This is a genomic window from Sorangium sp. So ce385, from assembly GCF_051474135.1.
GTDB classification, from domain to species: Bacteria; Myxococcota_A; Polyangia; order Polyangiales; family Polyangiaceae; genus Sorangium; species Sorangium cellulosum_D.
Window position 1 is genome coordinate 12264044 of record NZ_CP150337.1, and the last position, 115343, is coordinate 12379386.

The window sequence follows — 115343 nt, forward strand, 5'->3', positions numbered from 1 at the left end:
ATCGAGGGCTTCCACTTCCCGCTGCGCGCCGGCACCGAGGTCATGTGCGCCTTCGAGGGGGGCGACCCGGACCGGCCGGCCATCGTCGGGGTCGCGCCCAACGCGCTGACGCCGAGCCCGGTCACCTCGGGGAACAACACGCGGAACGTGATCCAGACGGGCGGGCGGAACCGGCTCGAGATCGAGGACCAGGCCGGGCAAGAGCGGATCACCCTGTCGACGCCCCACGCGAACACCTACATCCGGATGGGGGCGCCCAACGCCGGCTCGACCTATGAGGTCAAGACGAACGGCCACGCCTTCACGTGGATCGGCGGCTCCTCCGAGAACATCGTGGGCGGCAACCGGACGGCGATCACCGTGGGGATCTCCGAGAGCATCGTGGGGGGCTTCGCCCTGAGCATGGTCGGGGGGTACTCCGGGAGCTTCGTCGCCGGATACTCGCAGAACGTGATCCTGGGCTACCGCGACACGCGCATCCTCGGCAACGAGTCCACGAACGTCTACGGCAATCGAAAGACCCGCATCAAGGGGACCCGGAAGACGACCATCGGCGGCGACAACACGACCCTGCTCATGTCCAACCGCGAGCTCACCGTCAGGGGCAACAGCGACTTGACCATCTTCGGGAAGCGCGACACTCATATCCGAGGCCGCGACAAGGGCGTCTTCGACAACGGCCGAGAGACGACGGTCTTCGTCAAGAACAAAACGACGATCAACGGCAAGAGCGAGACCCGCGTCACGGGGACGCGGGACACCGAGATCGTCGGCCGCGCCACCAGCGACTTCCGCGGAGGGCGAAAGACCACCGTCCTCGGGGCAAACGAGACGACGATCAGGGGTAGTAGCACCACCGAGATCTTCGGCCCCAGAAAGACCACGGTCACCGGGAAGAGCGAGAGCACCATCAACGGCATCGCCGAAGGCACCGTGACCGGTCTCTACAAGACCAAAATCGGGTCGCGCGTCGAGGTCATCAACGGAACGAAATACGAGAACATCAAGGGGCTGGCATTCAAGAAGGCCCCTAACGAGATCAAGGAGCTGAGCATATCGAAGATCAGGGCGAAGGGCTACAACGCCACATACGAGATCATGATGATCAAGACCCACCTCGGCCTCTCGAACGCGGATTTGCACATTCTGAAGTGATCCGCTCGCCACGCACCGAACCGGCTGGCGCGCATCGCTGAGCCGCGCGACCCATCGAGCCCGCTACCCTGGAGTCCGTCGGATGAAGATCGTCAAACCCATGCGCCTCGGGGTGGTGCCGAGGGTCTTCATGAACCAGCGCACCCCGCACCTCCTGATCACCGCCTTCGTCGGCTTCTCCTACGAAAGGCCGGCCCGGCTGCTCTACGAGCCGACGGTCTGGACGATGGCCACGGAGGAGCTCGGCAAGGATGGCCTCCTCGACGAGCTCAATCCGAAGACGCGGGGCGAGCTCCTGGTCACCGGACGCTGCTATCCGCCGGGGCGCGTCGCTCGCCCCGCGAGCTCGGTCCGCGTCCAGCTCGGACCCATCGACAAGAGCCTCTACGTCGTCGGCGACCGGACGTGGGGGATGCTCGGCATGTCGGACCCGGCGCCGTTCACCGAGATGCCCGTCACCTGGCGGAACGCGTTCGGCGGAAACGGCTTCGCCAAGAACCCGCTGGGCAAGGGGCATGGCGACAGGAGCGCGGCGCTCCCCAACATCGAGTCGCCCAAGCACCTGATCCACGCGCGCGGCGACCGCCCGGCGCCCGCCGGCCTCGACGGGTACGACGTGACCTGGCCCCAGAGGTTCTCCAAGATCGGCACCCACGACGCGGCGTGGCGCAACGAGTGCTTCCCGGGCTTCGCGCGGGATCTGGACCCGACGATGTTCAACATGGCCCCGGACGACCAGCAGATCGACGGGTTCTTCCGGGGCGACGAGACCTTCGTGGTCGAGAACATGCACCCCGACAAGCCCCGGATCGAAGACGCGCTCCCCGGGGTCGCGACCCGATGCTTCGTCTGCCTCAAGACGCGCGACGGGGTGGAGGTCCGCGAGCCCGCCATGAAGCTCGACACGGTGCGTCTGTTCCCGCACCGCGAGCGGGGCGTCGTCCTCTTCCGCGGCGGCCTCGAGATCGCCGAGGACGACGCGAAGGACGTGGTGGCCCTGCTGGTCGCCTGCGAGGCCATGGGCGCTCCGAGGCCCGCGGCGTATTACCATGAGTACCTGACGCCCCGGCTCGGCCCCCGGAACCCCGATCTCCCGGACGACGAGGATGACGTGCTCATGCCCGAGCCCGAGGATCCGGACGCGCCGCCGCTGCCCGATGACAGGCTCTCCGGGTTCGCGTCGAGGCTCCGGCGGCAGGGGTTCCTGGGAGGTACGCCGGATCGAGCCGTCAGGCGCGCGGCCGCTGCCGCGGCCGGGGCCGGCGTCGTCGCCGCCGGTGCCCGCGAAGCCGGAGCAGAGAGCGACCCCGACATCGAAGAGATGGAGGCCGACCTCCGAGCGATGGGGATCGACCCCGAGCAGCTCGATGCCGCGGCCGACGAGGACGCGGCGGAGCCGGTTTGGGACTTCGCCGAGGGCGAGGACGAAGAGGAGCGCCTCGCGTGGTCGGAGTCCGAAGCAGGCACGGGGGTGGACCACGAGGCGGACCCGGCGTCGATCGAGCCTGCGGCCGCGACTGCGACCACCGACCCGGATGACGATGCCGAGGACGCCGAAGCGCTTCGCCAGGAGGAGGCGCTCGCGGCGTGGGCCAAGAAGCGGCTGCGGGACCATGGCCTGGAATCAGAGGCAGATTTCTCCCAGCAAGGCCCCGCCGATGACCCCGAGCCCCTCGATGAGTCCGAAGAGGCCCTGGTCAGCCTGGTCGAAGGCAAGGCCCGCGCTGCCGTGCACATGCACGGGGTCGACGTGGGCGCGATGCTCGCGAAAGCGCGTCAGCAAGCCTCCGAGCGTCCGAGCGAGGTCACGGTGTCTCAGGTCCGCGAGCGCGCGCGGCAGACGCTGGAGAGCGAGGGCGTCGCGCCAGAGAAGACCGAGGAGCTGCTGTCGGGGCTGGATTGGCGAGCGCTCGAGGAAGGGACCCGGGCCGACGATGACGCCGATCTCGACGGCGACGACGACCTCCCCGACGACGCCCGCGCCGTGGCCGAGGAGCCCGCCGAGGCCCCCCTGCCGGAGGACGATGGCTGGGGCGGTGAGGCTGCGGACGACGAGGACGTCGCGTTTGCCGAGGGGCTGGACGAGAAGGCGCCCGCTTTCGCCGGGTGGGGCGAAGACGGGGCGCGGCTCGCGCACCTCCTGCCGGCCTCCGCGGCGCTCGACAGCGCGGAATCTCTGCGACTTCGCCGCGACGTGGAGGCCGGGCACAAGGAGGGGCGGAGCTTCGCGGGGTGCGACCTCACGGGCGCCGACCTCTCCCACCTCGACCTCGAGGGGATCGACCTCTCGGGCGCCGTCCTCGAGTCGGCCTTCCTCACCGGGAGCGTCCTGCGAAGGGCGAACCTCACGGGAGCCGTCCTTGCGCACGCGAACCTGGTGGGCGCGGATCTCTCGGGGGCCAAGCTCGACGGGGCCAACCTCGGTTCGGCGTGCCTGCGGGACGTGAAGGCCGGCGGAGGCGTCGATCTCCGCGGGTCCGTGCTCGTCAAGGCAGACCTCTGGGGAGCGGACCTGTCCGGCGCCAATCTCTCGGGCGCCGACCTCTCCGAGGCGAACCTCTGCGACGCGAACCTGGAGAAGATCGTCGCGGAGAAGGCGACGTTCCAGAACGTGGACCTCACGGAGGCGCGCCTCGCGGGCGCGCGGCTCTCGGGGAGCACGTTCAACGAGGTGAACGTCACCGAGGTCGATTTCACCGGCGTCGACCTGAGCTCTGCCACCTTCATCGCCGCCGAGGGCGACGGCGCGGTCTTCCGGAGCGCCATGGCGAAGGACCTCGCGATCGTGAAGGGCTCGTCCTTCGCGGGCGCGGACTTCGGCGGAGCGACGCTCGCCGGCGCGAACCTCATGGGGACGCGCCTCCACGGCAGCAACTTCGCCGACGCCGACCTGCGCGGCGCGCTGCTCAACGAGGCCGACCTGACCGAGGCGAACCTGGATCGCGCGAACCTCGTGGAGGCCATGTTGATGCGCGCCGACCTCACCAGGGCGTCGCTCCACGCCGCGGACCTGAGGGAGAGCGTCCTGAGCTCCGCGTGCGTCCGCGGGGCCAGCTTCGAGAAGGCGAACCTGTTCGGCGTGTGCGCCGACCGGATGGTCGGAGACGACGACACGCGCTTCGCCGGCGCCAACCTCAAGCGACTCCGGATGATACCGGCCGAGAGGCAGCATGGATAGGGAAGCGCTGCGCGCGCTGATCGAGCAAGGCGAGGTCGTCTCGGAGCTGGACCTGTCGGGCCGCGATCTCTCGGGGATCGACCTCTCGGGCGGGATCTTCGAAGACGTCCGCTTCGCGAGCGCCAACCTCACCGGCGCCAAGGTGCGCGAGGCGATCTTTCACCGCTGCGACTTTTCGGGAGCCAACCTGAAGGGGCTCGATTTTCACCTCGGCAGCGCCGTGAGCTGCACGCTCGCGGGGGCTGTGCTCGGGGACGCCTCGCTGGTCGGAGCGAGCTTCTCGGACTCGAACCTCGAGTCGGCCGATCTGACCGGAGCCGATCTCTCGTTGACCGAGATCGCGCGATCCAGCCTCAAGGGCGCCCGGCTCGTCCGCGCCAACCTGACCGACGCCGCCCTGTTCCAGGCCGAGACGGGCGGCGCGGACTTCTCCCAGGCGAACCTGACCAAGGCGGTCCTGTTCCGCCAGGACCTGTCCCAGGCCACCCTCACGGGCGTCACCCTCGTGGAAGCGATCCTGGTCGAGGTGCGGATCGGGCCCAAGGACCTCCGGGGGATGGACCTCAGCGGGGCGCAGCTCACGAACGCCGATCTGCACGGCTGCGATCTCTCCGGGGCCAACCTGACGCAATGCAGCTTCAAGGGCGCCAACCTGACCGGGGCTCGCCTGGATGGCGCCAGCGCCCCTACGGCCGTCTTCGTCGAGGCGGCCGTGATGAACGCGAGCCTCACCAAGGCCGACCTGACCCAGACGCTCTTCGTCGATGCGCGCGTGGACGCCGCGAACTTCTCGGGCGCGCGGCTCGAGATGAGCGTCTGGCACCGGGCGAGCTGCCCGGGCGCCCGCTTCTCCGGGGCAGACCTGAGCCACGCGGACCTCTCCCACGCCGACGTGTCGTTCGCCGATTTCTCCGACGCGACGCTGTCGCGCGCGCGGCTGCACCGCGTGACGGACAAGGGCACGGTCTGGCCGCTGAGCAAGGCGATGGCGCACGGCGACGACCAGGAGCTCAAAGAAGCAGAAGACTGGCAGGCCAACGTTCTCGGGAGGCCTGCCGGCGGTCAACGCACCCCTCACTCATGAGGAAACCATGCAGAGCGTAGCAAGGATGAGACAGGTCGAGCGGGGAGCGACCGGCGGACACGGCGCGGTGCTCCGGTTCGACGGCTCCGCGTACATCGTCGAGACCGACGACGGCGAGGTCCGCGCGAAGCGCGCGACGAGCTGTCTCCTGGAGCCCGCCACCGGAGACCTGGCGCTCCTGGCCGTCGTGAACGGCACGCATTACATCCTCGCCGTCCTCGAGCGAGAGGAGGGCGCGCCCTCGCGCCTCGTCTCCGAGGGGGATCTCCAGATCCGCCTGCAGAGCGGCTCGCTGGGCCTCTCGGCGCCGGACGGCGTGCACGTGCAATCCGGCAAGGACCTCTCGATGGTCGCGTCGACGTTCCGTGTCCAGGCGAAGGAGGGGCACGTCGCGCTGGGGTTGTTCTCGTTCGTCAGCAAGGTGGTCCGCGGCGAGGTCGACCGGGCCAAGCTGGTCGGCCGGAGCCTCGACGCGCACCTCGAGCGGCTGATGCAGCGGGTGAAGCGCTCCTACCGCATCGTGGAGGAGGCCGACCACGTGCGCGCCGATCGCATCGACTACGCGGCCAAGGGCAACCTCGCGATCCACAGCGAGAACGCCAAGATCACGGCGTCGCACCTCGTGAAGATCGACGGCGACCAGATCCAGGTAGGGTGACCAGAGATGTGTTTTGCTAGCACCTCGGGCGGTGGACTCGACTTTGGCGTCCCGGACGTCTGCTTGCCGGGCCCCATCCCGTACCCGAACATGGCATCTCGAACCATGGCGACGTCCGTCGCGTACAAGGTGATTCTGGGGCGCGGCCCCGCCCATACGCTGGCGACCGTCATTCCCATCTCCATGGGCGACAACCCCGGGATCCTCGGCGGCGTGATCTCCCGTCGCAACATGGGCCCCTCGCGGCGCCTCGTCCCCTATCCCAAGCTGCTCTTGCAGAACAAGCCGGCGGTGCGGCTCGGTGCCACGGGCATTCAGAACCAGATCAACGTGAACGGGACCACCATCGCCCCGAGCCAGGTGAAGGTCCTGCTGCTCTGACGCCCGCTCGGTCGTCCGCGAGAGCGACCCCAAACCCCGCGCAGTTCTGCCCGGTGAGGGACACAAGCATGGCCATCAACGAGCACGCCCGCATCCGCCTGGCGATCATCCAACAAAAATTCGGCAAGCGCCTGACCCGAGGCGAGAGCGGCGCTGACGTGGCCGACCGGCGCGGGCGCTTCAAGGGCGATCTCCGGCGGATCCTGGCCGACATCATCGCGCCCACGTTCAAGGCCATCGGCGATGAGCTCGCCGCGTCGGGCCACGCCTACCGGATCGAGCATGACGTGGGCGAGCAGACACCGAGCATCGAGCTCCACGTGCTGCTCCGGGGCGTGCCGGCGGACGCCAACAACCTGATCCGCCTCTTCTACAACGCCGAGGCCGAGGGCGATGGAGAGGTGATCGCCGAGGTCAACGTGCACCAGACGTTGACCGAGCTCACGCGGTTTCGGGTGCTGTCCAGGATCACCCAGGAGGTGGCGGAACAGATGTGCGTGGACGCGATAGAGCACATCTTCGCCTGCAACGCCCGCTGAGCGGCCGGCGGAGCGGGGCCCCGGAGGCGGGGGCCCCTGCTCGGCAGCTCAGAGCCCGGCGTCGTGGAGCAGGCCCTTGATCGCCCAGCTGCTCTCGACCTGGCGCGGGTACAGGTCGCCGACGAAGTGAGCGCCGTGCATCAGCCAGATGGCGACCTGGCCGTTCGTGTGCCGAAAGACGATGTCGTCGCGGCGATCGTGATCGAAGTCGCCGACGCCCTGCACCTGCCAGGCGAGATCGCCCGGCCCGTGCGCGTTGTTGTACGAGGGCGCGTCGAAGCCCTGCTCGCCGCCGAACCAGATGGCGAGCTGGCCGGTCGCGTCGCGCCACAGGATGTCCGAGCGCAGATTGCCGTCGAAGTCGCCGATGGCCTGCACCTTCCAGTAGAGGCTCGGGTCCTGGCCGCCGGGGGTCGCCTCCCCCACCCGGATCGCGCCCGACATGAACCAGATGGCGACCTGGCCGTTCGTGTTGCGCCACAGGATGTCCGAGCGCCCATCGCCGTCGAAGTCGCCGACGCCCTGCACCTGCCACGAGGTGTGGACCGGCGCGGGTTGGTTGCTATAGCCGGGATAGGCGGCCTGGGCGGCGTCGCCGGTGAACCAGATGGCGAGCTGGCCGGTCGCGTCGCGCCACAGGATGTCGGAGCGCCCGTCGCCGTCGAAGTCGCCGACGCCCTGCACCTTCCAGTAGAGGCTCGGGTCCTGGCCGCCGGGATAGCCCTCCCCGACGACGGCCCCGTCGCGCATGAACCAGAGGGCGACCTGGCCGCTCGTGTGCCGCCAGAGCAGGTCGCTCTGGCCGTCGCCGTCGAAGTCCCCGGAGCCCTGGATCTGCCAGGAGAGGCTCGGGTCCTGGCCGCCGGGGTAGGCCTCGCCGACGATGTCGCCGCCGTCCATGAACCAGATGGCGACCTGGCCATTGGTGTGCCGCCAGAGCAGGCTGGTGCTGGCCGAGCAGGAGCACGTGTCGCCGTCGCCGCCGCACTGGTTCCAGCGCGACGACGGGCACATGGATGATTTGATCCAGTCGAACTCGGAGCCCGTCGTGACCCCCTTGCTGACCCAGCCGTGGCTCACCGTCCACGTGTGCATCGAGTGGACGGCGTAAAGCCGGCTCGCCTCGACGTTCAAGACGGCCCCGCCCGAGTCGCCGCTGCAAAAGACCTGGTCATTGAAGCGCAAGATGTCGTGGCCGTCCTCGTACCCGCCGACCACGGCGGCGTCGAAGTTCAGCGTGCCGAAGGGCCCGCTGCAGTCGGCGCCCGAGTGCCCGAAGCCGGCGATCGTGACCCTGGAGCCCTCGGCGGGGTAATCGCTGGCCACGATGAAGGGCTTCACGTGCGCCGGCGCGACGCCGTTCAGCTTGATGATCGCGACGTCGTGCTCGATGTGCCTCTCGGTCCAGGAGGGGTTGTAGTCCGGGTGGATCTCGGCCAACCCGCTCAGCACGCGCGGGCGCGCGCCCGGCGCCGCCGGGTCGGGGCGAAAGGTCACCGTCGCGGCCGAGGAGCAGCCGTTGCCGCCGACGTAGCCCTCCTCGCAGAAGCAATGCGCGGCGGTGAGGACCGTGTCCGCGGCGATGACCATGCCCGAGCAGCTCCCCTGCGAGGTCGACACCTTCACCATCGCGAGCAGATCGCTGGGCCCCGCCGGCGTGGGGTCGACGATCGGCAACGCGACCTGGGCCGTCGCCTCGATCGGGGTCGTCTCCTCGACGTCGCCCGCCGCGCCGGGGTCGGCCGCGCAGGCGGCCATCGGCAGCGCCAGCAACGGACACAGCCAGCGCCGTCGGCGAACGTGCGTTTGCGTCATCGGCTCAATCCTCATTCCGCTACCCTCCTTCACCTCGCCCGATGTCGTGACGCCCGAAAAGGACGCGCGTCTTTGGCCCTGGCGCGCGCGCTCGGCTCCTCGGTCGTTGGCGGGCGTTCAGCCGGTCTCTTCGGCTTCGGCGACGCGTTCAGCAACGCACGTGCCGGGTCGGAGGAACGCGCGTGAGCGGGAGAAGCGTGATTTCCGGCCTCTTGCGCGCCCGTCGCCTGGAGCGAGCTGTCTCCCCCGAGGACCAGGTGTCTCCTCCACGGAGACAGGGCAGGTGAGGCATCGCGTCCGGGCCGGAGCGCCAGCGCGACGAATCCCTGCGGTTCATCCACGCTGGAGCGCTCGTCGGGCGCTCGCCGCGGCGGGACCGTCGGCTGCCACGCCGGCCGGCGCGCGGCCGTGGTAGAAGCGCCCCGTGATGTCGGGGGAAAGCGCGGTCGTTTGCCGGCGCTGCGGCGCGGAGAACTCCCCGTTCAACCCGCGCTGCGCCCGCTGCGGGGCGCCGCTCTCGGAGGAGCCGGACAGGCGCGCCGAGAGCACCGTGGATCTCTCGTCGAGCGGCGGGGGCGCGGCCCCGGGCTCACCGCCCGATCCGTTCGCGAGCACGGTCCTGCCGCTGGGCCGGACGGCCCCCGCCGAGGCGGCGCTCCCCGGCGCCGAGGCGGCGCCCGATCTGCGCCCGGGCGCGAGGCTCGGCCGGTTCGAGGTGATCGACCTCCTCGGCCGGGGCGCGATGGGCGTGGTGGTGCGGGCGCGCGATCCGGTGCTCGGCCGCGACGTCGCGATCAAGGTGCTGGGGCCCGAGGCGCTCGGGCGCTCGGGGAACGCGCAGGCGCGCGCCCGGCTCGTGCGCGAGGCGCAGGCCATGGCGAGGATCAAGCACCCGAACGTGGTCACGGTGCACGAGGTCCTCATCGAGGGCGCGCAGGTGCTCGTGGTGATGGAGCACGTGCAGGGCCGGACGCTGCGCGCGTTCTGCGCGGAGGCGCGGCGCCCGACCGCTGAGCTCGTGGCCGCCTTCCTCCAGGCGGGCGAGGGGCTCGCGGAGGCGCACCGCGCGGGGCTCGTCCACCGCGATTTCAAGCCCGACAACGTGCTCGTCGGCGAAGACGGCCGTGTGCGCGTGACCGATTTCGGGCTCGTGGGGCTCGCCGGGCGCGAGGACGCGGCCGCGACCACCGCGCCGAGCCCCGCCGCCACGCCGAGCCCCGCGGAGACCACCGCCGACGCGAGCCCCGCCGCCGCGCCCACCGCGCCGAGCCCCGCGGACGCCCTCACGCGCGCGGGATCGATCCTGGGGACGCCGGCGTACATGGCGCCGGAGCAGCACCTCGGGCAGCCCGCGGACGCGCGGGCCGATCAGTTCGCGTTCTGCGTCTCGCTGTGGGAGGCGCTCGCGGGCGAGCGGCCGTTCGGCGGCGAGACCTACGGCGAGCTCCGCGCGAACGTCGCGGCCGGTCGCCCGCGCGAGCCGCCGCGCGGGGCGATCCCGGCGTGGATCCGGCGGTGCCTCGGGCGCGGGCTCTCGGTCGACCGCGACGCGCGCTACCCCGACATGGACGCGCTGCTCGCCGCGCTCAGGCGCGATCCGGCGGCGGCGCGGCGGCGGGGGCTCGCCGCGGCGCTCGGGGTCGCGCTCGCGGGCCTCGCGGCGGTCGGGCTCTGGCAGCAGCGCCCCGGCGGCATCTGCGAGGGCGGGGAGGCGAGGCTCGCGGGGGTCTGGGACGAGGCGACGAAGGCCAAGGTGCGCGCGGCGTTCGCCGGCACCGGGCGGCCGCACGCGGAGGACACGTACCGCCGCGTGGAGGGCGCGCTCGACGCGCGCGCGCGCGCCTGGGTCGCGATGTACGCGGACTCCTGCGCGGCGACGCGCGTGCGGGGCGAGCAGTCGGAGCGGCTCCTCGATCTGCGGACCGCGTGCCTCGAGCGGCGCCGCCAGGAGATGACGGCGCTCACGGCGCTCTTCGCGCGCGGGCCGGACGCCGAGGTGCTCGATCGATCGGTGCAGGCGTCGCTCGCGCTCCCGGGCCTCGCGGGCTGCGCGGACGCCGGCGCGCTCACCGCGGCGATCCCGCCGCCCGAGGACGCCGCGGCGCGCGCGCGCGTCGGCGCGCTGCGCGGCCGCGTCGCCGAGGTGCGGGCCCTCGTCGAGGCGGGCAAGATCGGCGAGGCGCTCGCGCTCGCGCGGCCGATCGCCGACGAGGCGCGGACCGTGGGCTACGCCCCGATCGAGGCCGAGGCGCTCCTCGCGCTCGGGCGAGCGCAGCGGGACGCGCACGACACGAAGGCCGCGGAGGCGACGCTCGGCGAGGCCGCGCGCGCCGCCTCCCGGGCCCGGGACGACGCCGTCGCGGCCGAGGCCTTTACCCAGCTGCTCTACGTGATCGGCTACCAGGAGGCCCGGCACGAAGGCGCGCTCGCGCTGCGGCTCGCCGCCGAGGGGGCGGCCGAGCGCAACAGCGATCCCGCGGCGCGCGCGCGGCTCTCGGGCACGCTGGCCCTCGTCCTCAACGAGCAGGGCAAGCACGGCGAGGCCGCGGCGCTCGCCGAGCGCGCCCTCGCCGGCTTGAAGGAGGCCCTCGGCCCGGACCACCCCGACGTCGCGATCGCCGAGAGCCGCCTGGGCAACGTCCTCGTCCGCCTCGAGCGGTTCGACGACGCCGAGAGAGCCTTCCAGCGCGCGCGATCCCTCCAGGAGCGGATCCTGGGCCCCGATCACCCGACCGTCGCGCTCACCTTCAACAGCCTGGGCCGCGTCTTCACCGCCCAGAGCCGCAACCGGGAGGCGCTGCCGTTCATCGAGCGCGCCATCGCCATCCAGGAGAAGGCGCTCGGCCCCGATCACCCGTTCCTCGCGGCCTCCATCAGCAACCTCGGCAACGCGCTCGTCCGGCTCGGGGAGACCGAGCGAGCCCAGCGCGCCCACGAGCGGGCGCTCGCCATCCGTGAGCGGGCGCTCGGCCCCGATCACCCCGACGCGGCGACCTCCCACAACAACCTGGGGGCCGTCCTCCACATGCAGGGGAAGGTCGCCGAGGCGGCGCCCCACTACGCGCGGGCGCTCGCGATCAGCGAGCGGGCGCTCGGCCCCGATCACTCGAGCCTGCCCTCCACGCTCGCCAATCTGGCGAGCGTGCTCGTCGCACAGAAGAGCTTCGCCGAGGCGCTGCCGCACCTCGATCGCGCCCTGGCCATCCAGGAAAAGACCGTGGGCCCGGGCTCGATCGGGGTCGCGTCCACGCTCACCGGGATCGCCTCCGCCTACAACGAGATGGGCAAGCCGGCCGAGGCGCTCCCGCGCGCCGAGCGGGCGCTCGCCATCTACGCGGCGAAGGACAAGGGCGTCCCGCCCCTGGAGCTCGCGGACACGCGCCTCCACGCGGCCCGGGCGCTCTGGGGCGCCGGGCGCGATCGGAGGCGCGCGATCGCCCTCGCGATCCAGGCGCGCGACGCCTACGCGGCCGAGGAGGGGGAGTACGCGAAGCTCGCGCTCGCCGAGGCGAAGGCGTGGCTCGCGGCGCACGGCAGCGCGCGCTGAGGAGCGGGCCCGAGGGGCGGCGCTCGCCGCGGCTACCCGCCGCCGTCCGCCCGGTGCCGCGCGAGGAGCTTCTGCAGGTAGGTGCGGTTGAGCCCCGACGCGCGCGCCGCCTGCGACACGTTCCCGCCGTGCCGATCCAGCAGCGCCGCGAGGAACGCTCGCTCGGCCTCGGCGGCGCCCGCCTCGCGCGCCGCCTCGAGTTCGTCGGCCGAGAGCTTCGAGAAGCGCGGCGCCGGCGCGGATCCGGCGGCCGCGGGGGCCGCGGCCCCGGCCCCCGCGGCCGCGGCCCCGGCGGTCGCGGCCCCGGCGGCCGCGGCCGCCGTCAGATCGGGCGGGAGCAGATCCACGTCGAGCACCGGCCCCGTCGCCAGGATGCACGCGCGCTCCACCGCGTGCGCGAGCTCGCGCACGTTGCCCGGGTACGCGTGCTCGCGGAGCGCCCGCTCGGCCCGCGACGTCCACCGGGGCAGCTCGCCGGGGCGCTTCCAGGAGGCGCGGAGGAAGTGATCGACGAGCAGCGGGATGTCGCCCGCCCGCGCGCGCAGGGGCGGGATCTCGACCTCGATCACCTTGAGGCGGAAGTACAGGTCGCGCCGGAACTTCCCGGCCTCGACGAGCGCCGGCAGATCCTGGTGGGTCGCCGCGATCACGCGGACGTCGACCCGCTCGGTCCGGTCGGATCCGACGCGCTGGATCTCCCCGAACTGGAGGAAGCGGAGGAGCTTCGCCTGCACGTCGGGCGCGATCTCCGCGACCTCGTCGAGGAAGAGCGTCCCCCCCTGGGCCGACGCGATCCTCCCCACGCGATCGCGGTCGGCCCCGGTGAACGCGCCCCTGACGTGGCCGAAGAGCTCCGACTCGAGGACGGTCCCAGGCAGGGCCGAGGTGTGCAGCGTGACGCAGGGCTTGCCGCGGCGGCGGCTGTTCACGTGGAGCGCGCGGGCGACGAGCTCCTTGCCGGTGCCGGTCTCCCCGCGGATCAGCACGGTCGCGTCCGCGTCGGCGACCTGCGCGACCGTCTTGAGGAGCGCGATCATCCTCGGGTCCTGCGCGACGATGCCCTGGAAGTCGTGGCGGGCGAAGAGATCGCGCTCGAGGCTCTGGGTGCGGCGGCGGAGCGCCTCGCGCTCGATCGCCCGCTTCAGGAAGAGCCCCGCGAGGTCGGCGAACTCGGCGACGAAGCGGAGCGCCTCGTCCCCGGCGCCGCGGGTCCCGTACTCCACGTAGACGGTGCCGTAGACCTCGCCGCCGTGGGCGAGGGGCACCACGAGCACGGAGGACGCGCCCGACGCCTCGAGGCTCTCGATGAGCGCGAAGCGCGGCGCGTCGGCCTCGCGGGACAGGCGGACGATCTGCCGCGTCTCGATGGCCTGCCGCACGAGGCCGCGGCTGAACCTGCGCTCCTCGTCGGTGATCGTCGCCCGATCGAAGCGGACCGCGAATCTCTGCTCGTAGGACCCCCCCTCGCGGACGACGATGAAGCCGCGGTCGGCGCCCGTCGCCTCGATCACGAGGCCGAGCAGGAGCTCGGGGGTCCGGACGTCGTCGTCCTCCGAGAGGAGGATCCGCACGATCTTGAGGAGCGCGGGGTAGAGATCCATGGCGGCAGCGCCAGGGTAGAGCGTGCGGACCATCACCGCGAGCGCGCCGCGACGAGCCCCGGCGCGGCGCGCGGATCGAGCCGCCGGGGACACGGGGACGAGACGGACACCGGGGCGGGAGCCCTACCCGCCTCGACGCGCCGACAGGGCCAGCAACGGCTCGTCGCCGAGCAGCGCCATGTGAAGCATGAACGTGGCCACCATCCGGCTCGGATCACAGGTGAGCGCGTCCGTCTCATCATCGACATCGCCGTAGATCAGCGCGCAGCGCTCGAGGTCGCGATCGAGGACGAAGCCCTCGAGCAGCCGCGCGAGCGGCGTATCCAGGGCGCTCCGAAGCGAGCGAGGCAAGTCGCTCGCGGGGAGGTCTTCGAGGCGCACGACGCCAATGAAATCTGCGCGAAGCTGCTGCCAGAGGGGCTCCGGGAGCAGCTGGAACACGGAGTCCCCGATTCCATCGTCGATCGGAGACGCGTTGATTTGCACGCAGAGGGCGCTGTCGTCCGTCAGGGGGAACCGCCCCCAGACACGCTCGAAGTCCCGCATGCCCTCAGGCGACTTCCAGCCGGGGAACGTGAGGAACTCGCAGTAGAACCTCGCCTGGGCGGCCGCCTCGGCCATGGCCCACGCCTTCGCGCGGAGGAAGCAGCGCTGATCGTGGTAGGAGCGCAGCCGAATCCTGTATTTGAACACGAAGCCGAGCCTGCCGATCTCTTGGTTCATGGCGCTCCATTCGCATTGTCCGGAAACGCGCCATCTCGGCTCGACGCGTCGAGCTCGCACGGACGCGCTTCGCCCCTGACGCGCGCCTCGTCGCGCGTTCCGTCGCGCGTTCCGTCGCGCGTCCCGCCGCGCCCCGCCGCGCCCCGCCGCGCCCCGCCGCGCCCCGCCGCGCGTTCCGTCGCGCGCGTTCCCCGCGCCGAGGCGAGCCTTGCGCGGCGGCGTCCCCTGCGCTTTGATGGCCGCCGGTCCCATCCGAGGTGAATTGTACATGACGACCCTGGGCGAGCTCCGCGTGCGCATCGACAGCATCGACGATCGGATCCTCGAGCTCCTCGCCGAGCGGGCCGAGGTGGCCGTCGAGGTCGCGCACGCGAAGCGCGCCGCGAACGCCACGCAGTTCCACGATCCGGAGCGCGAGCGGCGCGTGCTCGACCGCCTCCAGACGAAGGGCGCCGGCCGCTTCCCGCGCGAAGCCATCCGGGTCGTCTTCCGGGAGGTGATGAGCGCCTGTCTGTCGCTCGAGGAGCCCATGAAGGTGGCCTTTCCAGGCACCGAGGGCGCCTTCGCCGAGGTCGCCGCGCGCCACCTCTTCGGGCTGGCCGCGCGCTACCGGGAGACGGGCACCATCGAGGGCGTCTTCGACGCCGTGCGCGCGGGCGAGGCGGCCTGCGGCGTCGTCCCCATCGAGAGCTCGTCGGACGGCTCGGTGACCCTGACCGCGGACGCCCTCATCGAGAGCGACCTCCAGATCCGGCAGGAGCTCGTGCTCGACGTGGCGTATTGCCTGTTCAGCAAGGCCGAGGGGCTGAGCGGCATCACCCGCGTCCACGGGCACTCGCACGCGCTCTCGCAGTGCCGGCTCTGGCTCGCCAAGCACCTCCCCGGCGCGCAGATCGTCCAGACCGCCTCGGTCGCCGCGGCGGCGCACGAGGTCCTCGGCGATCCCGCCGCGGCGGTGGTCGGCAACCGCGGCGCGGGCGAGCTCTACGGGCTGCCGCTCCTGCGCGAGCGCATCCACGACCGCCCCGAGAACGCGACCCGCTTCATCGTCATCGCCCGGGCCGACGCGCCGCCCACGGCCGCCGACAAGACATCGATCGTCTTCTCCGTGCAGGAGGAGCCCGGCGCGCTCCGCCGGGTGCTCGCCATCTTCGACGACGCCGCCATCAACCTGACCCGGATCGAGTCGCGCCCGAGCCGGCAAAAGCACTGGGACTACGTCTTCCTCGTCGACCTGGAGGGCCACCGGAGCGATCCGCGCGTCGCCGAGGCGATCGAGCGGCTGCGCGCCCGCTGCGAGATGGTGAAGGTGCTCGGGAGCTACCCGCGGTCGGCCGGCGCGCGCTGAGGCCGCCGGCGCCGCTGTTCCGGCGCCGCCGCCCCGCGGTGATCGCACGAACTCCGCGGTTCGGGGCGGCCCGCCGGGGATGGTGCCCCGGAGGGAAGGATGGTAATTTCCGCAGCCCGTGCCGGCTGCGTCGCTCGCGCTCGCCCTCCGCGCTGCCCGAACGGCGGCCAGCGCGGTGGCCTGCACGCTCCTCGCCCTCCCGGCCGCCGCCGAAGCGCCCAGCGCTGCCCGCGAGGCGCCCCGCGCCGCCCGCGCGCCGGTGCTCGTCCTCGCGGCCTTCCCGGGCGCCGGCCCCATCGAAGAGCGCGCCATCGACCTCGTCGCGGCCCATGTCCGCCCCCTCGGCGTCCGCCTCCAGGTCGTCCGTCGCGGCGCGCCGACCCGCGCGCTGCACACCCTCCTCCCCGACGCCCGCGCCCTCGCCGACGCGTGGGACGCGCGGGGCGTGCTCTGGATCGACGCCGGCTCGAACGACGAGCTGGCCTTGTACGCGGTCGAGCGCGGCGGCGATCAGGTCTACGGCCGCCGCATCCCGGTCCCGCCCGGACAGACCACCGCCGCCCTCGAGTCGCTCGCCAACATCGCCGGCGCGGTCGCCGAGGAGCTCCGCGAGGGGCGCATCGCCGGCCTGGCCGAGGTGGATGTCGCCGCGGCCGCGGCCCCGCCGGCGGCTCCCCCCGAGCCCGCCGCCGCCCCTGCGCCCGCGGCGCCCTCCGCGGCGGCCGCAGGCGCGGCGCCGCGCCCGCCGCCGCCCGCGGTCGAGCGAGGCGCCCGCCCCGAGGCGCCCCCGCTGCCCACGCTGGCCGTGCAGGTCGGCTACGCCGGCGCGAACTTCAGCGGCGAGGTGCCCTGGCAGAGCGCCGCCGCGCTCCGCGCCTCGTGGGCGCCGGTCGATCAGGCCGTCCTCGGCCTGGGGTACGATCTGGTCCCTCCGGTCACGCTCGGCGACGACTGGTCCTCGTTCGAGCTCGTGCGTCACCCCGTGAGCGCGACCGGACAGCTCCGGCTCCGGCTCCCGCGCGGCTTCGACCTGCAGCTCGGCGCGCGCGCCAGCGTCGACATCGTCGAGCGCATCCCTCAGCCTCCCGCGCAGCCCACCCCGTCGTGGCCGCCGCCGCCCGCGTGGCCGCTGCCGGCCTGGCCGCCGCAGCGGGGCGAGCCGCTGCCGCCGCCGGGCTTCCCTCCCCGCTGGCGGTGGCCGCGGATGATGCCGCGGCAGCTGCCCCCGCCCGAGGCCCGGACCGATGTGATCGTCAGCGCCGCGCCGGTCGCGGAGCTCGGGTACGCGCTCACCGGGTGGCTTCGCCTCAAGGCGATGCTGGGCGTGGACGTCCTCCTGACGCAGCCGGACGCCTCGGTGCACCCGGCCCTCGCGCTCCAGCCCGACCCGGTGCGGTTCCTCGCCGGCCTCGGGCTGGAGGTTGGCTTCTCCTTGCCGGCTTCCCCGGCCGCGGAGGGCGCGGTCCGGCGATGACCGCCCGCGCCGCGTGACCCGGCTCGGAAAGAAAATTGACCCGGGTCGGGCCGGGCGCCGCACCAGGTCGGGGCGATGGACGCTGCGCACACACGAGCTCTTCGCAGGAGCGTCGGACCGTTTCCCGAGCCGCGCCCGGCCAGCGCCATGACCCGCCCCCCTCCCCCACCGTCGCCCAGCGCGCCCCTGCCGCTCGATCTCGAGCGGATGCGCCGCGCCGGCGCGGGCGATCCAGAGGCGCAGGCCTGGCTCATGACGCACGTCATCCCCCGGGTCCGCCGGATCGCGCGGGCGTTCCTCCGCAGCTCGGCCGACGCCGACGACGCCGCGCAGCTCGCCCTGCTCGCGATCCTCGAGAGCGCCTCGACCTACCGCGGCGAGGCCGCCGTCGAGGCCTGGGCCAGGCGCATCGCCGCCCGCACGATCCTCCGCTACGTCAAGCAGCAGCGCCGGGACGGCGCGCCGGTCGCGCCGGAGAGCGCGATCGACGAGGAGGTCGCCCAGGCGCCGCATCAACCCCCGTTCGAGGCGCTCCCGCGCGAGGCGCGGGCGTACCTCGACGCGCTGCCGGAGGCGCAGCGCAACGTGATCCTCCTGCACCATGCGCTCGATTACTCGATCGAGGAGATCGCCGGAATGACCGAGGTCAGCCCCGACACCGTGAAGAGCAGGCTGCGCCTCGGGATCGGCGCGCTCCGCAAGCAGGTGCGCCAGGACATCGCCATCGGCCGCAAGAGGGCATCATGACAGGGACCCAGAAGCCCGAGATCGATCTGGACCGCCTGCCCGCCATCTTCGCCGCCGAGGCGCGTGGCGAGCCGATCCGCCCGGAGGACGCGGCGCTCCTCCGCCGCGCCGAGCAGGAGGACCCCGAGCTCCGCGGCGAGGCGCGGCTCTGGGCTGCGATCGGGAGGCTCGGCGACGAGCGCGGCGCCGGCCTCGAGCTCAGCGACGCCGCCCTGCTGGGGCGGGTGCTCGCGCGCGCCCACGTCGAGCCCGCGCCGAGGAGCGCGGCGCGGCCGCGCGCGGCGCCGCGGCCGGCGCTGCGGCGGGGGGTCGCGTGGACGCTCGCGGGCGTGGCCGCCGCGGCGACCCTCCTGGGCGCGCTCGCGGCGGAGCTGATCGACGGGCCCGCGCAGGCGCCCCCGCCCGCGCCGGGCACGAGCGAGGCGCTCGCTCCGAGCGGCGCGCCGCCCGCCCCCGCGACCGCGGCGCCGGGAGCACCATCGCCGGGCCCAGGCGCGCCATCGCCCGGCGCAGGCGCGCCCTCGCCGAGCGCAGGCGCGCCATCGCCGGGCGCAGGCGCGCCCTCGCCAGGCGCGGGCGCGGCGCCGAACGAGCCGCCGGGAGCGCCCTCGCCGGGCCCAGGCGAGGCCGCTCCCCCGAGCGAGCCATCGCCCCGCGCGGGCTCGGCGGCGAGCGAGCCCGCGGCCACCGGCGCGGGCGGCGCCCGGGATCGCGCCCCGCAGCCGCCCAGGCCGCGCGCGGAGGAGCTCCCGATCGGCCCGGAGGCGCTGCTCCTGCGCGCGCAGGCCCGGCTCGGGGAGGGGAAGACCGCCGAGGCGAGCGCCGCGTACCGCGCCCTGCTCGCGCAGCACCCGTCCAGCCCCGAGGCGCGGGCGGCGCTCGTGTCGCTCGGCCAGATCGCGCTCCGCCAGGGCAAGCCGGCCGAGGCGCTCGGCCACTTCGAGCGCTACCTCGCCGGCCCCGGCGGCCCCCTCGCGGCCGAGGCCCGGGTCGGGCGGGTGCAGTGCCTGCGCCGGCTCGGGCGGGCGGCCGACGAGCGCGCGGCCATCGCCGACTTCCTCTCCCGCCACGGCCAGAGCGTCCACGCCCCGCGGCTGCGCGCGCGCCTGTCCGAGCTCGGCGGCACGTGAGCGCCGGCGCCCGCGCGGCCTCCGCAAAAAAGATTGACCCCCCAACCTGCGACATCTCCACCAGGTCATCGAGATGTCGCGAAAAATTCGCAGAATTGTAAAATTCCCTCACGGGGTCGGAGGGCGCGCCGGCGTCCTCGTCGGGCTCCTGAGCCTTCTTTCTCTTCACTGCTCGACGTCGGGCACGGGCGACACGACGGGCGCCGGCGGCGCCGGCGGCTCCGGTGGCTCCGGCAGCTCCACCGGGCCCGGCGGGCCGCCCGGCGACCCCACGCGCCTCGTCGGCGCCTTCCAGGTGCGCTCGCTCCCCGACACGCCGGCAGGCGACGCGCCGTCCGGCAGCACGTCGGTCGTCGGGAAGATCTACGACGGGCCCACGCCGTCGCAGATCATCTGGGAGATGGCGGCCGAGGAGGGCAGCTGCCGGCTCCTCACGCCGCGCGTCCCGTTCTGTAACGAGCCCTGCGGGGGCAGCGCCGTCTGCGTGGAGGACGACACGTGCGAGCCCTACCCGGCCGCGCACAGCGCCGGCGCCGTGACGGTGACGGGCCTGAACCTCGAGTCGGGCGAGGCGTCCCTCGTCATGACCCCCGTGGCGAACAACTACCAGCCTCCCGCCGGCGTGAAGCTCCGCTATCCGCCCGCCGACGAGGGCCAGGCGGTCCGCTTCGAGGCCAGCGGCGAGTACTTCGACGCCTTCGTGGTGGAGGCGAAGGGCGTGAGCCCGCTCGAGCTCCTGAACGACACGATCCGCCTCGATCCCGATCAAGACGTGCAGCTCGCGTGGACGCCGCCGGGACAGGCCGGCGCCTCGGAGATCTACGTGAAGCTCGACATCAGCCATCACGGCGGCACCAAGGGGATGATCGAGTGCTCCACCGAGGACACCGGCTCGCTCGACGTGCCGGGGTCGCTCGTCACGCAGCTCCTCGACCTCGGCGTGGCTGGCTTCCCGACCGTCATCGTCACGCGCAGGTCCGTGGGCTCCACGACGATCACGTCCGGCCGGGTCGATCTCGTCGTCTCGTCGCAGATCGAAAAGTCGGTCGAGATCGCGGGGCTCACCTCGTGCAACGACAGCTCGCAGTGCCCCGAGGGCCAGACCTGCCAGCCCGATCTCACCTGTAAATGAGCCTCGCCGGCTGCCGGCGCGGCGCACAGCCCAGCTTAACCAAGACAAAGGAACAGATGCCATGACCATCCCTTATCGCCCCTTGCTGCTGCCCCTCGCCGTCGCGCTGCTCTCCACCGCCGTAGGCTGCTCCGGCTCGGACGCGGATGCGCCGAACGACGGGACGACCAGCACGTCGTCGAGCTCCGGCGGCGGCACCACCGGCGGCGGCACCACCGGCGGGGGCACCACCGGCGGGGGCACCACCGGCGGCGCCACGACCGGCGGCGCCACGACCGGCGGCGCGACCACCGGCGGCGCCACGACCGGCACCGGCGGCGGGACGACCGAGAAATTCAGCTTCTTCGTGACCAGCCTCGTCGCCATGCAGGAGCTGTCGGGCTCGGAGGACGGCTTCGGGGGCGATCTCCGCTTCGGGGAGACGGGCCCGGGCGCCGGCCTCCGCGGCGCGGACAAGATCTGCGCGACGATCGCCGAGAAGAGCCTCCCGGGCGCGGGGAGCAAGCAGTGGCGCGCGTTCCTGAGCGCCGTCGCGGGAGAGGACGGCAAGCAGGTCGACGCGATCGACCGGATCGGCGAGGGGCCCTGGTACGACCGGCTCGGCCGGCTGGTCGCCAACAACAAGGAGGAGCTGCTCAACGATCGCCCCATCGCGGCCGACGAGGCGATCATCGATGATCTGCCGAACGAGGACGGCGTCCCCAACCACCAGCCCGATCCGAGCCAGCCCGAGGTCGACAACCACGACATCCTGACGGGGACCAACGACCAGGGCAGGCTCTACAGCGCGACGGCCACGTGCAAGGACTGGACGGCCAAGGCGGGCGACAAGGAGGCGGAGGGGAGGCCGCGCGTCGGGCACTCGTGGCCGAGGAACTTCGGCGGAGGCTTCCCCGGCGGCGGCTCCAGCGGCGCGGGCTTCCCCAGCGGCTCCAGCGGCGCGGGCGGCCCCGGCGGGAACATCAACATGGCCAACTGGATGTCGTCCCTCGACGAGTCGGGGTGTGCGCCTGGCATCAACCTCCTGGAGACCGGGGGGCCGCTGCCCAACGAGGCGACCGTCGGCTCGGGCGGCGGCTACGGCGGGATCTACTGCTTCGCGCTGACGCCCTGACGCAGGCGTGCCGGCGCGCGCCGCCCCTCGATCAGCTTACTTGTCTCAGGAGGATTTCATGTACCAAGGCAATCGCATCACGTCGATCGTCGCGCTCGCCCTGCTCTCCGCGGTGCTGCCGGGCGCGTGTGGCGACGGCGGCGCGCCGGACGACGTCGGCGCGGCCCCGGAGGTCTGCGAGCGCAAGGGCGACGACGGATCGACGGAGTTCCTCAAGCGCGTCGGGTGCGCCGAGGACTTCGAGGCGCTCGCGTCGGCGCCCGTCGACGCGAGCTTGCCCGGCGCGCGGTCGGTCAAGGTCGTCCTGGATCAGGCCGATCAGAACGCGCTGTATTTCCAGAACAGCGTTCTCTACCAGATCCATTACGACTTCGTATCTTCGCACCTCTCGGGCGAGGGGCTGCCCTATGTCCCTCCCCTCGCCGAGTTCAACGCGACCGAGTACTTCACGCCGGATCGCCGCTTCGTCCTCGGCGCGGTGACGCATTACGAGGGTCCCGGCACGTGGGCGCTCGAGCTGTCGCCCTACGACACCGCGTCCGCGGACATGATCACCGCCCTGTTCCGGGCGGTGCAGGGGGCCTCCTTCTTCGGCGCGAAGCTCGCCTTCCACCCCACGTCGGAGGCCGTCGCGGCCGAGGCGGAGAAGCTGCCCGCCGACATCCCCGTGGTCAGCACCGGCGATCTCTACGCCGGGATCGACTACCAGCCGCTCTCGCTCGGCACGGCCATGGGGCGCCTCCACTTCGCGAAGGCGGCGGATCTCGACGACGAGTACCTGTCCCATCAGGACATCGTGGTGCTCGACGAGGCGCCCAACGACATCTCGGTCGTCCAGGGGATCATCACCGAGGAGTTCCAGACGCCGCTGTCGCACGTCAATGTGCTCTCCCAGAACCGGCGCACGCCCAACATGGGGCTGCGCAACGCGATGAGCCACCCGGATCTGCTCGCGCTCAAGGACAAGCTGGTCGAGCTCACCGCGGGGCCGTCGTCCTGGAGCGTCCGCGAGGTCACCGAGGCCGAGGCCGAGGCGTTCTGGGAGGCGCACAAGCCCGAGCCCGTCACGCTCCCCGAGCTCGACCTGACGGTCACCGATCTGCGCGACATCGGGGAGGTGACCCCCGATCCGCCGGAAGGCGAGCCGCTCCGGGACGCGATCAAGAAGGCCGTCCTCGCCTTCGGCGGCAAGGCGGCCCACTACTCCATCCTGTCGAGGATCCCCGACCTCCCGATCCAGAAGGCGTTCGCGATCCCGGTCTACTACTACGACCAGTTCATGAAGCAGAACGGCTTCTACGAGCAGATCGAGGCGATGCTCGACGACCCGAAGTTCAACACCGACCCGGCGGTCCGCGACGAGCAGCTGAAGGCGCTCCGCGACGCCATGAAGGCGGCGCCGGTCGACGCCGACTTCCAGGCGCTCCTCAAGGCGAAGATCGAGGCGGAGTACCCCGGGCACAAGATGCGGTTCCGCACCAGCACGAACAGCGAAGATCTCGACGGGTTCCCGTGCGCCGGCTGCTACGACTCGAACACCGGCGATCCGACCGACTGGGAGGACGTCCTCGACGCCATCCGCAAGACGTACGCGAGCGCCTGGAAGCTCCGCACCTTCGATGAGCGCACCTATTACGGCATCGATCACCGGTCGATCGGGATGGCCCTGCTCGTGCACCACAATTTCCCCGACGAGGAGGCAAACGGCGTGGCCATCACCAACAACCCGTTCGACACGGCCGGCGTCCAGCCCGCGTTCTACGTCAACGTCCAGGCGGGCGGCGACGTGGAGGTCGTGGCCCCGCCGGCGGGCGTGACGAACGACGAGTTCCTCTACTTCTTCAGCCAGCCGAACCAGCCGGTCACCTACCTGACGCACTCGAGCCTCGTGCCCGAGGGCGAGACGGTCCTCTCGGCGGCGCAGGTCCACGCGCTCGGCGCGGCGCTCGACGCCATCCACACCCGGTTCTCCCCCGCGTACGGCCCCGCGGCGGGCAACACCGGCTGGTACGCGATGGACGTGGAGTTCAAGTTCGACGACGACGCGAGCCCGAACGAGCCGCCGACGCTCTACATCAAGCAAGCGCGCCCCTACCCCGGCCGCGGGGCTGCCGCCGGGGCGCCGTGAGGCGGCCGACCGCGGGCCCGGGCGGGCCGCGCCCCGCGGTCGCCGCAGGCGAGAACGGACCGTCATGATCGACTGGCTCGGATGGGTCACCCAGGGGAGCGCCGTGGACCTCCGCAGGGCCCTCGTGGCGCTCCTGCTCGCGTTCGGGCTGGGGCAGGTGGTCGCGCTCGTCTACATGGCCACCTTCCGCGGCCTCTCCTACTCCCGCTCCGCCGTGCACAGCATGGCCATGGGCAGCGTCATCACCTGCATGCTGATGCTCGCCGTGGGCAGCAGCGTCGCCGCCGGCATCGGCGTCGCCGTGGGCCTCAGCGCGGTCCGCTTCCGCACGACGCTCCGCGATCCGCGCGACGTCATGTTCGTCTTCGCGGCGCTCGGCGTCGGCATCGCCTGCGGGCTCCAGGCGTTCGGCGCGGCGCTCGCCGGGGCGGCGATCTTCGGGGGCGGGACCTGGCTCCTCCACGTCACCGGCTACGGCGCGCGGCGGCAGCCGGACGGCCTGCTCCGCTTCACCGCGCCCTCGATGCCCGACGCGGAGGAGGCGCTCGCGAAGATCCTCCGCGCGCACTGCGCGACCTTCTCCCTCGTGACCCTCCGGGAGGCCGCGCAGGGGACCCTCATGGAGCACGCCTACCAGATCAGCGTCCGCGCGCCCGAGCTCCGCGCGCCGCTCGTCTCGAGGCTGCAGGCCATCCCGGGCGTGCAGGACGTCTCGCTCATGCTCCAGGAACCGACGCTGGATCTCTAGCGGCCGAGGCCCCTCGTCGAGAGGCCCGCCTCGCCCGCCCCACGGGCGCGCTCGGCCCGTCGACGCGACCGCCTGGTCATCACCGCGCAAGGATCACCGATGTACAGCTATCAGCGACTCCGCTCGGCGCTCAGGGACGCCGGCCCCGCGATCACCCTCGTGCTCACGCTCGGCGCCGCGCTGTGGCTCCACCTCGACGGCGGCGGCCCGCGCGGGCAGGTCTTCGGCTTCGCCGAGGCGCTGCCCGAGGCGATCTCGCCGATCGAGACCGCCCGCGTCGCCTCCATCGAGGTCACCGTCGGCCAGGAGGTCGCGGCCGGGCAGGTCATCGCGACGCTGGACACCTCGGTGATCGACGCCGAGATCAACGTCGCGAAGGCGGAGAAGGCGCAGGTCGAGGCCGATCTCCGGATGGAGCTCGCCCTCGTCGAGCAGGAGCTCGACGCGGATCGCGCGTCGGTCGAGCGCCACCTCGCGGAGCAGCGCGAGGAGCAGCGCCGGGCGGTGGCCGAGGCGAAGGTGCTGGACGGCGAGATCGCGAGGATGAGGGCGCTCGTCGAGGGCCACCTGACGGCCGTCGACCAGCTGGCGAAGCTCGATCTGCAGCGCGCGACGGTGACGGCGATCGCCAGCGAGAAGCCGCGGACCCTGAGCCTGCTCGCGGCGCAGCTCGAGGCGGCCGATCGGCGCCGGAGCGAGCTCCGGGATCGGACGTCGGGGCTCGCGGCGAAGCTCGACGCGGACGCGCGCGTCGCGTCCGAGAACATCGCGATGCTCGAGCAGCGGCGCGCCGGGTACACGCTGCGCGCGGCGAGCGCGGGGCGCGTCGCCTCGATCGACCGGCAGCCCGGCGACGTGGTCCCGGCCGGCGAGCCCGTGGCGCAGCTCGTGAGCGCGCGCTCGGGCGCGCGCGCGATCGCCTGCGTCCCCGAGCGGCTCGCGCTCGGCGTGCACGAGGGCGACGGCGCCGAGCTCTGGATCCGCGGCCAGCTCGGCGGTCCGCTGCCGGGCACGGTCTCCGCGGTGGGTCCGGTCGTCTCGGAGCTCCCCCCGCGCTGCTGGCCGGCGCCGGAGGTGCCCGCGTGGGGCCGCGTGGTCACCATCGCGCTCGACGCGCCGGCGGCGCTCGTCCCCGGCCAGGCCTTCGACATCACCTTCGGCGGCGCGCGCGCGGCCCCGCCGCCCAGGCCCGCCCCGGCGCCGCCCAAGCCCGCCCCCGCCGCCCCCGCCGCCGCCGCCGCGCCGCAGGCCGCCGCCGCCGCCGCGTCGCAGCTCCCCATGAAGGTGCCGCCGGCGCTGGCCGGCCGCTCGCGCCTCGAGCCGTCCGGCGTCCTCGCGCGCCCCGGCGAGTCGCGGTACCTCATCGTCAGCGACGACACCGGCCACGAGCGCAACGAGGGCGCGCCGTGGCTCTTCGCGATGTCCGCGGGCGGCGCCGTCGCGCCGGATCCGGTGCCCGTGAGCGGCGTCGACGAGCTGAGCGACGTCGAGGGGATCGCCGCCGGCGACGCGGGCGAGGTCTACCTCCTCTCGTCGCAGAGCTACAGCAAGAAGGGGAAGCGCAAGCCCGCGCGGACCGCGCTCCTCCGCCTCCGCCCGGAGGGCGGCGGCTTCCGCGTCGACGGCGAGATCCACCTGGCGGAGCTGCTCGACGCGGCCCCCGCGCGCGCCGCGGCGCTCGGCCTCCCGGACGGGACGCGGGCGCTCGACATCGAGGGCCTCGCCTTCTGGCAGGGCTCCCTGTACCTCGGGCTGAAGGCGCCGCTCGATCCGCAGGGCAACGCGATGATCTGGCGGGTCGCCGCCCCGCTCGCGCTCTTCGGCGGCGAGGGCGCCTCCCCGGTCCAGGCCGCGCGGGCGAAGGGCGGCCGGGCCGCGGACGAGGCGAGGCGCTTCGAGGCGGCCCGCGTCTCGCCGTGGGCGCGCGTGCGCGTCGACGTGGAGGTCGACGGGCGGCCCACGCCGGGCGGCATCTCGGAGCTCGCCTTCATGCCGGACGGCTCGCTCGCGATCGCGTCCACGCCCTCGACCGCGGACGGCGATGCCGGCGCGCTGTGGCGGGTCGAGCGCCCCGAGGCCGGCGTCCTCGCGCCGCGCCTCGTCCAGCGGTTCCCGGGGCTCAAGCCCGAGGGGCTCACCCCCTCGCTCGCGCCGGGCGCGCTGATGATCGTGTTCGACGCCGGCAGCGCCGCGCCCTCGTTCCACGAGCTCCCCTGGCGCCCGTGAGCGCGGGCCCCGCGGCCCGGCGCTCCGATCGCGCCGCGCCGCGGCACGGGCGGGCGGCGCCGCCCGCGCGGGCGGATGCGGAGGAGAGGCGGTATCCAGAGAGATGCTCCACAGCAAACCGGGAACGATGAGAATCCGCCACGCTTCCACCGCCCTCGCGCTCCTCCTCGTCGCGGCGAGCCAGAGCGGCTGTCCGGTCCACGAGGCGACCGGCGAAGCGGTCTTCGATCGGACGAAGCTGCACACGATCGCGATCACCGTCGACGAGGCCCACCTGGAACAGCTCGCCACGGATCTCGAGAACCGCGTGCCGTGCACGCTGACCTACGACGGCGAGGTCGTCCGCGGCGTCGGGATCCGGCAGAAGGGCAACGACATCAAGGAGCTCGAGAAGAAGCCGAGCTTCAGCGTCAAGATCGACGAGTTCGACGAGCAGGCGGAGCTCGACGGGGTCAAGAAGCTCTTGTTGAACAGCGCCAAGCAGGACTCGAGCTTCTTGCGCGAGCAGATCGGGGGGGACATGCACGAGCGCGCCGGGGTGCCCGCCGCGCGCACCGCGCACGCGGTGCTGAGCCTGAACGGCGTCGACAAGGGCATCTACGTCGTCACCGAGGCCATCGACAAGCGGTTCCTGAGGCGCCATTTCGGCGAGAAGAACGACGAAGGGGCGCTCTACGAGGGGCCGTGCTGCGGCGATTTCGTCGACGACCTCGGCGCCGCGGAGCTCGACGGCGGGGAAGACCCCGGCGCGGCCGCGCTCCGCGCGCTCGCCGACGCCATCCGGGACACGCCGGACGAGGCGCTCGCGGCGAAGGTGAGCGAGCACCTCGACCTCGATCGCTTCATCACGAGCTTCGCCCTCGAGGCGCTCCTCGGCCACTGGGACGGCTACGCGTACCGCGCGAACAACTATTATCTGTACGAGAGCCCGGTCGACGGGCGCTTCGTGTTCCTCCCCCACGGGATGGACCGCATCCTGGACGACCCGCGCTTCGACACCGAGACCGCGCCCGTCGCCGTGCTCCCGCGCCGCATCCGCGAGATCCCGGCGCTCGACGCGCGGTTCCGCGCCGAGCTCGACCGCATCGCGCGCGCGGCGTGGGACGAGGGCGCCGCGCTCGCGGCCATCGATCGGGCGGCGCAGGTGATCAACACGGCCAGCGCCGGCGAGGAGACCCGGGAGGATCTCGTCGAGTTCAACGCGAACGCGAGCGCGCTCCGGGACGCCCTGAAGCTGCGCCGCGCCCTGATCGACCCCGCGATCGTGTGCGGCGACGGCGACGTCGGGGGGCTCGAGACGTGCGATGACGGCAACACGGCGGCCGGCGACGGGTGCAGCGCGGCGTGCCGCGTCGAGCCCTGACCGCCGGCGGCCCTTCCTTCTGCTGCACGGCGTCGAGCGCCGTGACCGAGCTCAACCGTCGTGTTGCGCAAGCCGCTGCCGGAGCCCGCGAACGGTTGCGGGATGGCGCAAGGACCCGCGGACGTCCCGACCCGACAGAGGGCCTCCGGCGCCGCTGAACCGCAAATTCCCGACGCCTCCGGTCGGCCCCGCCGCGGCATGCGCGATGCTGCAGGCGGAGCCCGGCGCGCAAGGGGCCATGGGCCGCCCTGGAGATTCTGCTGCTGCTGTCAGCAGAGCTCGCCGCGCCCGCGATGATGTTGCCGAACGTCACCAGGGAGAAGGTGCACCATGCGAAGCTTATTCCACTCTCGCGCGAGTAGAACGATGCTCATCGCGCTCGTCGCCGCGACGCCCGCGTGCGACGGGGGCGCGGAGGGCGCCGCGGCGAAGGAGGCCGCGGAGACAGGGGCCATCCGTGCGGCGCTCACGGTCGGAGGCCAGCGTCACGACGTCGTCGCGGTCCACTACAAGGTCGTTGCCGTGGACGCCACCTGCGGTGATGCGGCCATCGCGGAGACCACGAGCGCGCTGGAGGAGGAGGCGCTCCCCGAGCTCTCGCTGCCTCCCGGGTCCAGGGTCCACGCGGGGGCGGACGGCCTGTTCGTGTTGCCGCCCGGCGTCTACCGCGTCTGCGCGACCCCGTTGAGCAGCGCCGGACCCTCGGTGGAGTGCGCCCCCGCCGAGGCGACGTCCTCGGTCTACCCCGAGGGGACGTCCGAGATCACCCTCGTCTCCCAGTGCGCCGGGGCGCCGAACGGCGGGCTCGACGTCGTCGCCGCCCTGAACGACCCGCCGACGCTCGACGACATCGACATCGCCCCGAGCAAGTTCATCACGCAGTGCGAGACCGCCACGATCGCGGTTACGGCGTCGGATCCCGACGGCGACGCGTTCTGGGTCGCCTGGGAGCTCACCGGCGGCGCGGGCGAGCTCGCGGGCGACGGCGGCGCCGCGACGTTCACCCCGGCGGGCCCGGGCGTCGCCACGGTCCAGGTGACGGTCACCGATGTGCTTGGCGGGAGCAGCCGGCTCTCGTTCCCCGTGCACGTGTCGGCCGCGGACTGCGGCGGGGCGACCTGCAGCGACGGCCTCCAGAACCAGGGCGAGACCGGCGTCGACTGCGGGGGCCCGTGCGCGCCGTGCGGCGGCGTCTCGGTCTACAGCTTCGTCGACACGCCGGCGGACGACGTGGGCATCAAATCGCTCTACGACTTCTTCTCCAGCCTCGGCAGCGTGAGCTCGAGCCAGCACATCCTGTTCGAGATCGTCACGAACGAGGGCGCGACCGCCTGGTGCTCCGAGAACGCCGCCTTCTACGTCGACACCTACGTCGCGCAGACGAACGAGGGCGGCGGCGGCTTCCAGTCGGGCCCCTGGAACAAGTACTGGCGCGTGGCCGACGGCCCCTGGTCAGGGCCGGACACGGGGCAATACTGGAACTTCTACGCCGCGAGCTGCGATGAGAGCCCGTACTCGTGGTGCGCCGAGTGGGACCTGGGAGGCTACCGCTGGGCCGTGATGCCCCATCACACCGTGACCAACGGCGAGAGCTACTTCGACTGGAGCTATTCGAACGGCGAGAACTGGGTGGTCACCATCGCGGTCGGCGATGACCGCCTGTCGACCTGCGGCTTCTAGCCCCGCCTGCCAGGAGACCGGCGCTCTCGGCCGCCGCTCCGCCTCTATCCATCCATGGGTCGCGTGCGTCCGCGCTCGCGGCGGCCTTCGCTGGGATCCGTCGATGCCGCCGCCGGCGACGCCGCCGCTCGCGGCCGCCGTCGCAGCGCCCGCCGCGCAGCGCGCTGTCGCCATCGGATGACGGTTTGTCGCGATCGGATTGGCGTGAGCGGGACCGCGGCCGCAGATCGGGTGCAGGTGGACGGGGCACGCCCTTTGTGTCACGGCGTTCCGTCCCGTCCTCGACTTCCACCAACCGTCCAAGGAGAAGGCCCATGCCTCAATCGGTCCAGGAGACCACCTCCCCCGCGCAGCAGGAGGCCATGACACAGACGCAGATCGAGAAGGTCCTGCAGACCATCGCGGATGGCTTCCGTGTGTCGTTGCGCTCGCCCATCTTGCATTCGCCGGCAGAGCACGCCTTGACCTACGAAGACGTCACCTTCCCGTCGCAGGACGGCGTGCCGCTCGAAGGCTGGTTCATCCCGGCGTCCGGCTCCGACAAGCTCATCATCGCGAACCACCCGCGCTGGTTCAGCCGCTCCGGGCTTCCGTCACATCTGGAGCCTTGGAGGTCGCTCGGCGCGGCAGCCGGCAACGATTTCGAGGTGAACTTCCTGCCGGACTACAAGATCCTCCACGACGCCGGCTACAACGTGCTCGCCTACGACCTGCGCAACTTCGGCCACAGCGGCGCGGCCAACGGCGGCATCTTCACCGTGGGACGCTTCGAAGCCCGCGACGTCATCGGCTCGTTGAGCTACGTGCGCAGCCGCCGGGACCTGCGCGACATGACCATCGGTCTGTTCAGCCGCTGCGTGGGCTGCAATGCCACCATGTTCGCCATGACGAAGCACCCCGAAGCGTTCGCGGGTGTCCGCTGCATGGTCGCGCCGCAGCCGCTCTCCTGCCGCGTCGCGCTCGAGCGGGCGCTTGCGCGGCTCGGAGTTCCGGCCCACTACATCGACGACCTGGAGGAACGCATCAGGCTCCACACGAGCTTCAAGCTGGACGACCTCTCGCCAGTCCCGTGGGCGAGGAGCGTTATGATCCCGACGCTGCTGTACCAGGTCCGCGACGATCTGTATACTAGGCCGGACGACGTCCAGGCGATGTACGACAACATCCCGATCGACGAGAAGAAGCTGTTCTGGATCGAAGGGACCACGCGACGGTGGGACGGATACACCTACTTCGCGAAGGACCCGAGACTGATGCTCGAATGGTTCGGCACGTACATGAAGTGACGACGCCGGCTCGAACCACACGAGCAGCAAGGGTCCGGTCGCGACGCCCCGGGCCGCGGAGGCTTCCCATGGTAAACGTCCGGCTCGCCTGACATGGCGGCCGACCTCGTCCCGCTGTCGCGCGTCCTCGTCGATCGCGTCGCTGCGCTCGGCGTCGACGCGGCCGCGCTGCTGCGGCGGGCCGGCGTGGCGCCGTCGCAGCTCGAGGTCGCGCGCCCCGTGGTCACGACGCGCGAGTACTTCGCCTTCTGGCGCGCGCTCGGCGACCTTTCGCCAGCGCGCGACATCGGCTTGCGGCTGGGCGGCGAGGCCAGCCCGTACCAGCTCGACGTCGCCACGCTGGCAGCGCTGCACGCGCGCACGCTCGGCGAGGCGCTGGCGCGGCTCTCGCGCTACAAGCGGCTCGTGTGCGCCGAGGAGGTGAGCGTCGACGTCGCGCGAGGCGAGGCGCGGGTCGGCTTCCACTGGATCCATGCCGCAGAGCCGCTGCCGCATCTGTTGGTCGAATGCGTGTTCGCCGCGCTGCTCGACCTCGCCTGGCGCGGCAGCGGCGAGCGCCTGGTGCCGCTCCGCGTCGAGCTGTCGCGCCGGCGCGCCGACGCATCGCTGCTGCGGCGCCACTTCGGTTGCGCGCTCGTCTTCGACGCCGCCGTCGATCGGCTGGTGCTCGACGAGTCGGCCCTGGCGCGACCGTTTCGCACGCAGAACGCCGAGCTGTGCGCGCTGCTGCTACCGGCGCTCGACGCGGCGATCGACGAGCGGCTGCGCTCGCGCTCGCTGGTCGACGACGTGCGCGCGGCGCTGCGCCGGCGGCTGACCGGCGAGCCGGTGAAGATCGATCACATCGCGGGCGACGTGCGGCTGACCCCGCGCACGCTGCAGCGGCGCCTGGTGAAGGCCGGTACCAGCTATCAAGCGCTGCTCGACGAGGTCCGCCGCGACGCTGCGCGCCGGCTGCTCGCGGCCACCGAGCTGGGGATCAGCGAGATCGCCTTCCTCCTCGGGTTCGCTGAGCTGAACTCCTTCACGCGCGCCTTTCGCGGTTGGGAGGGGACGACGCCGCTGCGCTGGCGTCGAGCGGCGTTCGAGGCGAGCGCCGCGCGAGGTCCAGCGGCTGCTCGCGCCGCGCTCACGGCTCAGCCCGGCCGCGCGCGGCTCGGGTGAGGCTCCGTCGCCCCCGTGCTATGGGGCCGCCATGCCGAACGCCGCCGGCGACATCGACGTGGAGGCGCTCAACGACCGCCTCGCCCGGGAGCACCCGATCGACGACTACTACGACCGCGCCCCGCTGCCGATCCGGCTCATCGAGCGCGAGCGGCTCGCCATCATCCGCGACATGCTCGGCGACTGCGCGGGCCTCGACCTCGCCGAGATCGGCTCCGGCGGCGGCCACGTGCTGCGCATGTTCCCGCGGGCGCGCATCACGGCGATCGACGTCTCCGACGTCTTCCTCGACACCGCCCGCAAGAACCTCGCGGGCTACGACGCCCGCTTCCTCAAGGGCGAGGTCGACAAGCTCGACCTCCCCGCCGCGAGCTTCGATCGCATCATCTGCACCGAGGTCCTGGAGCACACGGTCGACCCCGCCGCCGTCCTCGCGGCCATCGCGCGCCTCCTGCGCCCCGCCGGCGTCGCCGCGATCACGGTCCCGAACGACCCGCTCATCGCGCGGCTGAAGGGCATCGTCCGCCGCACGCCGGTCGGCTACCTCCTGCGCGACCGCATCCAGTGGGGCGGCGACGTCTACCACCTGCACCAGTGGACGCCAGACGAGTTCGGCCGCCTCCTCGATCGCCACTTCCGCGTGACCGAGCGCCGCGCGGCGCCCCACGGCGCCCTGCCGATCCGCGCCTGCTTCCGCTGCGTCCCCCGGTGACCGCCGCCGTGCACCCGGACCGCCCCGAGCGCCCGTCGCCCCGTCGCGGGCCCCCCTTCCAGGCAAGATAGGCGAACCACCATGTCCGAACCCCAGTCCGAGCCTGCTCCGGAGACCCCGATCGAGCTCTCCGTCATCGTGCCCTGTCTGAACGAAGAGCTGAACATCCCCGAGCTCACCGAGCGCGTCCTCGGCGTCTTCCGCGAGGGCGCCCTCGCGGGGGAGCTCATCCTCGTCGACGACGGCTCGACCGACGGCACCGCCACGACGATCCGCGCGCTCATGGCCGCGCACCCCGGGCTCGTCGTGGGGTGCTTCCACCCGCAGAACCGCGGCATCAGCGCGGCCTGGCGCTCCGGCGCGGCCGCCGCGCGCGGCAAGCTCGTCGCCATCATCGACGCCGATCTCCAGTACCAGCCTGAAGACCTGCTGCGCCTCCGGCGCGAGCTCTACGAGCACAGCGTCGATGTCGTCCAGGGCTGGAGGAGCGCCGTCGGCCGGCGCAAGGACCGGCGTTACCACCTGAGCCGCGGGTTCAACGCACTGCTGAACACCACCTTCGGGATGTCGCTCCAGGACAACAAGAGCGGCTTCGTGATGTGCGCGCGCGAGGTGTTCCAGGATCTCCTCACGTACAAGGGCAGCTACTTTTACTGGCAGTCGTTCATCCTGGTCGCCGCCCACGCCAAGGGCTATTCGTACAAGGAGGTCGAGACGCTCTTCGAGCAGCGCCGGCAGGGCGTCTCCTTCCTCGACAAGGGGGCGGCCGGCGCCGTGGTGAAGTCGTTCTACGACGTCGGCAAGGCGATGTGGGAGTACCGCGTGGGCCGGCCCCCGGCGGACGTGGCCACGCAGTACCTCCGCCGCCACCCGGTGATCGACCGCTCGCCGGAGCGCGATCCGCTCACCACCGCGAAGTGGCGCGCGTACCTCGCCGCGTTCGACCACACCCACTGGATGATCACGCGCGACGTCGAGCACTACTACGAGACGCTGCGCAAGACGCAGTGGCTCACGCCGGAGCAGACCCGCGAGCTCCAGGACGAGAAGCTGCGGAGGCTGCTCCGCCACTGCTACCGCAACGTGCCTTATTACCGCGCCCGCATGCAGGAGCTCAAGCTGCGGCCCGAGGACATCCGCGGCCAGGAGGACCTCCACAAGCTGCCGTTCCTCACCAAGGCGGATATCCGGCGCCACCTCTACTTCGACATCATGTCGGAGAACCACGACAAGTCGCAGGTCCTCAAGATCACGACGAGCGGCTCCACGGGCGAGCCGTTCGTCTGCTACGCCGACCGGGCGCAGCTCGAGTTCCGCTGGGCGGCGACGCTCCGGGCGCAGGAGTGGACGGGCTACCGCTTCGGCGACCCGACGGTGCGGCTGTGGCACCAGACCCTCGGGATGACCCGGTGGCAGGCGGCCCGCGAGCGCGCGGACGCCATCCTGTCGAACCGGACGTTCATCCCCATCTTCGAGCTGTCCGACGACAACCTGGGCAAGATGATCGCGCGGATCGCCGAGGTGCAGCCGGTGCTCATGGACGGCTACGCCGAGGCGCTCGATTTCCTGGCGCACTACGCGAAGGGCACCGGCAAGGTCGCGGCCCGCCCGCGCGCGATCATGTCGAGCGCGCAGACGCTGCCGCTGCCGAGCCGCCGGCTCATCGAGGAGGCGTTCGGCTGCAAGGTCTTCGACAAGTACGGCAGCCGCGAGTTCTCGGGCATCGCCTACGAGTGCGACGCGCACGAGGGCCACCACGTCGTGGCCGAGGGGTACATCGTCGAGATCCTCCGCGACGGGCGCCCGGCGGAGCCCGGGGAGATCGGAGAGGTGGTGATCACCGACCTCAACAACTTCTGCATGCCCTTCGTCCGCTACCGCATCGGCGACCTCGCCGAGGCGATGGATCCGGCCGTGCCGTGCCCTTGCGGCCGCGGGGCGCCGCGCGTGGGCCGCATCGAGGGGCGGGTCCAGTCGATCATCCGGGGGACGGACGGGCGTTATCTGCCCGGCACGTTCTTCGCGCACTACCTCAAGGAGTTCGATTACGCGATCAAGCGCTTTCAGGTGGTGCAGGAGGAGCGCGACGCCATCACGTTCCGCGTGGTCAAGGGCGGGCGGTTCTCGCAGCAGGTGCTGGACGAGGTGCTGGCCACGTTCCGCCGCTTCCTCGGCGAGCGGATGCGCATCCAGGTCGAGTTCGCGGACGACATCGCGCTCGTCCGCACGGGCAAGCACCTCGCCAGCGTCTCGCGCCTGAACGTCGATTTCCAGCGCGCCGCGCCGGCGGAGATCCTGTCGCCCGGCCCGAACGGCGCGGGCGGCTGAGCGGGGAGATCCGGATGGCAAGAGCGATGAGCCGCGTGGTGACCGTATCGAGGCCAGGCCTCGGCTACGCCGACCGCGCTCCTTTTGGACCGCCGGGCCCGGTCTACGAGGCCGTCGAGGCGCTCTTCCGGCGGCTCGGCCTCGACGCGGCGCGCGCCGGCACGCCCGCGTGGAACCCGCTCGGCGACCTGATCGCGCCGGGCGACCGGGTCATCATCAAGCCGAACCTCGTCTCGTCGAAGAACCTGCACCAGAAGATCACGGGCGAGCGGCTCGCCGCCTCGAGCACGCACGGCTCGCTCCTCCGGCCGGTCCTCGACTATGCGCTCCGCGCCGCCGGCCCGCGCGGGCGGGTGCGCGTCGTCGACTCGCCGGTCGAGGGCTGCGAGGTCGAGAAGGTCGCCGGCCCTCTCGGCATCTTCGACGTCATCGAGCACCTGAAGGCCCAGGGCCACGACATCGATTTCATCGACCTGCGTTATTTCCGGGTCGCGCCCGTGTTCGCGCTCGACGACGTGCGCCGCTTCGGCCGCTCGTGGAACCTCGGGCTGCTCCTCCGCCGCCCGCTGCCCGGCGATCCCCGGGGCTACCGCGTGGTCGATCTCGGCCGGGACAGCTTCTTCGCCGGCGCGGGCGCCCCGCGCCCCGGCGCGCTCCGCTTCCACCGCAGCCATTACGCGACGCCGGTGCCGCACCACACCGGGGAGCGGCACGAGTACAGCATTCCGCAGACGCTCCTCGACGCGGATGTCGTCATCAACCTGCCCAAGCTGAAGACGCACAAGAAGACCGGGGTCACGCTCTCGCTGAAGAGCGTGATCGGGTTGACCAACGAGAAGTACTGGCTCCCGCACTTCAGCGAGGGGGATCCGTCGGTGGGCGGCGACGAGTTCGACCGTCCCCAGGGCCTCGGCGAGGCGGTGGAGAACAAGCTGAGCCGGTTCCCGCTCCCGGGCGATCACTCGCTCGTCGCGCGCGCGCCGCGGCTCGGGGCGCCGCCGAAGGTCATCGACGGGAGCTGGGAGGGGAACAACACGCTCTGGCGGACCATCCTGGATCTCAACCGGATCCTGTTCTTCGCGGATCGCGGCGGCGCGCTGCGCGGCGAGCCGCAGCGGCGGTATCTGACGATCGTGGACGGCATCGTCGCGGGCGAAGGCGAGGGGCCGCTCGGCGCCACGCCGGTGCGCGCGGGGCTCTTGATCGGCGGGTTCGACCCGAGCGTCGTCGACGCGATCGCGTCGCAGGTGATGGGCTATGATCCGGCGCGGATACCGCTCGTGCGCGCGTCGCTGGGCGGGGTGTTGCTCCCCAGCGGCCGCCTCGACGAGGTCGAGCACATCGTCGATGGGCCCGCGCCGGCCCACCGGTTCAAGCCGCCCCGCAGCTGGCCGTCGCTGCTCGCGCGCGTGGCCGGCGCGGCGGCGTGACCCGGAGTCCCGCGCGTTCGGCCAAACACCGCACTCCCCGGCTCGGCATCCCCAGCACGAAATCGACGCTTGGTCGAAGGCCGTCCTCTCCGGAGCGGGAGTCGCCAACCCTGGCACGCCGGTTGCCGTTCGCGAGTCCCGGCTCTCCCCCATCGGATGGCACATTTTGACCGGGAGAGCGGGAGGCATGACATGAATGGCATGATGCGAACGACGATGACCTGGCTCGGGCGCGGGACCAGAGTGACCCTGCCGCTCCTGGCGCTGCTCTGCGCCAGCTCGTGTGGACCCGTCGGCCCCGATCCCAGCGCGATCGCCGACGTGCCAAGCGAGATCGACCCTGGCACGGAGATCACGGTCTCCACGCCGGCCGGTGTCGACCCGCTGCTCCAGGAGCTCGACGAGGCGCGGCTGGCGACCGCGGACGAGCTGCGAGCGCGCCACGCCGTCGAGTTCGAGCCGAACCTCGGTTACGACCCGCTCGCCGCGGCGAACCTCGACCCGATCCTGAAAGCCTTCTTCTCGGCTCCCGACGCTCAGAAAGAGCGCCTGTCGCAGATGGGCTTCGCCATCGACGCGGGCTACCGATTCTCGTCGTTCGCCCTCGGCTATTCCAGCATTTACATGGAGGATCTGCCGGTGTTCATCAGCACCGACATGGTGCTGGAAGCCATCTACCGATCGCACGACAAGATCCTCCAGCAGCTGGAGAAGAAGGCGCTGCGGCCTCGGCTCAAGCGCTTGCTGACCGCGATTCGCAGCTCGCTGATCCACGGGGCCGACAGGCTGGAGCCCGAGGCGGCGTCCGATCTGAACTTCTACCTGGGCGTGGCCGTGTCGCTCTTGAACGGCGGCAAGGTCGACCCCCGCGAGCCTTCAGGGGTCCAGAGCTTCGTCGACGCCGCCATGCAGGCCGCGGGGATTCAGGAGCGCGTGCTGTTCGGCGTGAAGCGGAACATCGACTTCTCCCAGTTCGAGCCGCGCGGGCACTACGACGGCGATCGGGACCTCGAGAGCTACTTCCGCAGCATGATGTGGCTCGGCCGCATCGACTTTCGTCTGATCGAGACGCAGGAGGACGGCAAGCAGATCTTGCGGCGCAGGCAGGTCGAGAGCGTCATCGCGCTGCGCCGGCTCCTCGACGAAACCTCGTTCGCGGAATACACGTCGATTGACGGGGCCATCAGCGCGTTCGTGGGCGAGCACGACTACATGACGCTGCCCGAGGTGGACGAGCTGCTCACCGCGCTCGACGCTCCCGGCGGGATCGCCGCCGTCGACGACGCGACCCTCGCCGGCGCGCTCGTCGACGGTCAGTTCGGCGAGCAGCGGATCGCCAGCCACGTGATGAGGCGACAGGCCGGCGGCGCGAGCACCTTCCCCTTGAACCTGAGCTTCGCGCTGTTCGGTCAGCGCTACACGGTCGACAGCCACGTCTTCTCGAACCTTGTTTACGACCGCCTGCCCACGCGCGTCGTGCCCGACCCGCTCGACGTGGCCTTCGCCGCGCTGGGCAACGACCAGGCGCTCGGCCTGCTCGGCGACGAGCTCGACGTCGAGGCCGGCTATCCCGGTGAGCTCTCCGCGCTGCGGCTCTTGGTCGACGAGCACCCCGAACAGTACTGGGAGGGCAGCCTGTACACGAGCTGGCTCGGCGCGCTCCGCACGCTCTCGCCCGCCGCAGGCGCCCCGTCTTCGGACCTGCCCGCGGTGGCCCGCAGCGAAGCCTGGGGCCGCCGGCTGCTCAACACCCAGCTCAGCTCGTGGGCGCAGCTCCGCCACAACAACGTGCTTTACGTGAAGCAGTCGTACACGTCGAACGCGTCGTGCGAGTATCCCGACGCCTACGTCGACCCCTACCCCGAGTTCTTCGAGGCCGTGATCCGCTTCGCCGAGCGCGCGCAGGAGCTCACCGCCACGCTCGAGCTCGATCCGAGCTTCGGCGGCCAGATCGAGGATTACTTCGCGCGCGTCGCGCGCATCAATCTCACGCTCGCCGAGATGGCGCGCGCCCAGCGCAGCGGCCAGCCGCACAGCGCGGAGCACCTCGCGTTCATCAACCGGGCCGTCACGACCAGCGTGAACTGCGACGGGACCGTCCTCGGCCACTCCGGCTGGTACAGCGAGCTCCACTTCGACCCGCTGCAGGCCGTGGAGATGGATCCCGCCATCACCGACGTGCACACCGACATCGGCGGCGACTTGCCGGTCCCTCGCCAGCCCAGCGTGCTTCACGTGGGCACCGGCATCCCGCGCCTGATGGTGGTGACCGTCGACTCCTGCCAGGGTCCCCGCGCGTACGCGGGCGTCGTCTCCGCCTACCACGAAGTCCTCGAGGACGGCCTGGTGCGCCTCACCGACGAGGAGTGGAAGATAAAGGTCCAACGCGACAACGCTCCGCCAGTCGCGCCCTGGCTCGCTCCGCTGCTGAGCGAGTAAGCGCGGGGACCCCGCTCGACGACGTCACCGCTGGCTCGAGCGCTCCGGCCTCCCGGAAGTTCAGCTCGCATCTTTCCAGTAGCACCGTCCCGCGCCGCAACGCGCTCGGAGCTGCGGTGTCGTCTGCCGCAGCGGCACCGCGGGCTCAGACCCGCCTGCCAGGGCGGCGGACGCCGTCTTCCTCGTAGGGTAGCCCACGCGAGCATCGCTTCCGGCCGCCGCTGCAGAGCCGTCGGGAGCGAGGATGGCCGCGCCCCCGTTTCTGATTGACGCCGGCCATGTTAACGCTCACAATCAGGACTCCGGGGATCCTTCAGCTTTGCCCTGGATGGGCCGTCCTGTGCACCGGGCCCTTCTTCCTCATCCGCTTCAACCTCGACGATCGGGCTCTGAGGAGCTCGCTGGCCCTGTCGGGCATCCCTCTGGAGACTAGCATGACCACTCACCTCGATCTGCCCCGCCAACTCCCTACGCTCCACCGCTTCACCCTTGGTCTCTCTGCCCTCGGCTGCGTGCTCGCGGCGCTCGCCGGCTGCGGCAGCGATCCGGACGATGGGCAGGAGCCCGCTGACGGGACGAGCGGCTCGGCGAGCACGACGACGAGCGCCGGCGTCACGACGGGATCGGGCGGAGGGGGCACCGGCGGGTCGCCTGCCACCGGGAGCGGGGGAGGCGTCACGAGCACGAGCAGCAGCAGCACGTCGGCCTCGGGGACCGGCGGCTCCGTCGGGGAAGGGGGTGGCGGCGGCGAAGGCGGCAGCCCGCCGGTGACCTGCGACCTGCCCACCACGTTCAAGTGGAAGTCGAGCCAGCCGGTGATCAGCCCCAAGGCGCCTGGTGGCCGCACCTGGGCCTCGGTCAAGGACCCGACCATCGTGTTCTTCGACAACAAGTACCACGTCTTTGCCACCGTGTTCGAGACCGCTCCGAGCAACAACTGGCAGTCGATCTACACGAGCTTCACGGACTTCCCTCAGGCGAACGCCGCTGAGCAGCACTTCATGGGGGGCTGGCCCACCGGCAGCACGGTCGCGCCCCAGGTCTTCTATTTCAGGCCGCACAACAAGTGGTACCTCATCTACCAGTGGAACGGCCGGTACTCGACCAACGACGACATCAACAACATGAACGGCTGGAGCCGCCCCCAGTCGCTGCTCAAGGGCGAGCCGGGCGCCATGGGGAACGTCCTCGGCGCGCTGGACTTCTGGACCATCTGCGACGACGCCAACTGCCATCTCTTCTTCTCGCGGGACGACGGGAAGCTCTACCGCTCCAAGGTCAGCATCGACAACTTCCCGAAGTTCGAGGGCTATGAGGTCGTCATGACGGCCCCCACCTCGGGGCTCTTGTTCGAGGCCAGCAACGTCTACAAGGTCGACGGGTCGAACAAGTACCTGCTCCTGGTGGAGGCGTTCGACAACAGCCCTCGCTTCTTCAGGTCGTGGACCTCCGAGAGCCTCGATGGGCCCTGGGCCCCCCTGGCCGACACCAAGGCGAAGCCCTTCGCGGGCCCCGCGAACGTGACGTACGACGGCGCGGACTGGAGCGACGACATCAGCCACGGCGAGCTGGTCCGCTCCGGGCATGACGAGCGCATGACCATCAACCCGTGCGACCTGCGGTTCCTCTACCAGGGGAGGGATCCGCGGGTGAACGACGAGTACGGGCGCTTGCCCTACAAGCTCGGGCTGCTCACGCTCGAGAAGTAGCTCCGATCCCGACGAGCCGAGCGCGCAGCCAGCGATGGCCGGGGTCGTCGTGCGCGCGCTCGTGCCAGACGGCTGAAGCGCGGTCCAGCCCGAGCTCGACGGGGGGCCGGGTCGCGCGCAGGCCGAAGGGCGCCGCGAGCGCCGCCACCGTTGCGGGACACGTCACCACGAGATCGGAGGCCGCGAGCAGGAAAGGCACCGTCACGAAGTGCTGGACCTGCGCGACGACCCGGCGGCGCCGCCCGACCGCCTCGAGCGCGCGATCGACCAGGCTGCCTGGCATGCCGTGCGGAGCGATCAGCACGTGCCCGAGCTCCAGGTAGCGCTCCAGCGTGAGCCGCCGCGACGCGGCGGGGTGCCCCTCGCGCATCAAGGTGACGAAGCGCTCGTCCGGCAAGCGGAGCTGCCGTAACGACGGCGGCACGAGGAACTCGGGGACGAACGCCAGATCGGCGGTGCCCCACTCGAGCCGCTTCACGAAATCCGCGTCGGCCCGATCCACCTGCACCGCGGCGCGCGGCGCTTCGCGCGCCAGGATCGGCAAGAGCCGCGGCAGGGCGGCCGCCTCGAGCAGGTCGTTGCCGAGCAGCACGAACCGGCGCTCGGACGTCGAGGCGTCGAACGGAGCTCCGGCCTGGACCGCCGTCCGCAAGCTCGCCAGCGCCTGCGCCAGCGGGTCGGCCAGCGCCTGCGCGCGAGGGGTCAGGGCGAGCAGCGGCCGCCCCGGAGCGAGCAGCGCATCGCCGAAGAACTCGCGGAGGCGCGCGAGCCGCTGGCTCGCGGCCGACTGCGTGATGCCCAGCCGCTTTGCCGCGCGCGTCACGTGCCGTTCGCGCAGCAGCACGTCGAGCGCGAGCAGGAGGCTCAGGTCGTCGGGCAGGTCGCTCGCCATTCGTGCGTCTAATACCATCTATTAGAAGCATTCTCTTTGCTAATCGGCAGCATCACCTCACCTTGTGCGTGCGGCCGTCGCTCCTGGAGCTCGGCCGGACGTCTTTCGAGGGATGGAGCGGATCATGAAGCGAAGAATGGACACGGAGCCCAGGATCTCCCGGCGGCGCCTCCTGGGAGGCGTCGCGACGCTCGCCGTCGCCGGCGGCATGGGCTGGTACGCGGCCGGCCGGGGCGTGCTCGATGACCGGCGGGGAGCGCCGTTCGCGCCGTGGACCGCGTTCCGCGGGGAGGGCGGCGGAGGCGTGATCGAGCTCGCGCGCGCAGCGGTGCTCGCGGCGAGCCCGCACAACACCCAGCCGTGGCTGTTCGAGCTCCACGACGACCGGATCGACGTGTTCTCGGATCCGTCTCGATGGCTCGGCGACATGGACCCGTTCGGGCGCGAGATGCACATCGGGCTCGGCTGCGCGATCGAGAACCTCTCGCTCGCGGCGGGCTCGATGGGCTGGACGGCTCGTGTGGAGCTCGGCGCCGGACGATTGCCGCTCTTCGACGCCGAGCCAGCCCGTGGCGCAAGGCGCGCGGCGCCGCCGCCGACCCGGGTGGCCACCGTCCGGCTCGAGCCGGGTGGGGCGGCGTCGCCGCTCGCGCGGGCCATCGCGGAGCGGCACACGAACCGCGGCCCCTACCGCGCGCAGCGCGTGCCCGCCGCGGCGCTCGAGGAGCTGTCGCGCCTGAACGAGGATCGAGCGTCGCAGGAGATCGTCTGGCTCGAGCGCCGGGATCAGCGCGAGCTCTTCGCAGCCCACACGCTGCGAGCCACCGAGATCATCGCGCGCGACGCGTCGATGATCGAGGACAGCGACGCGTGGTTCCGGCTCACGCCCGAGGCCGTGCGGACCCACCGGGACGGGCTGACCTTCGACGTGATGGGGCTCGGCCCGCTGCTCACGGCCGCCGGCAAGCTGCTGCCCAGGCCGTCTCCGGAGCGGATGCACGAGGACTGGCTCCGCGTCACGCGCGATGTCCACCTCGCGGGCGACTCCATCATCGGCGTCATCGCGACCCGCGATCGCTACGATCTCGGCGCAACGCTCCGCGCGGGACGCCTGTGGCAACGAATGCAGCTCTGGGCGACCGCGCGCGGGATCGCGATGCAGCCGCTGAGCCAGGTGCCGGAGGTCATCGACCGCGAGCGCCAGCTCGGACGAGCGCCGGCCATGGAGCGCTCGTTCACGGAGGCGCTGCGCCTCCGCGGCTGGCAACCCACGATGGCGTTCCGGCTGGGCTATGCGGTGCGAGCGGGCGTGTGCGGCCCCCGTCGCGCTGCGGAGGACGTGCTCCGCGCGAGCTGACCGCCCGGGGAGAAGGCGTTACGGCATGCCCGTGAAGAAGTCGTACATCGCCTGGATGGCGAAGCACGGCACGCCGTGGCTCGTGTTGCTGTACGCGGGGTCGTCGTGCGAGCACCAGATCGTCGGCGCCGAACAGCCGCTGTAGGAAATGCAGCCGGGGTTCACCGCCTTGCCGCTGCTCTGGCAGCCCATGACCTCGGAATAGGGCGTCGAGCTCATCTGGCACATGTTGGCGGCGCGGAACCTGGCGACCGTGCTCGCCCCGTCCCCCCCGCGGACGGTGTCGTTCTGGCCCTGGATGTACATCACGGGCATGGGCACCTGCAGCGCGCCGTAATCGGAGGCCGCGACGGGCGCGACCGCCTTGAAATTCAGGTGCTCGGCGTCGGACCTGTGCGCCAAGATCTGCACGATCATCTGGGCACCGGAGCTGTGGCCGGTGGCGAACACACGGTCCATGTCGATGCAGTAGTTGTCCATGAGGTCGTCGTAAATGCGAAGGACCTTGGCGATGTCGTTGTTGTAATTCCAGCATCCCCCCCCGTCCGACGACCTCCCCACGGCGCGCACGTACTCGGTCTCGAAGGCGGACCCCCGCGTGAGATTGATGAACTGGTCGATCGGGTTGCCGCAGGCGTGGAAGCCCACCAAGAGCGGGAGAGGGGTGCTGCCGTCGTAGCTGTCCGGGAACGTGTAGATGTGATCGTTGTCGACCTTCACGGTTCCGTTCGCGGGCCTCCCCGACTTGCCGCAGCCTGGGCTCGGCTTGGCCGTGGTCGGCTCGGCGCCCCCGGCGCCCATCCCGCCGCCCCCCGCCGACGATTCGCCCCCGGTCGACCCGCTGCTGGCGCTGCTGGCGGAGCCGCCGCCAGCGCTCGTGACCCCTGTCGAGGTGGTTTCCGCGCTGGTCGTAGAAGCGCCGGCCCCGCCGGTGCCGCCCGCGGCCTGCCCGGCGCCGCCACCTCCCGCACCGGGAGAGCCTGTCTCGGACGAGCATGCGAGCAATACAAAGGCGACGGCAGGGAGAGTGGAACGAGCACCCAGTTTCAGCATGGTCTGGACCCCATCGTGATCGCGCGAATCGTCCTTCGGCACTCGCCTCGTGGCGATCCCGCGATGAGCTTCGGCGATTGGCAGCACCCACCTGCATCACGCTCGACGATGCGACCCAGCGCCCGCGGTCGTCCAAGCGCATGCAGATGTAATCTTCCAGGAAGAAAGGCGGAGCGTGCGATACGGACCGACGCCCGTGGAAAGGCTCGGTGCGCATGACCGCCTATCCAGGGCAAAGCGGAAGAATACCCGGACGTCAATGTGAGCGTTCACATTGGCGGCGTCAATCCAAAAGATGGACTGGCGCGCGACCGTCCTCGATCCACCGCTCGTGCGGGAGCTGCTTGGGGGGTGTTTCTCTGGCGCCTGGTGGAAGGCGGTTCAGTTGGGAACGAACGCGCAGCAGCCGAGGATGCAGACGTAGCCGTCGGCGCAGCCGTCGCTGCAGGGATCCGAGCACACCGGGCCTTCCGACGCGGACCCGCCCTCGCCGCCGCCGGGGTCGCCGCTGCTGCCGCCTTCGCCGCCGTCGCTGCCGCCTTCGCCGCCGGCGCTGCCGCCCTCGCCGCCGTGGGAGCAGCCGCCGCCCTCGCCGCCGTCGCTGCTGCCCGTGCCGGTGCTGCCCGAGCCGTCGCCGGGGTCGCCGCCGCAGCCGCAGTCGTCGCCGCCGCCCGTGCTGCCGGAGCCGCTGCCAGGGCCGTCGTCGCAGTGACCGGGGCCGATGCCCCCCTCGTTGAAGTCCGCGAGCGTGCCGGAGAGCGAGACGGCCGCGTCGGCCGCGCCGCCGCCCTTCACGCCGTACGGGAGCCGGCCATCGTCGGTGTCCTTGTTGGCGGCCATCCACGCGTCGGCGTCCGCGAGCGCCCCGTCGAGGGCGGCGTCGCTCGCGCCGCTCTCCACGTTGAGCAGCGCGGCGATGAGCTGGTGGCCCAGGATCAGGCTCGCGTCGCCCTTCGGGGGCGTCCGGAAGAGCTCGAGCAGCTCCTCCTGGGAGTACGTCTCGCCGCCGATGGTGAGCGACGACACTGGCCAGCTCTCCTCGTGGTTCTTCCAGTAGCCCTGGGTGAGCGTACAGCCGTCGCCCTCGGACGTCGGCGGGCTCACGACCACGTTGCCGTTCCCCTCGCCGAGCCGATCCGCGTCGCTGTTCGCGCACGCGGCGAGGGCGGAACCGACCAGCGACAGGCACCCCACAAGCACCATCCTGCTAAGCATCATGAGAGTCCTCCTGAAGTTGCTCATCTGCAGCGCTCGCCCCCCGTGAGGCGCGAGCCACCGACATCGCGCGTGCAGAGCGGCCGGCATCGCACGGATCGGCGATAGGTCATGGCGAGCCGCGCTCTCGGTCCTTCAGTGCCGGCCTGCGCTCGGCGCGGCTCATGTTTCTTCGGTCGCCTGCAGATCCGAGGTTGTTTTTATTCGAGCAAACTTTTCCTTCATCACTGCATGAGCGATCGAGCTCACTTCAGCCCGTGGCGATCCATCTTGTTGAGCAGCCCCTGGCGCGACAGCCCGAGCCGCGCCGCCGCCTGGCTCTTGTTCCCCTGGGTCGCCCGCAGCGCGGCGGCGATCTCCCGTCGCTCCAGCGCGGCGATCTTCTCTTCCAGCGTCGCCCCCTCGGCCGGCTCATCGCCCGCGGACGCCGCGGGCGCGCCGCCTCGCCGCGCCGGCGAGAGGTCCTCCTCGAGGATCTCTCCCCTGCCCCCGGCCATCACGAGCGCGCGCTGCATCTCGTGCCGGAGCTCGCGCAGGTTGCCGGGCCAGTCGCAGGCCTCGAGCCGCCGCATCGCGCCGGGCGAGATCGCGGTCGCGGGCGAGCGCGGCACGAGCGCCCGCGACAGGTTCAGGAAATGCTGCGCGAGCAACGGCAGATCGCCCACGCGGTCGGCCAGGCGCGGCAAGCCGATCTCGATCCCGCGCACGCGCCAGTAGAGGTCGTCGCGGAACGTCTTGTTCGCGACCATCGACTCCAGCGACCGGTGGGTGGCCGACACGATGCGCACGTCCACCGTCAGCGGGCGCGCCGCGCCGACGGGCAGGATCTCGCCCGTCTCGAGCACCCGCAAGAGCTTCACCTGCAGCGCCGGATCCATGTCGCCGATCTCGTCGAGGAAGAGCGTCCCCCCGTCGACCTCGACGAACAGGCCAGGAGCGTCCTTGATCGCGCTCGTGAAGGCGCCTTTCTTGTGGCCGAACAGCGTCGACTCCAGGAGCGTCGGCGCGAGCGCACCGCAGTTGACCGCGATGAACGGCTTGTCCTTCCGCCGGCTCCTCGCGTGCAGGTAACGGGCGAACACCTCCTTGCCCGTCCCCGACTCGCCCGTGATGAGCACCGGCACGTCGGTCGGCGCCGCGCGCTCGCAGAGCGTCTTCGCCTCGAGGAAGGCCGGCGACTGCCCGAGCAGCGCCGAGGCGTCGCCCTCGCGGGCCGTGAGCGAGCGCTCGAGCTCCGTCACCCGGTCCTCCAGCGCGAGGCGCGCCGCCGCGCGCGCGACCACGGCGAGCAGCACGTCCGGATCGACGGGCTTGGCCAGGAAATCGTACGCGCCGCGCTCGACGAGGCGCAAGGCGAGCGGCGTCTCGCCGGCGCCGGAGACCACGATGACCTTGGCCGCGGGCCGCTCGGCGAGGATCTTGTCGGCGAGCGCGGCGCCCTCCTCGGGGCGGCCCGACGGCGGCAGCATCAGGTCGAGCACGACGAGGCGCGCGCTCGTGCGGCGGAGCTCCGCGAGCGCCTTCGGGGCGGCCCCGGCCTCCGCGACCGTGTACCCCTCCAGCGCGAGCAGCTCGCGGTAGGCGTCGCGGAACCCCGGGTCGTCGTCGATGAGCAGGACAGTCTCGGTCACGGGTGACCGTACCGCGTCGCCCGGGTGCCGATCCAGGCCTGTCGGGGGCGCCGCGCGCGGCGCTCTCCCCTGCTTCACCGAGCAGCGCTGCCCGCGGCGGCGCGCGGCCGGAGGGCGCCGCGAAGGCGCGTGAGGCTGGACGACTCCGGCCGATCCCTGGAGACTGCGGCATGACCGAGAACACCGGGACGCGGTTCGAGGACGGCTCCTACCCGGCCGACCTCGGGGTGAAGATCGAGGCCGCCGACGACGCGCAATCGCGCCTTGTCCTGCCCTTCGACGAGCGAAATACCATGTTCGGGCTGGTCCACGGCGGCGCGCTCGCGTCGCTCGTGCCGATCGCCGCGCACGCCATCGCGCGCGAGCCCGCCCGCGCGGTCACGCCGCCGCTCCGCACCGTCTCGATGCACGTGGGCTACGTGCGCGCGGCGCGCAAGGCGGTGACGGTCGAGACGCGCGCCGTGCGCCGCGTGCGCGAGCTGGGCTTCTTCGAGGCGCTGATCAGGGACGCGGACGGACATGCGGTCGCGCACGCCTCGTCGACCGTGAGCGAGGCCGAGCCGGGCAGCGCACCGGCGGGCTCCCCTCCCCTCTCCGATCCCCCCGAGGGAGGGCGAGGCTTCGTCGCGCCCGCGGACGAGGCGGCGAGCGGCGTCGCGGGGGCGATCCGCGCGGCGATGGCCGGCAGCCCCTTCCTGTCGCGACGGCAGCTGCGCCTCCTGGGCATGCGCCGCGGGGCGATCGAGATGGCGATGGCCCCCGCCGCGGCGAACCTCGACGGCGGCGGCGCCATGCACGAAGGGGCCGTCCTGACGCTCATCGACGCCGCAGGCGCCACCTGCCCATGGACGGCCGTCCCGCCGTCGCCGGGGGCTTCGGGCGCGACCATCGCCCTGAGCGCACAGCTCCTCGGGGCGTTGCCCGGAGACGAGCTCGTCGCGCGCGCCGTCGTGCGCGCGCGCGACGCGCGGATCTGCTGGACCGACGTCACCGTCGCCGGCGGCGCCTCCGGGATCGTGCACGCCTTCGGGACGGTCGTGTACCGCTTCAGCGAGAAGAACGGGTCATGAGCGGCCGGCGCGCCGCGCGCTACCCGGCAGGGCGCGCGCAGCGGACGGGCATCGATTTCACGCCGCTCACCCAGTTCGAGCGGAGCCGCACGACCGGCCCGGCGAGCTCCAGATCGGGGAGCCTGCGCAGGAGCTCCTCGAAGGCGACCCGCGCCTCCAGGCGCGCGAGCGCGAGGCCCAGGCACACGTGGGGGCCGACGCCGAAGGAGAGGTGCTCGTTGGGCGTCCGGCCGACATCGAACGTGTGCGGATCCCGGAAGACCGCCTCGTCGCGGTTGGCCGAGACGTACCACAGGACCACCTTGTCCCCGGCCGCGATCCGCTGCCCGCGAACCTCGGTGTCCCGCACCGCCGAGCGCCGGAAATAATAGACCGGCGGCGAGAAGCGCAGCATCTCCTCGATGGCGGTCGGGAGGAGCGACGGGTCCTCGAGCAGGCGCCGGCGCTGGTCGGGGTGCTCGATGAGGGCGAGCATCCCGTTCGTGATGAGGTTCTTCGTGGTGTCGTGGCCGGCGGTCAGCAGCAGGTTGAAGAAGCCGCCGAACTCCCTGTAGGAGAGCTTCTCGCCGTCCACCTCGGCGGCCATGAGCAGGCTCAGCATGTCGTCCTTGGGCGACCTCCGCCGCTCCTCCGCGAGCGCATGGGCGTAGGCGTTCATGTTGTGGAGCACCGTGTTCAGCTCCTCCTGCGTGATGCGATAATCCGGGTCGCTGACCCCGAAGAACCGCATCGTCCAGTCGAGCATCTGCTCCTGGTCCTCGCGGGGGACGCCGAGCATCTCGAGGATCACGGTCAGCGGCAGCCTGCCCGCGACGTCGCTGGCGAAGTCGCACCCGCCGCGCGCGCGGGCCTCGTCGATGAGCCGCGTCACGAGCTCTCGCACGTGCGCCTCGAGGCGCTGGATGACACGGGGCGTGAACCCCTTCATGACCAGCGCCCGGAAGCGGGCGTGCCTGGGCGGGTCCATCCCGATCATGACATCGGGGTTGTCGCGCATGTCCCCCGGCGCGAAGTCCTCGATGAAGAGGCCGCGCCCCGAGCAGAACGCGGCCGGGTCGCGCGAGATGCGGGCGACGTCGTCGTGCCGCGTGATCGCCCAGAACCCCCGGCCCGCCGGCTCGGGGTGCCAGTAGACGGGCGCCTCCCGGCGGAGGATCGTGAAGCGGTCGTGCGGCGCGCCCGCGAGGTAGAGGTCCGGATCGAGGATGTCGACGGTTTCAGGGATCATATGAGCAGAGCCTCCTTCAGGAGCGTCGCACGATATCGGGCGGCCGCGGCGGTCTCCGTGAGCTGCCGGCGCTGGTCGTCGCCCCGAGCCGGGGCGCTTCGCGGCTGTACGCGGCGGTGTTCGGCGCGCGCCGGGAGCGCTCGGGCATCCACGTGAGGAAGGACCGCGCGCGGGATCTCCCGTTCCGGGAGCATGGCCAACCCTGAGCGTAGGCTCGCGCAGCCCGCCCGCGAGCCCAGCGCACCGAACGCGGCCGTTGGCTCGCCATCTTCGGCCTGAGCTGCTCCGAACCCGTCGCGGAGTCGCGCCGTCGAATTGCGCTGTAAACGAAATCTCACGCTGGACCAATCTCCCTCTCGGGCGTGTTGATTTTTCCAGGCGCACGCGCCTATGCTCCTCATAATATTCAGATTTCTGGGGAGGTCTACGCAGTATGCGCCAGGGAGAGGTGCTCGCCGGCCGGTTCACGCTCGATCGTCTGGTCGGTTCGGGGGGCATGGGGGAGGTTTATTGCGGATTCGATAGGGCGACAGGGGAGAGCGTTGCAGTCAAGGTACTTCGTGCCAGTCCCACATCCGGTATCAAGCGCTTTATGCGAGAAGCCGAGGTGCTCGCGGAGCTCTCACATCCCAGCATCGTCCGCTACGTGGACCACGGGACGGCAGCGTCGGGCGAGCCCTACCTGGCGATGGAGTGGCTCTCCGGCGAGGATCTCGCCGAGCGGCTGCAGCGCGCGCCGCTCTCGGTGGATGAGGCGGTGACGCTCGTCGCGCGCGCCGCCGAGGCGCTCTCGGTCGTGCATGCGCGCGGGATCGTTCATCGTGATCTCAAGCCCAGCAACCTGTATCTGGTAAAGCAGGACGTCGGGCAGGTGAAGCTGCTTGATTTCGGGATCGCCTGGCTCATGGAAGGGGCGCGGATGACCCAGACGGGGAAGCTCGTCGGCACGCCCGGCTATATGGCGCCGGAGCAAGCCCGTTGCGATGGGCCGCTCGACGCGCGCGCCGATGTGTTCGCCCTCGGCTGCGTCCTCTACGAGTGCCTGAGCGGCAAGCCGGCCTTCGCTGGAGCAAATTTCGTAGCTATCCTCGGCAAGATCCTGTTCGACAAGGTGCCTCAACTCTCCGAGAGCCGCCCCGAGGCGCCAGCAGCTCTCCAGGCGCTCTGCGCCGCCATGCTCGCCAAGCTGCCGGAGGAACGGCCACGGGACGGGGCACAGGTCGCAGCGGCGCTCGCGCAACTCACGACGCCAGCAGCCCTCCAGGCGCCGCCCGGCGCGGCGAACTCGCATCCAACCCGCGCCTATCCAGCAGTCCTCACGCAGAGGGAGCGGCGCGTGTTGTCGGTGCTGGTGATGGCCCCGTCGCCCGCGGAGGTCGCCACGGCGGATTCCAGCACACGGACCGCGACGATCCCGCGGCACATGCTGGAGACCGTGGAGGAGCGCGGGGGGCAGATAGAGTTCCTGGCGGATGGCTCGATCATGGTCACCATCCTCGGTACCGGCGTCGCCACGGATCAGGCGGCGCGCGCAGCGCGCAGCGCGCTCGCCCTACGCGCGGAGTTCCCCGACCGGCAGATGGCCATCGCGACCGGCCGCTCAGAGGTGATCGAGAGGACGCCCACGAGCGCGCTGATCGACAGGGCAGCGCAGATGCTGGAGGATTTGAAGCACGTCCCCCGTTCCGCAGCGGCGGAGGGGCGCGCGATGCCCATCGCGATCGACAGAGTGACCGCGGGGCTGCTCGACGCTCGCTTCGAAGTGGCCAAGACCGACGACGGCCTGTGGCTCTGCGGCGAGCAGCCGGTCGGCGCGGAGGCGCGGAGGGTGCTCGGCAAAACGCCTCCATTCGTCGGCCGAGATACCGAACTCGGAACGCTGATGGCGCTCCTCCTCGAGTGCGTAGAGGAGCCCAAGGCAGGCGCGGTGCTGGTGACCGCGCCGGCGGGGATGGGCAAGACGCGCCTGGCCCACGAGTTCTTGTGCCGAGTGCAGCAGCGCGACGATCCGACCACCATATGGATCGGTCGGGGTGATCCGTTGCGCTTCGGGGCGGCGCTCGGGCTGCTCGGCCAGGCGCTCGTCGGCGCGCTCGGCCTCAAAAATGATGAGCCGATCGAGGCGCGGCGAGACAGGCTCCTTGCAAGCGTAACCCAGCATGTTGACCCCGCGGAGGCTCGGCGCGTCGCCGAGTTCATCGGTGAGATCGTGGGCACGCCGTTTCCTGAAGAGGAGAGCGTCGCTCTCAGCGCCGCGCGCAAAGATGCGCAGCTCATGGGCGATCAGATGCGCCGGGCCTGGGTGGATTTTCTTGGCAGTCACTGCGCGGCCGCGCCGGTGCTCCTCGTGCTGGAGGACTTGCACTGGGGCGACGTGGCGACGGTACGGTTTGTCGACGAGGCGCTGCGGCGGCTCAAGGATAAGCCCTGGATGGTGCTCGCCCTGGCACGCCCGGAGGTGCACGAGCGTTTGCCCGGGCGCTGGGCCGAACGGAACCTGCAAACGATTCATCTCCGTGAGCTGAGCCCCAAAGCGAGCAAGCGGATGGTGCGGCTGGTGCTCGGCGAGGGCGCTACCGACGAGGACGTGGAGCGCCTAGTCACCCACGCCGACGGCAACGCCTTCCACTTAGAGGAGCTCATCCGAGCGTTCGCGGGGGGGCAGCGCGAGACGCTGCCCGAGACGGTGCTGTCAATGCTTCAGAGCCGGCTCGAAACGCTGAGCCTCGAGATGCGACGCGTGCTCCGGGCCGCGAGCGTATTCGGCCAGACATTCTGGCGCGGCGCCGTGGAGGCGCTGCTCGGCGGCAGTGACGGTGTTCCGACGCTGGATGGGCACATTGAGCAGCTCGAGCAGCTGGAGTGGATCCACGCGAGCTCGGGGTCGACGTTCCAGGGCGAGAGAGCGTTGCACTTCCGGCATGGGCTGGTGCGAGAAGCCGCGTATGGGATGCTCACGGATGAGGATCGTACGCTCGGGCATCTGCTCGCGGGCGCGTGGCTCGAACGCGTCTCCGAGCCCTCCGCAGCGGTGATCGCCGAGCACTTCGAGCGCGGCGGCGATCTCGCGCGCGCCGCCCGAAACTACGAGCGGGCAGCGGCCCAAGCGCTCGCGGCCAATGATTTTGCGGCGGTACTCTCCTGGACCGAGCGCGCCATGTCGCTGGGCAAGCACGGCGCGGCGCGTGGGGAGCTCGCCCTGCTCCGGGCTGAGGCGCTCCGCTGGCGTGGGGAGCTCGCCGAGGCTGCCCGGTGGGGGTGGGAGGCGTTGCAGGGTTTACCGACGGGCAGCTCGTCCTGGTACGCCGCCGTCGGCGGGGCGGCGCTGGCGGTCGGCCGCCTCGGACAGCACGAGCGCCTCGATGCGCTCGCCGCTCTGCTCGTGTCTGCATGGCCGGAGGCGGAGGCGACAGGCCCGGCGGTCGTGGCGACCGTATGCACCGCGTATCGCCTGTTCCTGGCCGGCCTTTACGACCGCGCCGAGGAGCTCTATGGCTGGATCGACGTGGTCGCAGCACGCTTCTCAACGGATCCGGCGGTCAGCGCGCAGGTCCTGCGCGTGCGCTCCGTGCGTGAGCGGATCGTCGGCAACATCGATCAGAGCCGCATCCTGGTCATGGCGGCGCTCCGCCGCTTCGAGCAAGCGCACGATCTCCGATATGTCTGCCTCGCCAGGATCAGCCTCGGTTACACGGAGTGCCTGCTCGGGGCATATGCCGAGGCGACCGCGCTCCTCCGCACCTCGCTGGCAGAGGCGGAGCGGATGGCGCTCGACCACGTCGTGGCGCAGGTGCGGCAATGCCTCGGCATGTCGCTCGAGGGTATGGGCGCCCGCGAGGAGGCGCTGAAGGCGCTGGAGCAGGCCCTCTCCGCGTTCGTCGTGCAGGGAGACACGAGGCTCGAGGGAAACACGCGCGTCTACCTGGCCCGGGTCCTCAGGCACGCGGGTGAGCCCGCGGAGGCCGAGGCGCAGGCTCGGCGCGCGGTGGCGGTGCTCGCGGGGGCCATGCCGCCGCGCGCCATGGCCAAAGCGGCGCTAGCCGAAGTGCTGCTCACGCGGGGACAGGCCGCCGAGGCGCTCGCCGAAGCACGTGAAGCGAGGGAGCTGCTCGCGTCGCTCGGAAAGCTCGAGGAGGGCGAGGCGATGATCCACCTCGCCTATGCGGAGGCGCTCGAGGCGACCGGCGATCATGCAGCCGCGCGCGTCACGATCACCGAAGCACGCGAGCGGCTCGTCGCAACTGCGGAGCGGATCGAGGACCTCAGCCGGCGCGAGACGTTCATCAAGAACGTGGCGGACAACGTCCGTACGCTCGCGCTCGCGCGGATGTGGCTCGGGGATCAAGCCGCGGCGTATCCGGGAGCCAGACGGATGGATGAGGTCCGATCGTGAGCAGCCTTGTGCTGTCACCACGTAGATGACGGGATGAGGAGCCCGGGCCATCCTGCGAGCTCGACGAGGAACCTCCCGCCAGCTCCTCCTTGAGGTCTTGGGTCTGGAGGCGCCCGTCATGGGAATGAACCAACGAGAATCAATCTGTATGCTAGCCAGTGAGCCGAGAGAATGAGCATGAGCGATGCCATCGACATGGAGCTCGTAGACACCGTGCTTGAGCGCTTCGGGCTGAAGGCGCGACCACCGCTGTCGCTTCAAGGCTTGAATGTTCTCTACAAGGCGTGGTGCAAGCACGTACCCTTCGACAACGCGCAAAAACGCCTGTATTTCCAGACGACGCATCAAGGGCCGCTGCCGGGCGGCAAGCCCAGGAGCTTCTTCGAGAGCTACCTCGAGCACGGCACAGGCGGGACGTGCTGGTCGACGAGCAGCGCATTCTACGCGCTGACGAAGGCCCTAGGCTTCTCGGTGCGCCTCGCCTCGGGCTCGGTGCTGGGGACGCCCGATCAGAACTTTCCGAATCACGGGACCGTCATCGCGACGATCGAAGGCGGTTCGTATCTCCTCGATACGTCGATGCTCTCCGAGCAGGCGTTGCCGCTCATCAAACGCGAATCGTCAGCGACGAGAGACCCAGTCTACGGGATCCGCGCCGAACCGCTCGGCGACGCCTGGAGGCTCTTCTTCAAGCCGGGGCACAGTCGAGATGAGCTGGAGTGCCAGCTTGAGCTCGAGGAGATCGACCATGATTTCCTGCTCGCGCGTTACGCATCGACGCGACAGGTGAGCCTATTCAACAAGGTCCTGTATGCGCGAAAGAACCTACCCGACGGCGGGATCATCACGATCGGGCGGGGGAAGCTGATCGTCACCGATCCACACAATCAGGTATCGGTCACGCCAGTTCTTGAAGAGAGAGACGCGTTGCTCATCGAGCGATTCGGCTTCTCCGAGGAGCTCGTGTCGCGCCTTCCGCAGGACGACGAGGGCGATTCACTCGGCTGACCACGCACCGCGCGCCGTAAGAGCGAGCCGCTGGTCGGCTGCGAGCGCCTCCCATTCGACGATCCGTTGCTCTGCTCCCGAGGGCCAAGCCCGGCCAGGCGAGCAGGCTGGGCATTCCCACCAGGCGCGGCGCCGTCCGTCCGGACGACACGGGCTTGACGGCAAGAGGGGGTTGCCCGCGCGGAGCCGGCAAGAAGTTGCCGGCAAGAAGTTGCCGGCGTCGAGCCAGCAAGCGCTTGCCGGCAAGAACTTTTCGGGGAGGCCCCACCGAGTGGCTCTTCCACGGCGACCGTGCCCTCGGACGCGCTTGGCCGGGTGGATCTGCGAGCGGCGGGATCTGCGCTTCGGGCGCAAGGCATGCGACGCCGCGGCCATGATGGGCGGGCGAGGCACCTGAGTTGCCGCTCCCGAAGCTCGGCATGGGGCATGCATCATCGCAATCCAACCGTGGTCATCGCCAGACGGTTGCGAGGCGGCTGCTTCGAATCGCACCGGACGAGGTTTAATATCTTGATGGCCCCTCGCCCTCTCACGCTCTCAGAAAGGACAAAAGAATGACCCGTCCAGCCGATACCGTCGATCCGGTCCCGCACTCCGCATGGCCCGAGCTCAAGCCTGTCACCAGCACCAAGCCGCCGGTCATGCCCGCAGCGTGGACGGCAACGGTCCTGCTTCACCCATTCAGCCCGCCGCAATCGAACGATCCGAACCCAAGCACACCATTCTTCGAGCTTTGCGTCGCCAGGCTCCTGTATCTCGAGGACACCTACTTCTCCGCGCAGATTACCGGCTGCAGCTCCGGCAAGACCTGGTGGTACATCATCACGCCGAACGAAACTTTGCTCCTCACCGGCGGCACGTGGGCCCCCGTGGACATGGGTTGGTCTCTGCCGAGCAACTGGTTCGGTAGCGAGATCGCGAACGCGGTGTGCTCCGGCTCGTCACCGCTGAACTGGATGAACGCCCAGACCGCCGACTGGTGGAGGGCCCCGGTGCCGAACGCTGATACTCCGGCTGCCACGTGGGTGTGGTTCGACTCCGCTACCGGCGCGCCCGTGCGGATGATGTTCGGTGTTGGTCCGAGACAGGGGCCGAACGTGGGCGACCCGATGCAGCTGGCCGTTCTCCAGATGTATTCGTTCAGTTACTTCGCCACCTTCAGCGCGGCTCCTGACGCGGACCATCCGCGAACCGTCGCGGAGTTGAAAGCGCACGGGTGGACATCGCCTTCGATCGACGGCTTCGCTATCGGCAATCCGAACGGCTACGATAACTTCGCCTGGAACGGAAACTTCGGCATGACGGCGTTCATGACGCCAGTCAACAAGACATACAATCCCTTGCCAACGAGGGTACTGTATGTCTGGAAGCCGGATGGCGAGTATTCGGTCTACTCGGACCGCGCGCAGAGCACTATGATGTGCTACGACTACAACCAGGGCAACGTGTCCGCGGTGCAGGCGCTCCTGACGGGACGCGTCCCCTACGGTGTCAAGCCTCCTCGCAACAGCCGCACCAGTCTTCTCATCGAATACCATCGTGATGGTCAGGCCCCGAGCTATACGGGCCCGCGCGGTGGATTCGACTTCCCGCAGCAACCGCCGGACTGGGTCTCGACGCGCAACGTACAGGGGACGATTCATGCCACAATCACCAACAACCAGGTGCTCTGTCCGAAGACGGTCGTGACCGTCTTCGCCGTGCTGTTCCCGCCCTCTCCACCGCATTACCCAGATTCGACGTACCTGTGGACGTGGTACGCACCGCAGAACGAGAGCGGGACGCAGAGCCGCCCCATCACGTTCATGCAATCGCAATCGGGCGTCAATGAGGGCACCAGCCTCGCGTTGGCCGACTACTTCTACTACCAGAGTTTCTCCGAACCGATCGATCCGGCCAATTTCAATTTTCCGGATCAATCCGAGCGCCTCGTGGTGAACACGCGCGCTGGCGAGGCGAAGCGGGTGTTGTGCTTCGTAGGACACACCTTCCCCGAGCCACCCATGACGATGTCGCTGACCTCCAGCGCTGCGGGGGCCAGCGACGCCCCCAGCGCGAGCATGTAGACCTCGTGGTTTGCGGGGCCCACGGCGACCCATCCCAGCAGGTCGCGCGCGCGAGCCCCCTGCCGCGGACTCCATGCCAGCCGCTCCCGCATCGTGCAGTTGACGTTGCGACGTCGCGATCCGGGCGGGCGCCCCGCCTCCCGCTACCACCGAGGTGGTCGCCCACGAGCCGATGACGTTCCGCCGCGTCGCCGTGGCCTCGCCCGCCTGCCTCGCGCGCAAGGGCGAGCCGCGCACGCCGGAGGCGCTCGCGAAGCACGACGCCCTGGCGCATGCGGTCGACGGCGCCGGCGACACGTGAGCCCTCGTGGCCGAGGAGCGCGCGGCGCGCGTCCGCGTCGACGTGAGCTTCCACAGCGACGCGCTGCACGCCATGCTCGCGCTGGCCGCTGGCGGCGCCGGCGTGGCGCTCTGGCCGGGCTGGCTCGTCGCGGAGCCCGTCCGCCGGCGGGCGCTCCGCGTCGTGCTCCCCGAATGGCGCACGGACGCCGTCGCCGCTCACGCCATTCGCCGGACGGCCCACCGCAGCGCGCCCCGGGTGCGCGCGCTGGTGGGGCCCCTCCGCGAGAGCTACGCGCGCGCCACGCCGCCGGCGTGACGCCGCCGGCGGGCGGATCTGGATTGACATCCGACATGTTAGCGCTCACAATCACCTCATCCTTCAGCTTTGCCCTGCGTGGGGGTTGTCATGCGCACCGCTATCTTCGTCACCGGGATCGATCTCGGCGCCGGCTCCGTTCGCTCGGTCGCCGCGGGCGCGTGCGATGGCGCGCTCGCGGGGGCGGCGGTCGCGCCCTACCCGCGCCGGGCGAAAGGTCGCTCCGCGACCCGCGCGCGCACCAGCTCCCCCGGCACCCGCTCGACCGATTGCGGAGCCTCGGCCTGCGCGCCGCGCGGCCCGAGCCCGCCTGGAAGCGATCGAGGGTCGTCGTGCCATGCCGGCCGGTCTGTCGGCCCTCACCACCTCGCGAAGGTGATTACGATGAAGCACAAGATTTTCACTCTGGTACGACCCTCCGTACCATAGCTCCCCTCGGCCGCTGGCAGGCGTTGGTGACCCTGGGGAGCCAGGGCAGCGTGCATCGGCCGAGACGGTGATACCACTGAGAGAGCGCAGGCTCCCACGACAGGGCCGCTGTGCAGCGCTCGTCTGTCCGCGCTGCTTCGATCAGCTCGAGTCGCCTCACGCCAGGAGGAGCCTTGTGCGGCCCCGCCAGGTGCGCGTCTCCTCGTCCATCTCACTCCAGCTCTTCGAGCGCGCTCTCGTGCCGAGCGCGGCCGGTGGACCGCTGATCGCGGGCGATTTCCGGCGCTATCCTCGCGCCTGGCGCGCCTGGCGATCGCGCCCGTCAATGACTCGACCCATGTCGGGATCAAACCACCATCGTGACTCCGCATCTGTGCATATCGCACCTTCGTGAGGCTCATCCCCGCTCGCGACGCACAATCGTCTTGACGAGCATGCCAGTCCGGAGCAAGAAATAGCCTCGACGCGCTGCCTGACGCGCATCGAACGAACTTATCCGCTCCGCGCGCATCTCGTGCGAGGTTCATCCGCAGCGGCAATGGCCAGCGCAGCGGCAACGGCCAGCGCGGCGGCCCCTCGGGGGCCTTCAGCGCGCGCCGAGCGACCCCGACCCACGCGAGGGCAGCGTCGAACGGTGGGAAGATTCTAGTTTCACTTACTTAACAGGAAGAGGAGAACAAGATGAGATTTGGAACGATGCAGGCCTTGCTTGCGGCGGCGACGGGTATCCTCGCCGTGTCGTGCGTCGTCGACCCCGAGGAGGCGTACGACGCCGAGACCGAGGAGGGGGGGTCGCTCGACGGCGCCATCACGATCGACACCGGCGCGGTCTACACGATCGCCGGCGTGCAGAGCGGAAAGTGCGTCGAGGTGGCAGGAGGCAGCACCGCTGACGGAGCGGCCTTGCAGATCGCCACCTGCAACGGCTCGACGCGGCAACAGTTCCGCGTGGAGTCGGCAGACGGCGGCTACTACCGCATCCGCAACGTGGCCAGCAACCGCTGCCTCGACGTCGCGGGCGCCTCCACCAGCGACGGCGCCCGCGTCCAGCAATACTCCTGCTGGAACGGACAAAACCAGCAGTGGTCGTTCACGGACGTCAACGGCGGCGTGCGTCTCACGGCGCGCCACAGCGGCAAGTCCCTGGACGTTGCCGGCAGCGCGGACGGCGCAGCCCTCCAGCAGTGGGGCTGGGCGAACGGCAACAACCAGAAGTTCTCGCTCCGGACCGGCGGCGGCGGGGGTGCCTCGAGCAGCAGCTCCAGCAGCTCCAGCAGCTCGGGCGCGGGCGGCTCCGGCGGCTCCGGCGGCTCCGGCGGCGGTGGCGGCGCGGGCGGCGGTGGCGGCGGCGCCACCGGGGCGAAGTTCGTGGGCAACATCACGACCAGCGGTGCCGTGCGCGACGGCTTCTCGAGGTACTGGAACCAGATCACGCCCGAGAACGAGGGCAAGTGGGACGCCGTCGAGCGGACGCGCGGGAACAAGAACTGGGCAGCGCTCGACCGGATCTACAACTACGCGAAGGCGAACAACGTCATCTTCAAGCAGCACGTGTTCGTGTGGGGGGCCCAGCAGCCGAGCTGGATGGCGAGCCTCTCCGGGTCGGAGCAGCAGGCGGCCGTGAAGGACTGGATGCGGTCGTTCTGCGCGCGCTACCCGGACACGAAGTACATCGACGTCGTCAACGAGCCGCCGCCCCACACGACGCCTTCCTACATCAACGGCATCGGCGGCGCAGGCGCCAGCGGCTGGGACTGGATCGTCAACTCCTTCAAGTGGGCGCGCGAGTACTGCCCGAACGCGGTCCTGATCCTCAATGATTACAACAACATCGAGTACGAGAACGATCACCAGAACTTCATGCGGATCGCGCGGGCGGTGATCAACGCGGGCGCCCCGGTCGACGCCCTCGGCGCGCAGGCCCACGACGCTTACAAGATCAACACGAACACCGTGAAGGGGTACATCGACAAGCTCGCCTCGCTCGGCAAGCCCGTGTACATCACCGAGTACGACATCGGCATCGCGGACGACAACCGGCAGAAGCAGGTGATGGAGGAGCAGTTCAAGATGTTCTGGAACCACCCCGCCGTCCCCGGCATCACCCTCTGGGGTTACATCGTCGGCGCCACCTGGAGGGACAACACCGGCCTCCAGCATTCGAACGGCACCATGCGGCCGGCCATGAGCTGGCTCATGAACTTCCTCGGCCGCTGACGGTTCGTAGGGAGCGACCGCTGCACCCGCAGCGCGTCGATACATCGAGCTGACGACGCGACAGAGGGCGCAGAGCGCATCGACGACCGATGCCTCTGCGCTCTCTTCGCTCGCCGTCGCAGCGTCGAGCCATCGACAGACTCACGCAGCGCAACCTTGGAAGGACGAGGAGAACGACATGAGGTTCGTATCCAGACACGCCTTGCTCGCCGCCGCGACCGGCGCCATCGCCGTGTCGTGTGTCGTCGGCCCGGAGGAAATTGAGAGCGATAGCGAGGAGGCCGGCTCGCTCGAGGGCGCCGCCGCCATCGCCAACCCGACCTGGTATGTGGACGCGCCGATCTTGTACAAAGCCAAGGCGGAGCCCTACGACCACTACGCCGTCAAAGATCCGACGATCGTGTATTCGGGCGGCAAATATCACATGTTCTACACCGGCGCCAACGCCAGCGGCGGATGGCAGATGCTGTATTCGTCCGCGACGACGATGGAGGGCTTCCGGACCGCTCCGCACATCTATTTGAGCAAGATCGGCGAGAGCTATTTCTGCGCACCGCAGGTGTTCTACTTCGAGCCGCACAACCTGTGGTACCTGGTCTACCAGGATGGGAAACACGGCGCGGCCTATGCCACGACCTCGAACATCGCCGACCCCAATTCGTGGTCCGGCCCGAAATCCCTGGGCGCCTCCGGCAACATGGGCTGGGATTACTACGTGATCTGCGACGATGCCAGCTGCTACCTGTACAACACCCCTGACGACGGCTCGCGCAGGCTCTACGTGCGCAAGACGGCGCGGGGGAGCTTCCCGGGCGGCTGGGGATCACCTTCGGTGGCCATCACCGATACGTTCGAAGGCGCGCACGTCTACAAGTCGCTCGCCGACGGCCAGTACTACCTCATCGTCGAAGACCTCAAGGACAACCGGTATTACGAGCTGTGGACGTCGACGAGCGCCGGCGGGCCGTGGCGGCAGATCTCCGAGAAATGGGCCTGGCGCGGCAATCTCGTGTATAGCGCAGATCGGTGGACCACGAGCGTCTCCCACGGCGAGCTCATCCGCGCCGGCGTCAACCAGAAGCTCGAGATCAACGACATCAACCGCGTCGACTTCCTCATCCAGGGGAACCTCAACCTGTCGGGTCCCCCTTACCAGCAGCTCCCCTGGGATCTCGGCGTCATCCGCAACTACGCGGCCGGCTCGACCACGACGCCGGTCGGCACCATCCGCCAGCTCCAATCCTACAACTTCCAGAGCCGGTACCTGCGCCACCAGGGCTTCCGCGCCCGGATCGATGAGGCGGTGTCGCCGATCCAGGACGCGCAGTTCCGCGTGGTGCCTGGGCTCGCCAGCTCGAGCGCCGTCTCGTTCGAGTCGGTGAACTTCCCCGGCCGCTTCCTCCGGCATCGCGGCGGCGAGGTCTGGCTGGACACGAACGACGGGTCGTCCGGCTTCCGGGGCGACGCCACCTGGCATCGCCGCCCCGGCCTGGCGAACAGCGGCTGGTCGTCCTTCGAGTCCTACAGCGCTCCCGGGCAGTACATGCGGCACTCCGGCTTTCTGATGATCGTCGGCACGGTGTCCGGCAGCGCCCAGCAGGCCGACGCCACGTTCCGCGAGCAATGAGGCGCCGGCGGCCCGCAGGCCGCGGAGGGAGCATGGCCCTTCGCGCCCTCGAGGGTGGGAGCCACGACCGCCCAGCTCGAGGTGACCGCGGCGACGACGGGTTCACGCTGGACACGTTGACCCTCGACGTCGTGGTCTGACGCCACGCGCCCGACCGCGAGGCGCAGCGGGCCGTCGACCCCGCCGGCCCGCCCGACCGGCTGCGCCTCCTCAATCTCGCCAAGGACGCCGAAGCGCGCGCCGCCTCCCGGGGCGCGCTCGCAGCGAAGCGCGCCCCCGTTGCCGCTCCAGCCAGCGCGCCGCGACGGCCAGGCCGAGCCCCGCGCCCGCGTGGGATCGGGGTCCGTCAGGGCCTGAATCGCGCGCGCCCACACCCACACATCAAGGCGTTCGCCGCACAACAACCATACACTTTCACACGCCAACACACCCCTACGCGCCGGGATCGTCACAGAGACTCCATGATCACGTGATGCGAACCACTTTACATACAGATATTCCTTATTTAGAACAGGCGCCCACGCCCGGCGTTCCAGCCAGGGCGTTCGTGCCGCGTGCTCCAGCGGGCATGGAGCCGCGCCACGCGAGAAAGGTGCCTCCTTATCCATGCAAAGAACATCGTACCTGTGCGCACTGGCCAGCCTCGCGATCGGGGCTTGCACCCACGACACCGGGACCTCGGGGTCCGGGGATGACGGCCCGCTCGGCGAGGCGGCGCAGTCGCTCGTCACCGATTGCGATTACTTGAATCCGACGCTCTGGCCGCCGCTCCCGCTGCCCGTCGACTTCGACCGCGAGCTGCTCATCCGCGATGTCGCCGTCGTCGACGACGTCTGCCGCACCACGTGGTCGGGCTCCTGTCCCTCCGGCGGCACCCCGGCCGCGTGGACCTTCGGCATGCTCATGCGCCAGATGGCCGGCGCGACGCCCGTCCACGAGTTCGTGGCCGAGTGGCTGCACGCGTGGGAGGTGCCGAACGTCGTCAACGGCTTCCCCGTGCCGGCGCGGCCGGGCATCCGGCCCACGCTCATCGACCCGTGGCTCATCGCCAGCGGCTGCGCCCCGGGGGCGCCCATCGTCGGCCCGGGCGCCTGTCCGCTCGACATCACGCAGGCGCCCTTCCGCCTCCTCGCGATCCTCAACCGCGCCGATCTGCAGGACCCCTCCCCGCTCTACGGCGGCCCGCCGAGCGCCGGCGAGGTGCGCTTCGTCTTCGGCATCGTCGATCTGCCGAGCGGCGGCCCGCTCCCGGCCACGGTCATCCTCGAGTACGGCCTCCCGTCGCAGCGCGGCGGGGCTCCTGCCACGACCTTCGACTGGGCCAACGCCTTTCACAAGCTGAGCGACCCGTCCCTCGGGCCGATCGGCTCGCCCGCGTACCTCGCTTACCTCGAGTCGCTGCTCACCGACATCACCTCGCCGGGGGCAGAGCCCAGCGCCCCCAATTTCGGCAGCGCCATCGCCCAGGTGCGCACCAACGAGATCATCTTCGGGCCCGACTGGAAGCTCCGCGAGAGCACGCTCCAGCAGGTCGGCCTCGGGCCGAACGCCATGCTGCTCCTGCCGGACACGACCAAGCAGACGCCGGACGACAGCCTGAACGCGTCGGCCGCGCTCGACGGCTACCTCGACGCCAACGCGCTCTGGACCGGCTCGCCGAACCTGATCGACTTCACCCAGACGCCGGTCCCGGTCCCGCTGCTCGGCGGCGAATCGACCTCGCCCCCGCCCCCGCCCGCGCCGGGGCCGTTCTGGGATCACACCGCGACGACGCCGCTCCAGCCCATCGAGCGCCACCATTTCGCGCTCGCCACGTGCAACGGCTGCCATAGCCCGACCGAGCTGGCGACGCCGTTCACGCACATCGACCCGCGCCCGCCGGGCGCGCAGTCCGGCCTCTCGCCGTTCCTCTCCTCACCGCCCATCCCCGCCGGCGGGCCCGTCGGCCTGCCCGCCCCGGGCACCGAGCTCACCGTGCCGGATCCCGCGGGCACGGGCGCCGTGTTCTCGTACCACGAGCCGTGGCGCCGGGTCTGCGAGACGACGCGGATCCTCAACGGTGTGACCGTGCCGTTCACGCGGGCCAACGGCGCGCACTGACGGAACAGCACCCCCTCGATCTCGGCCGGCACCCCCCGGCCGCTGTCCTCCGCGCCCATCGAACCGGGAAGCCGGCGCAGTCGGTGCATTCTCCGAGCGCAAAGGTTGCGCCTCCAGCGCCACCTCGGGCCTCGCCGCGCCGGCTCTCTTCAGACTTCAGGTTTCGTCGCCCTGGCACGGCGCGTGAAAGCGCGCCTCCCGCGGCTGCTGCTTCCGTCGTCCCGCGTAGCAGGAGGCCGTACGGCCCTCGACGATTGGAGACATCGAATGATCACCCGCGTGCTGCAACGAGGCTTGCGCGGCGACGACGTCGCCGAATGGCAGTTGTTCCTCATCGGGCAACGGCTCGATCCCGGCCTCGCGGACGGCATCTTCGGCGCTGGCACGCTGACCGCCACGCAGGCCTTCCAGACCGCCCATCACCTCGATGCGGACGGCAAGGTCGGCCGCCATACCCTCGCCCGCGCGCTCCAGCTCGGCTTCGGCTCGCTCCACGATCCCGAGGACCAGGAAGAGAGAGGCCCGAACTGGCCTCCCCGCCCCGACGATCTGCCCACGATCGGCCTCGCGGCGCGGCAGGCGCTGTTCGGCAAATTCGACTACGCGCCCGATCCCCACCCGCAGGAGCGCGAGCGCATCCGCGTGCTCGGCTCGTGGGCGCAGGACAACATCGTCACGATCGAGGTGCCGCAGCTCGTCGGCAAGAAGCGCGCGGCCCCGAAGGGGCGGGTGACCTGCCACCGCCTCGCCGCGGACCAGATCTGCGCCCTGTTCGCGGCCTGGGAGCGCGCGGGCCTGCTCGACCGCGTGCTCACGTGGGATGGCTGCTATAACCCGCGCTTCGTCCGCGGCAGCGACAGGACCCTGAGCCAGCACGCGTTCGGGTCGGCGTTCGACATCAACGCAGATCAGAACGGTTATGGCGTGGAGCCGGCGCGCGTGGGCAAGCCCGGCTGCGTGCGCGAGCTCGTCCAGATCGCCAACGAGCTCGGGTTCTTCTGGGGAGGGCACTTCTCGGGCAGGCTCGACGGGATGCATTTCGAGATCGCGCGCCTCATGGAGGTGGCCCCCCCGATCTCGCTCCCGGTCCCGGGCGCGCGCCCGCTCGCGGCGCCCGCGGACGCCGACACCGCCGGTCCCCGGATCCTCGCGGGATCGGCGTTCTACGACCGGATCCGCTCGCTCGCGGGGCAGCCCCGGGAGGACGCGATCCACGAAGCGATCACCTCCGGATCGACGCCGGATTTTCTACAATCGTGGCAACCCGTCCATCTCTCCGCGGTCGACGCGCAGGGCGTGTCGCACACGGGCGTCGTGTACGTGCAGCCGGACTACCTGTGCGTGGGGACGAACGAGGACTTCTTCCGCGTCCCCATGGCGCCGCTGGCCGCGCAGCGGCTCGCGGACGCCCTCGGCTGCGTCCTGCCGACGACGAAGCTCGTCGATCGAATCCACGCGCAAGCCGCGCTGCGCCTCGTGCCGCGGTCGCTCCCGCCCCACCCGGAGATGACGTCGACGCCCTACTTCAAGCGGCACGATGATCTCGTCGAGGCCCAGCGCGCAGGCCGCGCGATCGGATCGCTCGTGGCCGGGCACAAGAAGGACGTGGTGATCACGAACCGCCTGCTCTGGCGACCCAGGCGGGTGGCCATCTACGGCTGGCATTCGCCGAACGGCGCGCCGATCCAGCCCCTGTCCACGGCCCACGACGAGACCTACGCCGATTACAGCCACGGGATCCGGCTCGTGAAGGCCACGATGGTCGTCGACGGCAAGGACATGGCCGTGGCGGACGTGCTCCGCGATCCCAGGCTGCACGCGCTGCTGAGCGACGAGGGGCCGCTGCGGATCACGGCCTACGGGCCGAGGTAGCGATCACGGCGGATCCACGAGACGAACGCACGCCTTCCCCGGCGGGCGCGAGGGATCAGACCGCCGCCTCCGCCGCCCTCGCGGGCCACCGCGCCTCGAAGCGCGCGCCGCCTCCGGGGGCGCGCTCGTAGCGCAGCGCGCCCCCGTGCCGCTCCAGCCAGCGCGCCGCCACGGCCAGGCCGAGCCCCGTGCCCGGGTGCTTCGCGTCGCGCCCCCGCCCCGTCACGAACGGCTGGAACAGCCTCCCCTCGATCTCGGCCGGCACCCCGGGGCCGTTGTCCTCCACGCGCACGAACACCGAGCCGCCCTCGCGCGCGACCACCGCCCGGATCCGCCCCTCGGCGACGCCGTCGAGCGCGATGGCCGCGTTCTGCAGCAGCGCCGTCGCGACGTCGAGGAAGGCGCCGCGGTCGGCCTCCACGAAGATCGGTCCGCCCGCCTCGGGCGCGATCTCGATGGGCGGCGCGCCCTCGCCGACGATCTGCCGGACGTGGCTCGCCGCGAGGCGCAGCGTGGAGAGCGCGTCGACCTCGCTCACCTCGAGCGGCCGCGGGCGGCTGTAGCGGAGCAGGTCGTCGAGGAACCGCCTCGCCCGGTCGACCTGGCCGCGCAGCGAGGCCACGGTCTCGGGCCTCGCGCCCTGGCGCTCGAGCAGCTTCGTCTGCGCGGCGATGACCCCGAGCGGATTGCGGATCTCGTGCGCCACCGCGCTGGCGAGGCGCCCGAGCTCGGCGAGCCGCTCGGCCTGGTCGGCGCGCACCTCGACGCGCTCGATCTCGTCGGCGAGGTCGCGGACGCCGATGGGCCGCTCGAACAGCCGGCGCCCGAGGTGCTCCACGACGAGCATGCGCAGCGGATCGGACGGGAGCGCGACGAGGAAGATCACGAAGACGAGCCAGGGGAGCGACGCGCCGCCGCCGGGCGCGAGCGCGGGCAGGACCTTGAAGAAGACCATGAGCCCGAGCGACGAGACGAGCGCCGTGAGGCCGGCGTAGGCGAGCCCCTGCGCGAAGACGCGGCGCGAGCGCCCGAGCTCGCCGATGAGCGCGGCGTAGGCCACGAGCAGGATGGCGAGGAGCAGGACCGGCGCGCCGAGGAGCACGTCCCCGAGCCCGTGCACGCGAAGCACCACGAGGAAGCCGCCGCCGAGCGTCGCGAGCACGCTGCCGAAGAAGAGCGCGGCGATGCGCCGCCGCAGGAGGCCCTGGGCCGCGAGCGCCGCGCGCCCGATCTGGACCTCGAGCGCGATCGCGGCGGCGCCCATGACGGCGGCGAGCGGGAGGAACAGCGGGCCCGGCGAGCGGGCGGCGGGGCCGTAGAGCAGGCGCGGGGAGACGGCCCCGAGCAGCGCCACCGCGGCGCTGACGGCGTAGGCCACGGCGACGGGGCGGCGCGAGGCGCCGGCGACGTCGGCGTAGGCGTGGGCGAGGCCCGCGGCGACGATGATGCCGCTCGGGAGGACGCGCTCGGCGAGGGCGACCGTGCCGTCGGTCTCGAGCAGGATGAGGCCCGTGACCCAGAAGGCGAGGAAGAAGCAGAGGGCGACGAGGCCGCGGCCCACGTTGCGCCCGAGGCGCAGCGCGGTGACGCCGACGGTCACGGCCACGGCCCAGAGCGGGTAATAGGCGAGGGCGACCAGGGGTCTCATGGGGCCTCGGCGATCCGGAGGCCCGCACGATAACGCTGGAGACAGCGGGGAAGCGAGGTGCTCGCCTCAGTGCACCCGCATCCCCGGCTTCGCCCCCGAGTCGGGCGCCAGGAGGTGCACCGTCTCGTCCCCCGCCGCGAGCACCATCCCCTCGCTGAGGCCGAACTTCATCTTCCGCGGCGCCAGGTTGGCGCACACGATAACGAGCCTCCCGATGAGATCCTCGGGCTTGTAATACGCCTTGATCCCGGCGAACACCGTCCGCCGCGCCTCCCCGCCGAGCGAGACGGTCAGCTTGAGCAGCTTCTTCGCCTCGGGCACGTGCTCCGCCGCGACGATGCGCGCCACGCGCAGGTCGACCTTGGTGAAGTCGTCGATCGTGCACTCCGGCGCGAGCGGCTCCTTGGCGAGCGCCGCGCCGTCGTCCTCGGCGGCCGCGCCCCCGCCCGCCGCCTGGCCCGCGGCGGCTGCCGCCCCCGCCTCCGGCGCCCCCGCCGCCGCTGCCACCGACGCTCCCGCCGCCGCCGCTCCCGCCGCTCCCGCCTGCGCCGCCGCCTCCTCGGCCGGACGGCCCTCCGCGATCATCTTCTCCACCGCACCCGGATCGACCCGCTTCATGAGGTGCTCATACGCGGCCACCGGCGTCCCCACAAGCGGCGTCTTCGCGAGCTCCCACCGGTCCATGGGGCCCCCGAGCAGCCGCGCCACGTCGTCGGCGAGCTTCGGCAGCACCGGCGCCAGGTAGATCACGATCTGCCGGAACAGGTTGAGCGCCACGGTGCACACGGCCTGCACCTCGGCCTTCTTCTCCGGCTGCTTCGCGAGCGCCCACGGCTGCATCCGATCGACATACTCGTTCGCCCGATCCGCCAGCGACACGATGATCCTCGTCGCCCGCGCGTAATCGAACGCCGCATACGCCGCCCCGATCGCGTCCGCCTCCGCCGCGGCCGCCGCGAACAGCCCACCGTCGTCCGGATAGACCGCCGACAGGCCCGTCTGGGCCACGAAGCGCGACGACCGGCTCGCCAGGTTCACCACCTTGTTCACGAGCTCGGCGTTCACCTTGTTCACAAGCTCTTCCAGGTTCAAATCGATGTCGTCGACCTTCGAGCTCAGCTTGCTCGCGTAGTAATAACGGAGGTACGCCGGGTCGAGGTGCTTCAGGTACGTCGAGGCCAGCACGAACGTGCCTTTGCTCTTCGACATCTTCTCCCCGTTCACCGTGAGGAACCCGTGCACCTGCACGCGGGAAGGCAGCGAGAAGCGCGCGGCCCGCAGCATCGCCGGCCAGAAGAGCGTGTGGAAATAGACGATATCCTTCCCGATGACGTGGACGATCTCCGTCTCCTCGGATCGCCACCAGTCGTCGAACGCCTCGCCCTCCCGGTCGCACCACTCCTTGCTCGCGGCCATGTACCCGATCGGCGCGTCGAACCAGACATACCAGTAGTTCCCGGGCGCGTCGGGGATCTCGAACCCGAAGTACGGCGCCGGGCGCGACACGTCCCAATCGCGGAGCGGCTCCGACAGGAAGTGGCCCGCCAGGTAGTTCGCGATCTCCTTCGGCATCCGCCCCTCGCCCTGCGTCCACGTCGAGAGGAACGGCCGCTCCGGCTCGATGGCCACCATGAGGTGCTGCGCGCTCCGCACCTCGGGCCGCGCGCCCGTGAGCGCGCTCCGCGGCTCGACCAGATCCGTGGCGGCGTAGGTCGAGCCGCACCGGTCGCAGCTGTCGCCGTACTGGTCCTCGGCCCCGCACTTCGGGCAAGTGCCCTTGACGAACCGATCCGCCAGGAACATGCCCTCCTTCGGATCGAAGAGCTGCGTGACGTCCTTCGTCGTCACCATGCCGCGCTCGCGCAAGGACGCCCAGATCTGCTCGCACAGCGCCCGGTTCGCGGGAGAGTTCGTGCTGCCGTAATGGTCGAACCGGATCTGGAACGCCGCGAAATCGCGCTGGTGCGCCGCGCTCATGTCGGCGATGACGTCGGCCTCGCTCCGCCCCTCCTGCCGCGCGCGGATCATGATCGCCGTGCCGTGGGTGTCGTCGGCGCACAGGTAAATGCACCGACGCCCGGCCATGCGCCAGTAGCGCGCGAAGATGTCCGTCTGCGTGTACTCGACGAGGTGGCCGATATGGATGTGCCCGTTGGCGTAGGGGAGCGCGCTGGTGAGCAGGAGCCTCTTCATGCTGCGCCGGACTTTGCACGAGATCCCGGCCGGAGGCGAGCGCCGATGCGGCCCGGCGCGCGGGCTGCTGCGCGGCCAGCAGCCCGCCGCCCCGCGCGGATACGACTCCGGGCCTCGGCCGAGATCCAGCCTTTCGGGACGATCGTGGAGTATCCGCGCTCGCTCGACGAGGCGGCAAGCGCCGAGACGCTCACTCCGATCCTGACCGGCGCCCCCGTCCTCCGCGATCTCCACGAGAAGCACCGCTGGCAGGTGTCCGGGCCGACCTTGCACCCGCCGCGCCTGCGCCCCGATAAGCACCTCGAGGAGCCGACGGCGCCCATCGACCTGCTCGGCGACGCGCGGTTCGTCTCCGCGCCCCTCGTCGACACGCCCCTCGTCCGCGCCACCTGAGCCCCGGCCCGCCTCCCCTCCGGGCCCGCCCCGAAAATCGACCGGCCGCGCGTAACCTTTCCGCACCCCCGATCGTGATACCGCCAGGAAAGGGGAACTGTAATGGAACGCACAAAAGATGTGGTGGTGGTCGGCGGCGGGCTCGCGGGCCTCGCCGCGGCGGCGTACCTGGGGCGGGCGGGCCGGTCGGTCGCCGTAATCGAGAAGGCGCACGCGCCGGGCGGCCGCGCCGTCACGCAGGAGAGCCACGGCTTCTCGCTGAACCTCGGCGCCCACGCGCTCTACCGCGGCGGGCCGGCGCACGAGGTGCTCCGCGAGCTCGGGGTCCGGTACACGGGCGCGCCGCCGCCCGGGTCGGGCGCGCTCGCGCTCGACCGCGGCGCCCTCCACACCCTGCCGTCCGGCGCCCTGTCGCTCCTCACGACGGGCCTCTTCGGCCTCGCCGCCAAGCTCGAGGTGGGCCGCGTCCTCGGCGGCCTCGCCGCGATGCGCCCCGCCCCGCTCGACGCGGTCCCGGTCTCGACCTGGCTCCGCGACGCCTTCCGGACGCCCGAGGTGCGCCGCTTCGTCGGCATGCTCGTCCGGCTGACGACCTACTGCGCCGACGCCGATCGCCAGAGCGCCGGCGCCGCGCTCGGCCAGGTGCAGCTCGCCCTGAGCCAGGGCGTGCTCTACCTCGACGGCGGCTGGCAGACGCTCGTCGACGGCCTGCGCGCCGCCGCGGCGGCGGCCGGCGTGGAGATCCTCACGGGCGTGCGGGCGACGCGCGTCGCCGCCGAGGGCGGCGCCGTCTCCTTCGTGGAGCTCGCGAACGGCGACCGCCTCCGCACCGGCGCCGCGCTCGTCGCCGCGAGCCCGCGCGCCGCCGCCGCGCTCGCGCCCGACGTCCCGGCGCTCGCCGCGTACGCCGAGCGCGCCGTCCCGGTCCGCGCCGCGTGCCTCGACGTCGCGCTGTCCCGGCTGCCCCGCCCGCGCTCCCGCGTCGTGCTCGGCATCGACCGCCCCCTCTACCTGTCGCTCCACTCCGAGGTCGCGCGCCTCGCCCCCCAGGGCGGCGCCCTGTTCCACGCCGTCCAGTACGGCCCCGAGCTCGCCGGCCGCGACCCCGAGCGCGAGCTCGAGGACCTCCTCGAGCGCGCGCAGCCGGGCTACCGCGACGCGCTCGTCGAGCGCCGCTTCCTGCCCTCGCTCGTCGTCTCCAACGCCGTGGTCGCCGCGGAGGGGGGCGGCACCGCGGGGCGCCCCGGCGTCCGCGTCCCCGGGGTCGACGGGCTCTACCTCGCGGGCGACTGGGTCGGGCCGGCGGGCATGCTCGCCGACGCGAGCCTCGGCAGCGCGCGGGACGCCGCCGCGGCCCTCATCGCGCGCGCGCGATGGACGCTCGACCGCGCGGCGTGACGGGGTTACCCGGGCGATCCATGAGCAGCTCCACGGCCTCCTCCGCTGCGCGCGCGGCGCTCGCCCCGCCGCCGAGCTTCGTCGCCGCGAGCTACCGCGAGCACGAGCGCTTCCTCTGGGCCCTCTGCTACCGGCTCACCGGCAGCGCCGCCGACGCGGACGACATCGTGCAGGAGACGTTCGTCCGCGCGCTGGAGCGCCCGCCCGCGCGCACGGACGAGCCCGTCCGGCCGTGGCTCGCGCGCGTCGCGCTCAACCTCGGTCGGGACGCCCTGCGGCGCCGCAAGCGCCGCCCCTACGACGGCCCGTGGCTCCCCTCGCCCATCGAGACGGAGCCCGAGCCGCCGTCGTTCGAGATCCCGGGCAAGGACGGCACCGAGGGCCGCTACGATCTGCTCGAGAGCGCGTCCTTCGCGTTCCTGATCGCGCTCGAGGCGCTCACCCCGCAGCAGCGCGCCGTGCTCCTGCTCCGCGACGTCTTCGACTACTCGGTGCAGGAGACCGCCGACGCGCTCGGCCTGTCGGAGGCGAGCGTGAAGACGACGCACCACCGCGCCCGCCGCGCCCTCGAGCCGTACGAGCGCGAGCGCTGCCGCCCCTCGCCCGAGCTGGTCGAGCGGTCGGGCGCGGCGCTCGCGCGCTTCCTCGAGACCCTGGCGACGCAGGACGTCGCCGCGATCGAGGCCCTGCTCAGCGAGGGGGTCCGCGTCGTCAGCGACGCGAACGGCGAGTACAGGGCCGCGCGCCGGATCGTCGTCGGCCCGAGCCGGGTCGCGCGGCTCTTCGTCGGCCTGCTGCGGCACGAGGGCGGCGGGGACCTCCGCTACGAGAGCCGCCTGCTCAACGGCCTCCTCGGCCTCGTCGTCGAGCGCGGAGCCCCCGTCGACAAGGCGGCGCCTCGGTACGTCATCCGCTGCGACGTCGACGCGCGCGGCCGCATCACGACCATCCACCTCGTGCTCGCCTCGCAGAAGCTGACGGCCGTCAGGGCCATCGCGCGGTGAGCGCCGCGGCGAGATCGAGGGCGCGCGGCGAGGAGACAGCCCCTGCCGGCCGAGCACTGGAGTGAGTCATGTTGCGAGGCGTGCTTCGGCCGGCGAAGTGAATTCTGTCGCACCAACATAGCGCCGGCGGACGCTCATGTCCACGGCGGATCAGGCCGCTCGCTCAGGCGGTCTTGCCCCCGCCCTGCGCCCGTTCCTTGTGCGCCTGTTCGATGAAGTGGCGAACCTCTTTATCGATGGCGGCGATCGCAACTCCCTTGAACGGGCGCAGGAGGAACGGCACGTCGAGATCGACGTCCACGGCGCCGGGGCGCAGCTCCATGCTGCCCTTCAGCTTGACCCCCTTCACCGAGAAGCCGAGCTCGGCGCGCTTCTCGTCGCGCCACACGAGGAACGGCTCGTACTCCGCGTACCGCTCTCGGTACTGCGCGATCGCTCGTTCGGTGGCCACCTTCGCCTCGCTGTCGTTCAGGTCGTGCTCAATCGTGTGCTTCATGATGGGACCTCGCAGTTCGTTGGGGGGCACATCGCGAGAACCGGCCCGGGGACCGTCCGCCGGGGGCGTCCGCTCGCGGGCGCGGCGCCCGGCCGATTTCTATCGGTGAGATATCACGGATGCGCGGGGCTCGCGGGCCTCCGGCGCGCGATTGACTCACTTCTGTGCTCTGTGGCATTTCGCCACGAGGCGGAATTGCAGGTTTTTGTGAGCTCTCGCGCGTGTGCGTTGGGCTCGTGCGCATGCGGCGCGACGGACCGGCGGCGGGCATCGGCGATGCAAAGCGCCCTCTCATGCGTGCGCGAGGCGCTCGATCCGGCGGTGTCCTGGGGCTCCTCACCGCGCTCTGTCTGGTGCTCGGCGCCGGCGGGTGCGCCCTGCCCACGCGGATCACCTCGGTGGACGCGGAGGTGGCCCGGGTCCAGACGCCGGCGGCGATCGACGAGGGGCTCCGCAAGCTGGAGGAGGCGGAGACCCAGCGGCGCGTCGCGCGGATGATGGCGAGCCCGGAGATCAGGGCGGCGCAGCGGCAGCTCGTCGCCGGGCTGATCGACGGCACGCTCGGCGCGCTGAGCGAGGAGGACCGGGCCGCGCGCATCGACGCGCTCACCGCGCAGTACGCGCGGGGGGTCGTGCGGAGCGCGATGCGCGGGGCGCTCGACGGGGCGCTCGACGAGGACGGCCGGCGCGAGCTCCAGCGCGCGGCGGGATCGCTGGTGGAGGCGAGCGTCCAGCAGCTCAAGGAGAGCCTCGGCGAGGCCGATCTCGGCCCGTCCGTGGCGGCGGCCATGCGCGAGCAGCTCGGCCCGGCGCTCCAGGCGGTCATCGCCGAGAACCTCGGCCCCGGGGTGGCGTCGCTGCTCGGCAGCGAGGAATTCCAGCGCGCGCTGGGCAAAACGGCGCGCGTCGTCGGCCGCGAGATGGTCGCCGGCGCGAACGACGCGCTCATCGAGGCGCAGCAGCGGGGCGAGCGGCGGGACGACTCGATGCTCTCGCGCATCGGCCACCTCGCCGATCAGGGCGCGCAGCTCGTCAGCACGATCACCTGGCTGCTCGGCGCGGCCGCGGTCGCGCTCGCGGTCTGGGTGACGATGCTGCTCGTGCAGCGCAAGCGCTACCGCGCCGAGATCGAGCGGCGCGCGCGGGCGCGCCTGCTCCTCGAGGCGATCGAGGCGACCGAGGGCAAGCCCTGGTCGGACGAGCTGCTCGCTGCGCTCGAGGACCGCTTCCGGACCGACGAGGAGGCCGCCGAGCTCACGCTCCGCCGCGCCCGGCGCAGGGTGCTCGGGGCGCGCGCCCGCGCGAACGGCGCGGGCCGCGCCGACGGCGACCTGCCGAGGCCGCCGCCCCGCTGAGCCGTCGCTCCCCAGTGGTCACCGCGCCCGGCCTCGCGTAAAGAGAGCCGCCGCCGTGGACCTCCTGTATTTCGCGCTGCTCTGCTCCGTGCTCATCTTCGTGCACGAGCTCGGCCACTTCGTGTGCGCGAAGATCTTCGGCGTGAAGGTCCTCACCTTCTCGATCGGCTTCGGCCCCCGGGTGCTGCGCTTGCGGGGCCGGGAGACGGAGTACTGCATCGCGCTCCTGCCCCTCGGCGGCTTCGTGAAGATGCTCGAGGAGAACCGGCAGGAGGCGGTGCTCCCCGAGGATCGCAAGCGCACCTTCGAGTCCCAGGCGCTCTGGAAGCGCGTGATCATCGTCATGTCCGGCCCGGCGATGAACGTGCTCTTCCCGGTGCTCCTCTATTTCGCCGTCTTCATCGGGGAGAGCCGCTTCGTCCCGCCGACGGTGGGCGTGGTCCTGCCGGGGCACCCGGCCGAGGGCAGGCTGTTCCCGGGCGATCGCATCCTCGAGGTGGACGGCGAGCGCGTCAGCACCTTCGCCGAGCTCCACCGCATCGTCGCCAAGAGCCCGAACCAGGAGCTCCGGCTCAAGGTGTTCCGCGACAAGGAGCACGTCGAGGTCACGGTCGTCCCGGAGGAGAAGGTCGTCCAGAAGCCGCTCGAGATCGTCGATCGGGTGGGCGAGATCGGCATCAAGCCGAGCCGCCCTGCCGCCGTGGTCGGCGTCTCGCGGCCCGACTCGCCGGCGTTCCGCGCCGGGCTCCGCACCTTCGACGTCGTGACCGAGGTGCGCGGCACGCCGGTGAAGACGTTCGCCGACCTGGAGCTCGCGCTCGAGGAGAGCCGCGGCGCCACGGTGCCGGTCACGTACCTGCGCCCGGTGCCGGTGCCGCACGCGCTCGGCGGGCTGGCCGAGCTCGCCGTCTACGAGTCCGGCGTCGCCGCGCTGACCCCGGAGAGCGGCCACGGCGATCTGCTGGCGCGGACGGGCATCGAGCCGGCCGATCTCTACGTCGCCGAGGTGCCCGTGGGCTCGGCCGAGTGGGACGCCGAGCTCCGGCCGGGCGATCGCATCACCGAGGTCGACGGGGTCGAGGTCACCGCCTGGTCGACGTTCGTCGAGCGGCTGTTCGCGGCGCCCGACCGGCCGCACGTGATCACCTGGCAGCGCTCGGGCCAGCGCAAGAGCGGCACGATCGAGCTCCGGCGCGAGGACTGGGTCGACGAGTACGGCCAGCACCGCCCGCGCTTCTACCTGCGCGCGTCGAACTGGTCGCCGATGGTGGCCGAGCCCTACGTCGAGAGCCCGTCCGCGTTCCGGTTCGCCCTGGAGAGCGCCATCGACGAGACGTACGACGTCATCCGGTTCATCGTGGTCGGGATCGTCCGCATCATGGAGGGCAAGGTCAGCATCTCCACGCTGGGCGGCCCCATCACGGTGTACGACGTGATCGGCGAGGAGGGCGCGAAGGGGGTCAGCTATTTCGTCTGGGCGATGGCGGTCATCTCGATCAACCTTGGGCTCATCAACCTCCTGCCCATCCCCGTGCTCGACGGCGGTCACCTCCTGTTCTTCACGTTCGAGGCCGTGCTGCGGCGCCCGCTGCCGCTGCGCGTCCGCGAGATCGCGAGCCTGGTCGGGCTCATGGTGCTCATCGGTCTGATGGGCATCGCGTTCAAGAACGACGTCGAGCGCCGCTGGGACGTGATCCAGGGGCAGTTCAAGGAGCTCGTTGGCTGACCGGGCGCAACGCGACGGGCGCGGCGGGCGCGACGGGGGCGGCGCCGCGGGGCGCTCCGGGGAGAGCGCCGCGCGCGCGGTGGCCGCGCGCGTGCTCGCGCGGGTGTGGGGCTCGGACGCGTTCGCGTCGGCGGCCCTCGACGCCGAGCTGCGCCGCGCCCCGGCGCTCGACCCGCGGGACGTGGGGCTCGCGACCGAGCTCGTCTACGGCGTCCTGCGCGCGCAGGCGGCGCTCGAGGCGCGGATCGCCGAGCTCGCCGCGAAGGGCCGCTGGACGGCGGATCCGCTGGTGCGCGCGCACGTGCTGATGGGCGCGTACTCGCTGTGCTTCCTCGATCGCGTCCCCTCGTTCGCGGCCGTCTCCGAGGCGGTGGACGGCGCCCAGGCGGCCGGTGGGCCGCGCGTGGGCGCGTTCGCGAACGCCGTGCTGCGCAAGGTCGCGGCGGCGGTGGAGGCCGGCGGTCGCCCGCCGCTCGCCGACGCGGTGGTCGCCTCGGCGCCGGGGTGGCTGCGGGGCGCGCTGCGCCGGTCGCTCGGCCGCGCTGCGGCCGAGGCGTTCCTGTCGGCCGGCCCGGTGCCGCCGCCGACCGGCCTTTGCCTTGCGCCGGGCGAGGACCGCGACGCGTGGCTCGCGGCGCTGCGGGGCGCCGCGCCCGCCGCGACGTTCGAGGCGGGGCGCGTCTCGCCGGCCGCGATCGTCGCGCGTGGGGCGGGCGATCTGCGGCGGCTCCCGGGCTTCGGCGCGGCGTGGATCGGCCAGGAGGAGGGGGCGCAGGCGCTCGCGTTCGCGCTCGGCGCGCGGCCTGGCGAGCGCGTGCTCGACGCTTGCGCCGGCCGGGGCAACAAGTCGTGGCTCCTGTCGCGCGCGGTGCTCCCCGGGGGCGCGGTGGACGCGGCGGACCTGTATCCCGCGAAGCTCTCGCAGCTGCGCGCGGCGCTGAGCGCGCCCCCGGCGAGCTCGGAGGGCGCAGGCGCCGAGGGCGGGGGCGCCGAGGGCGCAGGCGCCGAGGTCGGGGGCGCGGGCGCGCGCGGCGGGCTGGAGCGGGCCGCGGCGTTCGTCCGCGAGACGTACGCCGTCGACTGGACGGTGGGCCCGGGCGACGTCCCCGAGGGCTACGACCGGGTGCTCGTGGACGCGCCCTGCTCCGGGGTGGGCACGCTGCGGCGGCGCCCGGAGATCGCGCTCCGGCGCGCGGCGGACGACCTCCCGCGCCTCGCCGACCTGCAGGTCGCGATCGCGCGCCGCGCGGCGACGCGCGCCCGGGACGGCGGGCGGCTCGTGTTCGCGGTGTGCAGCGTGCTGCGCGAGGAGTGCGAGGCCGTGGCGGCGCGGCTCGCGGGGCCGGCGGACGACGACCTCGGCGTCCGGCTCGAGCCGGCGCCGTTCGACGCGGAGCTCGCGCGGGAGCTCGCGGGGGGCGGGGACGCGTTCCGGCTCTTGCCGCACGTGCACGGCACGGACGGGTACTTCGCGGCGATGTTCGTCGTGCGGCGGCGGTGACGGCGCGCTCGCGCCCATCGCCTTGCACGGCCCGTCGACGCAGCGGAGAGCGCCTTCGGACGGGCCTTCCGGTCAGGCGCGGAGGACCGTGACCCGGCGCCCCGACGGGGTGAGCGCCTCCTCAAAGCGGGTGCCCGACTCGGGGTCGGCCCCGGGCCGGCGGTCGAAGATCACCACGACGCCGGTGTCGAGGGACAGCCCGTCGAGATAGGCGTCGATCTGGGTGAGCGCCTTCGGCAGCGGGTCTTTCTCGCCGGCGCGCCACACCTTGAGCTCGATCGCCTCCCGCTGCCAGGCGCGCTTGCCGTCCTCCCCGGCGTAGGGCCAGCGCACGAGCAGGTCGATGCGGCCGCGGCCGACGCCGTACTCCCGGTCCACGTGGCCGCCGCCGTTCACCACGCGCTGCAGGTACGCCATGAGCACGAGCTGCGGCGCCACCTCGTGGTAGGGCATGCGGCCGGCGAGCACCGCGCCGTGCTCGCGCCAGAACGCGGCGAACTCGCGCAGCAGGCGCTCGACGTCGAAGCGGCCGTCGGGCCGGACGAACGCGCGCGGCTCGACGGCGATGGCGTCCTCGGCGGGGCTCGCGAGGACGCGGACGATCACCTCGCGGTAGATCGGGTTGGCGATCCGGAGCGGCCTGTCCGGCGCGACCAGGCCGAGGTCGCGCACGTAGCTCGCGTCGTCGTCGTACGTGTCGCCGCCCGCGAAGCCTCCCTCCAGCAGCGGCTCGAGGACGCGGCGCACGCGCGGCTCCATCAGGCGCGCCACCAGGGAGTCGAGGTGGGTCGCGCGGGCGAGGATGAGGCGCTCCTTCGCTTCCTCGACGTGCGCCGCCGTGATCGCCTCGCCCGGGGGCACCCGCATCTTCTCGACGATCTCGCGGCCCATCGCGTTGACGAGCCACGGCTGGCCGCCGGTGAGCTCCACGGCGCGGGCGATCGCCGCGTCGGTGACCGGCTGGCCGGTCTCCTCGGCGTGCTGCCCGTAGAGCGCGCGCACCTCGTCGCGCGTGAAGTCGCCGAGGCGGATGGACTCGACCTTGACGTTGAACGGGCTGCTGGTCCCGAGCCGCGACGGATCTCCGCCGCTCTGGGCCTTGTCGTCCCGCACGTCCCTGAGGCCGCAGAGGACGACGGAGGCGGGGAAGTGATCCGGCCGCTCGGGGAAGCCCGACCTGAGCTGGCGCAGCACGCTGAGGAGCCCTTGACCGCGGAGCGCGTCGATCTCGTCGAAGAAGAGCGCCAGCGGGCGCGGGCACGCCTCGGCCCACGCGCGGAGCGCCGCCACGAGCAGGCCGGTGTCCGAGGCCGGCGGGAACGGCGGCGGGCGGAGCTCGGCGGGCAGCGCCTGCTCGGCGCGCTGGCGGATGGTGTCGAGGATGGCGCGCTGGGCCGCCGCGTAGTCGTCGCCCGCCGTCTCCCGCGGGTGGTGGATCAAGGATCCACCCAAGGTGAACCGATTAAGCACGGCGGCCGAGGAAACCGCCCGGGAGACGTATCCAGTCACCATGTAACCCATCGAAACAATTACATATCCCGGCCAACGACCGACCCCGACGGTGCCGTGGTCTGCCGCTTGCTCCTTGGCACCGACAGCCAACCTTCCCGGGTGGCTGCGAACTTAGAGGAGATTCTCTTATGATGAAGGCAAGTGTAACCTGGGCGCGCCGCGCGCTCCCTGGTCTCCTGTCCGTGGCCGCCGCGGCCTGCACGGCGGCCACGGACGCCGGCGATCTCGGGACCGACGACGTCGGCGCGGAGGAGAGCGCCGCTGTCGGCGATCAGTGCCCTGCGCCGAACGGCGGCATCTCGTGGAACGACAGGCACCGCTTCATGTACGGCGTGAACTACGCATGGAGCCAGTTCGGGGGCGATTTCGGCGGGATCGCCAGATGGAACGTGCGGGGCGTCGCCGCGGCGCAGGGCGAGCACGCCGCGAACCTCGCGGACATGCGCGCGCACGGCGCGAACGTCGTCCGCTGGTGGGTGTTCCCGGAGTTCAGGGGAGAGGGCGTCCGCTTCGACGGCGCCGAGACCCCGCTCGGGCTCGGCGGCACCGCCGTGCAGGACCTGCAAAAGGCCCTCGAGCTCGCGGAGCGCGAGGACGTATATCTGATGCTCTGTCTCTTCTCGTTCGACAACTTCCGGCCGAGCCATGACACCTCGGGGATCCACATCCCGGGCCTCGCGCCGATCGTCAGGAGCACGAGCAAGCTCGACAGCCTCATCGCGAACGTCGTGCGCCCCCTCGCGCGGGCCGCCGAGGCGAGCCCTTACAAGGACCGGCTGATCGCCTGGGACGTGATCAACGAGCCGGAGTGGGCGATCACCGGCCGGAACCCGTACGGCGACGAGGCCTATACGCCGACGAGCGGGCTCGACGCGGTGAGCCACGCGGAGATGGAGCGCTTCGTCTCGCGCGCGGCCGACGCGCTCAAGGCCGAGAGCTCCGCGCTGGTGACGGTGGGCGGCGCGGCGGCGAAGTGGGCGAAGGCCTGGTCGCGGGTCGACATCGATTTCTACCAGTTTCACATCTACGACTGGGTGAACGAGTGGTGGCCGTACTACCTCTCTCCCGAGGAGCTCGGCGTGGGCGACAAGCCCGTCGTCATGGGCGAGTTCCCGATCGGCAGCCTGAGCGGCGTCCCGTACCAGCAGCTCGTCGAGAGCTTGTACGAGAACGGCTACGCCGGCGCCATGGGCTGGGATTACGGCACCGCGACGGGCGCGCAGCTCGACCAGATGCGCGACTTCGCCTCGCGGCATGCATGCGAGACCGACTACTCCGCGGGCTACGGCGAGGTCGGAGGCGACGGGACCAGCACCGGAAGCGGGACCGGCTCCGGCGGCGGCACGTGCACCGATACCCCGCCCAGCAGCCAGTACACCTGTGCTCAACAGGCAGGCTGGGGCAAATGCCATGAACCCTGGATGCAAGGGTTCTGCAACGACACCTGCGGCCGCTGCTGACACCGCATCGTCACGGCTCATCCCTGAATGGGTCCGCTCGACGGGGCGGGCCGGGCATGTGCCCGCCTCGGGAGGCGCCGGCAGGCTGACGTCGCTGGCGACGTCGCGCGACGGTGACCAGACCGGCAGGACCTCGCAGGAGCACCCCTCGATCCCGTGATCTTCGCGAGGCGTCGCGCGGCCGCCAACCGCTGTACCGTGCCGCGCGCGTGTGAGAGGATCGCTCTCCCCATGAAGAGGATCAAGCTCAAGCTCCACAGCGACGAGTACCACCTCAGCGCCGTCGGCTACCTGTTCGAGGAACCCGCCCCCGCCGGGGATCCGGCCGGGGTGAAGCCGTTCTCGATCCGCAACACGGTCTTCCCCGAGTTCGACCTGGAGCCCGGCAGCTACGTATTCCGCTTCAGGGTCCGGAACGGCAGCGGCAAGTTCCAGATCTTCGCCTTCGACCCCAAGACGAACCAGAGCACCCGCGCCGATTACGACACGTCGAACGGCGCCGAGAACCTCACCTTCAAGTTCACGGTGGCGCCATGAGAACATCCCTGCCGCTCCTGCACACCGCAGCGCTGCTGTCGCTCTCGCTCTCGCTGGCGACCCCCGCGCGCGCCCAGGGCGCGGCGCCGCCGTCGGAGCCCGCGTCGCCCGCCGCGCCCGCACCGCCCGCCGCGCCCGCACCCCCCGCACCCCCCGCACCCCCCGCACCCCCCGCGCCCGCCGCCCCGCCGCCGGACGCCGGCGCCGCCGCGGCGCCCGCGCAGCCGGGCGCCCCCATCGCGCCGGTCGCGCCCGCCTCGCTCGCCGCCGGCGCCCCCATCGCGCCGATCGCGCCCGCCTCGCCCGCGGGCGGCGCCCCCATCGCGCCGGCCGGCACGGGGCGCGAGCTCGTCTACCTCGTGCCGGCCGAGGTCACGGGCACCTCGGGGGGCGCGGCGCTCGCGCGCGTCGGCTTCGGGGTGCTGGCCGGCTTCGGCGAGGTGACCGATCCGACAGCGTGGGACGTGAGCGCCGTGCTCGAGGCCGAGGTGGCGACCGCGAACGGCCTGGCCACGCTGATCGGCCTCTCGAGCGCCGATGAGACGGCCCAGGCGCCCATCGGGAGCCTGCGTTTGTCGGCCTCGTTCGCGCGCCTCGACTTCGAGGGCGAGGGCAGCTCGGCGTATCCGCCGCTGATCCTCTACGTCGGCGGCGCGGTCGGGCGCACCCGGTTCAACTATCTCGGCCCCGGCCCCGCGCGGCGCGACACGAGCCTCCCGCCGACCTACGCGCCGCGCGAGCTCATCGCCGTGCCCTGGAGCGCCGGCGCCGCGGCCGTCTACGTCGGCCAAGGCGGGAAGAAGCTCGCGCCGACCATCGAGGGGCAGATCGCGTTCGACTCGCGCTGGACCGCGTCGAGCGACAGGCTCGAGTGGTGCGAGCCCGCGGGCGACGTCGTCGCCGGCGTCGATCCGGTCACCCAGTCGACCACCTTCGCCCCGGCCTCGCGCTGCAAGCGCGAGGTGCTCGGCGCGCCGAGGCAGAGCCAGGAGCTCACCTTCACGGCGCACGCCGGGATCGTCGACAAGGTCGCGAACGCCACGTTCCGCGCGGCGTTCGGCGCGCGCGTCGCGGTCGCGCTCAACGACGAGGCGCCGGACGACGTCCGCATCAGCCTGCGCGCTCCGGTCTACGTGACGCTGGCGCGCGCGCCGGAGGGGACGAAGTACCGCGGGCTCATCCGGCTGATGCCGTCGCTCAGCATCGACCGGCGCTCGACCGGCGAGACGGACGTCGGCGGCATGCTCGAGATCAGCTTCCTCGGCCAGCGCGCGATGTTCTCCGACAACTACACGGACCTCTGACCGCAGCCGCCGGGCCGAGCAGCACGCGCGCCCGCCCGCGCAGCGCGTGCCACGCGGGTGCGACCGCGCATCGCGTGCCACGCGGGTGCGACCGCGCATCGCGTGCCACGCGGGTGCGACCGCGCATCGCGTGCCACGCGGGTGCGACCGCGCATCGCGTGCCACGCGCGCGCCCTCCCGCGCAGCGCGGCTACGCGCGCGCCCGCACGGCGCGGCGATCCCGGGCGCCCGGCCCGACCCGGCACTTTCTTGGCCCACCGCGCCAGCATCCGCTACCGACGCACGAGAGCAGCGGAGGTGGACCCGGAAGCATCGGGTGGATCGCCGCAGCTCGCTAGGGAGACAGCGATGGGCCCGAGCGCGGCGTACAAGGTGGAGGGGCTTTGCGACGGGGTGCCGGCGCCGAGCGGCGTGGAGGGGCGCGGTCAGGGGCATCTGAGCCTCTGCAGCGCCCCCACGATGCCGTTCAGCTCGCACGCGAGCAGCGCGGAGGAACCGGCGGAATCGAGGCCCTGGTGCGTCGACCGCGGCGACTGGCTGGAGGCGATGAGCACGGTCGCGCTGTGGCGCGCGCTGGAGCTGGGGGAGCTTCCGCACAGCACGCGCGTGTGGCGCGAGGGCCTCGAGTGCTGGACGCCCGCCGGCGAGGTGAAAGCGCTCGGCTGGACCATCTCGCAGCCGCCCCCGCGCGACGAGGCGCCCGCCCTCTCCGCCGCCGGCGAGGGGCCCGAGTCCACCGGCCCGCTCAGCTTCGCGCTGACCCCCGACCACCTCCGGTCCGTCGCGCCGCGCCCGCACCGGGGCGGCCCCGCGGGGGTCCGCGACGAGCGCGCGGACTCGTTCCTCCTCGCCCCGTTCCCGCCGGCCGAGGCGGCGGCGCGGCACGAGACGCCCTCGCCGCCGATCTCCCTCGAGATCCCGTCGTGTTTCCCGGCGGTCCCGTCGTCGCCGCCCGACACGCTGCCGAGCGCCGGGACCGCGCGGGCCGGCGTCGCGAAGCCGGGACCCGGGCCGGCGCGCGGCGCGCGCGACGCGGACTGGGCGCCGCGCGGGCGCGCGTCGGGCACCTGGTCGCGGCTCGCGCGGCTCGCGCGGCGCGCCCGCGCCTCGCGCAGCGCGGTCTCGCTCGCGGCGGGCAGCGCGGCGATCGTGCTGGCGCTGGGCCTGTCGGTGCTGAGCGCGCTCGCCCCTGCGGGAGCGCCCTCGACGCCCTCGACGGCCGCGGGGGCGCGCCTCGGGGTCGCCCAGGGCGTCGCGGCCGCCGCCGCCGAGGTCGTCGTGCCCGCCCCGGCGCTCGCCAAGGGCGCCGGCACGGCTCTGGCCGAGGGCGCCGGCGCGGCTCCGGCCGCGGGCGCCGGCGCGGCTCCGGCCGCGGGCGCCGGCGCGGCTCCGGCCGCGGGCGCCGGCGCGGCTCCGGCCGCGGGCGCCGGGGCGCCCGAGCTGCCGCCGCAGCGGGCGGGGAAGGCTGCGGCGGCGGGCGCGAAGCCGGCGCCCCTGGGTCGGCGTGAGCGCGGGCAAGTCCGCCTGCGGCGAGGTCGGTACGAGCCGGACGGCGCGCGCGGCATCGGCCATCCGGGCCGTGGAGCCGGCCCGTCGGTCGGGACGGGTGCCATCTTGCGCGACTCGCGCTAAGGTGCGCGCCGCGCGGCGGCCGGCTCCGGTCCCGCGGCACTCCGGCGTCGTTCAAGGGCAGGACGGGGGACTTTGAATCCCCTAATCGTGGTTCGAATCCACGCGCCGGAACCAATCGAGCGCCCGCGCCCTCTGAGGGGGATCGTGGCGGGCGATCTCCATCGGGCTGACGGGGGCGCCTCGGGCGCGGCCGCACGACGTCGCGGGCGCGTCCGGCGCCGCTGCCTGCTCGCTATTGTCTGGCGCGGTCGAGCCGGGGTTGTTTACCGTGGTCTCACCGAAGGCTCTGCGCCTGCCGCGGGGCGGGGGCGAGATCCTGGATCCTGGAGGACCGGACGGCGTGGCGAGCGATGAAGGGGACCGCGTAGGCGGATCCCCGACCCATGCAGATGCGGACCGCGGGCGCGGCGCTGCGAGCCGCGCCGATGCGGATCGCGGGCGCGGATCCCCGACCCATGCAGATGCGGATCGCACGATCCGCGCAGGTGCGGATCGCACGCGCGGCGCCGCGATCCATGCGGGCGTGGAGCCTGCTGCGCAGCTCGAGGTGAGCGAGGCGCAGTTCATCGCGCGGCTCGTCGCGCGCGACGAGAGCGCGTTCAACGAGCTCGTGATCATGTACGAGCGCCGCGTGTTCGCGCTCGTCTACCGCATGCTCGGCCGGCGCGACGAGGCCGAGGACCTGTCCCAGGAAGTCTTCGTGCAGGTCTTCAAGGCGATCGACCAGTTCCGCGGCGAGTCGAAGCTCTCGACCTGGATCTACCGCATCGCCGTGAACCTCTGTAAGAACCGGACGAAGTACCTCTCGCGGCGGCACGCCGGCGCCCAGGACGACGTCGACGCCATGGTCGAGCGGGTGCCGCTGTCGGCTGCCAAGGGCGTGAGCGTCGGCGACGTGAGCCGCCCCGACGAGCTCGTCGAGGGGATGCAGCTCGAGGCGGTCGTGAAGCACGCCATCGGCCAGCTCGATCCCGAGTTCCGGGAGGCGCTCATCCTTCGCGACGTCGAGGACATGTCCTACGAAGAGATCGCCTCGGTGACGGGTTTACCGGACGGGACCGTGAAGAGCCGGATCCATCGCGCGCGCGGGCAGCTCCGCGCGCTCGTCGAGAAGGTGATGGGCGAGAAGGTGAGAGGCGGGAAATGAGCGGAGCGGACGACCCCAAGCGCGCGGGGCAGGCCGAGGAGCCGGCCGCTTCGGGCGTGGAGAGCGGCAGCCGTCCCACGCCGCCCCCCGCGGAGCGATCGCGCGGCGGCGCCGCACCGCCGCGCGACGCGGCCGCGGCGCCGCGCGACCTGCCCGACGACGGCGATCTGCCCGACGACGGCGATCTGCCCGACGACGGCGATCTGCCGCTCGTCGACGAGGTCGATCTGCGCGAGCTGGTCCGCGGCGCCATGCGCGCGCCTCCGGCGGCGCCGCCGAGCCTGCTCAGCGGTGTGCAGCGTCGGATCCGCGTGCGCTCCCGCGGCAAGTTCTACGGGGACGGCTGGAGCACCGCGCGCTCGCCGCGCTCGACCTACCTGATGACGAGCCTGTTCATGCTCGCCCTCATCGCCTTCGTGTTCCTGATCCTCGTCCCCTGGAGCGGCGGCGTCCTGCCCTGAGCGAAGCTCACCCGCTGCGGATACGGGCCCATCTCGACGTTTTCGGTGCTCAGCGTGCTGGAGCACGCCTGCGCGCCGAAAACGCCGATCTGGGCCCGTCTCCTGTGCGGGTGAGCTCCGCTCGGCGGCGCAAGTCGCAGGGGCGGGCGCGCCGCGGCGCAGCGCTCCGAAGGCTCGCGGACCGGGCCTACTGCGTCCAGCGGACGAGGACGCACGTGACGTTGTCGGGGCCGCCGTTCTCGTTCGCGCGCTCGATCAGCTTCGAGGTCGCGACCTGGATGTCCTGGTGGTCCGTCAGGATCTGCGTCATCTCGGAGTCGCTCACCGGGCCGGAGAGGCCGTCGGAGCAGAGGACGTAGAGGTCGTTCAGCTGCGGCACCTCGAACCGGGTGTCGACCTTGACCGTGTCCTTCATCCCGAGCGCGCGCACGATCACGTTCTTGTGCGGGAAGTTCGCGATCTCCTCCGGCGTGAGGCGCTTCATCTTGATGTAGTCGTTGAGGAGCGAGTGGTCCTCGGTGAGCATCTCGAGCCTGCCGTCGCGGAAGCGGTAGACCCGGCTGTCGCCGACGTGGGCGACGTAGACGCCGTCGTTCGCCGTGAAGATGCCGACGAACGTCGTCCCCATTCCCCGCTTCTTCGCCTCGCGCTGCGCCGTCTCGTAGATACGCAGGTTGGCGAGCTTGATGCCCGTGATCAGGCGGTTCTCTTCATACCCCTTGGACCGGTCCATCTTGTAGGGCCAGGTCCGCTCCGGGTCGTCCTGCGTCTGGGCGAAGAAGTCCTGCATCGCGTCGACAGCCATCTTCGACGCGACCTCGCCCGACGCATGCCCCCCCATCCCATCGGCGACCATGAAGAGGCCGTACTCCACCATGATGCCGAAGTTGTCCTCGTTGTGGTTGCGCTTGCGCCCGACGTTCGTCTCGCCGGCCACTTCGATTCGAAACGTTTGGGACACGGATCACCCGATCGAAGGCCCCGCGCGAGGCGCGGGGCCGAATGAGAACCGCGAGCGCCCCGATCGAGCCGCTCAGGCCCGATCCTGGAGGTTTGGTTGATGCAGTGTCAACCGGATCGCGCCCGAGCGCCGAGCTTATAGAATCCCGGCGCGGACCCCCATCATTTTTCGCTTACTTGCGGTACTCTTCGGTGGCTTTGCCGCTCGAGCTCGGCGGCGGGAGCTCGGCCTCGGGCCGCTTCGCCGCGGCCGCCTTCGGATCCGGGGCGGCGCGGAGCACGACCGTGACCTGCCGGTACTTCCCGCCGCTCAGCAGGGTCAGGGGGACCTTCTCGCCCACCGCGTGCGTGCGGATCGCGTCGGCGAGCGCCTCGGGGCTCGTGACGGGCACGCCGTCGACGGCGAGGATCATATCGCTCGCCGCGCGCTCGCCGCCCTTCAGGCGGGCCTCGTCCGCGGGGCTCCCGGGGTGGACCTCCGTGATCCGGACCCCCTTGGCGACCGGCGCGGCCTCACTGACGCCCTGGATCCCGAGCCACCCCGCGGGCTGCACCGCCGTCGGGGGCACGGCGCGGAGGAACCCCCGGATCGCGCTGATCGGCGCGCCGAACGCGACCGGCGTGCACGGCTTGCCCTCGTTCGGGGCGCAGCCGCGGCCGAGGATCGCGACGACGCGGCCGTCCTCGTCGATGAGGGGCGCGCCCAGGTCGAGCGGCGAGACGCGCGACCCGAGCTCGATCGCGTCGTCGAGCTGCCGGTCGTCGCCGCCGAGGAGCGTCCGGTGCGATCGCAGCACGATCGGGACGGCCGCGACCTTGCCGCGCGCCGCCGAGAACGAGCGGATCTGCGCGTCCTGCCGGACCGGATCGCGCGACGAGGCGGTGAGCCCCTCGGTCCACCTGCCGGTCTGCGGCACGAGCAGCGCGAGGTCCCACACGCGGTCGTGGTGGCCGAGCTTCACCCGCACGGTGGTCCCGTCGGCGAGGCGCGCCGTGAGGTCGTTGCCCGCGCCGAGCGGCGAGAGCGCCGTCAGGATGCGCCCGTCGCCGGCGAGCACCGCGCCGAGGCCGAGGACCTGCCCGCCCCGCTCCACGATCGCCACGCCGCGCGCGGCGCGCTCCTCGACCGGGGGCTCCGCCTTGTCCCGGTCCTTGTCCTTCTCGGCCGGGCCCCGCTTCGCGTCGGCGGGGGCCGGCTTCCGCTCCTTCACGTCCACGTCGGCCCGGGCCGGGAGCACCCCCCGCTTGCGCGCCTTCTGGGCCGGCGGCGGGGCCTCTCCCTCGACGCCCTCCTGAGCTTGCTCCTCGTCCGGCGCGCCCTGCGCGAGCGCCGCGGGCGCGGCGAGGGCGCCGGCGAGCGACGCGGCGAGCGCGATGGCCAGCGACCGTCGCCATCGCTTCACAGGCGAGGTGTCAACGGGAGCGCTCGGCCCGGCCCCCCCGGGCGACGTGGCCTTCGCGGAAACAGACGGGCGTGTCTCGTTCATAAGCGCGGCTCCTGAGGCGACTGCCGATTCTGCTGCGGCTGGGATCGTATTGCAAAAGGCAAAGGCCGGACCGCCCTGTACGGTGGGATCGGGCACCGGAGCCCGCCGGGGCGGGGGGCGAAAAAAATCCGGTCACGAACGCGGGGGACGGGGGCACATGGCCGGCGATGAGGCAGCGATGGCAGCTGGGTTAGCGCTCGTGGGCTCGGAGGGCGACGCGCGGGCGGACGAAGCTCGGGCGATCGAGGGGCTGATCGGGGCAGGCGACTTCCGGGAAGCGCTGTCGCGGTGTGCGAGGGCCTACGCCATGCCGCTGGGGCGGCTGTGCATGGCGTTCACCGGATCGCAGGCCGAGAGCGAGGAGCTGGTGCAGGAGACGCTGCTCGCGGCGTTCGACGCCTTCCCGCAGTACCGGGCCGAGGGGAGCGTGCGGGCCTGGCTCTTCGGGATCGCGCGGCGCATCTGCGGGCGGCACACGGAGCTCCGGGCGCGGCGGGAGGCGCGTCTGCGGCTCGTGCACGACACCCGGCCGCGGCCGGACGCGAGCGAGCTCGCGCTGGAGCGCGAGCGGGCCGAGCGGGCCCGCGCCGCGCTCGCGCGGCTCAAGCCGAGCGAGCGCGAGGCGGTGGTGCTGCGCTTCGAGGCGGGGCTCTCCTTCAAGGAGGTGGCCATCGCGTGCGGGATCGACGAGGCGGCGGCGCGCAAGCGCGTCAGTCGCGCGCTGGCGCGGCTCAGGGCCGATCTGGGCGAGGAGTGAGGGCGATGAGCGCGACGGGAACGGGTTCGGCGGGGCTGTGCGGCGAGGTCGAGGAGCAGCTCGCGGAGGTGCTCGACGGGACGGCGCGGCCGGCGCTGTACGAGCACATCGCCGGCTGCGATGCGTGCCGCGACCTCCGCCACGACGCGGCGCGGGCCGCGGAGGTCGCGGCCGCGGCGGGCGCGGACTTCCGGCCGGCGGGCGACTTCGCCGAGGCGCTGCTCCGGCGGCTCGAGGCGGCCCGCCCCTCGGAGGGCGCGACGAGCGGCGCGGTGCTCAAGGCGGTGCCGGAGGCGCGCGCGGGCGAAGAGCGCGCGGGCGAAGGGCGCGTGGGCGAAGAGCGCGCGGGCGAAGAGCGCGTGGGCGAAGAGCGCGTGGGCGAGGTGATGGCAGGCGAGCGCACCGGCGACATGACCGACGCACGCACCGGCGACATGACCGACGCACGCACCGGCGACATGACCGACGCACGCACCGGTGACATGGCCGACGCGCGCACCGGCGACATGCCCGGCGGTGCCGCGACCGACGCGCGCGCCGCCGGCGCAGCCGCCGGCGCGCACGCCGGCGAGGCGCGCTCCTCCGGCCCGGAGCGGGCCGAGCCGGCGCCGCGCCGCGCGCGAGGCGCGGCCTTCGGGCGGCGCTCGGTCATGGCCGCCGCCGCCTTGGCCGCGGCGGCGGCGGTGACGGCCGGCATCGCCCTGCGGCGCGGCGAGACGGTGCAGCCGGCCGCCTCCGTGACGGCCGGCGCGCCCTGGTCCGGCAAGGTCGCCTCGGTCTCGCGCGCGTCGGCCGACCGGTCGGGGGGCCTCGAGGCGTGCGACGCCGCGGGCGCCTGCGCGCCGCTCGCCGCGGGCGCGGCGCTCCCCGAGGGCGCGACCCTGCGCACCGACACGCGGACGCGCGCGCACCTCGCGCTCGCGGACGGCTCGGCGCTCGCGATCGACCGCGGCTCGCGCGTGTGGATCGCCGGCGACGCCCGCGCGGCGCGCGTCGAGGCGGGCGCCGTCGTCCTCGACGTCGTCCCGGCCCCCGGCGCGCCGCCCGCGCGCATCAAGGTGCCGCACGGCGAGATCGAGGTGCTCGGCACGAAGCTCGCCGTCACCGCGAGCCCGGGGCGCGCCTCGGTCGAGGTCGCGCGCGGCGCCGTGCGCGTCACCGGCGAGCGGGGCGAGCCCGTCGAGGTGCGCGCCGGCGAGGAGGCGACGCTCGCGCAGGGCGCCGCGCCGGACGTCGCGAGCGCGACCTCGCTCGCCGACACGCTCGCGTGGAGCGACCGCTCCGCCGAGGAGGCCGACGCCCCGGCGCTCCGCGGCCTCGGCGAGCTCAGGGCGCGCAAGCCGGGCGCGACCCAGGAGAGAGAGCGGGCCGTGCGGCTCGCGAAGCACGCGGTCAAGGTGCGGATCGTCGACGTCGTCGCCCGCACGGAGATCGACGAGACGTTCGCCAACGACACCGACGAGGAGCTCGAGGGCATCTTCCGCTTCCCGCTCCCGCCAGGCGCCCAGATCGAGCGGCTCGCGCTCGAGGTGGACGGCAAGCTGATCGAGGGCGCGTTCGTCGACCGCGACCGCGGGGCCGCGATCTGGCGCGGCGTCCTCCAGAACGCCGCCCCGAAGGCGCCCAAGCCGCGCGAGGAGATCATCTGGGTCCCCGGCCCGTGGCGCGACCCCGCGCTGCTCGAGTGGCAGCGCGGCGGCCGGTTCGAGCTCCGCATCTTCCCCATCCCGAAGCGCGGCTCGCGCCGCGTCGTGCTCACCTACACGCAGCTCGTCGAGCAGTCGGGCGGCGTCCGTCGCTTCACCTACCCGCTCGCGCACGACCAGAGCGGCACGACGAGCATCGGCGACTTCTCGCTCGACCTCCAGGTGCTCGGCCACGACCGGGCGTTCGGCGTCGAGACGCGCGGCTACGAGCTCGCCGCCGCGCCCGCGGAGGGCGCGGCCGACCGGCGCACGCTGCGCGCCCAAGGGTTCACGCCGGCCGGCGACCTCACGGTCGAGTACGCGCTCCCCGATCGCGATCGTCCGGTCACCGCGTGGGCCTACCGGATGCCCCCCGCCGCGTCCCCGCAGCCGCCCGCGGGGCCGGCCGGGCCCCGCGCCGCGAGCGCGCCGAGGAGCGGCGGCGCGGGCGCGTCGAAGGGCGACGGCGCCGAGCACGAGGCGTCGCTCGCCGCGGCGCGGGCCGTCGCGAGCGACGCGTCGCCCTACGTCGCGATCGCGATCCGGCCCCGGCTCCCCCGCTGGGAGGAGTCGACCTCGCGGCGCCACGCGATCGTCGTCGACGCGAGCCGGTCCATGGTCGGCGAGCGCTTCGCCCGCGCGACGCGGCTCGCCTCGTCGATCGTCCGCGAGATGGACCGGCGCGACGAGGTCGTCGTGCTCGCGTGCGACACCCTCTGCCGCTCCCTCGGCGAGGGCGCCCAGGGCGGCGCCGCGCGGCCCATGGCGCCCGGCGCCGCGTCGGCCGGCGAGGTCGAGCGCTTCCTCGGCGGCATCGAGCCCGACGGCGGCAGCGATCTCGCCGCGGCGATGATCGCGGCGCGCGCCGCCGCCGGCCCGCTCGACGGCAAGGAGCTCCGGATCCTCTACCTCGGCGACGGCACGCCCTCGGTCGGCCCGACGCGCCCCGCCCACATCGAGGCCGCGGTGCGCGGCGCCGTCCCCGCGGACGGCGCCGCCGTGATCGCGGTCGCGCTCGGGAGCGACGCGGACACGACGTCGCTCCGGGCGCTCGCGCGGGGCGGCGGCGGGGTGATGGTCCCCTACGTGCCCGGCCAGAAGGTCGCGAGCGCGGCGCAGTCGGTCCTCGGCGCGGCCTACGGCCTCGCGCTGCGCGATCCCGAGCTCGAGCTGCCGCCCGGCCTCACCCAGGTCACGCCGGCGCGGCTCGACCCGATCCGCGCCGGCGGCGAGGCGATCGTCGTGGCGCGGATGAGCTCCGGCGCCGACGTCACCGGCGCGATCCGCCTCCGCGGCCGCGTCTCGGGCGAGCGCTTCGAGCAGACCTACCCCGTGAGCATCGCCGCCGGCTCGGGCGCGGGCAACGCCTTCGTCCCGCGCCTCTACGCCGCGGCGAAGATCGCGGAGCTCGAGGAGACCGGCGGCGAGGCGCAGAAGCCCGCGATCATCGAGCTGTCGCGGCGCTTCTCCGTGGCGAGCCGGTTCACGTCGCTGCTCGTGCTGGAGAGCGAGGCGATGTTCAAGGCGTTCGGCCTGGAGCGCGACGGCATCGCCTCCGCCTTCACGGGCGAGGAGCAAGCGCAGGGCGTGAGCGCGGGCGCCGAGGGGGAGCAGCCCGACGACGCGGCGGACGAGAGCGCCGCGAAGGAGGAAGCGAAGGGGATGGGGCCCGCGGACGGCCTCGGCGTGTCGGGCAGCGGCTGGGGCGGCGGCGGCCGCGGGTGGGCGGCCGCGGAGGCAGCGCCGCGCCGCAAATCGGCGTCGGGTCCCCTCCCCCCGCCGGCGCCGGCCGCCAGGCCCCTTCCCGAGATGCCCGCCGACGCGTTCGACCCCCCCTCGGCCCCGCGCGACGCAGAAAGGCCGGCGCCGGCGCCGACGACCGCCGCGCCCGCGGCCCCGCTGCCGGAGCCCAAGAGCGACGACCGCGCCCAGAGGCGCTGGCCCGACGGCGCCGCCGACGCGCCGTGGCCCCGGCCGCGGCGGATGATCCCGATGCGCCGGGTGTTCGACCGCAAGGTGAGCTTCGACGCGACGAACACGCTCGCGCCCGAGAGCGCGGCGAGGACCGCGGAGGCCGAGGCGGCGCTCGCCGCGGCCCCGGACAGCCGCGACCGCACCGTGGGCCTCTACGCGCTCTACGCCACGACCGGCCGCCTCGGCGAGGCCCAGGAGCTGACCGCGCGCTGGAGCGGCCGCGACGCGCTCGACCCCGACGCGCTCGTCGCCCGCGCCGATCTCGCGGCCCGGCAGGGCGATCGCGACCGCGCGGTGCGCATCCTCGGCGGCCTCGCCGACGTGCGCCCCGGCGACCGGGCCGTCCAGGCGCGCCTCGCCGACCTCTGGGACGCGGCGGGCCGGCCCGCGTACGCGTGCCAGCACCGGGTGACGCTCGCCGAGCTCGCGCCGGCCGACGCGAAGCTCGCCGCCGCCGCGATCCGTTGCGCCGGCGAGGGCGGCATGAGCGAGCTCGCGGGCCAGCTCCGCCTGGATCTGACGTCCGCCGTCCGTGCGACGGTCGATCGGCTGCTCGCGCAGCCGGACGCGCCGCCCTCCGCGGACCTGCCGGGCGACGTGCAGCTCAGCGCCGCGTGGACCGGCGGCGCCGATCTCGACCTCGCCCTCATCGACGCGCGGGGGCGGCGCCTCTCCTGGATGGGCGCGACGCTCGGGCCGGTGGGCGTGCGCTCGCGCGACGCGACGAGCGCGCGCGCGGAGTCGATCGCGCTGCGGAACCTCCCCAAGGGGAGCTACGTCGTCGAGATCGCGCGCGCCTCGGCCGGAGACGGCGCCTCGCCGTCCGCGCTCGCCGGCGCGCCGGGCGCCGTGCGCGGCGAGCTGACCCTGCGCCTCGCGGGGGAGACCCGCAAGGTGCCGTTCACGCTCGAGGGCGCGCGCCTCGAGCTCGGCACGGTGCGCGTCTTCTTCACCTCCCGCCTGGTGCCGGCCGACGACGTCCCGCCGCCCCCGCCGTTCATCCGGGACTGACCCCCGCCGACGCGCGACCCCCGCCGACGCGCTGCCCCCCTCATCCTGAAACCACCTCGCCCGGCGCACCGCCGGAACGGCCTTTTCCGCGCACCCCCGAGGGCGCTCGCCCGGGGTTCGAGGAGCCCCCCCGGCGCCCTCGTGTCGGGAGGAGATCCCCGATACAGTTTCGACATGAACCCGCTCGTCCCGGACTTCATCCTCGAACAGGATGCCGAAGGGCAATACGCGGGGGCGGTCGACGCGGCCGTCCTGCATGTCTCGCTCCCGGCCGTCGTGGAGCTCGCCGAGCAGATGATCGCGCGTCAGGCGATCGATCCGGACGCGCTGCGGTCGCTCTTCGAGCCGCTCTTCGAGGCCGTGCACCAGTCGGGCGGGTTCGTCGCGGCGTTCTCGCCCGGCGGCGGGTTCACCGCGCTCTTCCCCGATCGGCCGGGGCGGAACGTCACCCGCCTCGCGCGCAGCGCGGCCCTGGCGATGCGGCGCAGCCTCCTCGAGCTCGCCGCGCGGCGCGCGCTCGGCGCCGGCGGCGCGCCGATGCCGTTCAGGATCGGGCTCGCGTGGGGCTCGGTCCACTGGACGATCGTGCGGATCGCCCGGGATCGCGCCTACTTTCTGCTCTACGGCCCCGCGATCGAGGCCTGCCAGGCGACCGATCGCGGGGCGGACGACAGCGAGCTGCACCTCGATCGCAGCTTCCGCGAGCGGCTCCCCGCGGCCAGCGCCCGCGAGAGCGTGGCGGAGCTCGACGAGGCGGATCTCCTCACCGGTCCGCCCTCGCTGACGGCCACGGCGCTGCCGACGGACGCGGACGCCGAGGCGTTCCTGCCGCCGGGCGCGGGCGATCTCGCGCCGGAGGGCGAGATCCGCGACGTGACGACGGTCTCGCTCTCGCTCGATCGGGTGGCGAGCCCGACGGAGCTCATCCAGCAGCTGCACGAGATCTCGGCGATGTTCGGCGCCACGTTCGCCGGCATGAACGTGACCGAGCGCGGCTTCGGCGCGCTGTTCTACTTCGGCGTGCCGGTCGCGCACGAGAGCGACCACGATCGCGCCCTCGACTTCGCGCTCGAGCTGAAGAGCAACGGCCTCGGCGTGCCCCGGCTCGCGGTGGGCATCACCCGCGCGCGCTGCCTGGCCGGCTTCTTCGGCGCCGGGGGTCGCCGCGAGTTCGTCTGCCTCGGCCGCGCCGTCCACCTCGCCGCGCAGATCGCGCGCAAGGCCGCGCCGTCGTCGATCTGGGCGGACGAGCGCGCGTTCCTCGCGGGCGAGGCGAGCCACCAGTGGTCGACCGAGAACATCTTCCGGTTCGACGGGTTCGACCTGCCGATCCTCGTCTACTCGCTCGAGCGCCGCCGCATCGCCGTGCAGGAGGAGTTCTACGACCTCGGCCCGATCGGCCGCGAGGCCGAGCTCGAGCGGCTCACGCGCGCGCTCGAGCCCCTCTTCGCCGGGCGCTCCGCCGGGGTCGTGTACATCCTCGGCGAGGCGGGCATCGGCAAGAGCTACCTCGTGCACAGCTACCGCCACCAGCGCGCGCAGCTCATGGACATGCGCCCGCTCCTGTGGATCGAGGCCCGCTGCGACCAGACGCTGAAGACCCCGCTCTACGCGTTCGAGTTCGCGCTCAAGGAGTACCTCGGGATCTCGTCGGAGATCGGCCAGCGCGCCAAGCAGGCGGGGCTCGATCTCGCGCTCCAGCTGCTCCTCGAGCGGCTGCCCGAGGCCTGGACCGAGGTGCGGCAGGGGATCGACAGGTCGCGCGAGGCGCTCGCGCGGCTGCTCCGGCTGCGGAGCGACGAGCCGGCGACGCCGGAGGCCGAGGCCGGGCGGCGCGAGGAGGCGCTCGCGGCGCTCTCCGCGCTGCTCGTCGCCGAGAGCTCGCTGCAGCCGGTGGTGGTGCACCTCGACGACGCGCAGTGGGCCGACCCGACCTCGCTCGAGGCCGTGCGCGCGATCACGGCCGCGTGCCGGGATCTGCCGCTCGCGGTGATCTGCTCGGCGCGGCCCGCGGCCGCCGGCGAGGGGGCGGACGTCCGCATCCCGCTCGAAGCCGGCATCCCGTCGCAGCTCATCGAGCTCGCGCCGCTGCCCCAGGAGCGGCTGCTCGCGCTGGCGGAGCCGTTCTTCGGCGGCCCGATCCCGACGATGCTCGAGTCGCTGCTCGGCCAGACCGCCGGCGGCAACCCGTTCTTCGCGCAGGAGATCCTCGCGTACTGGCTGGAGGACGGCCGGTACGGGTCGACCCACGAGGCCGCGCGCTCGAGCCGGTTCATGCCGCCGCGGACCGTGAACAGCCTGCTCGTCGCGCGGCTCGAGCGGCTGGAGCCGCGGACGCGGCAGACGGTGATCTCCGCGGCGGTGCTCGGGCGCGAGTTCGACACGCGCGTGCTCGCCCGGATGATCCCGGACGCCTCGGTCCTCGTGGATCACCTGCGCTTCGGCGAAGCGCAGCGGATCTGGTCGCGGATGGGGGAGCACCGCTTCGAGTTCTGCACGGTGCTGATCCGCGACGCGGCGTACGGGATGCAGCCGAAAGTGGCGGCGGAGCGGCAGCACCGCCTCGCGGCCGAGGCGATCGAGGCGGTGTACGGCGACGATCTCGAGGATCAGCGCGCGGCGCTCGACAGCCACCGGGGGCTCGCGGGCTGAGCGCGGCCGGCCGCCCTTTCGGCCGGATCGTGGAACCCCCTCGACGCCGCTGGCGAAGTGCGGCAACTGTCCGCGCATGAGCACGGCCCATCAAGAGGCTCACGCGGCCGCGGCGCACGGCGTGAGCGACCACCACGGCTTCGACGGGGAGCCCGCCCGCGCGCTGCCGGCCGACGAGCCGCCCACCCCGAACTGGGTCCCCGCGCTGGGGCTCGCGGTCTTCGCGGTGGCGGGCGTCCTGTTCCTCGCGATGAGCGGCGACGGCGACGCCGCGGATCAGGCCGCGCCGGCCGGCGCGCGCCCGGTCCCGGCCGACGCCCGTCCGGCGGCCGCGGCGGGGGCGCGCCCGGCGCCCGCGCGCCCGGCGCCCGGCGCCGACGCGCGCCCGGCGGGGGCGCGCCCGGCCGCGCCGACCGCGCCCGAGCCGGGGCCGGCCGGGGGGGCCATGCGCGCGGCGCCTGGGCACGAGGGGCACGACCACGCCGCGGCCCCCGCCGCGCCGGGCTCGCCAAACCTGCGCAAGCTGACGCCCCAGGAGGTCGAGGCGGTGCGCAAGCGCATCGAAGGGCGGCAGAAGGGCACCTCGAACGCGCCGCCGCCTGCTCCGCCGAAGTGAGCGCGAAGGTGGTGGACAACGCCGCCGCGCGGATGCGCACGGTGCTCGTGCTCGGCGCGGGCACGATGGGCCAGGGGATCGCGCAGGTCACGGCGGTCGCCGGCTATGTGACGCGCCTCCACGACGTCGACGCCGCGCGCGTCGGCGCGGCGATCGAGGACATCAAGCGCGCGACCGATCGCCTCGTGCAGAAGGGCAAGATGCTCAACGAGGCGCGCAGCGAGATGATCGGGATGCTCGTCGCGTCGCCGGATCTCGCGCGCGCGGCGGCGGACGCCGATCTCGTGATCGAGGCGGTGCCCGAGCAGATGGACCTCAAGGTGGAGGTGCTCGGCCGGGCGAAGGCGGCGGCGCCGGCGGGGGCGCTGCTCGCGTCGAACACGTCGAGCCTGAGCATCACGGAGCTCGGCCGCCGTCTCGGGGCGGGGGCGCGCACCATCGGCCTGCACTTCTTCAACCCGCCGCCGGTGATGGAGCTGCTCGAGGTGGTGCGGGGGCTCGAGACCGAGGAGTCGACGGTGACGGCGGCGCTCTCGGTGGCGAGGCGCCTGGGCAAGGCGCCGATCGTGGTGAACGACACGCCCGGCTTCGCGACGAGCCGGCTGGGCGTGGCGCTCGGCGCCGAGGCGATGCGGATGCTGGAGTCCGGGGTGGCGTCGGCGGTGGACATCGATCGGGCGATGGAGCTCGGGTACCGGCACCCGATGGGGCCGCTGAAGCTGACGGACCTCGTGGGGCTGGACGTGCGGCTCGCGATCCTGGAGCACCTCCACCGCGAGGTGGGGGAGCAGTTCCGGCCGCCGGTGATCCTGCGGCAGATGGTGCGGGCGGGGAGGCTCGGGAAGAAGACGGGCGAGGGGTTCTACCGGTGGACGGAGGCGGGAGCCCAGCCCATCGAGGGCGGCGGCTGGCGGCGGGGGTAGAGAGCGCAGCGGGTGTGCTCGGGGTCGAGCCCGTCCCCCCTCCACAGGTTGAGGCTGTCCTTCATCTGGTCGGCGAGCGGATAGCGGATGCCCACCCCCGGCCCGTGCTCGGCGCTCCGCGCCTGCGCGCGGTCCGCCCCTCCCTAATCGCGCGCTCCGCGCGCTCAGGGAGGGGTGCGCCGCCGGGTACCTGCGGCCCGGGTGTGAAGTCCGGAGAAGCGAGGGGGTGCACGACCTGCGTCAGGACATCAGGCCGAGCACGAAGAGCGCGTCGGACCAGAGCGGCCAGAGCGTCCGGTAAGGGTGGGTCGCCAGAACGACGCCGCCGCTCGGGAGGCGCCGGACGTGGAAGGGGGCGTGCTCCTCAAGGAAGCGGACATGCCCGGGTGACGTGATCTTTGCCCTGAATGCGGGCGGCCCTTCGCCCTCGGCTGCCTCCCCGAGCTGACGGAGCAGCTCCATGATCTCGTGCGCCTGAGGCTCGGCGGCACGCCACGCGTCGTCGGGCACCGCCGCGGCCTCGAGCGCTTCGAGCAGCGTGGCCGGCGGCGTCGCGAGCGCCTTCAGCACCGTTTCGCGCGAGAGGGATCGCGTGAGCTCGCTGCCGCCTTTCATGGGCACGCGCGCGCCGCGCGGCGCGGCTTCCACCTGCGCGCAGAGCGCTTCCAGCGACATGCCCGCGATGCGCGAGACGCTCTCCTTGTCATGAAGGCTGACCCACGAGAGGGCGAGGTCGCGCGCGAGCTCCGCCGCGTTCGCGTTGTAGGTCGCGCACATCGCGACCGGGGCGAGCCAGTCCTCCTTGTCCGTGCAGGCGCCGGTCGGCACGCGCCCGCTCGCGTCCGGCGCGCACAGGCGGAGCAGGAGGTCCTCGATGTCACCCTGAACCAGATGATGGGCGACCGCGGCCTCGGCCTCCACCGAGCGCGGGCCGCCGCCCACGGGGATCTCGTAGGGGTAAAAATCCCGCTTGCGTTCGCCTGCTTCCATCCTGAGAGGGCCGTATGGATGGCGGCGTTCGCTTTCTTCAGGGTAGCACGCGAGGCTGAAAATCATGGCGCGCTCGGATTCGCGGAGCATCATGCCGGACAGAACGTGAGCGCTCATCTGTCCTCCAAAGTGGGCGCGCACCATGGCAAGCACCTCGTCGATGGAGCGGGTCTCGCACGATATTGTCGCGCTCATACCCAGGCTGGTGAGAGCCCCTGGGACGACCAGCGCGGACAGCGCCGCCGCGAGCGCATCAAGCCGTTCTGGCTCGTCACACCAGGCGAAGAATTGAGGTCCTGAGCAGCTCATAGCCGGATCACCATGATGAATTTGTCAAAACCATCAAGAACAACGGTCTTTCCAGCATCCGAATCGAATAGGTAACCGTCCTTGACGGTGAACTTCTTCGGATTGAACTCCGCCCCCGGTTCCATGATGAGCTCGACCCGAGCCACGTCTCCATCGAGCCTTTTATCCTTCAGCGCCTTCATCGCGTTCGAGAGCTGCTTGCGCACCTTGAAGACGTCGATCGTTCCGCCCTTCGCTTCGCTCACGATCAGTTGATGCCCCCTGGATATCGACAGGAAGTCGGGCGCCACCCCCTCGCTACCACCAGGGCTTGAGTCCCTCGGAATCTTGAGCACATCGCGCACGCCATCGTCGCCGACCCCGATGAGCGACCTGCCGTCGTCCACGAGGAACTTCGCCGCCTTTTTCTCGAAGATGTCCACATCAAACTTGGTGATCGCCCCGGTGAGCGTCTTGTACCCCCTGACGCGGTTCGTCTTCACGATCTGCGCGAAGGCCTCCTCGATCTCCGCGATCTCCCCGGCCACCCGGATCGCCGACGGCCTGAGCCCCCCGCTGGTCTTGACCACCCGCCACATCGGCCCGACCGCCCCGAGCCCGAAACCCACCCCCGAGAAGATCCGCTCCTCGTCGCTCAGCTCCCGCCCGCCAGGCAGGCAGAACGCCTTCCCCGTCACCGCCTCGCACAGGTCGAGCGCCGGCCCCACCACCGGCACGAACCCCACCCCGATGCGCGTCGTCGCGTGCACCAGCGTCTGCATCACCTCCGCGTACGCCTCGACGCCTTCGCCGACCGTCGACATCGCCCCCGCGAACGCGCTGATCGTCTGGTAGAGCTGCGTCTGCTCCAGGTCGAGCCCGTCCCCCCTCCACAGGTTGAGGCTGTCCTTCATCTGGTCGGCGAGCGCATCGAACCGCGGCTTGAGCACCGTATCCACCTGGGCCCGCAAGTCCGCCGGCACCGGCGAGTCCTCGAACCAGTCCGACCCATCCATGAACTGCCGCACGAACGCGGTGATCCGGTTCTGCGCGTTCAGGAACGCGTTCGTCTCCGCCAGCGACACCCCCCTCCGGTCGCGCAGCGCGATCTCCAGCGCCGCGCTGTTCGCCCGCCACGCCCGCACGTTCGCCACGAAGTCTGCCCGAAGGACCACCACCCCGCCGCTCACGTCCGCTTCCAGCGCCGCGAGCACCGCGTCCGCGTATGCCGCATAGGGATCCCCCCCCCTCGTCGAACGCCCCGTCCACCTCCGCGATGTCCGGCACCTCGACCCACGGCACCTCGCTCTCCCCGAGCGCGTACGCCGCCGGGTCGTCCGGATCCCACCCCTCGGCGCGCGCGTCCTGCGTCGCCAGATCCGCCACCTCGTCCGCCTGCGCGCCGAACTCGTCGATCAACCGCGCGAGCTCGTCCTCGAGATCGCTGACGCTCTTCTTCAGATCGTCGACGAGCTGCTCCATCGCCGCCCGCGTCTCCGCGCCGACCGCGTCCTTGTACCGGTCCAGGATCGCGTCGAGGTCGGTCCGCGAGATCTCGTCCAGCGGCCCGCCGACCAGGTCCTTCAGCTCGGTGTCGAGCTGCTGGAGCAGGTCCATCTTCTCCGCCAGGCGCTCCACCCGCGGCGCGTTCCCCACGAGCGCCTTGCGCTCCTTGGCGAGCTCGGCCAGCAGGATCTCGATGTCGCGCGCCAGCGCCGGGTTGATCTGCGCGAGGCTCAGGTTGAGGGTCGTGTCGCCGGAGAACGCCACCCCGCGGCGCCGGATATCGAAGAGCGGCTTGTTCAACCCGAGCGGCACCGACACGAGGTTCACCACCTCGCGCGCGTCGACGCAGGTGTTGTCGCCCCCCTCCCTGCTGACGTGGAAGTGGAAGTCGTTCATGCCCATCCCGAGCAGCACCGAATCGAACGCCGCCTCCATCCGGTTGCTCTCCGAGCCGTCGTCATGGAACGCGAACTCGCCCGGGACTTCGTAGGTGGGAAGCGGCGTCTGGTTCACGCGGAAGTACGCCGCGCCAGGGACGGCGAGCTCGGGGGTGAGGCACCCCGGGTTGAACTGGGTGGAGACCCAGTCGAGGGTGTACGGCGTGCCGGCCCACGCGAACGAGGGCGCCACCAACGCCACCGCGGTGATCAGCGCGACGAGCTTCTGCAGCGCCGCGGCGCTCCCGCCAGGCCGCGCAACGTCCTTGGAGCCTCTCATGTCCCCTCCGCGCCGCGCACCGCCGCGTCGTACACGATCGCGGCGCCCTTCACGTCGCCCGCCTCGAGCCTCGCCTCGACGGCGTCGAGCGCCGCCGCGGCCATCCCCTTCTCCCGCAGCGTCGCGAGGCCCGCCGCGATCTTCTGCGGCAGCCCCGTCCTGAGCTCGGCCTCCGCGGCGTCGAACCGCCCTCGAAGCTCTGCGCACCCGGCCTCGCGCCACGACGACGCCGCCGCGTCGCAGAGCGGCCGCAGCTGCACCAGCGCCGAGAGCTCCCCGCACCGCTCGGCCAAGAGCGGCAGCCCGAGCTTCTCGCTCACCGGCGGCGCCGCCGACAGCGCCGCGACCTGCGCGCGCGCACGCTGCGCGAAGGCGTCCGATGCCTTGCGGGTCCGCGCCCCTGCGACGGCCTCGCGCGCCCCCTCGTCCATCTGCAGCACGCGGAGCGCTTGCCGGCGCAGCGCGATGCCGCCGAGCAGCGCCGCCGCGGTCGCGTCGCTCCGGGCGACACGCCCCTGCACGTAACCCAGCATCGCGTTCAGCGAGCGCAGCGCCCCCGACGTCGTGTCCGGCAGCACCGCGCCGTGCGTGGCGAGGAGCTCCCTGTGCGGCGCCATCGCCTCGTCGAAAGAGGCCGCGAAGACCTGGAGCGCCGCCGACGACCTCAGGATCTCCGCGGTGAGCTCGCCGGGCGCGCGGCTCGCCTCGCGCGCCGCCGCGAGCACCGCCTGCTCCACGCCGTCGAGGCCGTCGATGTCCGAACGCGACGCCTGCTCCGAGAGCGCCGCGTACGCCGCCGTCTCCGCCGCCTCGGTCGCGCGGTACCCGGCGAACCGCGCCGCGACGCCCGCGTACTTCGATTGCAGCGGGGCGGCGTCGCTCCGGGCCTGGTCGAAGATCGCCTGCACGGCCGCCATCGCCTGCCTGTCGGCCGCGAGCGCGGCGACGAGCGGCTCCCTCTCGGCGCTGGCCTTGTCGATCATCGCCGCCTTGAAGTTGCCGGCCGCGTCGACCGGCGCCTGCGCGAGCAGCGCTCTCTGGCGGTCCGTCGCCTCGTCGAGCAGCGACGCGAGCTTGCCCGCGAGCGTCGCCCGCAGCGACTCGGCGTTCCTCGCGTCGTCCCGCACGTGCTCGATCATCTCGTCCACATGACCGAACCAGACGTCGAGCGAGTAACTGCTCGCGACGATCTCATCCAGCGCCTTGTTGCTCGGCCACGTGGCCCACATCTCGATCGGCAGCGCGCCGTCCTTCTCGGCCTGGCTCCACGCGGCGCCGGGGCCCAGGTTCTCGCCCACGCAATGCTGCTCGCCGCCCTCCGCCACCGCGCAGAAGCTCCCAAACGTGTGATCCTCCCGCTCCCACAAGCACCCTGACCCCACCGCGCCGAGCGCCACCAGGGCAGCTACGGCCGCCACGAGGATTGCCTTCGGTCGCCTCGTGTTCCTTCTCATCTCCATTCCCTCCACCCTGCAACTTTTCTCAATGGCGCACGCTCGCCCGCAGGCCCACCGGATGCAAGCGTCCATACGGGGGCAGTAGGACATTGCTCAGCCCAGCAAGAACGCTCCGGGACCTCATCGCTACGTCCTTGGTAGAGAGGCACCGGTGCGCTTGACCGGACGGAGCACGGGAACGCGCACGCGCACGCGCACGAAGAGGAGCACGGGAGACGGGGACGAGAGGCGGATCCGATGCCAGCCCCCGAACACGAGCATCGCCATGGTCGGCGCAGCAAAAAACCGACGGCAGCGAGAGCACCAAAGCCCTTTTCAACTGCCCCGATTCCCATTGTATCTTCTCGATTCATTGCCGCCGCCCGGCTTTGCCGGCCGGCAGGGAGGGAATCGACATGGACTATTCGAATGAGGTCCTCGAGGCCACGCCCGAGCGCGTCACCAAGTTCCTGGTGGGGATAGGCGCCGTCGCCGCGATTCGCACGTTGATGGCCGAGGCGGGGATGACCGATGACGACATCGTGGAGGGACGCACGCTCCTCCTCGACGTCCTCGCCGCGCCCCGGAAGGGCGGCGCGGCGCCCGATACCGCGGATGCCAGGGCGCAGCGCGCCGCGACCACGGAGCTCGACCAGTGGGACGAGCCCAACTTCGCTCGTTATGGCGCCGCGCTCCGCCGGCGATTCCCCGACGTGCACGCCTACGTCTTCAAGGACCTCTCGGCCTCCACGGGCACCGCCGCGGTCCAGGGGATCGCCACCTTCCTCGCGCGGCTCGACGCCCTCGAGAGCGGCGCCGACCCGGGTCGCGCCGGAACCAAGCAGAGCGACAAGAAGGCGGTCGCCTTCCTCGGCCCCCGCGGCCTCGACAAGGCAGAACGCAAGCGCCTCCAGGGGCTCGTCGACGTCGCGCTCGGCCCGACGTCACCTCTGCCCGAGCAGACCGAGCGCCCGGAGACCGCGCGCCGGCGCGAGGCGCTCGTGAAACTGCGCGGCTGGTTCGACGAGTGGTCGACCACGGCGCGCGCGGTCATCAAGAAGCGGGGTTACCTCATCCGCCTCGGCCTCGCGAACCGCAAGGCGCCCCAGCGCAAGACCCCCGCCGAGCCCGCCGACGCGCTCGACGACGCCGACGCGACCGAGCTGGAGTAACCTGGCACATTAACGAGGGCTTCCGGCGCGCGTCCGGGACCTTCCGACGCGCTCCGGAAGCTTCCGTCGCCGAAATGAAGCCCTTCGGCGCGCTCCGGAGCACGACGTTTCGCGTACTTAGGAGCGCCGGCCCTGCTCCCGACGCCATCCGGCGTCCGCCGGAGGTCGAATTTCCGGCGAATTTCGCGTCCCGCCCGGCGGCGGAAGCTTCCAGCGCGCGGCGGAAGCCTTCGTTCCCGTGACGGAAGCCTTCGTTCCCGTGACGGAAGCCTTCGTTCCCGTGACGGAAGCCTTCGTTCCCGCGACGGAAGCCTTCGTTCCCGCGACGGAAGCCTTCGTTCCCGCGACGGACGCCGATGGGTCGAGATTCCTTGGCGTCCTTGGAGCCTCGGCGGTTCCCGAAGCGCCGCGCTCCCCACGGAGGCGCATCCCACGGACGCCGCGCGCAGCCGCGGGCGCGCGAACCGGCTACCGGTTCAGCTTGTCCTTCTTGGCGTTCTCTTCGGCCTCTTTCTGGCGCTCGGCCTCGCGCTGGACGATGCGCTCCTTGACCGTGGCGTAGTCCTTCTCGTCCTTCACCCGCCGATCGATCTGCTTCTGCCGCTCGGTCGCCGTCGCCGGGTAACCGCCCGCCTTGGGATTGCTGGTCAGGTACGCGGCGTAGGCGCCCCACGCCTCCCGCGCCGCCTGCCAGTTCTTCTGGCGCTCGCGAAGATCCGCGAGGCAGAAGAGCACCTTGGCCTGAAGCTCCTCCGAGCCCTTCTTGCCGAGCGCCGTCGTCCAGGCCGTCTCGGCCTCCGCCGCATTGCCCGACTCGAGCATCGCCTCGCCGAGCCGGTAGAAGCCGAGCATCTTCGAGGGATCCTGCTTGATCGCCTCCTGGAACGCCGCGATCGCGCCGGGGATGTCGCGCGCCACGAACGACGCGTTGCCCTTCAGGATCTGCTCCGTGTAGGGGCTGATGCCGGTGTGCCCGCTTGGATCCTTGCGCGGCGGAGCGGCAGCGGCCGGCGCAGCCTCCGGCGCCGCAGGCGGCGTCTGCTGGGCGGCCGCGGGGGAAGCAGAGACGACGACAGCGAGAGCAAGCGGCGCGATGACGGCGAGCGAGCGGTCCTGCATGCCCGCCAAGGTACCGCAGCCGCGGCCCGAAGGGGAAACCTTGCTGCACCGACGCGCGACGGTCCCCGCGGCCCGGAGGATGGCGCGCGGCGGCGCCCGACCCAGCACGCCGCGGACCTCGAACCGGCAATGCGTGGCCCGAGGGCCCGGCAGGCTACCTCCGCGGAGCCCTGAACGGGTCCGGCGGCTGCCCAGCATCCGGGCGCCCCGCGTCGACCGGCGGCCACCCGCCGTCCGGCACCCCCGCGTCCGTCGGCGGCCACCCGCCGTCCGGGCGCCCCGCGTCCACCGGCGGCCACCCGCCATCCGGCGGCCCCGCATCCATCGGCGGCCACCCGCCGTCCGGGCGCCCCGCGTCCACCGGCGGCCACCCGCCATCCGGTCGGCCCGCGTCCGCCAGCGGCCTCCCGCCGTCCGCCGGCAGGCCGCCGTCGACCGCCGCCGGGCTCTGCGCGCTCAGCGATACAAGCCGGCCGTCCGGCTCCGGCGGCCAGAGGAAGCGCTCCTCCGCGCCCGTCTTCCGGTCGACGAGCTTGGCCCAGCTCGCGCGCGGGTTGTCCGCCATCTGCACGCGAAGCCGCGTCGTCACCCCCTCGTCGAACGCCGGCCGGCGATAGAGGATGTTCGTCGATCGCTCGGGCGCGTCGCCCGTGAGCGGCACGTCGAACCGGACCCGATCGAGCAGCTCCTGGCCGACGTACAGCTCGAGCGCGAACCGGCCCATCACGCGCGCCGTCGCCGCCGGCCGATCGAGCGTCACCGAGCGGACACGCGCGACCGACCCCCTGCCCTTCGCGTACTGCACCTCGAAGACCCACTGCTTCGCGCTGGGCCGCACGGCAGGGTCGGGCGCATACCCGGCGCGGGGCGGCGGAGCCTCGGGCTCCGCCAGGGCGATCACGCCGGCCGCAGCCAACGCGAGGCCGGCGAGGGTCGCCAGGGCGGCACGGGCGAGAGGGCGAGGCGAGGTCATCGGGCACCGGAGGGAGCCCCCGGCGGCGAAGCCGCCTCGGGCGTCCCAGTCAGCACCTCTTCCCACGCGGAGCCGTCGCCGTCGAGCGCCCCCCAGAGATCCCGCAGCTCGTCCGGGACCGGCGCGAGCGCCGCGCGCTCCTCGCCGGCCTCGTCCGGCACCGCGACGCGCAAGGCGTGCAGCGCGACGCGCGAGAGCGGGAGCACACGGCCCCGCGCCGTGGTCAAAGACCGCGCGCCGCCATGGTCGCGGTCGCCGAGGAGCGGCGCCCCCGCATGCGCCGCATGCACCCGGAGCTGGTGCGTGCGGCCCGTCACCGGATCGAGGCGGAGCAGCGTGGCCGCCGCCGCGCCGCCGCCGGCCGAGGCGACCGCGCGGTACCGCGTCGCCGCCTCCTTCGCGCCGGCCCCGCCCACCGCCGGCAGGCTGCGCCCGCGCGAGCGCGCCGCGCCGATGGGCGCGTCCCACGTGCCCGCCCCCTCGATCCGACCGCCGGCGATGCCGACGTACACCCGCGCGATGCGCCCCGCCTCGCGCATCGCCGCGAGGTGGCGCTGGCCCCGCGGGCCCGTCGCGCACAGCACCACGCCGCTCACGCCGACGTCGAGCCGCGAGGCCGCGTGCGGCGGCGCGCGCAGGCCGAGCAGCTCCGCGACCTCGGTGATCAGCGATCGCGTGCCCCGGCGCTCCGGCTCCGTCGGCAACGCGGCCGGCTTCGACGCGACGAGGATCTCCCCCCAGCGCGCCAGCACCTCGACCGGCGGCGCCCCCGGCGCGTCGCGCCGCGCCGGCCACACGGCGAGCTCGTCGCCAGGGGCCACCGCGTCGTCCGGCCGCGCCCGCCGCGCGTTCAGGAAGGCGCGCCCCTCCGCCGCCGCGCCCGCGAAGCCCCGCGACGCGCCGCCCAGGCGCTCGAGGACGTCCGCCACCGTGGGGCCGTCGGACGGGCCGACCCGGAAGCGCGCGGCCGTCATATGGGCGTCATTCGAGCGGCGCAGCGAGCGGCGCCGCGCCGTCGCCCTGCGCGCCGCCGGCAGCGCCGTTCGGCGACGGCGGCGCGGCGCGCTCGTCGCGTTCGTTCAGCCGCTCGACCACGCCGCGATCGCCGTCGACCCGCAGCCGGTCGCCCGTCTTGATGGCCAGCGTCACGCCGGGCACGTTCACCACCGCGGGGATGCCGTACTCGCGCGCGACGATCGAGGCGTGCGACATGGGGCCGCCGAGCTCGGTCACGACCGCGGCCGCCACGAGGAACAGCGGCGAGAGGCCGATGTCGGTCGTGCGCGCGACGAGCACCTCGCCCGGCGCCACCGCGTCGAGCGAGGGCGCGCCCGGCTCAAGCACGCGCGCCCGCCCCTCGACCACGCCAGGGCTCGCCGGCAACCCGAGCAGGCGGACCCCCGACGCGGGCGGCAGCACGACCGGCGGCGGCCGGCCGATGAACGTGGCCGGAGGATCGGGGCGCGCGGCGTCGCGCAGGTGCTCGGCGCGGCGCAGCCGCACGACGTGACCCACGTCGGCGCGGCCGCTGGAGAGCGCCGTCACGAGCTCCTCGTAGGTGCAGAAGAACACGCTCCCGGGGAGCAGCGAGGGCTCGATGCGGAGCAGGCGCCGGTCGATGTCGAGCGCGACCTTCCGCAGCATGCCGAGGACGCGGGTCACCCACGTGCGCATGCGCTCCCGCAGGCGCACGTAGCGCTGCGCGCGGCCGACCAGCGTGCGCAGGAGCGCGAGCTCCACCCGCGAGACGCGCGTCTCGAGCATCGCCATCTCCCGGTCGGCGAGCGCCCGCGCGCGCGCCAGGGCGCGCTCCGGATCGCCGGGCGCCCCGCGCAGCGACGCGGTGAGCATCGCGATGACCGGCGCCGGGTCCTCCCGCCAGCGCGGGGTCGCGAGCTCCGCCTCGCGCACGGCGCGGTCGCCGTACGCCTCGAGGAACCGCGCCAGGGCGTCGCGCGCCGGCCCCTCGGGCAGATCGCGCGGCCCCCTCACCTCGCCGGCGAGGAGCCGCTCGCGCGACGCGCGATCGAGCATGACGAGCTCGGCCACCCGGGCGAGCTCGATGCCCGGCCCCGCGCTGTCGAGCTCGCGCACGCCGCCCGCGAGCACCTGCGCCAGGTGCTCGACGTTGGTCTCCGCGCGCCCGGCCGGGCCGTCGAGGGGCGCCTCGCCCGAGGCCGAGCGCGCCGAGGCGCGGCGGCCCGCGACCCGCTCGAGCGCCTTGCACAGCGCGAGGTGGCTCGCGAGCGACGCCGACGCGCAGTGCAGCATCAGCGTGCCGGTCCGCTCGAGCAGCAGGAAGACGCTCCGCAGCGTGGTGCCGATGGCGTCGTCCGGCAGGAGCGTCATGTCGAGCTCGGAGAGCGCGCGCTGGGCCCAGAGCGCCTCGCCCTCGTAGGCCGCGACCTCGCGCTCGAGCCGCGCCTGCCGGAGGAGGAGCCGCGGCCCGGTGAGCGGCAGCCGCGCGTAGAAGCGGCGCCGAGAGACGCCCGCGCTCTGCTCGGCGAGCCGCGCGATGAGCTGGTCGCTCGCCCCGCCGCTCATGCCGAGCAGCGCCCGCGGCGAGAGCCCCGGGACCTGCGCCGCGATCTGCATGAAGGCGGTCAGGTTGAGGTAGAAGCGCCCGTGCACGTTGGCGACGAGGCGCGCGCCGCGCGGCACGCGGCAGCCGAGCGCGGCGAACGCCTCGCGGAAGCCGCGGTCGGAGAACGCGCGCGCCACCGACCAGGTGAGCGGCGTCGCCGCGCCGGGGAGCGCCTCGCCCACGTTCGCGCGCGACCAGATCGTGTCGGCGCCGCCCCCCTCGGGGAAGCCGCCGCCGCTCACCGGACGCACCTGGAGCAGCCACACCCGCGGCTCCGCCGGCGCGCCCTCCGACGCCGCCGGCGCGCCCTCCGACGCGCCGTCCTCCGCGAGGCGGCCGGGGTCCTCCCCCTCGACCGCGAACTCGACATCGAACGGGCCCTTGCCGCCCTGCTCGAGCCGCTCGGCGAGCTCGGCGAGCTGCTGCAGCGCGGCCTCGCCGAGCGCCGGCCGATCGGCGCGCGCCGCGGGCACCGCGACCTCCTCGAGCCCCGCCGCGCCCACGACGAGCGCGCGCCGCTTCTGCGCCACCGCCGACGCGACGACCTTGCCGCCGCCCCGCGCGATCCGGAGGGTGTCGGCCGCAACGGCGCCGTCGACGACCGGCGCGCCGAGCCCGAGCGTGGCGTTCACGAGCCGCTCGCCGGCGCGCCAGTGCTCGCCCTCGAGCCCGGGCGGGGGCGCGGTGAAGAGCACGCCCGCGGCCTCGGCGCGCACCATCACCTGCAGCACGACCCCCATCGCGACGTCGCGGACGCCGGCGTGCGCGAGGTACGCGAGCGCGCGCGGCAGGAAGGCGCTCGCCCAGACCTGCCGGATCGCGGCGTCGAGCTCGGCGTCGCCGCGCACGCCGAGCACGGACGTCGCGAGCCCCGCCATCGACGTCTCGTCGCTGTCCTCGCAGGTGGCGCTGGACCGCACCGCGAGCCCCCACGGCGCCTCCGGCGCGACGGCCTGCCAGAGCGCCCGCAGCGCGGTCGAGAGCGTCTCGGGCAGCGGCTCGCTCAGGATGCGGTCGCGCGCCCGCGCCGCCCGGTCGACGCCGACCTTCGTGCCCGAGAGCCGGATCAGCGTGGCGAGGTCGTGCCCGCGCGGCAGCTGCCGGTCGACGAGCTCGGTGAAGCACCGCGCGTCGAGCACCCAGCCGCGCGGCACCGGGAAGCCGTCGCGCAGCAGGCGGCCGAGCGAGGCGGCCTTGCCGCCGACGCGCTTCGCGCTGGTGCCGCGGCGCTGGCCGGCGCTCTCGAGCGGCTTCAGCCACTCGCGCACGGAGGGCGGGTCGGTCGCGCTCTCGGCGCGGGCGATGCGTGTCGGGTCGGCCACGTCGTTGCCGAGGAAGTAACACGGTTCGGCGGCCTGGTCAGGGGCTTGTGACGCCCGGGCCGCCTCGATCAAGGCGCGCGCAACCCGCGCTGGACGCGCTCGTGCCAGAGCACCATTTCCACGCCTCCGGGCCCGCGGTTCCAGGCATAGTCGTGCGGTCCGGGCACAATGAGCAGCTCGTGGGCGACGCCGTCCTGCCGCAGCCGATCGCTGATCGCCTGGATGGCGGGCAGGAAGGGGTCGGCCTCGCTCGACACGAGCCGCAGCGCGAGCGCGCGGCGCTCCATGGCCCGGCGCGCGAGGGCGGAGAACATCTCCGCCTCGCCCGCCCGCACCGCCGGCTGGAGGGCGCCGACCGCGCCGAAGACCTCGGGGTGCGACAGGCCGACGAGCAGCGCGAGGCGGCCGCCGAGGCTCACGCCGTCGATCCCGGTCGCCTCGCGCGCCGTGAGGCAGCCGCTCTCGGCGCGCGCCCGCGGCAGGAGCCGCTCGACGACGAAGCGCCCGAAGGCCGCGGCCCCCTCGACGGAGCGGTCGCGGAGGTCGGGCGTGAACGGCGTGGCGATGCACAGCCCGCGGTAGGGGTGCTCGCCGAGCGAGGCGTTGAGCTGCGCGAGCCGCTCGCGCGTGACCATCTGCCCGAGGTCGTCCGGCGTGAGCGGCGGCGCGAGGATCTGCTGGAGGGTCGCGTCGAGGTCGTAGTCGTCGCGCCACCCGCGCGCGCCGGCCTCGGGGCCGCGCACCGCCTCCCCGCGCCCGTGCAGCGCGACGAGCAGCGGCAGCGGCGCCGCGGCCTCGGGCGCGAGGAGCAGCGCGCGCTGCGGGCCTTCGCCCCCGTCGGCCGGCTCGAAGGCGAGCTCCTTCCAGCGGGCGGGGGCCGCCTCTGCCGCCGCGGGCCCCGGCGGAGGCGGCGAGCTCTTGCGACGGCACGACGACGCGGCGAGCGCGGCGAGGCCGAGCAGGGCGCGCCGGCGCGAGAGCGGGGGGATCGTCGTCGTGGCCATGCGCGGCGAGGGTAGCAGCGGGGCCATGCGGCCACCGCCGGCGGTCGCCGCACCGTGCTCGTCGTGGTTCCGGCTCATGCGCTAGGCACTCGCCGGCGCCCCCATGTACGCTCGTCGGCGCGGTGGGCTCCCCGGGAGGGGCGCGCACCGGCGTGGCGCGCCGATCCCGACGAGGCCCGACCGGCTCCGTCGGTCACGAGCGCAAGACCGTCGAGGAAAGGGACCGCTCATGAGCCGTGAGACGAAGGGGGACGTCGGGCCGCGCTCCGGCGACACACCGCACAGCGTGGAGGGCGTGATCGCCGAGGACGTGAAGACGCTCCACAGCATGGGCTATGCGCAGGAGCTCCTGCGCCGGATGGGGGGTTTCTCCAACTTCGCGATCTCGTTCTCGATCATCTGCATCATCGCGGGCGGCATCACCTCGTTCCAGATGGGGCTTTGCAGCGTCGGCGGGGCCGGCATCGGCATCGGCTGGCCGGTCTGCAGCGCGCTCTCGCTCTGCACCGCGCTCACGATGGGCCAGGTCGCGTCCGCGTTCCCGACCGCGGGAGGGCTGTACCACTGGGCCTCGATCCTCGGCGGCCGGGGCTTCGGCTGGGCCACCGCGTGGTTCAACCTGATCGGCCTCGTCACCGTCCTCGCGGCGATCAACGTCGGCGCCTACCTGTTCATCATGAGCTCGCTCGGCCCGCTGTTCGGCGTCGACATCGCGACGATGTCCCCGGATCAGGCCCTCTTGACGCAGATCGTCGGGGTCACGCTCATCACGGGGACACAGGCGCTCTTCAACCACCTGGGGATCCGCGTCACCACCCTGCTCACCGACTTCAGCGGATACCTCATCCTCGTCGTCTCGGTGATCCTCACGATCGCGATGCTCTTCTATGCGCCCCAGGTCGACCTCGGGCGGCTCGTCACGTTCACGAACTACAGCGGGGCGAAGGGGGGCGACGTGTGGCCGGAGACGAACAGCATGACGATGCTGTTTCTCCTGAGCTTCCTCCTGCCCGCGTACACGATCACCGGATACGACGCGTCGGCGCACACCTCGGAGGAGACGATCGGCGCGGCGCAGACCGTCCCGCGGGGCATCGTCCGGGCGGTGCTCGTCTCCGGCGTCTTCGGCTGGCTCATGCTGAGCGCGATCGTGCTCGCGATCCCCGACATGGACCAGGCCGCGTCGAAGGGCGGCGGGGTCTTCTTCTGGATCATGGAGAGCGTCATCCCGGAGAAGCTCCGGGTCGCGCTCTACGCCGGCATCTCGATCGCCCAGTACCTCTGCGGGCTGGCCACGGTGACGTCCGCCTCGCGCATGACCTTCGCGTTCGCCCGCGACGGGGGGCTGCCGCTCTCGGAGCAGCTCCGCAAGGTGAGCCCGAAGTTCCGCACGCCGGCGACCGCGATCTGGGTCGTCAGCGCGCTGACGATCGCCTTCACCGTGTACACGCCGGTCTACTCGACGATCACGGCCGTGTGCGTGATCTTCCTCTACATCTCCTATGTCATGCCCACGATGGCGGGCGTGCGCGCCTACGGCCGCACGTGGGTGACGATGGGGCCGTGGGACCTCGGCTCGCTGTACCGGCCGCTCGCGATCATCAGCGTCCTCGCGTGCCTGATGCTGATCGTGGTGAGCGTCCAGCCCCCGAACGACAAGGCCCTTGTCATCATGCTCATCGTGTTCGCGCTGACGGCGATCGTCTGGTTCGCGCTGGAGCGCCGCCGCTTCCAGGGCCCGCCGCAAGGGGTGATGATCCAGCAGCGAGCGCAGGAGATCGCGGAGGCGGAGCGCGCCGTCGGCCAGGCCGCCGCGGGCGGCGGACGGTAGCGACCCGGAGCCGCGCAATCGAGGGCGCGGCGGTCAGCCGCGCAGTCGGGGGCGCGGCGGTCAGCCGCGCGCCATCCACGAGCCGTGAAAGCCGTACGGGATCCGGTGCGGGCAGCGCAGCACCGCGACCGGCCCGCGCTCGATGTCGAGCGCGTCGAGGACGAGCAGATCGCTCTGGTCCGTCTCGGCGCGGTACACCACGGCGAGCAGCCACCCCTCCCCCTCCGGCGCTCCCTCGCCGCGGGGCACGAACACCGGCTCGGACGTGAAGCTCGACCGCCCGAGCTCGTGATAGCGCGTACGCCGCTCGAGGTGGTCGACGAGGGCGATCGCGTTGTGGTGCCCCCGGCCGTCGCTGTCGCCGCGCCTGCACACCATCCAGCCGTAGCGGTACGGCCGCGCCGTGAACCGCGGATCGACGATCGGAAACTCCGCCGGCGCCTCGTCCAGCAGGATCTCGCTGACGGTGCCCTTGTCGGGATCGATCCGGAGGCGGGTGAGCCGCCCTTCCGGGTTCTCGGTGAGCGGCGGGTTCGGGTTCTCCCCGCCGAGATCGAAGAGCGGGAGGCGCGCGTACCGCACCAGGTCGAGCACGATGGATCCGCCGTCGTCGAAGGCGTTCATCGTGTGGAAGACGAAGCAGGCGGGGAGATCGACAGTGCGCGCGGGCGCGCCCGGCTCGTCCCGCGGGATCACGATGATGCGCGCGCCCTCCGAGGGCTCCCACCGGATGGGGTTCGAGGATTTGAAGTTCTCGTACCGCATGGTCGCGGGCAGGTGATAGAGGATCGCCCGCGTCGCCGTGACGCCGAAATCGTGCATCATCGCCGGGAACGGCACGTCGATATCGCGCGAGAAGCGGAGCGAGCCGTCCGCGGAGAAGGCGTGATAGGTCAGGTGCGGCGGCCGCGGCGAGGCGCCGAAGGTGTAGATGTCGCCCGTCTCCGGATCGACCTTGGGGTGCGCGACCATGCGGCGCGCCTCCAGCACGCCGCCGAACGTGAAGCGCCCGCGCGTGGCGAGCGTCTCGGGGTCGATCTCGTGCGCGGCCGAGTTCTCGACGAGCGTCAGCAGCCTGCCGGCGAGCCTGAGCACGTTCGTGTTGCTCCGGTCTTGGGCCCGCATGATCCGCCGCACCTGATCCTCGCGCGGCGGCAGCCCGAGCAGCCCGCGCACGCGGAGCTGGATGAGCTCGGAGGGCGTGAAGCCGAGCGCCTTCCAGCCCAAGGCCGAGGTGCGCCGGCCGAAGCCGCGGAGGCCGCCGAAGAGCGCCCGGCCCGCCTGCTCCTCCCAGCGGAGCTTGTCCGTGCGGACCCAGCGGCGGCGGTGCGCCACGCGCCCGCCGTCAAAACGGAACGCGTCCACCATCCCGTCGCCCTCGAACCAGTGATAGAGGACGGGATCGAGCGGCTCGAACCGCGGCGCCGGTCCGATCCGGTAGAACGTGCCGGCGAGCGCCGCCGGCACCTCCCCCGCCGCGAGCTCGAGCGAGGCGCACTCCGTCTCGCTCCGGAAAGGGGCGTAATTCCCTTCGAGAAAGGGGTTCTGAAGGGTCTTTTCTGGCGCGCGCTGCGCGCGCCCCAGCGTGCTCAGGATTCGGGATAGGGCGATCACGCACGCACGATAGAGCATACCACGCGCCGGGGCGACACCGAAGGTCGGCCGCCGGAAGGGGCGAGTCAGCTGCCGGAGGGGCTGAAGAGGATAGGATAGGTCACGGTCACGATGCCGGCGTCCGGCGGCGGGAACGACAGCCCGTAGAACGAGCGCACCACGCAGGCGACCACGCCGGCGTCCGGCAGGTCGGAGCCGCCGTTCTGGACGCTGGAGACCGCGCCGTCACGGCCGATCGTGAAGCCGACCGACACGCGCCCGGTGAGGTTCGGGCTATTGCGCAGCCCGTTCTCGTAGCAGAGCCGGAATCGACCGAAGTTCTGCCGCACGATGCGCTGGATCACCTCGGGCGGGATCCGGCCCGACACCGAGGTCGACCCGACCTGCATCCGCGGCGCGCGCACCTTGTGGCCGGGTCCGTTGATGAAGCGCGACGCGCCGCCGCCCGGGCCGAAGCCCTGTCCGTCGCCGAGCCCGTTGCCGTGGCCGATGGTGCCGAGGGGCCCCATCCCGATGCCCGTGAAGCGCCCGCCGCCGCCCTCGCCGACGCCGGTCAGCCCGAGGCCCCCGGCGCCGCCCGACTCGTCGATCGTCTCGCCCCACAGGTTGCCGATCACGCTCTTCGCCCCGTTGCCGAGCGTGTCGACGCCGCCCCAGGGGGCCGAGAGCGCGTTCGGATCGCCGCCGAGGCCCGCCTGGAGCATGCCGATCATGCCGAAGCGGGCCGCGTCGTCGAGCGCCTGCGCCCGCGAGATCCGCACGTCGGCGTTGTCCTTCGGCCCCTCGATCTCGAAGCGCCCGTTCGTCTTCCGGCTCGTCGCGCTCCCGGCCTTGCCCGACTCGCCGATCGCGGCCGCGCCCGAGCCGCCCTCGGTGTCGTTCGGGCGGGTCGCCTCCGCGCCCTCGTTCGCCTCGGGCAGCTCCCGCTCCGCGGTCGCCGCGAGCGCCTGCGCCATGAGGTACGCCTGCTCCGCGCTCACGCCGCCCTCGTCGGCCATCGCCAGCGGGGGCATGAACGCGGCCATGGCCCCGAGCAGGCCGACATGGACAAGCGTCGAGAGCGCGGTGAACGGCAGGCTCCGGCGGTCGAGGCTCACCTTGCCCGCGACGCGGCGGCCCGCGTTGCCCACGGCGACCTCGAAGCCGAAGTCGCCGAGGTCGAGCCGCGCGCGCGCGCCGAGCGGCAGCGCGATCCGCCGCGCCCCGCCGAGCGCGGCGTCCGGCGCGGCGCGGCCCGTCGCGATCGCCTGCGCGACCGTCATCTTGCAGCTCCCGATCTCGATCATCCCCGACGCGCCCGGCGGGATCACGGCGCTCACCTCGCCGTCGTCGCCGACGAGCACGAGCGGCGTCCTCGCCG

78 protein-coding genes, 1 tRNA gene and 1 pseudogene (2 of these 80 running past the window's edge) are annotated in these 115343 nt (G+C 72.4%); 56 read left to right on the forward strand and 24 right to left on the reverse strand.

All coding sequences use genetic code 11. The annotated features are described in order from the left end of the window. The 6 genes from WME83_RS44890 to WME83_RS44915 form a co-directional block, all read left to right on the forward strand. Positions 1 to 1155, forward strand: partial view of a type VI secretion system Vgr family protein gene (locus WME83_RS44890; RefSeq protein ID WP_437315856.1) — the end only. It extends 1272 nt beyond the left edge of the window; 1155 of the gene's 2427 nt are visible here — the last part of the coding sequence; the start codon falls outside the window, past its left edge; it ends in the stop codon at positions 1153 to 1155. An 82-nt stretch (positions 1156 to 1237) separates the two neighbouring features. Continuing rightward, on the forward strand, positions 1238 to 4333 hold the full coding sequence (locus WME83_RS44895) for a DUF2169 domain-containing protein (RefSeq protein ID WP_437315857.1): 3096 nt from the start codon (positions 1238 to 1240) through the stop codon (positions 4331 to 4333). Continuing rightward, positions 4326 to 5417 (forward strand): pentapeptide repeat-containing protein, encoded by a 1092-nt coding sequence (locus WME83_RS44900; RefSeq protein ID WP_437315858.1) that lies wholly within the window; start codon positions 4326 to 4328, stop codon positions 5415 to 5417. The genes WME83_RS44895 and WME83_RS44900 overlap by 8 nt, the downstream gene beginning before the upstream one ends. A gap of 7 nt (positions 5418 to 5424) precedes the next feature. Then, a complete protein-coding gene (locus WME83_RS44905) occupies positions 5425 to 6075 on the forward strand; it encodes a DUF3540 domain-containing protein (protein ID WP_437315859.1) in 651 nt (216 codons plus the stop codon). Between the two features lie 6 nt (positions 6076 to 6081). Further along, positions 6082 to 6456 (forward strand): DUF4150 domain-containing protein, encoded by a 375-nt coding sequence (locus WME83_RS44910; protein ID WP_063823701.1) that lies wholly within the window; start codon positions 6082 to 6084, stop codon positions 6454 to 6456. A gap of 68 nt (positions 6457 to 6524) precedes the next feature. Next, complete coding sequence (locus WME83_RS44915; RefSeq protein ID WP_437315860.1) at positions 6525 to 6995, forward strand: hypothetical protein; 471 nt, start codon at positions 6525 to 6527, stop codon at positions 6993 to 6995. A 48-nt stretch (positions 6996 to 7043) separates the two neighbouring features. Here WME83_RS44915 and WME83_RS44920 read toward each other — a convergent pair whose 3' ends face one another. Beyond that, positions 7044 to 8810: a trypsin-like serine protease gene (locus tag WME83_RS44920; protein ID WP_437315861.1), complete on the reverse strand. Its 1767-nt coding sequence runs from the start codon at positions 8808 to 8810 to the stop codon at positions 7044 to 7046. A gap of 427 nt (positions 8811 to 9237) precedes the next feature. Here WME83_RS44920 and WME83_RS44925 point away from each other — a divergent pair, with 427 nt between their 5' ends. Then, on the forward strand, positions 9238 to 12357 hold the full coding sequence (locus WME83_RS44925) for a tetratricopeptide repeat protein (RefSeq protein WP_437322114.1): 3120 nt from the start codon (positions 9238 to 9240) through the stop codon (positions 12355 to 12357). A 32-nt stretch (positions 12358 to 12389) separates the two neighbouring features. Here WME83_RS44925 and WME83_RS44930 read toward each other — a convergent pair whose 3' ends face one another. Further along, positions 12390 to 13958, reverse strand: a complete 1569-nt coding sequence (locus tag WME83_RS44930; protein ID WP_437315862.1) for a sigma 54-interacting transcriptional regulator — start codon at positions 13956 to 13958, stop codon at positions 12390 to 12392. Between the two features lie 123 nt (positions 13959 to 14081). After that, a complete protein-coding gene (locus WME83_RS44935; protein WP_437315863.1) occupies positions 14082 to 14681 on the reverse strand; it encodes a hypothetical protein in 600 nt (199 codons plus the stop codon). Between the two features lie 268 nt (positions 14682 to 14949). On the opposite strand from WME83_RS44935, the gene pheA reads away from it, so the two are divergent. The 18 genes from pheA (at position 14950) to WME83_RS45025 (ending at position 40839) form a co-directional block, all read left to right on the forward strand. After that, entirely contained in the window at positions 14950 to 16029 is a 1080-nt protein-coding gene (gene pheA / locus WME83_RS44940; protein ID WP_437315864.1) for a prephenate dehydratase, read from the forward strand. Positions 16030 to 16204: 175 nt separating this feature from the next. Beyond that, on the forward strand, positions 16205 to 17503 hold the full coding sequence (locus WME83_RS44945; protein ID WP_437315865.1) for a hypothetical protein: 1299 nt from the start codon (positions 16205 to 16207) through the stop codon (positions 17501 to 17503). A 147-nt stretch (positions 17504 to 17650) separates the two neighbouring features. Beyond that, entirely contained in the window at positions 17651 to 18250 is a 600-nt protein-coding gene (locus WME83_RS44950; protein ID WP_437315866.1) for an RNA polymerase sigma factor, read from the forward strand. Beyond that, positions 18247 to 19380, forward strand: coding sequence for a tetratricopeptide repeat protein (locus tag WME83_RS44955; protein WP_437315867.1), 1134 nt, complete (start codon positions 18247 to 18249; stop codon positions 19378 to 19380). The genes WME83_RS44950 and WME83_RS44955 overlap by 4 nt, the downstream gene beginning before the upstream one ends. 73 nt (positions 19381 to 19453) lie before the next feature. Then, positions 19454 to 20512: a hypothetical protein gene (locus WME83_RS44960; RefSeq protein WP_437315868.1), complete on the forward strand. Its 1059-nt coding sequence runs from the start codon at positions 19454 to 19456 to the stop codon at positions 20510 to 20512. Between the two features lie 61 nt (positions 20513 to 20573). Next, on the forward strand, positions 20574 to 21626 hold the full coding sequence (locus tag WME83_RS44965; protein WP_437315869.1) for a hypothetical protein: 1053 nt from the start codon (positions 20574 to 20576) through the stop codon (positions 21624 to 21626). Between the two features lie 58 nt (positions 21627 to 21684). After that, a complete protein-coding gene (locus WME83_RS44970; protein WP_437315870.1) occupies positions 21685 to 23754 on the forward strand; it encodes a PEP/pyruvate-binding domain-containing protein in 2070 nt (689 codons plus the stop codon). Positions 23755 to 23818: 64 nt separating this feature from the next. Then, complete coding sequence (locus WME83_RS44975) at positions 23819 to 24502, forward strand: DUF4956 domain-containing protein (RefSeq protein WP_437315871.1); 684 nt, start codon at positions 23819 to 23821, stop codon at positions 24500 to 24502. A 99-nt stretch (positions 24503 to 24601) separates the two neighbouring features. After that, positions 24602 to 26728: an HlyD family secretion protein gene (locus WME83_RS44980; RefSeq protein ID WP_437315872.1), complete on the forward strand. Its 2127-nt coding sequence runs from the start codon at positions 24602 to 24604 to the stop codon at positions 26726 to 26728. Positions 26729 to 26855: 127 nt separating this feature from the next. After that, positions 26856 to 28091 carry a CotH kinase family protein gene (locus WME83_RS44985; protein ID WP_437315873.1) on the forward strand — a complete coding sequence of 412 codons (1236 nt, stop codon included), beginning with the start codon at positions 26856 to 26858 and terminating at the stop codon, positions 28089 to 28091. A 366-nt stretch (positions 28092 to 28457) separates the two neighbouring features. Then, on the forward strand, positions 28458 to 29771 hold the full coding sequence (locus WME83_RS44990) for an Ig-like domain-containing protein (protein WP_437315874.1): 1314 nt from the start codon (positions 28458 to 28460) through the stop codon (positions 29769 to 29771). A gap of 362 nt (positions 29772 to 30133) precedes the next feature. Continuing rightward, a complete protein-coding gene (locus WME83_RS44995) occupies positions 30134 to 31057 on the forward strand; it encodes an alpha/beta hydrolase family protein (RefSeq protein WP_437322115.1) in 924 nt (307 codons plus the stop codon). A 93-nt stretch (positions 31058 to 31150) separates the two neighbouring features. After that, the gene (locus WME83_RS45000) at positions 31151 to 32221 is read left to right on the forward strand and encodes an AraC family transcriptional regulator (protein ID WP_437315875.1); all 1071 of its coding nucleotides are present in this window, start codon (positions 31151 to 31153) and stop codon (positions 32219 to 32221) included. A gap of 31 nt (positions 32222 to 32252) precedes the next feature. Continuing rightward, complete coding sequence (locus WME83_RS45005) at positions 32253 to 32933, forward strand: methyltransferase domain-containing protein (RefSeq protein ID WP_437315876.1); 681 nt, start codon at positions 32253 to 32255, stop codon at positions 32931 to 32933. Positions 32934 to 33014: 81 nt separating this feature from the next. Then, positions 33015 to 35261: a glycosyltransferase gene (locus WME83_RS45010; RefSeq protein WP_437315877.1), complete on the forward strand. Its 2247-nt coding sequence runs from the start codon at positions 33015 to 33017 to the stop codon at positions 35259 to 35261. A 14-nt stretch (positions 35262 to 35275) separates the two neighbouring features. Further along, a complete protein-coding gene (locus tag WME83_RS45015) occupies positions 35276 to 36691 on the forward strand; it encodes a DUF362 domain-containing protein (RefSeq protein WP_437315878.1) in 1416 nt (471 codons plus the stop codon). Between the two features lie 201 nt (positions 36692 to 36892). Continuing rightward, entirely contained in the window at positions 36893 to 39130 is a 2238-nt protein-coding gene (locus WME83_RS45020) for a DUF3160 domain-containing protein (RefSeq protein ID WP_437315879.1), read from the forward strand. Between the two features lie 434 nt (positions 39131 to 39564). Then, a complete protein-coding gene (locus WME83_RS45025; RefSeq protein WP_437315880.1) occupies positions 39565 to 40839 on the forward strand; it encodes a non-reducing end alpha-L-arabinofuranosidase family hydrolase in 1275 nt (424 codons plus the stop codon). Here the strand turns inward: WME83_RS45025 and WME83_RS45030 are convergent. After that, a complete protein-coding gene (locus WME83_RS45030; RefSeq protein ID WP_437315881.1) occupies positions 40823 to 41731 on the reverse strand; it encodes a LysR family transcriptional regulator in 909 nt (302 codons plus the stop codon). The two genes, WME83_RS45025 and WME83_RS45030, sit on opposite strands and share 17 nt — an antisense overlap. A gap of 124 nt (positions 41732 to 41855) precedes the next feature. Here WME83_RS45030 and WME83_RS45035 point away from each other — a divergent pair, with 124 nt between their 5' ends. Then, a complete protein-coding gene (locus WME83_RS45035) occupies positions 41856 to 43088 on the forward strand; it encodes an Acg family FMN-binding oxidoreductase (RefSeq protein ID WP_437315882.1) in 1233 nt (410 codons plus the stop codon). Positions 43089 to 43106: 18 nt separating this feature from the next. Here the strand turns inward: WME83_RS45035 and WME83_RS45040 are convergent, their stop codons facing one another. The 3 genes from WME83_RS45040 to WME83_RS45050 form a co-directional block, all read right to left on the reverse strand. Beyond that, positions 43107 to 43889 (reverse strand): alpha/beta hydrolase family esterase, encoded by a 783-nt coding sequence (locus WME83_RS45040; protein WP_437315883.1) that lies wholly within the window; start codon positions 43887 to 43889, stop codon positions 43107 to 43109. A gap of 633 nt (positions 43890 to 44522) precedes the next feature. Beyond that, the gene (locus WME83_RS45045; protein ID WP_437315884.1) at positions 44523 to 45359 is read right to left on the reverse strand and encodes a hypothetical protein; all 837 of its coding nucleotides are present in this window, start codon (positions 45357 to 45359) and stop codon (positions 44523 to 44525) included. Positions 45360 to 45601: 242 nt separating this feature from the next. Beyond that, the gene (locus tag WME83_RS45050; protein WP_437315885.1) at positions 45602 to 46987 is read right to left on the reverse strand and encodes a sigma-54-dependent transcriptional regulator; all 1386 of its coding nucleotides are present in this window, start codon (positions 46985 to 46987) and stop codon (positions 45602 to 45604) included. A gap of 170 nt (positions 46988 to 47157) precedes the next feature. Between WME83_RS45050 and WME83_RS45055 the strand changes: the two genes are divergently transcribed. Beyond that, positions 47158 to 48057, forward strand: a complete 900-nt coding sequence (locus WME83_RS45055) for a PaaI family thioesterase (protein ID WP_437315886.1) — start codon at positions 47158 to 47160, stop codon at positions 48055 to 48057. Positions 48058 to 48076: 19 nt separating this feature from the next. On the opposite strand, the gene WME83_RS45060 is transcribed toward WME83_RS45055, so the two are convergent. Further along, entirely contained in the window at positions 48077 to 49285 is a 1209-nt protein-coding gene (locus tag WME83_RS45060) for a cytochrome P450 (RefSeq protein ID WP_437315887.1), read from the reverse strand. Positions 49286 to 49718: 433 nt separating this feature from the next. Between WME83_RS45060 and WME83_RS45065 the strand changes: the two genes are divergently transcribed. The 8 genes and pseudogenes from WME83_RS45065 to WME83_RS45100 all read left to right on the forward strand — a co-directional run bounded on the left by WME83_RS45065 (position 49719) and on the right by WME83_RS45100 (position 65595). Beyond that, positions 49719 to 53678, forward strand: a complete 3960-nt coding sequence (locus WME83_RS45065) for a protein kinase domain-containing protein (protein WP_437315888.1) — start codon at positions 49719 to 49721, stop codon at positions 53676 to 53678. A 177-nt stretch (positions 53679 to 53855) separates the two neighbouring features. Continuing rightward, a complete protein-coding gene (locus WME83_RS45070; RefSeq protein ID WP_437315889.1) occupies positions 53856 to 54686 on the forward strand; it encodes an arylamine N-acetyltransferase in 831 nt (276 codons plus the stop codon). A 554-nt stretch (positions 54687 to 55240) separates the two neighbouring features. Beyond that, positions 55241 to 56752, forward strand: coding sequence for a hypothetical protein (locus tag WME83_RS45075; RefSeq protein ID WP_437315890.1), 1512 nt, complete (start codon positions 55241 to 55243; stop codon positions 56750 to 56752). 118 nt (positions 56753 to 56870) lie between these two features. Next, positions 56871 to 57350 (forward strand): annotated as a pseudogene (locus WME83_RS45080) (LysR substrate-binding domain-containing protein). A 1110-nt stretch (positions 57351 to 58460) separates the two neighbouring features. Next, complete coding sequence (locus WME83_RS45085; protein WP_437315891.1) at positions 58461 to 59996, forward strand: RICIN domain-containing protein; 1536 nt, start codon at positions 58461 to 58463, stop codon at positions 59994 to 59996. Positions 59997 to 60174: 178 nt separating this feature from the next. Beyond that, entirely contained in the window at positions 60175 to 61623 is a 1449-nt protein-coding gene (locus WME83_RS45090; protein WP_437315892.1) for a non-reducing end alpha-L-arabinofuranosidase family hydrolase, read from the forward strand. 606 nt (positions 61624 to 62229) lie between these two features. Next, entirely contained in the window at positions 62230 to 63723 is a 1494-nt protein-coding gene (locus tag WME83_RS45095) for a hypothetical protein (protein WP_437315893.1), read from the forward strand. A 267-nt stretch (positions 63724 to 63990) separates the two neighbouring features. Beyond that, the gene (locus tag WME83_RS45100; RefSeq protein WP_437315894.1) at positions 63991 to 65595 is read left to right on the forward strand and encodes a M15 family metallopeptidase; all 1605 of its coding nucleotides are present in this window, start codon (positions 63991 to 63993) and stop codon (positions 65593 to 65595) included. A 55-nt stretch (positions 65596 to 65650) separates the two neighbouring features. On the opposite strand, the gene WME83_RS45105 is transcribed toward WME83_RS45100, so the two are convergent. Both WME83_RS45105 and metG read right to left on the reverse strand, forming a co-directional pair. After that, complete coding sequence (locus tag WME83_RS45105) at positions 65651 to 67243, reverse strand: sensor histidine kinase (protein ID WP_437315895.1); 1593 nt, start codon at positions 67241 to 67243, stop codon at positions 65651 to 65653. A 66-nt stretch (positions 67244 to 67309) separates the two neighbouring features. Beyond that, positions 67310 to 69436, reverse strand: a complete 2127-nt coding sequence (metG, locus tag WME83_RS45110; protein WP_437315896.1) for a methionine--tRNA ligase — start codon at positions 69434 to 69436, stop codon at positions 67310 to 67312. 144 nt (positions 69437 to 69580) lie between these two features. Between metG and WME83_RS45115 the strand changes: the two genes are divergently transcribed. The 3 genes from WME83_RS45115 (at position 69581) to WME83_RS45125 (ending at position 72231) form a co-directional block, all read left to right on the forward strand. Then, a complete protein-coding gene (locus WME83_RS45115; RefSeq protein ID WP_437315897.1) occupies positions 69581 to 69829 on the forward strand; it encodes a hypothetical protein in 249 nt (82 codons plus the stop codon). Between the two features lie 102 nt (positions 69830 to 69931). Then, a complete protein-coding gene (locus WME83_RS45120) occupies positions 69932 to 71227 on the forward strand; it encodes a phytoene desaturase family protein (RefSeq protein ID WP_437315898.1) in 1296 nt (431 codons plus the stop codon). Positions 71228 to 71247: 20 nt separating this feature from the next. Continuing rightward, positions 71248 to 72231, forward strand: a complete 984-nt coding sequence (locus WME83_RS45125; RefSeq protein WP_437315899.1) for a sigma-70 family RNA polymerase sigma factor — start codon at positions 71248 to 71250, stop codon at positions 72229 to 72231. Between the two features lie 163 nt (positions 72232 to 72394). Here the strand turns inward: WME83_RS45125 and WME83_RS45130 are convergent, their stop codons facing one another. Further along, positions 72395 to 72727: a polyhydroxyalkanoic acid system family protein gene (locus tag WME83_RS45130; protein WP_437315900.1), complete on the reverse strand. Its 333-nt coding sequence runs from the start codon at positions 72725 to 72727 to the stop codon at positions 72395 to 72397. Positions 72728 to 73020: 293 nt separating this feature from the next. Between WME83_RS45130 and WME83_RS45135 the strand changes: the two genes are divergently transcribed. The 3 genes from WME83_RS45135 to WME83_RS45145 are packed head-to-tail and all read left to right on the forward strand — an operon-like array spanning position 73021 to position 77309. Continuing rightward, entirely contained in the window at positions 73021 to 74082 is a 1062-nt protein-coding gene (locus tag WME83_RS45135; RefSeq protein WP_437315901.1) for a hypothetical protein, read from the forward strand. A gap of 55 nt (positions 74083 to 74137) precedes the next feature. Beyond that, entirely contained in the window at positions 74138 to 75808 is a 1671-nt protein-coding gene (gene rseP / locus WME83_RS45140) for an RIP metalloprotease RseP (RefSeq protein ID WP_437315902.1), read from the forward strand. Continuing rightward, positions 75801 to 77309 carry an RsmB/NOP family class I SAM-dependent RNA methyltransferase gene (locus tag WME83_RS45145; RefSeq protein WP_437315903.1) on the forward strand — a complete coding sequence of 503 codons (1509 nt, stop codon included), beginning with the start codon at positions 75801 to 75803 and terminating at the stop codon, positions 77307 to 77309. Before rseP ends, WME83_RS45145 begins: the two co-directional genes overlap by 8 nt. Before the next feature lie 72 nt (positions 77310 to 77381). Here WME83_RS45145 and WME83_RS45150 read toward each other — a convergent pair whose 3' ends face one another. Then, the gene (locus WME83_RS45150) at positions 77382 to 78830 is read right to left on the reverse strand and encodes an ATP-binding protein (RefSeq protein WP_437315904.1); all 1449 of its coding nucleotides are present in this window, start codon (positions 78828 to 78830) and stop codon (positions 77382 to 77384) included. A gap of 119 nt (positions 78831 to 78949) precedes the next feature. On the opposite strand from WME83_RS45150, the gene WME83_RS45155 reads away from it, so the two are divergent. The 7 genes from WME83_RS45155 (at position 78950) to WME83_RS45185 (ending at position 85362) form a co-directional block, all read left to right on the forward strand. Further along, on the forward strand, positions 78950 to 80281 hold the full coding sequence (locus tag WME83_RS45155) for a hypothetical protein (protein ID WP_437315905.1): 1332 nt from the start codon (positions 78950 to 78952) through the stop codon (positions 80279 to 80281). Between the two features lie 231 nt (positions 80282 to 80512). Continuing rightward, positions 80513 to 80818 carry a hypothetical protein gene (locus WME83_RS45160; RefSeq protein WP_437315906.1) on the forward strand — a complete coding sequence of 102 codons (306 nt, stop codon included), beginning with the start codon at positions 80513 to 80515 and terminating at the stop codon, positions 80816 to 80818. Next, positions 80815 to 82122 (forward strand): hypothetical protein, encoded by a 1308-nt coding sequence (locus WME83_RS45165; protein ID WP_437315907.1) that lies wholly within the window; start codon positions 80815 to 80817, stop codon positions 82120 to 82122. The genes WME83_RS45160 and WME83_RS45165 overlap by 4 nt, the downstream gene beginning before the upstream one ends. Before the next feature lie 348 nt (positions 82123 to 82470). Then, complete coding sequence (locus WME83_RS45170; RefSeq protein WP_437315908.1) at positions 82471 to 83754, forward strand: hypothetical protein; 1284 nt, start codon at positions 82471 to 82473, stop codon at positions 83752 to 83754. A gap of 40 nt (positions 83755 to 83794) precedes the next feature. Continuing rightward, a tRNA-Gln gene (locus tag WME83_RS45175) sits at positions 83795 to 83868 on the forward strand. Between the two features lie 409 nt (positions 83869 to 84277). Then, positions 84278 to 84901, forward strand: a complete 624-nt coding sequence (locus WME83_RS45180; RefSeq protein WP_237244655.1) for a sigma-70 family RNA polymerase sigma factor — start codon at positions 84278 to 84280, stop codon at positions 84899 to 84901. After that, positions 84898 to 85362, forward strand: a complete 465-nt coding sequence (locus tag WME83_RS45185) for a hypothetical protein (protein WP_437315909.1) — start codon at positions 84898 to 84900, stop codon at positions 85360 to 85362. The genes WME83_RS45180 and WME83_RS45185 overlap by 4 nt, the downstream gene beginning before the upstream one ends. A gap of 187 nt (positions 85363 to 85549) precedes the next feature. On the opposite strand, the gene WME83_RS45190 is transcribed toward WME83_RS45185, so the two are convergent. Next, on the reverse strand, positions 85550 to 86323 hold the full coding sequence (locus WME83_RS45190; RefSeq protein ID WP_437315910.1) for a Stp1/IreP family PP2C-type Ser/Thr phosphatase: 774 nt from the start codon (positions 86321 to 86323) through the stop codon (positions 85550 to 85552). 172 nt (positions 86324 to 86495) lie between these two features. After that, complete coding sequence (locus WME83_RS45195) at positions 86496 to 87725, reverse strand: S1C family serine protease (protein WP_437315911.1); 1230 nt, start codon at positions 87723 to 87725, stop codon at positions 86496 to 86498. Between the two features lie 262 nt (positions 87726 to 87987). Here WME83_RS45195 and WME83_RS45200 point away from each other — a divergent pair, with 262 nt between their 5' ends. From WME83_RS45200 to WME83_RS45220, 5 genes are all read left to right on the forward strand, one after another. Further along, on the forward strand, positions 87988 to 88566 hold the full coding sequence (locus tag WME83_RS45200; RefSeq protein ID WP_044989539.1) for an RNA polymerase sigma factor: 579 nt from the start codon (positions 87988 to 87990) through the stop codon (positions 88564 to 88566). A gap of 5 nt (positions 88567 to 88571) precedes the next feature. Then, positions 88572 to 93236 carry a VIT domain-containing protein gene (locus WME83_RS45205; protein WP_437315912.1) on the forward strand — a complete coding sequence of 1555 codons (4665 nt, stop codon included), beginning with the start codon at positions 88572 to 88574 and terminating at the stop codon, positions 93234 to 93236. A 174-nt stretch (positions 93237 to 93410) separates the two neighbouring features. After that, positions 93411 to 95888: an AAA family ATPase gene (locus WME83_RS45210; RefSeq protein ID WP_437315913.1), complete on the forward strand. Its 2478-nt coding sequence runs from the start codon at positions 93411 to 93413 to the stop codon at positions 95886 to 95888. 76 nt (positions 95889 to 95964) lie between these two features. Continuing rightward, entirely contained in the window at positions 95965 to 96504 is a 540-nt protein-coding gene (locus WME83_RS45215) for a hypothetical protein (RefSeq protein WP_437315914.1), read from the forward strand. Continuing rightward, positions 96501 to 97427: a 3-hydroxyacyl-CoA dehydrogenase family protein gene (locus WME83_RS45220; RefSeq protein ID WP_437315915.1), complete on the forward strand. Its 927-nt coding sequence runs from the start codon at positions 96501 to 96503 to the stop codon at positions 97425 to 97427. The genes WME83_RS45215 and WME83_RS45220 overlap by 4 nt, the downstream gene beginning before the upstream one ends. Positions 97428 to 97667: 240 nt before the next feature. On the opposite strand, the gene WME83_RS45225 is transcribed toward WME83_RS45220, so the two are convergent. After that, positions 97668 to 98726 carry a hypothetical protein gene (locus WME83_RS45225; RefSeq protein WP_437315916.1) on the reverse strand — a complete coding sequence of 353 codons (1059 nt, stop codon included), beginning with the start codon at positions 98724 to 98726 and terminating at the stop codon, positions 97668 to 97670. Next, the gene (locus WME83_RS45230) at positions 98723 to 99919 is read right to left on the reverse strand and encodes a hypothetical protein (RefSeq protein ID WP_437315917.1); all 1197 of its coding nucleotides are present in this window, start codon (positions 99917 to 99919) and stop codon (positions 98723 to 98725) included. Before WME83_RS45230 ends, WME83_RS45225 begins: the two co-directional genes overlap by 4 nt. A gap of 485 nt (positions 99920 to 100404) precedes the next feature. Here WME83_RS45230 and WME83_RS45235 point away from each other — a divergent pair, with 485 nt between their 5' ends. Beyond that, entirely contained in the window at positions 100405 to 100701 is a 297-nt protein-coding gene (locus WME83_RS45235) for a hypothetical protein (RefSeq protein ID WP_437315918.1), read from the forward strand. 223 nt (positions 100702 to 100924) lie between these two features. Here WME83_RS45235 and WME83_RS45240 read toward each other — a convergent pair whose 3' ends face one another. Beyond that, entirely contained in the window at positions 100925 to 102346 is a 1422-nt protein-coding gene (locus tag WME83_RS45240; RefSeq protein ID WP_437315919.1) for a hypothetical protein, read from the reverse strand. 434 nt (positions 102347 to 102780) lie between these two features. On the opposite strand from WME83_RS45240, the gene WME83_RS45245 reads away from it, so the two are divergent. Beyond that, positions 102781 to 103536, forward strand: a complete 756-nt coding sequence (locus WME83_RS45245) for a hypothetical protein (protein WP_437315920.1) — start codon at positions 102781 to 102783, stop codon at positions 103534 to 103536. A gap of 468 nt (positions 103537 to 104004) precedes the next feature. Here WME83_RS45245 and WME83_RS45250 read toward each other — a convergent pair whose 3' ends face one another. The 5 genes from WME83_RS45250 to WME83_RS45270 all read right to left on the reverse strand — a co-directional run bounded on the left by WME83_RS45250 (position 104005) and on the right by WME83_RS45270 (position 110616). After that, positions 104005 to 104655, reverse strand: coding sequence for a tetratricopeptide repeat protein (locus tag WME83_RS45250; protein WP_437315921.1), 651 nt, complete (start codon positions 104653 to 104655; stop codon positions 104005 to 104007). 154 nt (positions 104656 to 104809) lie between these two features. After that, positions 104810 to 105556 carry a hypothetical protein gene (locus tag WME83_RS45255; RefSeq protein WP_437315922.1) on the reverse strand — a complete coding sequence of 249 codons (747 nt, stop codon included), beginning with the start codon at positions 105554 to 105556 and terminating at the stop codon, positions 104810 to 104812. A 68-nt stretch (positions 105557 to 105624) separates the two neighbouring features. Beyond that, positions 105625 to 106602, reverse strand: a complete 978-nt coding sequence (locus WME83_RS45260; protein ID WP_437315923.1) for a pseudouridine synthase — start codon at positions 106600 to 106602, stop codon at positions 105625 to 105627. Positions 106603 to 106609: 7 nt separating this feature from the next. After that, positions 106610 to 109606, reverse strand: coding sequence for a PEP/pyruvate-binding domain-containing protein (locus WME83_RS45265; protein ID WP_437315924.1), 2997 nt, complete (start codon positions 109604 to 109606; stop codon positions 106610 to 106612). Continuing rightward, positions 109603 to 110616, reverse strand: a complete 1014-nt coding sequence (locus WME83_RS45270; RefSeq protein ID WP_437315925.1) for an alpha/beta hydrolase — start codon at positions 110614 to 110616, stop codon at positions 109603 to 109605. Before WME83_RS45270 ends, WME83_RS45265 begins: the two co-directional genes overlap by 4 nt. 151 nt (positions 110617 to 110767) lie before the next feature. On the opposite strand from WME83_RS45270, the gene WME83_RS45275 reads away from it, so the two are divergent. Beyond that, entirely contained in the window at positions 110768 to 112369 is a 1602-nt protein-coding gene (locus WME83_RS45275) for an amino acid permease (protein ID WP_437315926.1), read from the forward strand. Between the two features lie 60 nt (positions 112370 to 112429). On the opposite strand, the gene WME83_RS45280 is transcribed toward WME83_RS45275, so the two are convergent. Both WME83_RS45280 and WME83_RS45285 read right to left on the reverse strand, forming a co-directional pair. Then, complete coding sequence (locus WME83_RS45280; RefSeq protein WP_437315927.1) at positions 112430 to 113983, reverse strand: carotenoid oxygenase family protein; 1554 nt, start codon at positions 113981 to 113983, stop codon at positions 112430 to 112432. 65 nt (positions 113984 to 114048) lie between these two features. Then, positions 114049 to 115343, reverse strand: the 3' portion of a protein-coding gene (locus tag WME83_RS45285; RefSeq protein WP_437315928.1) for an AgmX/PglI C-terminal domain-containing protein. Its footprint extends 298 nt past the window's final position; only the last 1295 of its 1593 coding nucleotides appear in the window; its start codon lies off the right edge, out of view — the gene reads right to left on this strand; it ends in the stop codon at positions 114049 to 114051.

Bases quoted from the DNA above. Each gene is read 5' to 3' on its own strand.
- WME83_RS45015 (WP_437315878.1), top strand. From the start codon at position 35,276: ATGGCAAGAGCGATGAGCCGCGTGGTGACCGTATCGAGGCCAGGCCTC.
- WME83_RS45010 (WP_437315877.1), top strand. From the start codon at position 33,015: ATGTCCGAACCCCAGTCCGAGCCTGCTCCGGAGACCCCGATCGAGCTC.
- WME83_RS44920 (WP_437315861.1), bottom strand. From the start codon at position 8,810: ATGACGCAAACGCACGTTCGCCGACGGCGCTGGCTGTGTCCGTTGCTG.
- WME83_RS45020 (WP_437315879.1), top strand. From the start codon at position 36,893: ATGATGCGAACGACGATGACCTGGCTCGGGCGCGGGACCAGAGTGACC.
- WME83_RS45005 (WP_437315876.1), top strand. From the start codon at position 32,253: ATGCCGAACGCCGCCGGCGACATCGACGTGGAGGCGCTCAACGACCGC.
- WME83_RS45055 (WP_437315886.1), top strand. From the start codon at position 47,158: ATGACCGAGAACACCGGGACGCGGTTCGAGGACGGCTCCTACCCGGCC.
- WME83_RS44895 (WP_437315857.1), top strand. From the start codon at position 1,238: ATGAAGATCGTCAAACCCATGCGCCTCGGGGTGGTGCCGAGGGTCTTC.
- WME83_RS44910 (WP_063823701.1), top strand. From the start codon at position 6,082: ATGTGTTTTGCTAGCACCTCGGGCGGTGGACTCGACTTTGGCGTCCCG.
- WME83_RS45120 (WP_437315898.1), top strand. From the start codon at position 69,932: ATGGAACGCACAAAAGATGTGGTGGTGGTCGGCGGCGGGCTCGCGGGC.
- WME83_RS44900 (WP_437315858.1), top strand. From the start codon at position 4,326: ATGGATAGGGAAGCGCTGCGCGCGCTGATCGAGCAAGGCGAGGTCGTC.
- WME83_RS45045 (WP_437315884.1), bottom strand. From the start codon at position 45,359: ATGATGCTTAGCAGGATGGTGCTTGTGGGGTGCCTGTCGCTGGTCGGT.
- WME83_RS44970 (WP_437315870.1), top strand. From the start codon at position 21,685: ATGTACCAAGGCAATCGCATCACGTCGATCGTCGCGCTCGCCCTGCTC.
- WME83_RS45060 (WP_437315887.1), bottom strand. From the start codon at position 49,285: ATGATCCCTGAAACCGTCGACATCCTCGATCCGGACCTCTACCTCGCG.
- WME83_RS45155 (WP_437315905.1), top strand. From the start codon at position 78,950: ATGATGAAGGCAAGTGTAACCTGGGCGCGCCGCGCGCTCCCTGGTCTC.
- WME83_RS45150 (WP_437315904.1), bottom strand. From the start codon at position 78,830: ATGGGTTACATGGTGACTGGATACGTCTCCCGGGCGGTTTCCTCGGCC.
- WME83_RS45165 (WP_437315907.1), top strand. From the start codon at position 80,815: ATGAGAACATCCCTGCCGCTCCTGCACACCGCAGCGCTGCTGTCGCTC.
- WME83_RS44995 (WP_437322115.1), top strand. From the start codon at position 30,134: ATGACACAGACGCAGATCGAGAAGGTCCTGCAGACCATCGCGGATGGC.
- WME83_RS45030 (WP_437315881.1), bottom strand. From the start codon at position 41,731: ATGGCGAGCGACCTGCCCGACGACCTGAGCCTCCTGCTCGCGCTCGAC.
- WME83_RS44950 (WP_437315866.1), top strand. From the start codon at position 17,651: ATGACCCGCCCCCCTCCCCCACCGTCGCCCAGCGCGCCCCTGCCGCTC.
- WME83_RS45025 (WP_437315880.1), top strand. From the start codon at position 39,565: ATGACCACTCACCTCGATCTGCCCCGCCAACTCCCTACGCTCCACCGC.
- WME83_RS44905 (WP_437315859.1), top strand. From the start codon at position 5,425: ATGCAGAGCGTAGCAAGGATGAGACAGGTCGAGCGGGGAGCGACCGGC.
- WME83_RS45095 (WP_437315893.1), top strand. From the start codon at position 62,230: ATGCAAAGAACATCGTACCTGTGCGCACTGGCCAGCCTCGCGATCGGG.
- WME83_RS45205 (WP_437315912.1), top strand. From the start codon at position 88,572: ATGAGCGCGACGGGAACGGGTTCGGCGGGGCTGTGCGGCGAGGTCGAG.
- WME83_RS45105 (WP_437315895.1), bottom strand. From the start codon at position 67,243: ATGAGACCCCTGGTCGCCCTCGCCTATTACCCGCTCTGGGCCGTGGCC.
- WME83_RS45260 (WP_437315923.1), bottom strand. From the start codon at position 106,602: ATGACGGCCGCGCGCTTCCGGGTCGGCCCGTCCGACGGCCCCACGGTG.
- WME83_RS45065 (WP_437315888.1), top strand. From the start codon at position 49,719: ATGCGCCAGGGAGAGGTGCTCGCCGGCCGGTTCACGCTCGATCGTCTG.
- WME83_RS44960 (WP_437315868.1), top strand. From the start codon at position 19,454: ATGTCGCGAAAAATTCGCAGAATTGTAAAATTCCCTCACGGGGTCGGA.
- WME83_RS45100 (WP_437315894.1), top strand. From the start codon at position 63,991: ATGATCACCCGCGTGCTGCAACGAGGCTTGCGCGGCGACGACGTCGCC.
- WME83_RS45130 (WP_437315900.1), bottom strand. From the start codon at position 72,727: ATGAAGCACACGATTGAGCACGACCTGAACGACAGCGAGGCGAAGGTG.
- WME83_RS45225 (WP_437315916.1), bottom strand. From the start codon at position 98,726: ATGAGCTGCTCAGGACCTCAATTCTTCGCCTGGTGTGACGAGCCAGAA.
- WME83_RS45250 (WP_437315921.1), bottom strand. From the start codon at position 104,655: ATGCAGGACCGCTCGCTCGCCGTCATCGCGCCGCTTGCTCTCGCTGTC.
- WME83_RS45245 (WP_437315920.1), top strand. From the start codon at position 102,781: ATGGACTATTCGAATGAGGTCCTCGAGGCCACGCCCGAGCGCGTCACC.
- WME83_RS45135 (WP_437315901.1), top strand. From the start codon at position 73,021: ATGCGTGCGCGAGGCGCTCGATCCGGCGGTGTCCTGGGGCTCCTCACC.
- WME83_RS44980 (WP_437315872.1), top strand. From the start codon at position 24,602: ATGTACAGCTATCAGCGACTCCGCTCGGCGCTCAGGGACGCCGGCCCC.
- WME83_RS45235 (WP_437315918.1), top strand. From the start codon at position 100,405: ATGTCGCGCGCCAGCGCCGGGTTGATCTGCGCGAGGCTCAGGTTGAGG.
- WME83_RS45210 (WP_437315913.1), top strand. From the start codon at position 93,411: ATGAACCCGCTCGTCCCGGACTTCATCCTCGAACAGGATGCCGAAGGG.
- WME83_RS45270 (WP_437315925.1), bottom strand. From the start codon at position 110,616: ATGAGCCGGAACCACGACGAGCACGGTGCGGCGACCGCCGGCGGTGGC.
- WME83_RS45040 (WP_437315883.1), bottom strand. From the start codon at position 43,889: ATGGGCGCCGGGGGCGCCGAGCCGACCACGGCCAAGCCGAGCCCAGGC.
- WME83_RS45070 (WP_437315889.1), top strand. From the start codon at position 53,856: ATGAGCGATGCCATCGACATGGAGCTCGTAGACACCGTGCTTGAGCGC.
- WME83_RS45035 (WP_437315882.1), top strand. From the start codon at position 41,856: ATGAAGCGAAGAATGGACACGGAGCCCAGGATCTCCCGGCGGCGCCTC.
- WME83_RS45160 (WP_437315906.1), top strand. From the start codon at position 80,513: ATGAAGAGGATCAAGCTCAAGCTCCACAGCGACGAGTACCACCTCAGC.
- WME83_RS45275 (WP_437315926.1), top strand. From the start codon at position 110,768: ATGAGCCGTGAGACGAAGGGGGACGTCGGGCCGCGCTCCGGCGACACA.
- WME83_RS44930 (WP_437315862.1), bottom strand. From the start codon at position 13,958: ATGGATCTCTACCCCGCGCTCCTCAAGATCGTGCGGATCCTCCTCTCG.
- WME83_RS45185 (WP_437315909.1), top strand. From the start codon at position 84,898: ATGAGCGGAGCGGACGACCCCAAGCGCGCGGGGCAGGCCGAGGAGCCG.
- WME83_RS45000 (WP_437315875.1), top strand. From the start codon at position 31,151: ATGGCGGCCGACCTCGTCCCGCTGTCGCGCGTCCTCGTCGATCGCGTC.
- WME83_RS45090 (WP_437315892.1), top strand. From the start codon at position 60,175: ATGAGGTTCGTATCCAGACACGCCTTGCTCGCCGCCGCGACCGGCGCC.
- WME83_RS45085 (WP_437315891.1), top strand. From the start codon at position 58,461: ATGAGATTTGGAACGATGCAGGCCTTGCTTGCGGCGGCGACGGGTATC.
- WME83_RS44990 (WP_437315874.1), top strand. From the start codon at position 28,458: ATGCTCATCGCGCTCGTCGCCGCGACGCCCGCGTGCGACGGGGGCGCG.
- WME83_RS44925 (WP_437322114.1), top strand. From the start codon at position 9,238: ATGTCGGGGGAAAGCGCGGTCGTTTGCCGGCGCTGCGGCGCGGAGAAC.
- WME83_RS44915 (WP_437315860.1), top strand. From the start codon at position 6,525: ATGGCCATCAACGAGCACGCCCGCATCCGCCTGGCGATCATCCAACAA.
- WME83_RS45125 (WP_437315899.1), top strand. From the start codon at position 71,248: ATGAGCAGCTCCACGGCCTCCTCCGCTGCGCGCGCGGCGCTCGCCCCG.
- WME83_RS44975 (WP_437315871.1), top strand. From the start codon at position 23,819: ATGATCGACTGGCTCGGATGGGTCACCCAGGGGAGCGCCGTGGACCTC.
- WME83_RS44965 (WP_437315869.1), top strand. From the start codon at position 20,574: ATGACCATCCCTTATCGCCCCTTGCTGCTGCCCCTCGCCGTCGCGCTG.
- WME83_RS45075 (WP_437315890.1), top strand. From the start codon at position 55,241: ATGACCCGTCCAGCCGATACCGTCGATCCGGTCCCGCACTCCGCATGG.
- WME83_RS45215 (WP_437315914.1), top strand. From the start codon at position 95,965: ATGAGCACGGCCCATCAAGAGGCTCACGCGGCCGCGGCGCACGGCGTG.
- WME83_RS45200 (WP_044989539.1), top strand. From the start codon at position 87,988: ATGGCAGCTGGGTTAGCGCTCGTGGGCTCGGAGGGCGACGCGCGGGCG.
- WME83_RS44955 (WP_437315867.1), top strand. From the start codon at position 18,247: ATGACAGGGACCCAGAAGCCCGAGATCGATCTGGACCGCCTGCCCGCC.
- metG (WP_437315896.1), bottom strand. From the start codon at position 69,436: ATGAAGAGGCTCCTGCTCACCAGCGCGCTCCCCTACGCCAACGGGCAC.
- WME83_RS44935 (WP_437315863.1), bottom strand. From the start codon at position 14,681: ATGAACCAAGAGATCGGCAGGCTCGGCTTCGTGTTCAAATACAGGATT.
- pheA (WP_437315864.1), top strand. From the start codon at position 14,950: ATGACGACCCTGGGCGAGCTCCGCGTGCGCATCGACAGCATCGACGAT.
- WME83_RS44985 (WP_437315873.1), top strand. From the start codon at position 26,856: ATGAGAATCCGCCACGCTTCCACCGCCCTCGCGCTCCTCCTCGTCGCG.
- WME83_RS45170 (WP_437315908.1), top strand. From the start codon at position 82,471: ATGGGCCCGAGCGCGGCGTACAAGGTGGAGGGGCTTTGCGACGGGGTG.